The sequence below is a fragment of the Ruegeria sp. TM1040 genome, from assembly GCF_000014065.1.
GTDB lineage: Bacteria > Pseudomonadota > Alphaproteobacteria > Rhodobacterales > Rhodobacteraceae > Epibacterium.
The window spans coordinates 1-115343 of record NC_008043.1; the positions used below are offsets into that span (position 1 = coordinate 1).

The following is a 115343-nucleotide window of genomic DNA, read 5'->3' on the forward strand; positions in this document are numbered from 1 at the left end:
ATCTCATGAAACTGAGCCACACTCTTGGCGCAACTTTTGCGGCGTTGACCTTCGCCACCAGCACATTTGCGGCAGATCAATCCATTATCGTGCAATCCACCACATCGACTGCCAACTCCGGACTTTATGACCACTTGCTGCCGCTGTTTGAGGACAAGACCGGCATTCAGGTCAATGTGGTTGCCGTTGGCACCGGGCAAGCGATCAAGAATGCGCAGAACTGCGACGGGGACGTGCTCTTGGTGCATGCCAAAGCTGCCGAGGAGAAATTCGTCGAAGCCGGATTTGGCACCGCACGTACCGATCTGATGTATAATGATTTTGTGATCGTCGGCCCCGAGGCTGATCCTGCCGGCGTGGCGGGCCAGAGCGACGTACAAGCCGCCTTGTCCAAAATCTCTGATGCAGGGGCGCTTTTTGCCTCTCGCGGCGATGACTCCGGCACCCACAAGAAAGAAGTGTCCCTCTGGGCGGATGCGGGTTTGGACCCGACTTCGGCTTCGGGCGAATGGTACCGCGAGACCGGCTCCGGCATGGGCGCGACCCTCAACGCGGGCATTGGCATGGGCGCATATGTGATGACCGATCGCGCCACCTGGATCAGCTTTGGCAACAAACAGGATTACACCATCAAGGTCGAAGGGGACGATGATCTCTTTAACCAATATGGCGTGATCCCGGTCAACCCGGCCCAATGTCCCTCCGTCAATGTCGAGCCGGCTCAGACCTTTGCCGCGTGGCTGGTTTCCGAAGAAGGACAGGATGCCATCGCCGCCTATGAGGTCAGCGATCAGCAACTGTTCTTCCCCAACGCACCAAAGAACTGATAGGGTCACTGGGGTGCGGCCTGTGATTTGGCCGCCCCCCAAGCTGACTGCGACATGACTGATCTCGACCTGCCAGACCACGAATATCTCACTGTCCCTGAACTGGCGGAGTTGCTGCGCCTGAAAGAGCGCAAGATTTATGATCTTGCCGCCTCCGGAGAGGTCCCCTGTTCGCGCGCGACAGGGAAATTGCTGTTTCCGGCCAATGAGATCCGGGAGTGGATCGCGCGGGCCAAATCCGGCGGCGAGCCAGCCCCGGTACACCGCCCGCAGATTCTGCTCGGCAGCCATGATCCGCTGCTAGATTGGGCCATCCGGCAGTCGCAATCTGGATTGGCCAGCTATGTCGACGGATCCATGGATGGGCTCGAGCGGTTCTTGCAAGGCGAAGGGATAGCAGCCGGCCTGCATTTGCGCGACGAAAAATCCGGCCAATGGAACGTGCCGATCGTGGCCCGTATGGCCACACGGCAGAATGCGGTGCTGATCCATTTTGCCAGCCGCAAACGTGGTCTTGTCTATCGCGATCCGGACCTTGACCTTGCCTCTCTGAACGAGATTTCCAACCTGAGATTTGCACCGCGCCAACCCGGTTCCGGCACGGATCAGCTGTTTCGAGATCTCGCTGCTGAAGCGCGCCTTGACCTTAAGAAAGTGGATCTTGTCGATGTGGCGCGCTCCGAAGATGAGGCCGTGGAGAGCGTGCGCCGTGGTCTTGCGGATGTCACCTTTGGTCTCGAGGCCGTCGCCAAAAGCTACGGGCTAAAGTTCACCCCACTCATCGATGAGGAGTTTGCGCTTCTGGTGGATCGAAAAGCGTGGTTTGAGCCCGCTTTCCAATGTTTTTTGACCTTTTGCCAGACTGACGCCCTTGCGCAGCGCGCCGCCGGCATGGGTGGCTACAATGTCAGCGCCCTCGGCCGCGTGCGCTGGAACGCTTGATCCCGCCCAGTCGGATCAGGACCGCCAGTTCAACAGTCGCCGCTCAATCATGCCAATCGTACCCGATGTCAGCACCCCCAAGAGCGACAGGATCACGACGCCCGCAAACAGACGTTCCAGATCATAGAGCGAACCCGCCTCGAGGATATAGGCCCCGATCCCGTATTGCGCGCCCAGCATCTCGGCCGCAACCAAGAGGATAATCGCAATCGCAAGGCTGATGCGCAGACCGGAGAGAATGCCAGGCATCGCACCAGGCAGCACGATCTTGCGCACGATCGAGAGCCACGACAGGCCGAAACTCTGCCCCATGCGGATCAGCGAGCGGTCCACATTGTCCACCGCGCCGTAGGTGGCAACCACCGTCGGGGTGAAGGTGCCAAAGGCGATCAGCGCGTATTTTGAGCCCTCATCAATCCCGAACCAGATCACAAAGAGCGGCAGCAGGGCGATTTTCGGGATCGGGAAAATTGCCGCCATAAGCGGCACCAAACCGGCCCGAATGTAGGAAAACAAGCCGATCAGAACTCCGACACCGACGCCGACGCTGGCGCCAAGGGCTGCGCCGACGGCCAGTCTCGTCAACGAGGGGATCATGTGTTGAAAGAACAGGCCCGACTGCCAGAGCTCGACAAGGGTCGCAAAGACATCCGAAGGTTTGGGCAGGGTGAGCGCGGAAATAAACCCGCTGCGTGTGCCCCATTCGACCAGCGCGATCAGCACCACAAAAACGGCCAGCCCGACCCAACGGCGATTGCGCGGTGCAAAGCCGCCGCCCCGGAACCGGACCTCGAGCGGTTGCCGAGAAAGAGAGGTGTCAGACATCCAAAAGCTCCTCATCCGCCGCACGGGCTTCGTCTCGCATCAGGGTCCAGAGATGCTTCTGGATCTGCTCCAGATCCACATCCGCATAGCCGCGCTCCGAGAGTGGTTTTTCGATCTCGACCACCTCGCGGATTTGTCCGGGGCGGCGGGACAGAACCACAATTTTATGCCCCAGTCGCACAGCTTCGGCGAGGTTGTGGGTGACATAGACGGCCGTGAACGGCTGGCGTTCCCAAAGCGCAATGAGATCATCCATCAAGAGTTCTCGCGTCTGGCTATCAAGCGCCGAGAGCGGCTCGTCCATCAGCATGACGGCAGGTTTCACCGCAAGGGCGCGTGCAATGGCAACCCGTTGCTTCATGCCGCCCGAGAGTTGCTTGGGAAGGGCATTTGCAAAATCCGTGAGCTTGGTCCGCGCCAGCACATCTGCGATGATCTCTTCGGCCCGCGCGCCCCGAATGCCATGGTCTTCGAGCACCAGCGAAATATTCCCGCGTACGCTGCGCCACGGCAGCAGGGCAAAATCCTGAAACACATAGGTCAGCGGGTTGAGACACCCTTCGGGCGGTGTACCCAGTTGCAAAACCCGACCGGAGCTGGGCCGTTCAAGACCGCCCAAAAAACGCAGGAGTGTGGACTTGCCACAACCCGACGGGCCCACGAGGCAGACGATCTGCCCTGAGGCCACGTCCAGTGAAATGTCCCGCAGGACTTCGGTCTCGCCATAAAAATGGCTGATCCCGTCCAGTCGAATATCCATGAGAATATGCCCTGTGCAGGGAGCGACGATGCCGTCGCTCCCGATAGTTCTCGTTTAGGCGCCGATCACATCGACGTAGCTGGTATCGAGGAAGGTCTCGAGCGTGATCCCGGCATCGACAAGGCCCTCCGACTGCATCCAGGCCAGCTGATCAGACACCGAGGCCACATTGATCGCAGCATCTTTGTTGAGACGCATGGACCCATTGATGATCGACGGCGCTGCTTTTTCGCGCGGGCGGTCGGTGTAGACATATTTGTGGATCAGATCGACCATCTCGTTGATGGCGTCCTCACCGTTTTGCTTGTCGACCATGGTGGCGTTGTAATCCGACACCCCCATGCCAAAGCCCTTGAGGAAGCTCTCTGTCAGACCGCGTTCCTTGCTCGCGTTCTGCGCAGAGGTAAAGACAGTTGTGACCTGGTAATTCGGCAGATAGTCCGCGACATTGCCGATGATATGCACCGCGCCCGAGCCTGCGAGCGGCTTTGCGATATGGGGTACGATGGACCAGGCATCAATCTGACCCGATTTCAGCGCGCCAATAATCGCGCCAACCTTTTGCAGTGGCACAAACTGCGGCGTCCCGCCTTCAGCGCCAGCGATCTTGGAGCCCATGTAGTGAAAGGACGATCCCGCAGTGGTCATCCCGTAGCGTTTGCCATCCAGAGCCGCGACCGACGTGAGCCCCGCTTGATAGGCTGCATCAGAGGCAAGGATCTTCTGCCCGTCGATGCCGGGTTCCTCGGATAGCGCGCCGCCAATCACCTTGACCGCGCCTTTGTCTGCAAGGCTCAAGAGGCCGCCGGAAATCGCGGTAACGCCGAAATCTACGTCACCGGAGGCGATGGCAACGGCCATGGGCTGTGCGGCTTGAAAGAACTTGAGCTCGACATCGAGGCCCGCCTCTTTGAAATATCCCCGCTCCAGCGCGATAAAGCTGCCAGAATGGCTCGTGAGGCTCAGCGCGCCCACCACCGGTTTTTTGCCAGAAGCAAGCGCCGGAGCGGCGAGGCCTGATGCAGCGGCGGCGCCCATTAGCGCCAATGTCTGTCGTCTGTTGAATGTCATGGTCTTGTCCTCCCAATGGTCTTTGATTGACGGTGCGGCCCCCTGCTGGATCTCTCAGCCGCTCAAATCCGCCTGTGTGTCTTCCTCAAGCAGCCGCAGCGCGCGTTTGGTGTCACGCTCCATCACGGCCGCTTTCAAGGCCTCTTGCCGGTCCCGGCGCGCGTCAAAGTCGATCCGCCCTTCCCGCAGCCGCGCCAAACGGAACCGGCGGGATTGGTCATAAAACCGCCCGGTCATCTCGATCAGCCTCGGAGAGCCGCACGCCGATACCAACGCCATGATGTAGCCCCGACAAGCTTCGTCCCAGCCAAGAGCGGTCGCGTCATCCGGAGCCTGGTTGAGCTGGTTTTCTGCGCGCATCATCTGATGGTGGGCCGCTACGATCTGTGCTTCCCAATCGACGCCGCCATGCGCGATCGCGCGCTCCAGCGCCAATTTTTCCACCTCAAGCCGCATCATCAGGATATCGGCGAGATCGTCTTCGGTTGCAGAGGTGACGCGGAAACCGCGTTGGTTGGTGGCCTCCACCATCCCCTCTGCCACCAGCATCCGAAGCGTTTCGCGCATGGAGTGGTTGGAGCCACCATAGCGTTGCCGCAGGGCTTCAATCTTCAGTTTCTCATCCGGGCGCAGCACGCCAAAAGAAATGTCGCGCCGGATCGCCGAAGCGAGCATGGCAACAACCGTTTCATTGTCGGAAGAGCGGCGAGAAAACAGCATTTCATCCCTGGAAATTGAAAATGTTGGATATTTAGGACTCTGTGACATCAAACTGTCAACCCATCCGCCACCGATCTGCATCACCCCTGTGACGATTGTGGCAGAAGAGATGCCGCTACGCCTGTTTTGCATTTCCGTCTTCGCGAGGAACATTTTTCTCTCTCAGACGTCTTAACCGACAGGGCGGACTTGAGTGTGTTCGCGCCATTGAAGTCGCGCCAACCCGGAGTTACCTGCGCCCCAAGTTACTGGAGCATACCCATGAAGAAACAGATTGCGATCACCGCGCTCACCCTCGCCGCGACCTTTGGCACAGCGCAGGCAGAGACGATCAACGTCGGCATGTCCGGCGGTTATTTCCCCTTCACCTTCGTCAAACTGGACGAATTGCAGGGCTTCGAAGTTGACGTCATCAATGCCATTGCCGCCGAAACGGGTGATGAGGTGAACTTTGTCACCATGTCCTTTTCCGGTCTGATCGGCGCGCTCGAGTCGGGCCGCATCGACACCATCGCCAACCAGATCACCATCACACCCGAGCGCGAAGCAAAATTCGCCTTCTCGCAACCCTACGTCTTTGACGGCGCGCAGGTGGTGGTGAAGCGAGGCAATGAAGACAGCATCACCGGACCTTCTGATCTCAGCGGCAAATCCGTTGCGGTCAACCTCGGCTCGAACTTTGAGGAGCTGCTGAACGAACTGCCCAATGCGTCTGAGATTGATATTCGCACCTATGAGAGCAACATCGCTCAGGATACCGCGCTGGGGCGCGTCGATGCGTTTGTGATGGACCGGGTGTCCTCGGCACAACTCATCGCAGAAAGCCCCCTGCCCCTCGCCTTGGCTGGCGCGCCCTTCAGCGAAATCCGCAACGCCATGCCGTTCCGAACGAACGCCGAAGGCATCGCTCTGCGCGATAAATTTGATGCGGCGCTGACGACGCTGAAAGAGGACGGAACCCTGTCGGAGATCTCCCACAAGTGGTTCGGCACCGACATCACCGTCGCGGAGTAAACCAGTGCAGGGTCTAAATCTGGAATACATGTGGGATCTGGTGCCGATCCTTTTGGGCTATGTGCCGCTAACGCTGTTCATGGCAGTGATCGGTATGGCCTGCGCGCTCGTGCTGGCCTCCATTCTGGCAGTCGAGCGCGTGTTTCAGATCCCGGTTCTGGACGCCTTCGTACGCCTCTTCATCAGCTTCTTTCGCGGCACGCCGCTTCTGGTACAGTTGTTCCTGTTCTATTACGGCTTGCCGCAGGTGCTGGGGTTCCTCGGTTCCATTGACGGCGTTACGGCGACGATCATGGGGCTGACGCTGCATTTCTCGGCCTATATGGCCGAGAGCATCCGTGCCGCAATCCTTGGTGTTGACCGGAGTCAGTGGGAGGCCGCCCAGGCCGTCGGGATGACGCAGGGGCAGATGATGCGACAGATCATCCTGCCCCAGGCCGCCCGCGTCGCAGCGCCGACCCTGGTCAACTACTTCATTGACATGATCAAAGGCACCTCTCTCGCCTTTACGCTAGGCGTCACAGAGCTGATGGGGGCAACCCAGAAAGAAGCCGCCGGGAGCTTTCTCTACTTTGAAGCCTTCTTGGTGGCCGCCGCGATCTATTGGATCCTTGTCGAGGCACTGTCCTTTGGCCAGCGTCACCTGGAAACCTACCTCAACAAGGCGCATGCGAGATGAGCAACACCAAAGGCATCAGTATTTCGGGGCTCAGTAAATCCTTCGGCGAGAGCACGGTGCTGCGAGATATCTCGCTTGAGATCCAGCCGGGGGAGCGGGTGGTCATCATCGGCCCTTCGGGCACCGGGAAATCCACCCTGCTCAGATGTTTGAACTTTCTGGACCGGCCCGATCGAGGGGTGATCCGGGTCGGGGACCTCAGTGTCGACGCCGCCAACGCCAGCCGCGCAGAAATCCTCGCGCTGCGCAGGCGGACATCCTTCGTGTTCCAGAACTACGCGCTGTTTGCCAACAAAACCGCGCTGCAAAACATCACGCAGGCACTAATCACCGTAAAGGGCATGCCCAAGTCCGCAGCCGACGCACGCGCCCGCACCATTTTGCAGGACACGGGGCTTTTGGACAAAGCTGATGCCTATCCTGCGGCGCTTTCGGGCGGGCAGCAGCAGCGTGTCGGGATTGGACGCGCGATGGCGCTTGATGCGGATCTGATGCTCTTTGACGAGCCGACTTCGGCGCTGGACCCGGAATGGGTTGGCGAGGTGCTGGACCTGATGCGGCGCGTGGCAGAGCAGGGCCAGACCATGCTGATCGTAACCCATGAGATGCAATTCGCCCGCGAGATTGCGGATCGGATCATTTTCATGAGCGGCGGCGATGTAATTGAGCAAGGCCCCCCGGATCAAATCCTGAGCGACCCGCAAGACCCGCGCACCCGCGCCTTTTTGCGCCGCGTGCAGTGATCCACGGTTCGGCAAAGCAGAGCGCTCGCCCGAACCAACTTCGGCGACGGCCTCAACGCGGTCTTGCCTGATCCAATTGGCAAGACCGCCCCGAAACGCATTTTTCCCTTCGCAAGGGTCCACTGAATAAAGACATTTTTATGCGTCTCTTCAGGAATGAAATAGAAACGAGCAATTCAACATCAGTTTTTAATTATTGTGCACCGAGACACTGCGCACGCTGAAATTGGTCTGCGCGCGGCCGACATTACCCTGCTGAGGCTCTAAGTTCAACCTTTTCAACACCTTGTGCCCAATGCGCCAGCGGGCTCTTTGTGCGCGGCGGATGTATATGATTTTATAAAAATTTCCATCATCCATCCCCACAGCGCGATTAACGAAAAATTTCTGCACAGGTCTTAATCAGCCTTTTGTGTCTTCTGGCGAATACTACGCAGGCACGCGTTTTGACCAGATCCTTGCGAAGGCCCTTGCATATGACCCGCATCAACCGTCCGGCTGCTGACGCCGAAGAATTCTTGCTCCACTCTGAGGTTGAGAATGAGCACGATTGGCGTGCGCTCCCCGAGACATTCGATGTTGATGACTTTGCCCCTTGGGAAGAGGAGTGGGATCTCGAAGAGGAGGAAGAGGAAGAAGAAGACCCAGAGCACATTGACAACTCTCAGTTCTTCCAAACCGATGGGTCCGGCAACGAGGGCCTTATTGACAACCTGTTGAAACTCACTGGCAGGGACAACGCCGCAGCCAATGCCAATGGCAACGCAAACGGGCTGTTCAAATTGGTGCTGGGCGGCGATGGTGACGACAGCCTGACCGGATCCCGGGACGATGACGTCGTGATGGGCGGGCGTGGTCACGACAGCGTCGAGGGCGGCGAGGGCAACGATACGCTCATGGGCGATGAGGACGGCCAGACCGGTTCGGACGCGACGCCGCTCGTGCTCAACATCAACAATCTCGTCAGCCAGTCCTATTACGATGGCGCATCTGCCGGGATCGGAGATACCGCAGTTTACCGTGATGTGGCCTTTCTTGAGGATGGGACCGCAGTCTGGGGACGCCTTGTTCTGGTGAACGCAAGCGACCCGAACATGACCATCGACCTGTCGGGCGACCGTGGGGCTGAAATCTCCATCACCGGCAACGGCTATGGGGACACCGCCGAGTTCCGGCTCGAGTTTTTTGATCCCACGACCGGCGAGCCGGTCAACATCAACTCCACCGCGACTTTCAACGACCTCGATCAGAACTACTACAACTATGATGTCGAGGCCGTTTCGCTGGATACGGATGAATACACCGCCTTTGGCACCTCGGATGGTACCTCGCTCAATGTAACAAATCAGGATGGCAGCGTGCGCGCGGCCGGGACCGAGGCGAACAACCCGGATGACCAGGACGCCTGGTTCTCTGCCGAATTCGAAGGCCGGGATTTTATTACCTTCACCCTGGAAGCGCGCAGCACGATCTCCGGGTTCACACTCTCGGGCGACCTCATCGAAGATGGAGTCTACGTCCCGATCGAGCAAGGCAACGATACGCTGCTGGGCGGGCTTGGGTCGGATGTCATCATGGGCCAGGGCGGCAATGACTCGCTTGACGGTGGCGACGGCGACGACAGCATCGACGGTGGCGAAGGCGATGACGTCATGTTCGGTGGCACCGGCTCGGATGTGCTTATTGGCGGGCTTGGTGGTGACACGATCTCTGGCGGCGACGGCGACGACCTCATCGATGGTGGCGAGGGCGACGATTTCCTTTCGACCGGCCTTGGCAACGATACGCTGCTCGGTGGCGAGGGCAATGATACACTCCACAACTCGGCTGGGGACGACAGCCTTGTTGGCGGCGTCGGCGACGACAGCATTGTAGCCACCGAAGGCAACGACACCCTTGAGGGGGGCGACGGCAATGATACGCTCTACGCAGGGGTCGACAACGACAGCCTCGATGGTGGCCTCGGAAATGACAGCATGTTTGGCGAAGCCGGCAGCGACATCATGTTCGGCGGCGGCGGCATGGACTACATGGAGGGCGGCATCGGAAATGACACCATCGATGGTGGCGACGATGACGACACGATCCTTGGTGGTGATGGCGACGATCTGATCTACGGCGGCGCGGGCAACGACAGCCTGACCACCGGTGCGGGCAATGACACGCTCTTTGGCGGCGAAGGCGACGATACGCTGCGCAACTCGGTTGGTGATGACAGCCTGTCCGGTGGCACCGGCAACGACAGCATTGTTGCGACCGATGGCAATGACACGCTTGATGGCGGCAGCGGCAATGACACCATGTATGGAGGCAACGACAACGACCTCCTGATCGGTGGCACCGGTGCGGACCTCATGTACGGCGAGGCAGATGCCGATACCTTCCGGATCGAAGATAATTTTGGCAACGACACCATCGTCGGTGGCGAGGCCGGGAACGATCAGGACGTTGTCGATCTGTCTTATATGACCGGCCCGGTCACGGTGACCTACACCGGCCCCGAAGCCGGAACGATCACCGACGGCACCGACACGATCCAGTTTTCCGAGATCGAAGAGCTCATCCTCACCGATCAGGACGACGTCGTTGATGCCCGAAACGATACCGCCGGTGTTCAGATTAATGCGGGATCAGGCAACGACAGCCTCACTGGCGGCAGTGGGGACGACGTGTTTACCGGCGGCGCCGGGGATGACCTGATCTCGCTGACTGCCTCGGGCGGGGTCGACCAGATCACCGACTTTGACATCAATGACACCGATGTTGATGGCTTTTACAACGACCAGCTGGATGTCTCTGGCCTGACGGGTGGGTCCGGCGATGGCGGGGCCGTACGCACCATCGACGTCACCACAAGCGACGATGGCTTTGGCAATGCACTTCTGACGTTCCCGGGTGGCGAACAGCTTGTTTTGCAGGGCGTCACACCGGCACAGATGACCACCCACGATCAGCTGTTTGCCGCTGGTATCCCCTGCTACACGCCCGGCAGCCGCGTGATCACCGCACGGGGCGAGGTCCCGGTGGAAGAGATCCGCGAAGGCGATCTGGTCCAGACAGCTGACAACGGGCTACAGCCGGTGATCTGGGTCGGCCACCGCAGGCTCTCGGCTTCGGATCTGGCGCGACATCCGCATCTGCGACCTGTCCTGCTGCGCCCCGGCGGAATAATCGCAAATGATCGCGCCATGCTGGTCTCGCCGCAGCATCGCTTCTTGCTGCCCTCCGATGGCGCGTCCAGAAGCGAGTCCTTTGTGCGCGCCCGCCTTTTGCTTGAGCTCGACCCTGGTCATGTCCATGCGGAGGAGCGCGCGTCGGGGGTGTGCTACATCCATTTGATGACCGAGGCGCATCAGGTGATCTTTGTAGACGGCTGCGCGACAGAGACCTTCTGGCCCGGCCCCGAGGCCCTGCGCGGTCTCAGCCCTCGCGACAAACGCGAGATTTTTGACCTGTTCCCCGAGCTCATTCCTGCGCTTTCGAACCGGGGTGAGATCGGGCGCAAGCTCGTGTCATCGCGCTATGGCGCCTTAGCGCGTCAGGATCTGCGGCGCAAAGATATTGCCCAGATGGAACCTTTCCATCCGCGTCAATCGCGCCGCGCCTGAATAGCCACCACCCTGTCTTGGGTGGCCGCCTCACCAGATCAGAGCTCTGAGCGCCAGGGCGGGTTTGCCCCCGCGCGAGACACCGTGACGGCCGCAACCTTGGCGCCCCAACGCAGGGCCTCCGCCAAGGTCGACGCATCCAGCTTGCGCAAGGCCTCCTTGTTCAGGGCCCCCGACTCGTCAAGCCGCGCCATCACGCCTGCGTTAAACGTATCCCCAGCCCCAACCGTATCGACAACCTCCGCGCGCTCAGCTGCAACGGTGACGCTTTCCCCGTTTGGAAGCAGCCCCATGGCTCCGTCACCACCGCGGGTCACAAGTACAACCGCAGGGCCCCAGGCTTGTAGCGCAGCTGCCTGCGCTTGCGGGTCTGACTGCTCTGGCATGAGCCAGGCCAGATCCTCGTCGGAGACTTTCACCATATCCGCCTGCGCCAGCATCTCCTTGAGGCGTGCACGATAGCGTGCCTCGTCCGGGACAAAGCCGGGGCGGATATTGGGGTCGAGCACCACGGCACGCTCTGCCCCGTATCGCTTGAGCATGCTGGCATAGGTGTCTGCGCAGGGCTCACACGCAAGGCTGATCCCGCCAAAAAACAGGGCCTCGACCTCGGCGCCGAGCTTCGGCAGGTCCGCTACCGTGATCAGGCGCCCCGCAGTGTTCTCGTCGTAGAACGCGTATTTCGCATGCCCGTTCTGCAACTCGACAAAGGCGAGCGTGGTCGGGCGGTCTGAGCGGATCAAGTGGCCCTCGCTTACGCCGCTCTCGCGAAGCGCTGCCTCAAGCTTGCGCCCCATCAGATCCCGCGAAACACCGCTCAGGAGGCTGACGCGCCGCCCGAGACGGCCAAGCGCAATGGCCGTGTTGAAGACGGCCCCACCCGTGTGGGGCACAAATGCCGCTTGTCCCGTCTCGGTCGTTCCCGGAATCATGTCAATGAGCGCTTCACCACAACAAAGGATCATGCTGGTCGTCCCGTATCCCTATCTGCGACCCACCCCGTGGATCATGCCAATTCGGCGCATCCTACCGCGCCGAACCTGAAAGCGCTAACATTTTTCAACTTCTCTGATTAATAAATCTCGCACAACATATCTGCACGACCAAACACCACGTATTTCACTTCTATATCAATATCTTAGATAGTAATATGCTGTCTGGCGCGCACGCAAACATCGAAGTGTATATGTGCGACCTCGCCACGGGGGCGCTGGAATACCCAGGGCAAATGGACACGTCCCGCGCGGCATGCGGCGCTTGGAACAGGCCGCAATCGGGACCAGTGCGCATCGCAAAATATGGGGAAATCCCCATATGTATCGTCCATGGACAACGGCCTATCACCCCGACTGTGACGTGTCAGAGGGGAACACCATGAGGTCTACATGCGGCTTAACCCGCGGGCGCCCGCCAAAAGGGCGCAACGCCCATAACGGGCGTCTTCATACCTGCCAGCTATGGGCAGGCGGTGGCATCGCTCATGGATCTCTGTCGCCTCCCGGTCGGGGGCCTGAAACGCGCGGTTCATCACCTCGTTCGTGCCGCTCAGGCTCCCGCCCCGGAGCCAAACCGCTGGAGCCATCAGCCAACGTCATAAACGTCCAAGAAATTTGAGCACCCGCCGATGAAGATCGACCTGAACCAATCCGATTGCCTTGTTCTGCAAGGGACAACTCGCGTCATTTCCAGTGTTCTGGGGCTTGCCTTGCTGGTCGCGCTTGGGCTCGCCCTGACTGCTGCCATCTCGGGCGCCATCGCGGGATGGGCGATAGCCCTCGCAGTTGTGGTCGTTGGGGGCGGGATCTTGTGGCTGGTCTATCACCAAACCGAAGTGGTTTTCGACCGCACACATAATACCCTGACCCTGCGCAAAACCATGCTGCATGGCACCCGTGTCGACACCATTCCCCTGGACACCGTGTTGCAAGCGGATGTCGACCTGAGGCGCAATGAACGCAGCAACAACAGGCTGCATGCCAGCTACACCTATCGGCTCTGTGTTATCACCCGCGCGGCAACGCACCGGCATCGCGTACCGCTGTCGCATGGCTACACCACGAGCAAACGCTCGTTGCTAACGGCGCAGGAAATCAATGACTGGCTGGGCGTACCCAATGCACCGATCGCCCGGGGGCTGAGCATGGCGGACATCGCTGAAGTGATGCAAACACTCGGGCTTCGAAAATCGGCCTAAGACCATTTGTCAATTCTTTTCAGAAGCTTGAATCATGTCTCAGTTTACGGAAACAACGCAGGTCAGCCTGTCGGTCCGATTAAAGAACGCGTTCAAAGGCATCGGCCTCGGGATCAGCTTTATCGGCATTGCTCTCTATTTTCTGTTCTGGAACGAAGGCAATGCCGTGCGCACAGCGCGGGCGCTGGACGAGGGCGCGGGGCAAGTTGTGTCGTTGGACAGCGCAACATTGGACCCCACGTTCGAAGCCCGTCTCGTCCATATCAGTGGCCCCGCAAAGCTTAAAGCAGCGCTTGTTGATGCCGCGCTTGGAGTGGAGGCCCCGGCGCAAACGGTGCGCCTCGAACGTATCGTGGAGCAATTTGCCTGGATCGAAGAAACGCAAACCTGGACCGACACCAAACTCGGAGGAGGGCAGGACAAAACGACCACATACACCTATCGGATGGATTGGACCGAAACCCCCGCGAGCGGGGCCGCGTTTCGAGTGTCCGAAGGTCACATGAACCCTCCGATGCCGATCCGTTCCAAAATCCTGCGCCAGCAAGACGCAACGGTCGGCGCTTACCGCGTGTCAGAAGAGATCTCTGATCTGGGCGGCGCGACACCGGTGATATTGACCGAAACACAGGCTGCTGAGATCGCAGAGGCTCTGCCGCTTTCTCAAACGGCCAAGCTGGTTGCCGGGCAAGTTGTGTTTGGTGAGACCGTCGCGCGCCCGGCACTTGGGGACATCCGACTGCGCTACCAAGCCGCCAGAATTGACAGCGCCAGCGTCATTGGCCTGCAACGCGGCAATGCTCTGGTGCCCTATATCGCGCAGAACGGTCGCAAGATCCACTTGCTCACGGAAGGAATAAAAACCGCCGAAGAGATGTTTGAGACCGCGCAGCGCGCCAACACGGCCAAGACATGGATGCTGCGCATCGGCTTGCTGGTTCTGCTCTTTCTAGGCTTCAAAGCGCTCTTTGGCGTTGTGGATGTGCTTGCAAGCATTCTGCCCGTTCTGGGCTGGGTCTCGTCGTCGGTCACCTCGCTTATCAGCGTTGCATTGGCGTTCTGCCTTGGTGGTCTCACGATGGCAACGGCCTGGTTCTATTATCGCCCAATCGTGTCTCTGGCGCTGATCGCAGTTGCCTTGGCTGTTGGTCTCGTTGGCGCGCTCTGGCTGCGCTCATCCGCAAAACATGCACCTCATCCCCCCGGAACCACGTGATTTTCAAACCTCTTTTTGACAGGACAGCTTATGAAACACCTCACTCTCTCAATTGCCCTACTGATCACAGCTGGCGCCGCGCAGGCTGGCCGGTTTTGCGAGCTTGATGGCACCGAAGTATTCTCCTGCACCTTCAAAGATGGCACACGCGGGGTCGAAGTGTGCAACGCTATCTGGGCGGAGGGATCAAAGGTCGCCTATGGGTTCTTCAAATCCGACGGTACGGTCGAGAAAGAAATCCTTCAGGACATGGCAACACTGGAGGCTGCTCCGTGGAATGGACTGGGCGCCTTCATGAGTGAATCCGTGACCTTTGATGGCGGAGGCGGCTATTCCTATGAGGTCTGGTCGGGCAGTGAACGCGCGGCGGATGCGACACAGATCGGCGGGATCAATGTTCTGCGCGACGGGGCGTTGATCGCGGATCTGAGCTGCGACACAGGCACCGTCCAAAGTGACCTCTCCGGTCTCATCGAGATCATTGAAGCCGCAGAATAGAGGCTGGTTACATGTCTCGAACCTCACAATGGCTGACCTGCGTCTTTGTCGCGATCAGCTGGGGCTACGCCGCCGCAGCGCAATCGGTCTGCGAGGGCGCAGTTGTCTTTCAATGCGCAACAGAGGCCGCCGAGCTGCGCGAGCAAATCACCGTCTGCGCCAAGGATCAAAGCTACAGCCTGACCCGGCATGCCTTGTCGACCGGCGAGATGTATTACGACACGCCTCTGATCGCAGATGCCAACACGACCTGGTTTCTCTGGTCCGAAGAGGATCAGGTCCAACTGGAGATCGGGTTCTGGAGCACTGATCTTGCAGAGCCTGTGACCTTGCATGCGCAGCTGCCTTGGGATGATGCAAACGAAACCATCGCGGATACGGGCGAGTATTCCATGTGGCTACAGTCACCGCATTGGCGCGCGGAAGTCGATCAAACGCTCTGTGCGCCGGCCACGATTTACGCCGATACCGACGCACTCTGGCCCGCACAAGAAATGCGTGGCCCAATTGGGGCGTTCTTTTCCAAGGATGCTATCATCCCCCGCGTTGAAACTGCGGGACGCGCGCGCGTCCTCTCCACCAAGGGGGGCCGTGAGGGTGTACCCGTTTATGCGGCCGCGCGCCCCTCGGCCGCAACGCCGGTCTGGTGGATGCTACAACCGGGCGAGACGGTCGACCTCTTGGACCGCGTCGGCGATTTCGTCGCGGTTGCCTTGCCAACCAATGGAATGAGCGACTGCACCCTGCGCCCGGAGCGCCTCGGGCAGCCCTATGCCGGTCCCTGCGCGACGGGATGGGTCGATGCAGCCCTGCTGGAGCGGGTTCAATAACATGACACGAACAATCCTGCCATTATTGACCGTGCGCCAGTCGGCGCGCCCACCGACATTTGAGAGGAAACGCATCATGAAATCATGCCTCGCAACATTCGTGCTTGGATGGCTCTGCTCTGCGGGCATTGCACAGGCCTTTTGCGACGACATCCTTGCAACGCAGGTGCTCTGCCTCACTGAAGAGGCAGAAGAGATCAAAGTCTGCGCAAGCCAGCACCCCGAGATGGGCACGCCCGTCCTCAGCCTGCATCTCAGCCCTTCAGTCTCAAACGCCCCGATCACACGCCTCGCCCAAGACATCCCCTTTGGCATGACACTAGGAACCGGGGGGGTTCCATGGGACATACACGAGTTCAGCTTTGTGCATGACGGGGGCCGCGCGGTTTTGAGCCTGAAAACACCGATCGACTCGCGCGAAACATCTGAGGCCGAGATCTGGCTTGATTTCTTTGGCCGCGGCACTGCACCTGACCGGAGCCTGCACTGCATGCAACCGGCGCTACGAGCGGAATTAGACACGCTACTGTCGCTACGCGGGATCTCGGTGAATATGCTGCGCACCGGTCCGAGCGCCGAAAGTGCGGGCTACTATCAACCACATCAGCCGATTGTGGGCGCAGCCCCCTACGGAAGCGCAGATTGTCGCGAGGTTGCGGGCATCCTCAGCAACGAAGGCACCGAGAACGGGCAGATTGCGCTTTACGCGGCCCCGCACGCCAAAGCCGCGATCCTCGGCTACGTGTTCCCGTCAGATCTGGGGGCCGCGTTTGAATGCGCCTATGAGAACGGCTATTCCGGTCTCATCTGGAGTGATCCCGAGAAGGGCGACGGACGTGGCGGCTATGTGGCGGCGCTCGATTTCGAGGCGCGCATGGCAGCCTGCGCATTGACGCCCGAGGCGTGGCCGCCAAATCTGGCCTATTGGGGCACCTGTTCCAGCGCTTGGGTGAAAGAGAGCAATGTCGCGGGCTTTGAGGGCTGAGACCTATCCCGTTCGACCCACCGCCTGATGGGTATGATTGTGCGCCAAGCTGGGCGTACGATCATACCCCGAGACTAGCCGCGCCAGCGACAAGCAATACGGCATTGAGCATGCCCCACAGGGTCATCTGGAAATGGGTGTTCTGCCCGCCTTCATGTCCGAACCAATAGCAGAACCAATTTCCCGCGATCAAGAACCCACACCAGGTTGCGATAAACATCATGGTCGCCACCAGCGCGATTGCAACTGCCACGTCTGGTGCCAGAGATCCCGCAGCGGCCAGACCCAGCCCCCCTACCCCGATCCAGAGCGCAAACGTCGCCGCAAACTCCCAGACAACGATGCATCGAAAGAGCGCGCGACGCAGCCCTGGGCTGGTGACCCGCCGATAGGCGACAAAATGATAGGCCTCCGGATAGTCCTCGCGCATGCGGGCCATATCCATGACCTCCGCGGTGTAGGTTTCGTTCAAGAAAGGATGCAGCAAATTTTCCATCGCGCCAATCGTCAGCCACCCAGCCATAAAGGCCAGGCTGAAGGCCTGCGCGGCCAATAATATGGTGTCCAGCAATGCTCGGCTCTCCGTTGCTGTTCGCCCGCCGGGGTCAGCGGCGGGCAAACCATTGAAAAATCAAGCTTCCCAATACATGTACTGCGGATAAAGCTCGTTGGAGATGTGGATTTCAGCGCCCTTCAGATTGCTCTTGGAATGGTTGTAGAGCGAACGCCAATAGGGTTGGATGATGACACCTTCATCGATCATGATCTGTTCAAGCTTGGCCATGATTTTGCTGCGCGCCTCTGGATCGGCAGTTGCCAGCGCCTCTTCGACCAGCGCGTCAAACTCCGCATTGGCAAAACCGGACTCGTTCCATCCCTGACCACTGCGATAGGCCAAGGCGAGTGTCTGAATGCCGAGGGGGCGGTGGTTCCAGTTCGTCACCGAGAACGGGTATTTCGCCCAGTTGTTCCAGAAGGTAGAGGTCGGAAACACCGTGCGTTTGACCTTGATTCCAGCGTCACGCAGCTGCGCGGCAATGGCGTCGCCCGTGGCCTTCCAGAACGCCGCATCGAGCGAGACCAGCTCGTGCTCGAAGTCCGACATGCCGGCATCCTCCAGCAATTGCATTGCCACCTCAGGATCGCGCACAGGGGCACCGATGTCGGCATAATCGGGATGCACGGGAGACACATGGTGGTTTTCCGCTGCACGGCCCTGCCCGCCATAGGCGATTTCCAGCACCACTTCGTTGTCCACGGCCATCGCAAGCGCACGGCGGACGCGGGCATCGGCATAGACAGCTTTGCCATTCACCTCGGCCAGTTGGTTGCAACGCGCAAGTACCGTGGCGGCGGTTGTCACCTCATGCTTGGTCCAGCCATCAAGCGAGTCATAGGCGTCCATATAGTCGCCTTCGGTGTCGTAATTGACGTCGTATTCATCCGCGTCCGCCCCCGCAAAAAAGGCCGCAGGGTCCGCGCCGAAATCGATGAACTCGACCCGGTCCATATAGCCGCCATTGCCCGCGTTCCACCATGTGTGATCGGGATTGCGCACAAGCGCCGCACTGTCACCGACACTGTAGAACTCGGGCAGGTAGGGCCCGGTTCCGATCGGGTTATCCAGCATCGAGAATTCCTCAAACGACGGATGCACAACGGCAGCGGGATAGTCGGCAAAGCTCGCGATCAGCGAAATGTCCGGTTTCGGCAGCTTTAGCTTCAGCGAGTGGCTGTCAGTGACTTCGACCACACCCGGCAGTATTTGATTGGTTTCGGGATCAATCATCACCTGCATTTTGCCCGCCATGGCGTTGCCTTCGACGGTGCCATCACAGAACCGGGCAATATTGTTGGCCACATCATCGGCAGTGAAAGGCTCGCCGTTGTTCCAGGTGACACCTTTGCGCACATTGAGCGAATATTCGGTGGCGTCCTCGCTGATTTCCCAGCTGTCCAGCAGGATCGGGGTGAAGCTGCCATCAGAGTTGTATTGGACAAGGTATTCCAGCCATCCGCGCGTAAAGGTGGCAAGCGAATTGAAGTCAAACTTTCGAGGGTCACGCATGGCCACAAGTTGCTGCTGGATGCGCACGGTGCCCCCCATCTGGGCATTGGCCGCAGCCTGTGCCGGGGCGTTCAGACCCATCATCGCATAGGCCGTGGCGGCGGTGGCGCCAAAAGAGCAGGCCGTCGCCAGGAACTCTCGGCGGCTGACGGGATCAGCAGCCATCTCGGGTGCCTGACGTGTCAGCGAGGCCGGCAACGGTTGTCCTGTTCTGGTGAAATGAGTCATAGGTTTCCCTCTCTGTTGCGCCGTGAGGCTGGCTGCCGCTTTGTTTGTACGGCCGAGTTATGTGCAGACCGGGCAACCGCCCGGCCTGGCGTGATTCAGGCGGGCATGCGGATGGAGCCGATCCCGTCTGCTTCGGTCACTGAAACGCAGATGCTCGACAGGGTGCGTGGCTGCTCGTAGGGCCAAGGCGTCCCACGATGCAGCACTGCGCGCTGGTCCCAGATCAGCACGTCCCCGACATTCCATTGATGCGCATAGGTGAATTCTGGCTGTGTGCAGAACGCCATCAACTCATCGAGCAATTCCTGGCTTTCGGCTTCGTCATAGCCGTCAACCTTGAAGGCATGGCTGGCGATATAGAGCCCTTCGCGCCCGTTCACCGGGTTGGGCCAGACCGCGCTCCAGTGCTGGTCCGGCCACTTGTTGAACATCGGCAATTTGGCCAGCTCCGGCGAGATCTTGCGACGCGAATGGCTGTATCTGTGCCAGATACCGCGTCCGCGGATCCTGGATTTCAGCTCTTCTGGCATCGCTGCCCAGGCCGCTCGGGTGCTGGCAAGTTCGGTTGCGCCGCCCTCTGTGGTGACAACGCGACCGATCAGGATATTGGTCAGCGCAGGCGTGGGCAGAAACGTGCTGTCCGAATGCCAAAGAAAGTTGGATTTGAGGTTCAGCGTATGCAGATCCATTTCGCCGGAGGTGGTGCCGTCCTTTTGTACGTTCGACACTTCGGGCACTTCAAACGCCTCACCCGGTTTGCGCTCGTCAGCCTTGCGATCCTCGATCGGGCCAAAGAGCTGCGCCAGCGCCATATGCTCCTCGTTGCTGATCTCCTGCGCGCGAAACAAGAGCGCGGAATGCTCTTCAAACAGGTCTCGCAGCCGAGCGAAATCATGCCCTTTGCTGACCTCCGAAAGCGTCATTCCGCTCACTTCGACCCCAAAGCACGGTGTCAGCGGTTTTGTTTCAATAGTCGTCATTCTGGGTCTCCTCAGCCCTTTGCCTTTGCTTCGATTTCCTCAGCGGGGAGGTGTTTTACCTCCTCCCAGGCCCGTGACTTGCCAGGATTCAGCAGTCCCTTGGGGTCCATGCGTTTCTTCCACGCCAGGTGGCGATAATCGGCATTCTTCAGCCCGCCCCCCTCGACGAAATAGGTATGCGCATCGGCGACGCTGTGGCCGTGCGCCTCATAGGTCTTGTCGATCTCGCGCAGCCGTGCCTCATCGGTGAACCAGATGATCGGCAGGTCAAAGGCGACAATCTTGCCATCCACCCGCGCGAACTCATGGTGCTGCCAGACATCATTGCCCAAGGCCGCACCCACGGCCGCAACCGCTCGCGCATCCGCAGGATCCGGGACCCCGATTTGCTGATAGGTGGCCGCGCGATCGGCCTTCAGGACCTGCAGCGTGGTGTGGTTGTAGGCGAATTCAAAAACATGCGGCAGCTTTGCCGCCTGCCGCTCGGCATCACTCATCGCCAGATCCAGATGGCCGCCCTGCGCCTTTATCAGTGCCCGCAGGGCCTCCATGTCCTCGGCGGGAACCAGTGACACCAGCAGGTGTTTGCCTTCACGCAAATGATCCTTGAGGCGCGGGAAATAGGCGACAATGCGGGCTTCGACCGTACTGGCCAGCTTGCGGCCAATCTGCGTTGAGGTAGCAAGCGCATAGCCAGCAGCATAGCACGCTTCATAGCTGTCAAAGGTGGCCATGCACCCAATCCAGTTGCGATGCGGCACGGTGCGCAGCGTCACTTCGGTGATGACCCCGTTTAATCCCCAGGCATGGTGCAGCTGCAGGGCGTCTTCAGCGTCAAAGACATGCTCTTGCGGCTCTGCCTCAAGCGAAAACGCCTTGAGCTGCATGATGTTTCCTTTTTCACGCAGGGCGCCATTTGCGATCGACCCGATCCCGGCAGAGCCGCCGGCCACAAACCCGCCAATGGTGGCAATGTCCTGTGTCGATGGGAACATCGCCATTTCCCAGCCTTGCGCGATCAGCGCCGCATTGACATCCGCCATCAAGGCCCCCGCTTCAGCGCGCACATAGCCGTCACCAATCTCCAGAATGCGGTTCATCTTGGTGGTTTCGAGGATCAACCCTCCTTGCAGTGGCACCGCCTGCCCGTAGTTCCCGGTGCCGCCGCCACGCAGTGTCACAGGCACATCGGCCTCATAGGCGCGCTGCAGACAATGGCGCATCTCATCCTTCGTGTGGGGCACCGCCACCAGATCGCCAAAGCACTTTTTCAGCTGGGCGTTCAGAACCGGGCTGTACCAAAAGAAATCCCGCGAGCGTTTCTTGATCAGGACAGGTTCTTCAATCACCTCGACCGGCGAAAGGCTGGCGGCAAAATTGGCCCAATCGAAGGAGGGGCGGTCAGTCGGCGTATCGGTCATAGGGAGGCTCCTGGCAAATCGTCGGTCAGGGGACGCGGCGCAGATCGGCTGCCCAGAATGTCCGTGACCAAAAGCGCGTCGAACAGCTGCAGATCCCCGATTGCAGCCCCGTCGACGGTCACGGGGGCAAGGCCAAGCGCGCGGCGTGCGCCGGTGGTGATCATGGGTAGATGGTCGCCAAAAGGCGGATCGAGATGCCCGGCAAGCACCGCCAGCGAAAGCGTCGCCAGCGGGTCGTGACTGCCGAGCGGGCAGAAGGCATCGCGCACATTGTCCGCGCCGAGCACCACGTTTACGCCTGCAGCAGCAAGCTCGTGAATCCGCGTCAGCCCCCGGCGGTCCGGCGTGCCGTTGTTGCGCCCCTGCAAGTACAGATTGGTGGTCGGAAGCGCGACCACGGAGATTTCAGCGCGGGCGAGCTTTTCGGCAATCCGCCGCACATCCTCATCGGAGCGGTTCATCAGGCTGCAGGCATGGCCGCAGAGAACCGGTCCGCCGAACCGGGTGGCGAGAGCGGCGTCGGCGATCATCTCCAAGCCGTCGAGCCCCCGCGCGAGGCCTTCGTCGACGTGAAAATCAAGAGCCAGCCCCATATCCTCTGCAACGCGAAAGATATTGGCGATGCCCTCTTTGCGACCCGGCTGGTTCAGCACAAAGGATCCAAGCACGCCGCCGCTCTGGGCCACGCGCGCAGCGCAAGCCCGCGCATAGCCGATGTCGGCCATCCTGTCGGCTCCTGTCAGCGCCGCACGCTGCACGATCACCGCATCCGAGGCGTCTTGGGCCAGCTCCCTCAGGATATCCCAGGCCAGTGGGGCCTGCGCCGGGTCGCGCCCGCTGCCCCAATCCACATGGGAACGCACAGCAGAACAGCCCGCGGCCAGGAGCTCTCCCAGTCCCCGCCCCGCCCGCGCGCGAATATCATCAGCAGTCCAGGTTTCCCGGTCCAGAGCCTGCGCCGAAATCGCATCTTCCAGACCGCCGCCGACCCCGTCCATTCGGTAGATCGTGTGGCACTTGTCGAGATGCACATGCGGCTCTGTGAGTTTTGGCAGCACCAATCTCCGGGGCGGCACCGTCGCGGCCTCGAGCCGCTCAGCACGCCCGTTTCGCAGCACAAGGTCGCCCACCAGGTGCTCGCCCTGCGGCTGGCCCCCAAAGCGGTCGGCAGAGGCAACGAGAGCGGCGGGAACGGCGACGCCGGGCAGACGGGCCTCGGTCAAACGGGAGGCAGACAGGCGGGATTGCGCCCCAGGAGCATGGCTCATGGCGCTCTCCTGTGATCGAAATGGGCAAACTCCGCCAGAAAGCGCGCAAAATTACGTCCCGCGGACGCCAACATCGCCTCACCCTTTTCCGCCGTGGCGGCGACGGCATCCCCGCAGACACCATCGGGGTTGAGGTCGTCCGCAATCCAGCCAGGGGTGGCGGGCTCTCCGGTCAGTCCGATAAAACGGAATTCTCCGGCCCAGTCTTCCATAGCGGTGCCAAAGGTCTTGGCTCTGGACATATCCACCAGACCCGGATGGCTCGCCAACATGGCCGAGGTCTCGCTGTCCCCGGCATGCAGATCAACCGCATAGGCCGCCGGATCAAAAAGCCCGTCTGCCTCGGCAAAGCCGGACCAGGAACACACCACCACGATCAGATCATGGCTGATGCGCAGCTCCCGCGCGGCCACCTGCAATATCGCAGTATTGCCTCCGTGACCGTTGAACAGCACCAGACGCTCAATCCCAGCGCGCGCTACCGAGGCCCCGATCTCGCGCAGCACCGCCAAAAGCGTCTCGGGCGAAAGACTCAGCGTCCCGGAGAACCGGTTATGTTCATTGCTTTTGGTGATGGCGAGGGCTGGCAAGACCAGCACCGATTGCGCGGGGTCGAGGTTTGCGAGCATTCGCGCGGCGGTCTCTTGCACCAAATCCGTATCGACCGAGAGCGGCAAATGCGGCCCGTGCTGCTCGGTGGCCCCAAGCGGCAGCACCGCGATGCAATCCTGTGACAGCGTCTGAAATTCCGTCGTTTTCAGCTCCGCCCAATATCCCTGAATGCTCATGCCGCCTGCCCCAGAAATCTGTCGAGAAACCCGTTGAACCATTGCGCCTGGGCTGCGTCATGTGCCGCCATCAATCGGTTTTGCGTCTGAATATCCTGCACGCCAGGACGCCCGTAGACATTCACCTTGCTGGACTGCCAGCGGCGAAATCCTGCGGGGGTCACTTCGGCATGAAACTGAAACCCATAAACCTTGTCGCCATAGCGAAACGCCTGGTTCGGGTAGGCCTCATTTCCGGCGAGCCGCACCACACCATGCGGCAGATCAAACGTGTGATAATGCGCCTGCGCAACTCTCAAGGGCGCATCGAGAAAGGCGCCCGCCGTCTCTGTGGGCAGAATGGGATAATAGCCAAATTCAAAGAATTCCCGCTCCGGTGCGCCAGCCCAAGCACCAAGATGGCGTGCGATCTGCTGGCATCCCTGACAAATCCCAAGGAGCGGCACATCCCGTTCGAGGCACTGTGCGATCCAGCGGTCTTCGTCGCGCAGAAATGGATATTTCTCCGTTTCAAAAACGTCGAACAATCCGCCATAGACGATTGACGCGGCGACCTCTCCGACATCCTCAAGGCTGTCCCCGGCAAAGGGCTTGCGCGTCACGGCCTCATAGCCATTTGCCGCCAGCCAGGTGGCAACGCGATCATCTTCAGGCTCATCGCCATGACGTATCAAAAGCACACGCTGTGCCATATTCTCCTCCTTCAGAGAATTGGATTTGCGTGGCCCTGATAGTGAACTGTGCCAGAGAGTGCCTTTAGGCTTGCAAAGTCCTCTCCCTCTTGCAAGCCTATATATTGGTCAGAAAAAAGAGCCGGAAATGAAAGCGTTAAACCCAGTTTCGATCCGCCCGCCGTTTGCAGCCTATGCGCATGGTACAGAGATTCCGGCGCACAAGCGGGTCGTTGTGACCTCCGGCCAGCTTGGTATCCGAGCCGATGATTCGATCCCCGAAAGCAGCTATGAGCAGGCTTTTATCTGCTTTGAAAACATCCGCGAAATCCTGCGAGAGGGCGATATGGCGCCCTCAGACATCGCCCATATCTCGGCCTATGTGACGAGCCGCGAACACATGGCAGGCTACATGCGTGCGCGTGACGAATTCCTCGCAGGAACGGGGCGTGTGCCAAGCTCAACTCTACTGATTGTCTCCGGCTTCACCCGCGAAGAGTTCAAAGTCGAAGTTGAAGTCATGGCCGCCATCTAGCTTTGGTGGCGATGAAAGACCAGTCTTGCGCAGCACGCCTTATATCCGATTTCTGACCTCCCACGCGCGACACATGCACCAAATCCGTCCGCTCCAGCTCGGCGCACAGGTCTCTATCACCAGAAATCTCCGCAAACTTGTGGCAGCTGGATCTTAAATCGGGGCTGCCCATCCCATCGCGGGTGCCTGTCCCAAAGTGAACGGAGCGAATGTAAACGGAGGCTCCCGCCCCTCTGTGAAAGAGGCAAAGCCTCTTACCAAAGCATTGGACAGGCGGTTGCGGCGCCAGAGGCGCCGTAACCGCGCGGGGCGATTTGCTGTGTAAATCGCAAAACCTCCAATCATCTCAAAGGGCGTCAGGTCAATGTTCAGGCTGTGCTCAGGCGTGCTCTTCAAGCTCTGCCACCAACCGAAAACCGATCCGCTTTGCGGGTTCTTCCGGCTTTGGTTTCGACATTGCGCGCAAGATCACATTTAGCTGGCTAACATGCTGAACTAATTGCGTTTTACCGCCGCGTTCGTCGCTGCCGTAGAACGTGACAATGTCGGGATCAAAATACCCCATCCCCTCGATGCGCAACACGCCCGCATCACCGCCCGCAAACCCCATGGCAACCTCATGCTCGCCATCGAGGGTCTTTTCAAAATTCTGAATATAGAGGATCAGCCGTTCATAGGCCCACCGCGCCGGGCTTTTCTGCTCGGGCGCGGGCACTTTTTGCATCTCCTCGGGCACATCCTTCAGCGCTTCGGGCGCATCAGGGTTGGTATGTACCTCCCGGTGGCAGGGGAGCGCGGCCGCTTCTGCCAGTTCCGCGCTGGTGGAGATCTTGTCATCCATCTCTTAAAATCCTTGGATCGTCCATGTGGCATCCAAAGTGGCAGGCCTAGCGGCGCTGGTAAACCCAAGCCTCATCACTGCGCCGTGTTCGCGTCACCTGCCCTGTGCGATAGAGATGGTTCACATGGGCCACCGCTTCGACAAGCGCGAGGCCATACTCGCCGGGACCAATCGTGCGCTTGAAAAGCGTTGGAAAACACTCTGCTGCGCTTTTGGGCGTCTCGAGGAACTCCATAAGCCGCTCGAGCGCACCGTGATGGTTGTCGATCAACTGCCGCATCCTGAGAGGCAAGCGGGTAAAGGGCAGCTTATGCCCTCCAAGCGCCAGATGCTCGGGCCGCGCGAGCGCCGCCAGCCGTTCGCAGGCCTCCAGCCATTCCGCCAGCGGGTCGGCCTCGGGTTCGGTGGCGTACACGCCGATGTTCGGGCTGATCGAAGACAGAACCTGATCCCCCGTCAGAACCAGATTGTCGTCACGACTCCAGAGGGTTGCGTGTTCCGGCGCATGACCGTTGCCCATGTGGATGTCCCAGTCGCGCCCGCCCATGCGAAACACATCGCCCTGTTGCACGCGGGTGAATCCCAAAGGCATCGGATAGACCGTATCCGCAAAATTGAAGGGGCGGTCGGCCTTACGGGTGTCATAGACCTCAGGGTCCATGCCCGCACTGCGATAATAGGCCAGCGTCTCCTCGGGCCAGCTTTCCTGCACATCCAACGTCAGCATGCGCGCAAAAAGCCACGCGGTGCGGGTGGTCACGAGTTCTGCGCCATGCTCGGACTGAAACCAACCAGCGTTGCCGATGTGGTCCGGATGATGGTGGGTGACGACGACACGGCGCACCGGTTTACCACCCAGCGGACCCGCCATCAGCTGCTCCCAGATACGGCGAGTCTTGTTCGAGGACATGCCTGTATCGACCACGGTCCAGCTGTCACCCTCGTCAAAGGCATAGACATTGACGTGGTCAAGTTTCATCGGCAGCGGCAGGCGCATCCAGAGGGCACCCTCAGCGACCTCGATCGCCTCGCCCATTGCGGGCGGCTCCTCCCAGGGGGTGCGGGGCGCGACGTCCGCCACCGACACCATCAGCTTGCCAGCTCTTCTGCTGTGAGCGCAAAGGCCCCCGCCGCGCCTTCGCGGGCGTGGATCAGATAGGCCGCATGCTGCGGCAGCATCCGCTTGATGTAGAAACGGGCCAGTTTTTCACGCGCGCCACCCTTGTCGGCGAGTGCGGCCGCCAGATGATAGTGCCCCCCCAGAACACGGGCAAAGGCCATCAGATACGGCACCGCCCCGGCAAAGCGGTCCTGCATATTCGCCTCCACCAGCCATTCGGTTGCTTCACGCAGAGTTTCGCAGGCCTGCCAGACGGCTTCGGCCATGTTCGGATGGGTCGGGCGGGCGCGTTCCGCCTGCTCTTCGATTTCGTCGATCAGGCGATGCGCCATCTCGCCACCGTCCATCATCTTGCGCGCCACAAGGTCCATGGCCTGAATACCGTTGGTGCCCTCGTAGATCGCAGTCACGCGCACATCTCGGTAGAACTGCGCCGCGCCGGTTTCCTCGATAAAGCCCATGCCGCCGTGGACCTGAACGCCCTGTTCAGCAACCCGGATGCCGGTCTCGGTGCCAAAGGCCTTGGCAATGGGCGTCAAAAAGGCCGCCCGGGTCTTCCACTCGGCGTCGCCTGTGGCAGTCCCCATATCGATGGCACCCGCACAGGCCAGCATGATGGCGCGCGCCGCGTAGACATCGGCCTTCATCTCCATCAGCATCCGACGCACATCGGCGTGGTCCACGATGGTGCCCGTGCCGCCCTCGACCGGGGTCTTGCCCTGTTTGCGATCAAGTGCATAGGCCAGTGCATGCTGATAGGCCCCTTCGGCCACACCGACACCCTGACCGCCCACGCCGAGACGGGCGTTGTTCATCATCGTGAACATCGCCGCCATGCCGCCGTGCTCCTTGCCGACAAGCCAGCCGGTTGCGCCATCGTATTGCATCACGCAGGTCGGCGAGCCATGCAGGCCCATCTTATGCTCGAGGCTCACCACCTTGAGGCTGTTGGCCTTGCCCGGGTTGCCATTTTCATCCGGCAGGTATTTGGGCACAAGAAACAGCGAGATCCCCTTGGTGCCGGGCACCCCATCAGGAAGGCGCGCCAGCACCAGATGGCAGACATTCTCGGTAAAATCATTATCGCCCCAGGAGATATAGATCTTCTGACCGGAGACCGCATAGGTGCCGTCACCGTTGTCTTCGGCCTTTGAAGACAAGGCGCCAACGTCCGATCCCGCCTGCGGCTCGGTGAGGTTCATGGTCCCCGCCCATTCGCCAGCGATGAGCTTGGGCAGATAGAGTTCTTTGAGCGCGTCAGAGGCGTGGTGCTCCAGCGCCTCGATCTGGCCTTGGCTCATCAGCGGGGCGAGCTGCAGGCTGAGGCAGGCGCCGGACATCATCTCGTTGACCGCAGTGGTGAGTGACATCGGCAACCCCATGCCTCCAAACTCGGGATCTGCGCTCATGCCGATCCAGCCGCCCTCTGCAATCGCCTTGTAACCGTCGCCATATCCCGGAGAGGTCCGCACCACGCCGTTCTCCAGACGGGCGGGCTCCAGATCGCCACCACGCTGCAGGGGCGCCATGACCTCATCGCTCATCTTGCCCGCCTCCGTGAGGATCGCGGTCATCAGATCGTCGTCCGCCTCGGCAAAACGCTCGGTCGCGGTGATCTGGTCATAGCCAAGGATCTGCTGCAGCAGAAACTGATACTCGGAGACGGGGGCGCGATAGCTCATGGAGTGGACCTCTCTTCAACTGGCGGACGGCTGGGCGCAGACTCTTGCCTTGCCCCGGAGACGCTTGGCTTCCCGGGCATGAGCCGTTATCTACTGTGCCTTGGTCGATTTCGTAAACAGCCCCGAGGGCAACGCAATCAAAACGCGGCGTCATCACGGATGTGACGGAACGGCCAAGCCTGTTTTTGTCCCGAGATGTCACCCGCCATGACCCAAGCCTCATCTGAGACCGAAGCGCTGACCGCAGCACCCGAAGCCATCGCCCGCGCGGCCGAGTTGCTCACCGCTGGTCAGCTCGTGGCCTTTCCGACCGAGACCGTTTACGGCCTTGGGGCAGATGCCACCAATGGGGCGGCAGTCGCTGCGATCTACGCCACCAAAGGGCGTCCCTCTTTCAACCCGCTCATTGCCCATGTGGCGGATGTCCGCGCCGCACGCAGACTTGTGCAGTGGAACGACTGGGCCGAAGCGATGGCCACGGCCTTCTGGCCCGGCCCGTTGACGCTGGTGCTGCCGCTGCGACCGGATCACAATGTTTCACCCTTGGTGACGGCTGGGCTTGATACGCTCGCGGTTAGGGTGCCGGCCAAGGCTTGCTCACGCGAGTTGCTGGCAGCTGTAGGACGCCCGGTGGCCGCCCCCTCTGCCAATCCTTCGGGTCGGATCAGCCCGACAACCGCCGATCATGTGCGCGCGGGCCTCGGGGGTAAGATCGCCGCAATTTTGGACGATGGCCCCTGCGGGGTCGGTGTGGAATCCACCATCCTCGGACTGGCCGGAGCCGCGCCGATCCTCCTGCGCCCGGGCGGGCTGGCTGCTGAGGACATCGAGCACGCCCTCGGCTGCACGCTGATGACGCGCGCGGAGGCAGATCCCTTGACCGCACCGGGGCAGCTCATGTCGCATTACGCGCCCAATGCCTCCGTCCGGCTTGAGGCGCAGGATTTTTCCCCGGATGAGGTCTCGCTTGGATTTGGACCAGGAGACTTCGACCTGAACCTCTCGCCCAGTGGGGATCTCAACGAGGCGGCGGCAAACCTCTTTGGGCATCTGCATCACCTGGATGCTTTGGGTCGACCAATCGCGGTCGCACCCGTCCCGGAGCGTGGGCTTGGCATTGCCATCAACGACCGCCTGCGCCGCGCCGCGGCCCCGCGCGACAGTTGAATGGCTGAAACCGCGCAATCGGCGTTTTCCTTTGTGCGGCAGAGGGCTACTGTGTGAGCCATGGAATCGGAGCTGGATTATTGGAGCGCAAAAGCGCTGTTGGAGTGGCAGGTAGAACTTGGCGCTACCGAAGCCATGATGGACACGCCCATCGACCGCTACGGGCTCGAGGATCAGAAACCCAAACCCGCACGCGCAGCAGACACGCCGCCAACACCTGTCAAACCCAAAACTGTTGACCCGGTTGCAGAGGCAGCGAAGCTTGCCAAAACGGCGCAGGCGCTGCCGAGCCTGCGTGCCGCGCTTGAACAGTTTGAACATTGCGACCTCAAGCGGGGCGCGCGCAATCTGGTGTTCTCGGACGGCCAGGCAGGCGCCCGCGTGATGATCATTGGCGAGGCCCCGGGGCGAGATGAAGATCTGCAGGGCAAACCCTTTGTGGGCCGGGCCGGGCAGCTTCTGGACAAGATGCTCGATGCCATCGAGCTCAGCCGCGAGAAAAACGTTTATATCACCAACGTTCTGCCTTGGCGCCCCCCGCAGAACCGCGATCCGCTGCCGGCGGAAATTTCGATGCTTGTGCCATTTCTCGAGCGTCACGTCGCCTTGGCAGAGCCGGATATTTTGGTCCTTATGGGCAATATCTCCTGTCAGGCCGTGCTTGGCAAACGCGGCATCACCCGCCTGCGTGGCACGTGGTCCGAAGCCTGGGGCAAACCCGTGATCCCGATGTTCCACCCCGCTTACCTCTTGCGCCAAGCCCATGCCAAACGCCAAGCCTGGGCGGATCTTCTGGAGCTGCGCGCCCGTCTGAACAGTCTCAACTGACACTTTGATACAGGACGCTCACTCATGAAAATCCTCGCTTTTTCAGATCTGCACCTGGTCGAAGAGCTTGCTGCCGATCTGGTCACGGCCAGTGTCGAGGCAGATCTGGTGATCGGCGCAGGCGATTTCTGCAACACGCGTCAGGGGCTTGCGCGCGCCATGGAGCTGCTCGCCGGGATCGCGGCCCCCATGGTGGTTGTCCCCGGAAATGCCGAAAGCGCAGAAGAGCTGCGCGGCTGTGCGCTCTCCTTCATGACCGTGCTACATGGGGAAAGCGCCGAAATCGAAGGTCTGCGGATCTTTGGTCTGGGCGGCGGCATCCCGGAGACGCCCTTTGGGGACTGGTCGTTTGACCTTTCGGATCGCGCGGCGGCGCGGGAGTTGGCGAAAGCCGGTGAAAACACCGGTGGCATCGACATCCTCATCACACACTCGCCCCCCAAGGGCGCGGGCGACACCACCTCCGCGGGATTGTCAATCGGCTCTGAAAGCATCCACAAGGCGATCACGACGCTGCAGCCAAAACTCGCTGTCTATGGCCATGTTCACGACAGCTGGGGCTATCGCGGTCAGATCGGTGCGACGCAGTGCGCCAATCTTGGCCCGACCCCGAATTGGTTTGAGGTGTCTTGATGATCGCGCTCTCGACCCTTGCGGCCTTTGTGCCCGCCGCGCTTGCGCTCAATATCACGCCCGGCGCGGATATGATGTTCTGTCTTGGTCAGGGACTCAAATCCGGGGCGCGCCCCGCCATCGCCGCCAGTTTCGGCGTCGCCGCAGGAGGCATGGTGCATGTCGCGCTTGCCGGTCTTGGTGTGGCCGCCGTGGTCGCCGCGCAACCGGCCTTGTTTGATCTCATTCGCTGGCTTGGGGTTGCGTATCTTCTGTATCTCGCATGGGGCGCCCTCATGCGACCCGGAGGGGCACAGCCCACAGGCCAGCCCGCACAGGCCGCGCGCGCCTTTCGCGCCGGGCTGATGGTCAGCCTCACCAACCCCAAGGTGATCCTGTTTGTTCTCGCCTTCGTGCCGCAGTTCATCCGCCCTGAGGCGGGCTCGGTTCTGGGACAGTTCCTGGTCTTTGGTGCCATCATCGGGATCGGCGGTGTTTTTGTGAATGGCGGAGTTGGCGTCTTTGCCGGGCGCGCGCGCACCCTGTTTGCCGAGGACGGAAGCGCCGCACGGTGGATGCGCCGCATCACGGGTGGAATTTTTGCAGGCCTTGCACTGAGGCTTGCGCTACTAGAAAGGGCCTGAGCGCCATGTCACGCATCGACGACAGCAAGGATTTCATTCCGGTTCGCATCGCTATTCTCACTGTCTCCGACAGCCGCAGCCTTGATGAGGATCGCTCGGGGCAAGTGCTGGTCGACCGACTAAAGGCCGCAGGACACCACCTCGCCGACCGCAATATCCTGCCAGACGAACGCGATGAGATCGCCGATCAACTTCGCCAGTGGTGCGCCAATCCCGAGGTCGATGTGGTGATCTCGACCGGCGGCACCGGGCTCACCGGGCGGGATGTTACCGTCGAGGCACATCGCGACGTCTATGAAAAAGAAATCGATGCCTTTGGCACCGTCTTTACCATCGTGTCGATGCAAAAGATCGGCACCTCCGCCATTCAAAGCCGCGCAACGGGCGGTGTGGCACAGGGCACCTATCTCTTTGCGCTGCCCGGTAGCCCCGGCGCCTGCAAGGATGCGTGGGACGAAATCTTGCAAAAGCAGCTCGATTATCGGCACCGCCCCTGTAATTTCGTAGAAATTATGCCCAGACTTGACGAACATTTGCGACGGAAATGATCTAGCCCTGCGTATAAGAGCGTATTGTCTGCAACGCGTGGTATACTCGCGCGGCCCTTGGGGGTGAAATTCAGATGGCAAGTAGCGCACCAGAGCCAGCCAAAGGGGATAAGGATGCGATTTCTGCGACACAGCGTCATGGGGCTGTTTCTAGCGGGGCTGACAGCTGCGCTCTTGCTCTTTGCCCTGCATCTGGTTCGCTCCGCCGTACAGGAGAGCCTCGCTGAAGAACGTCGCGCCCCGCCCGCCCGCGAGCGGATCTTTGCCGTCAATGTGGTGACGGCAACTCTGGGCGAGGAACGTCCCGAACTGGTGGGCTTTGGCCATGTCGAGAGCCGCCGCACGCTCGAGCTGCGCGCTGCCGTGTCCGGACGGGTCATCGCGCTTGCGGACGGGTTCCAGGACGGTGGCCGCGTGACCGCTGGTGATACACTGGTCGAGATCGACAAGGCCGACGCCGAGGCCGCATTGGCCCGTGCCAAAGCGGACATGATGGACGCCGAAGCCGAGCGCCGCGACGCTGGCCGCGCGCTGGATTTGGCCCGTGACGAGCTTGAAACCGCACAGATGCAGGCCGATCTTCAAGAACGGGCGTATCAGCGGCAGGTTGACCTCAAGACCCGTGGGGTGGGCACCGAGGCCGCTGTGGAGGCCGCCGAGCTGACCGCCACAAGCGCGCGCCAGTCGGTGATCACCCGCCGCCAGGCCGTCAGTCAGGGCGAAGCCCGTATCGATCAGGCCCAAACCCTTGTGGCTCGGGCACAAATCGCACTGGACGAGGCACAGCGTGATCTCGAGGACACCACGCTCACCGCGCCTTTCACAGGCACGCTTCAATCCGTCAACCTTGTCGAGGGGCGGCTGGTCTCTGCCAATGAAATCCTTGCTGAACTGGTCGATCCCAACCAGCTCGAGGTCGCCTTTCGTGTCTCCACGGCCCAGTATGCGCGTCTGCTCGACGATGACGGTCGCCTGATCCCGGCGGAGGTCATCGTCACGCTCGACGCTGCCGGGGCCGACATCCGCGCCACAGGTCGCCTGGCGCGCGCCAGCGGCGCTGTGGGGGATGGCCAGTCGGGGCGTCTCATCTATGCGCGGGTAGAGGACAACGCAGGCTTCAAGCCCGGTGATTTCGTCACCGTACGCGTGCAAGAGCCTGCCATTGCCGATCTGATCCGCTTGCCCGCCTCGGCGATGGACTCGCGCCAGACCGTTTTGGTTCTGGGCGAGGACGACAGGCTTCAGGAGGTTCCGGTGGAACTGGTGCGCCGCCAGGGCGACGAAATCCTGCTGCGCGCATCTGAGCTGGAGGGGCGTCAGGTTGTCACCGGTCGCACGCCGCTTCTTGGCGCCGGCATCAAGGTTCGCCCGCTGACCAAAGGCGCAGAGAACGCGCTGAAAGCGGCCGACCCGGATCTGATCGAACTCACCGAAGAACGCCGCGCCACCCTGAAGGCCATCGTCAGCGACAACGGCCAAATGCCCAGCGAGGTAAAAACCAGGGTCCTAGCCGAGTTGGACCAGCCCAAAGTCCCCGCAGCGCTCATCAGCCGTATCGAAGACAATCGCGGCGGCTGACTGCCCGCCCTCCTTCTCGCTTGCGCAGGCGCGCACGACCAGAGGCACAGGTAAATTCTCATGGCGACGACACCGATCCAGAAGGCCAGCGGCATCCTGAGCTATTTCACCCGGCACCGCACCGCCGCCAACCTGTTGTTGATGGTGCTGCTGGTACTTGGCGCGGCAGCGATCCCCAACATGCGGGCGCAGTTTTTCCCGGATGTGATTGTCGAGTCCGTCGATGTCTCCGTGGTCTGGGAGGGCGCTGGGCCAGAGGACGTGGACAGCGCCATCGTGCAGGTGTTGGAACCCGCCTTGCTGGCGGTTGATGGGGTCGAGGACACCCGTTCGGCCTCTCGCGAGGGGCGCGCGGTCATCGACATCGATTTTGAACCCGGCTGGGACATGGCGCGCGCCACCGACGATGTGCAAAACGCGGTGGATGCGATCACCACCCTGCCCGAAGAGGCCGAAGAGCCGGAGGTCGAGCGCGCGGTCTGGCGCGACCGGGTCACCGACATTGTCATCACTGGCCCCATCGGGGCACAGCAGTTGGGGATCTTGGCGGATGAACTGATCCTGAGACTCTTCGAGGTGGGTGTGACCCGCACCACCATCCGCGGGGTTGCAGCCCCCCGCACCATCATCGAAGTCCCCTCCAGCCAGCTCATTGCCCATGACATCACCCTCGCTGAAATCGCTGCCGTGATCGCCGCCGAGGTGGAGATCAATCCCGCCGGCGAAATCGAGGGCGCCAACGCCCGCGTGCGCACCGGCACTCAGAAACGCACCCCAGAGGAACTGGAGGCGGTGGTTCTGCGCTCCGAGGCGGATGGCTCCGCCCTCACCATCGGGGATATGGCCTCGATCCGCGTCGAAGGGGTGGACCGCCAGCGCAGCTATTTTGTTGGCGACAACCGCGCTATGTCGATCCGTGTGGACCGCTCCGATCAGGGCGACGCCATCCGCATCCAGCGTCAGGTCGAAGAGGTGGTGGCCGAGATGAACCTCTCCTTGCCGCAAGGGGTCGAGGTCTCCTTGATCCGCACCCGCGCCGAGGCCATCAGCGGGCGGCTCGATATCCTTGTGGACAATGGTTTGATGGGACTTGGGCTGGTGGTGATCCTGCTCTTTTTGTTCCTCAACGCCCGTATTGCGTTCTGGGTCGCCGCAGGCATCCCGGCGGCCATGTTTGCCGCCATCGCACTGATGTATATCGGTGGGCTTACCATCAACATGATCTCGCTCTTTGGGCTGATCATCACGCTTGGGATCGTGGTGGATGATGCCATCGTGGTGGGCGAGCATGCCGATTTCCGGGCCCGTCGCCTGGGGGAGCCGCCCATGGTTGCAGCCGAGAATGCCGCCCGCCGCATGGCGATGCCGGTTTTTGCAGCCACGCTCACCACCGTGATCGCCTTTTTTGGCCTGACGGCGATCGGCGGGCGCTTTGGCGAATTGATCGCGGATATTCCCTTTACGGTGATCGCCGTTCTGGCGGCGAGCCTTGTGGAATGTTTCCTGATCCTGCCAAACCACATGGCACATGCCCTGGTCCATCGCAGCAAGGAACACTGGTATGACGCCCCCAACCGGGTGGTGAACCGGGGCTTTCGCTGGTGTCGCGACCAGCTGTTTCGCCCGCTAATGGTGGGCGTCGTGCGTGCCCGCTACGTTGTGGTGGCAGGGGCCTTGGTGCTGCTGGCCAGCCAGATGGCGCTCTTTATCAAGGGGGATGTCACCTGGCGCTTTTTCAATGCGCCAGAACGGGCGTCCGTATCAGGTAATTTTGCCATGGTCGAAGGTGCCACCCGTGCCGACACGCTGGCGCAGATGCGCGAGTTTCAGCGTATGGTCGACGTCCTTGGCGCCGAGTACGAGGAGCGCTATGGCCGCAATCCGGTTGACTTTGTCATGGCGGAAGTGGGCGGCAACACCGGTCGCGGCCTTGCGGGCACGGAAACCAAGGACAGCGACCTCCTGGGTAGCATCGCAATCGAGTTGATCGACGCTGACCTGCGCCCCTATTCCAGTTTCGCCTTCGTGGGCGAGTTGCAAAAACGCGTGGTGCAGATGCCGCTTACCGAGGTGGTCTCCTTCCGGGGCTGGCGCTCTGGTCCCGGGGGCGATGCGCTGGACGTGCAGTTTTACGGCGCCGATGTCACCACGCTCAAGGGCGCGGCGGAGGATCTTAAAACCGCCCTCACCCGCTACCCCGAGGTCTCCGCCGTCGAGGACAATCTCGCCTATGACAAGGAAGAGCTGGTTCTGGATCTCACCCCGCAGGGTCAGGCGCTCAATTTCACCATCGACAGCCTGGGGCGGGCGCTGCGCCAGCGGCTCAATGGGATTGAGGCCGCGACCTATCCGGAGGGGCCGCGCTCAGCCCAGATCCGGGTAGAGCTGCCCGAAGGCGAGCTCACCGCGGATTTCCTCGAGCGCACGCAGATGCGCGCGCCCTCGGGGATTTATGTGCCGCTCTCGGATATTGTCACCGTCAGCCAGCGCACCGGTTTTTCAACCGTGCGGCGCGAAAACGGCGTGCGGTTGATCTCCGTCACCGGCGACATTTCCGAGGATGACCCGGTGCAGGCCGAAGCCATCATGGAGGCGCTGGAGACCGAGATCCTGCCCAAGATCGCCGAGGAACGTCAGGTCGAATTCCGCCTCTCTGGCCTCAGCGAACAGGAAGACGAGTTCCTCTCTGATGCGCGCACCGGGCTGATCCTCTGCCTGACGGGCATCTATCTGGTGCTATGCTGGATCTTTTCGAGCTGGACGCGCCCCATCGTGGTCATGGCGATCATTCCCTTTGGTCTCGTGGGGACCATCTGGGGGCATTACCTCTGGGATTTGCCGATGAGCATGTTCACCGTGGTCGGCTTGTTGGGGATGACGGGGATCATCATCAACGACTCCATCGTGCTGGTCTCTACCATTGATGAATACGCACAGGAGCGCGGTCTCATCCCCTCCATCATTGACGGGGCGGCAGATCGATTGCGGCCCGTGATGCTGACAACGCTCACAACGGTTCTGGGGCTTGCGCCCTTGATGTATGAAACCTCACAGCAGGCACAGTTTCTGAAACCGACAGTCATCACCCTGGTCTATGGCCTTGGGTTCGGGATGTTCCTCGTGCTTTTGGTGGTACCGGCTCTGGTCGCCATTCAGGCGGATGTCGCGCGCCCGTTCCAGGCGCTGAAACGTGCTGTCGCCGCCGGGCCGCATCGGGTTGCCCACCGCCTGCGCGCGTTGATCCTGCTCGGGGCCGCTCTGCAGGCAGTTTGGCTTGGGCTGACCTTGGGCTGGACCTTGCTCACAGGGGCGCTGCCTGCCGCCGTTGGCACCGCACTGCCCTTTGTGACGCAGATGGATCCCCTGCGCGCAGCACTCATGCTGGGCCTTGGGGGGGTGAGCGTTCTGGCGCTCCTTGTTTATGTGATTGGGGCGGTGGGCGCACTGCGCGGGACATCACGCCAGACCTCCTGAGCGCGCCGCGCAAGCTCCGCCACCCGATCCAGAAGCTCAAGCCCCTGATCTTCGATCTGCGCCACCGGCACCCAACGCGCCTCCAGCGCATCATCATAGGGCACGGGATCTCCCGAGATGTAGTGACAGAGCGTTGCCACCAGGAAATACTGGCCCTCCACCGTGCCATCTGCAGCGCGGGGGATCACATCAAGGGTCATCAACTGCGCCCCCGGCTCTGCGACAACACCGGTTTCTTCCAAAAGCTCGCGAGCGGCGGCTGCGGCTGCGGTTTCACCAAGCTCCACATGCCCGCCCGGGAAGCCCCAAGTTCCGGCATTGGGCGGGTTCTTGCGCTTCACGAGGATCACGCAATCCGCGCCATCAATATTGGCACAGACCACGCCAAGGGCTCCAAGGATCGGGCGGCGCGTCGGATCGGTCATGGACGATGGGCCTTGTGTCAAAAACGCGAGGGCTGCGGACGGCGGTAGACCCCAACGGCAGGATGGTGACCGGGTGTCAGCCAGAGGTGCAGCCGCGAATATCCACCGCATGCGAGGTGCCCAGCACCGTAAAGCGCAGCGCGGAGCGGTCAACCGCAATCGGGCCGTCCTGCGCGGGCAACAGCTCTGCCTCAGCCACCAATTCACGCCCTTCACGCCAGGATTTTGTTTCGGTTGCAACCAAGGACGCACCGCCTTCGATCACCGCATATTCTTCACGCCCCGCAGAGGGCATCGAGATCCGGGCCGAGACTTTCATGCCATAGGGCGTGGGCGACAGACGGCAGGTCACACCTCGGACACGGGCTTCAGCTGCGGAATAGGGACGCGCCGCCAAGGCGGCGGCAATTGCGGGATGCCGTCCAGCCGAAAGGTCAGCGCGATGATCAAACCGCAATTCCGACGGGATGCAGACATCCTTGCACAGACCAAGTTCCATCCGGCCTTTGATCCGGATTGGCGCGCCTGCGTATTTGGGCGTGATCTCGATCGGCAGCACCAATTCGTCGTGATAGCCTATGGTGCGAAAGCCGGAGGTCAAGAACAGCTCAGGCGTGGGCCAGGTAATCCGCAGATTGGCCACATTGCGCGAGCCTTTCCAATCAAACCGTGGCGGAATGCCCGCGTCGCCCGGAGCGCGCCAGTAGGTTTTCCACCCCTGCGCCAATCTCAGGTGCAGCGCCCCCATGTAGCGCCCGTCCTTGGTCGGTCCGCCATCCAGCACCTCAATAGAGACCAGATCAGCAAGGTTTTCCCGCGCCAAAGATGCGGAAGCCAACCCCAAACAAGCAAGGCAGGCCAAGAGGGCGATCCTCAGGCGGATTCGTAGCTGTGTCGTCATATTTAGAGGTTTTGCCCCTTGCGCCGTTAAAGCCAAGTCACATCCCAGAGAGACCTGCGCAAATAACGCAAACGTGACAGCGTCGCAGCGCCTCGCCCCGGCCGAGGCGGGGTTGCAACAGCTGCTCCTGCGCGTCATTCTGAGCGAAGCGGCCGCAGGCCACAGCAGAGGCAGTGACATGAAACTGACAGGCAAGTTGCTGATCGCCATGCCCGGCATCGGGGATCCCAGGTTTGACAATTCGGTGGTGTTCCTCTGCTCCCACGGACAAGAGGGGGCGATGGGACTCATCGTCAACAAGCTCGCGCCCGGAGTGGTGCTGAAGAGCCTGTTTGACCAGCTCGACATCACCAGCAAGCCCGCAGCAGCAACGGAACCGGTCTATTTTGGCGGGCCGGTGGAAACCCAGCGCGGGTTTGTGCTGCATTCCGACGAATATATCTCGACCGTGAACTCGCTGCCCGTCTGTCCGGGACTGTCGATGACGGCCACGCTGGACGTGCTCGAAGACATTGCAGAGGGACGTGGCCCCGAACGCTATCTGGTGATGCTCGGCTATGCGGGCTGGGGTCCCGGACAGCTGGAAGATGAGATCGCGCAAAATGGCTGGCTGACGGCGGATACGGAGCCAGACATGGTGTTTACCGACCTCGCTGATGGCAAATGGGAAGCGGCGCTGGCGAGCCTCGGTGTTACGCCGCTGAACCTTTCGATGGATGCGGGCCGGGCCTGACCCCAGGGCCCGTGACCGTAGTGTGAGGCAACTGTTTAACGAAGCCCCCTTCTCAGCACCCATTCGTGCAGCCCGCGCCCGACACGATGCCCCCATCTCGAACAGGATATACCTGGCAAAAGGGGGGGCCTCCCGCCCGTCGGCATCGCATCACAGATGCGCCCCCCCCGTTGGGCCCGGCGCCGCTGGCGCGGCGCGGTTGCGATGGCCAATCGCGCTCTGAAGCAGCGTCAAAGCGGCGACAGATAGACCGACCTCACCCCCTCCTTGCCCCATCCGCGCAGCCCTCCTATAAGGACCGAAACAGCGCGGAGTTCGCCCATGCAGCCCCCCTCTTTCGACCAGCCTCACCTCCTCGGGATCGAGCCCCTCAGGCCACATGAGATCACCGCCATTCTGGATCTGGCCGAAGATTACGTGGCGCTCAATCGGCAGACCGAGAAGCACTCCGATGCGCTGGCGGGGCTGACGCAGATCAACATGTTCTTTGAAAATTCCACCCGCACGCAGGCCAGCTTTGAGCTCGCCGGCAAGCGACTCGGCGCGGATGTGATGAACATGGCGATGCAGGCCTCATCGATCAAGAAGGGCGAGACGCTCATCGACACCGCGATGACGCTCAATGCCATGCATCCGGATCTTCTGGTGGTGCGCCATCCTCACTCCGGCGCGGTGGACCTCTTGGCGCAAAAGGTGAACTGCGCGGTGCTGAACGCAGGCGATGGGCGCCATGAACATCCGACGCAGGCGCTTTTGGACGCGCTGACGATCCGGCGCGCCAAGGGTCGTCTGCATCGGCTGAACATCGCGATTTGTGGCGATGTCACCCATTCGCGAGTGGCGCGCTCCAACCTGATCCTGCTGGGCAAGATGGAAAATCGCATTCGCCTGATCGGCCCGCCAACGCTGGTGCCACAGCAATTTGCGGAGTTTGGCGCCGAGATCTATGACGATATGCGCGAAGGTCTAAAAGACGTCGATGTCGTGATGATGCTGCGGCTCCAAAAAGAGCGGATGGACGGCGGTTTCATTCCTTCGGAACGCGAGTATTTCTATCGCTACGGTCTGGATGCGGAAAAATTGGCACTGGCCAAACCCGACGCCATCGTCATGCACCCCGGGCCGATGAACCGCGGCGTAGAAATCGACGGGACCATCGCTGATGATATCAAACGCTCCGTAATCCAAGAGCAGGTCGAAATGGGCGTGGCCGTTCGCATGGCCGCGATGGATCTTCTTGCGCGCAACCTGCGGGCGGCGCGTCAGAAACAGGCGTCCTGAACGCGATGCAGGATGTGATTGAAATCCCCAAGGGCGCGCGCGATCAGGTGCTGATCTTTGCGCTCGACATGCCCGTAGAACAGACCAAATTCCTCAGGGATGAGGACGGCGCGCTGGCGCAGGTCTTGGGACTGCCCACCATTGAGATGACGCAGGTCGAGATCTTTCCGGTCGAAGATCTCGAAGGCCTTGGCCTCCTTGGCTATCTGCGCGAGGGCATGGGGGTCTCAGAAGCAGACCTTTCGGAACATGGCATGGCGCTCGATGGTCTCAGTGGATGGGTTCTGGTGCTGCGCGCCCGCGCCTTCGACGGGGCGGCGACCCGGCTCACACCCGCCCGGAGTGTCACGCTGGTCGCCCGTCTTGGCGAAGTAAAGACCGACTGGTCTGCGCCCAGCACGATCCCAAGCGCCGCAGCCCAACCGACGCTGCGGACGCCACCTCGTGAGGCCCGCAACCGCGCCCGGCGCATCGGGGCGTCGTTGTTTGCGGTGGTTATGTTGCTGATCTGCCTTGCCATCTGGGGACTTGTGACATGAGCGCGCCGGATAGCCCTTTCCTTGTGTGCGCCTGTATAGCGCCTTCCTGCCGCCCCCTTGCACGCCCACTTCCTGCCTGCCCGACATTTGTGAAGGACCCGGTCTGATGACGACGCTTTTCCTCAACGCCCGCCTGATCGATCCCGAAACAGGCACCGACGCGCCTGGCAGCCTCCTGGTGCAACGTGGCAAGATCCTCGCCCGCGCTGATCAAAGCGACAAGGAGATGTTTCTTGCGGACAACGGTCTGCGCACCAAAGACGTGCAGATGGTGGACTGCAACGGCAAATGCCTTGCCCCCGGGATCGTGGACATCGGCGTCAAGGTTTGCGAGCCGGGCGAGCGGCACAAGGAGAGCTACAAATCCGCAGGGCTTGCAGCTGCCGCGGGTGGTGTGACCACCATCGTGACCCGCCCTGACACCTCCCCCTGCATCGACAGCCCTGAGACGCTGGAATTCGTCACGCGGCGCGCGCAAGCAGATGCACCGGTCAATGTCCTGCCGATGGCGGCTCTGACTAAGGGGCGCGAAGGTCGTGAGATGACCGAAATCGGCTTTTTGCTGGACGCTGGCGCCGTGGCCTTCACCGATTGCGATCATGTGGTCACAAGTACCAAGGTGCTGTCGCGCGCCCTGACCTATGCCAAAAGCTGCGGCGCGCTGGTCATTGCGCATCCGCAGGAACCCGGCCTCTCTCAGGGGGCGGCAGCCACATCCGGAAAGTTCGCGGCGCTGCGCGGGCTGCCTTCTGTGTCTCCGATGGCCGAGCGCATGGGGCTTGATCGCGATATCGCATTGCTGGAGATGACCGGCGCCAAGTATCACGCCGATCAGATCACCACCGCGCGCGCGCTGCCCGCGCTGGAACGCGCCAAGGCAAACGGGCTCGACATTACGGCGGGGACATCCATCCACCATCTCACCCTGAATGAGCTGGACGTGGCCGACTATCGCACCTTCTTCAAGGTGAAGCCGCCGCTTCGGTCCGAAGATGATCGCCTCGCGGTGGTCGAGGCGGTACGCAGCGGGCTCATTGATGTGATCTCCTCCATGCACACACCGCAGGACGAAGAAAGCAAGCGGTTGCCCTTTGAAGAGGCCGCCGCCGGTGCGGTTGCGCTCGAGACCCTGTTGCCAGCGGCAATGCGGCTCTATCACGCCGAGCTTCTGGACCTGCCAACGCTGTTTCGTGCCATGGCGCTTAACCCGTCTCGACGGCTTGGGCTTGCCTCCGGACGACTGAGCGCGGGCGCACCTGCGGATCTCGTGCTGTTTGACCCCGACGCCCCCTTGGTGCTGGATCGTTTCAAGCTGCAGTCGAAATCCAAGAACACGCCTTTTGACACCCAGCGGATGCAGGGACGTGTCTTGGCAACCTATGTGGCCGGTGAGCCCGTTTATCGAAAGGACGCATGATGCTGCCTGCGCTTGAGACAACGCTGCCCCTGCTGCTCTTCTGGGGCGGGATCGGCTATCTTCTGGGCTCAGTGCCCTTTGGCATGGTGATCACCCGCGCTTTTGGGCTGGGCAACCTGCGTGAAATCGGATCGGGCAACATCGGCACCACCAACGTCTTGCGCACCGGAAGCAAGGCCGCCGCGGCTGCGACGCTCCTTCTGGATGGCGGCAAGGGCGCGGCGGCGGTGCTGCTGGCGCGTGCTCTGGCAGGCGAGGACGCGGCGCAGCTTGCAGGGCTTTTGGCCTTTCTCGGGCATTGCTTTCCGGTCTGGCTGGGGTTCAAGGGCGGCAAAGGGGTTGCGACCTTCCTCGGCCTCATGCTGGCGCTCGCATGGCCGGTCGGGATCGCCTGCTGTCTGACCTGGCTTGGTGTTGCGGTGTTGCGCCGCATCTCGTCACTCGCGGCCCTCTGCGCAGCGGTTGCGGCCCCGGTCTGGTGTCTGCTGCTCGGCGCACCTCAAGCCGCCGTTCTCTCGGCGCTGCTGGCGCTCGTGATCCTCTGGCGCCACCGCGAAAACATCGCCCGCCTCAGGGCCGGCACAGAGCCAAAGATCGGCCAGAAATAGCGCACGCCACCCCTGTTGATGCAAAGCCCCGCCCCTACCGGCGGGGTTTTTACGTTCTGCGCACTCAAATTGAGGCGCTTTGTTGCACAGTCTCACATTTGCGCCAGCACCCCCTCAAATTGAGTTGTTTTGCATGTGATCGGACGCCTCCCCAGATGGTCGTCATGGCGGCACACACCGTCACAGGAAACAGGATTTAAAGCACCTGTCCCTTTCTACACCTCCCCCCCGGTGCATTACGGCTCCGGACAGATCAAAAGGTTCAAACCGATGACCAAGACCACATCCTTCACCAAATCCCTTCTGGGCGGTCTCGCTTTCTCTGTTGCGCTGGCGACCTCTTCGCTTGCGGCAGGCGTCGATGTGAACGCCTCCTCCACCGGCCTTGCGATGCAGGGTTATGACCCGGTTGCCTATTTCACCGAAGGCGAAGCTAACAAGGGCAGCTACAAACTGACCTCCACCTTTGACGAGGCGACCTATTGGTTCACTTCCGAGGAAAACAAGGAGCTGTTTGAAGCCAATCCAGAGGCTTATGTCCCCGCATATGGTGGCTACTGCGCCTTTGGTGCAGCGATGGGCTTCAAGTTCGACGGCGACCCCCACCAGTGGAAAATCGTTGACGATGTGCTGTACCTGAACCTCTCCAAGGACATCCAAGAGCGCTGGGTCGAGGACATCCCGGGCTATATCGAAAAAGCAGACGTGAACTGGGAAACCATCGAGGATGCGGCCCCGGCCGAGCTGCTGCAATAACGCGGTCGCGCTCGTTTCTTAAAAACAAAAAATGGGCGGCAGGAGATCCTGCCGCCCATTTTTGCGCGCGGGTCCCGGAGGGAACGGGCACCGCAGCGCTTATTTCCCGGCCATGCGCTCCATCGCTTCGGCTGTGCGTTTGGTGTTGTTGTAGATCCCAAGCGCAAGATAGAGCGAACCGCCAATCAGGATCACGTAGAGCGTCCCGCCCAAAAGCACGCCTAGAGCGGGCAGAAGCCCCCCGGCACTGGGTTCTATAAAGGCGACAACAACGCCGCCGAGCACGACGAGCAGCAACAGGACAACAATGACGCCCACAAGTTTTTCAAATGCGGAGATAAAGAAACGTTCCATTTTCAACACCTTTCAAAGCAATGGTTGGCGCTCTCTTAAGGACAGGTCGGGACCCGGACAAGTTGTTGATTGGGGGGAAATATGCCCTTGGGACGTCACCACACGACCCCCGGTTTCATGGCGCCGCGAACCAGACCGCGCAAGAAAAGGGGCGCCCCAGCGGCGCCCCTTTTCTTGTTTCAAATAAGAACTTAGTGCCGTTCAATAGCTGTAATCGGCATAGATCCGGGTCAGATCACCGTTCCAATCGCCATTGTAGCGATCCAAGAGTTCGTCTGCGGGGACTTTGCCGCTCTCGACGCTCTCGCGCAGTGCATTGAGGAAATGAGTCTCGTTGGGGACAAGACCGCCTGCACCCTGACGGGCGCGCGCCTTCAGTCCGGCTTCTGAAATCGCCAGAACCTCTCGTGCCAGATCATGCATCTTGATCGCGCCGACCTCTGCCTGCAGCCCTTTGACCGCAGCCTCGATGCGCAGGTTTTCGCGAGTCTCCGCGTCCCAGCCCTTGACCAGATCCCAGGCCGCGTCCAGCGCAGACTGATTATACATCAGACCCACCCAGAACGCGGGCAAAGCACAGAGGCGACGCCAGGGGCCACCATCGGCGCCGCGCATTTCCATGTATTTCTTGATGCGGGCTTCTGGGAATGCGGTCGTCAGGTGATCGGCCCAGTCGCTCAATGTGGGCGTCTCGCCCGGCAATGCGGGTAGCTCGCCCTTGAGGAAATCCCGGAAAGACTGGCCCAAAGCATTGATATATTTGCCATCACGGTAAACAAAATACATCGGCACATCAAGGGCATAGTCCGCATAGCGTTCAAAGCCCATGCCCTCTTCAAAAACAAAGGGCAGCATTCCGGTACGGGCATCATCCAGATGCCGCCAGATGTGGCTGCGCCAGGATTTGAGCCCGTTAGGCTTGCCTTCAAAGAAGGGGGAATTGGCAAAGAGCGCCGTCGCCACCGGTTGCAGCGCCAGCGCCACGCGCAGCTTTTGCACCATATCCGCCTCGGAGGCGAAATCGAGGTTCACCTGCACCGTGCACGTGCGCCGCATCATCGCGCGCCCCATGGTGCCGACGCGCTCCATGTAGTCGTTCATCAACTGATAGCGGCCCTTTGGCATCAGCGGCATTTCGTCGTGCTGCCAGATCGGGGCGGCCCCAAGACCGATGAATCCAACACCGATCTCGTCAGCAATGTCTTTGACTTCGCGCAGGTGGGTGTTCACCTCATCGCAGGTCTCATGGATGGTCTCGAGCGGGGCACCTGACAGCTCCAGCGCTCCCCCCGGCTCAAGGCTCACATTGGCCATGTCCTTGGTGAGGCCGATCAGCTTGCCGCCCTCGGTCACCGGCTCCCAGCCATGACGGTCCCGCAACCCTTCCAGAACAGCCAGAATGGAGCGCGTCCCCTCGTAGGGGAGCGGTTTCAGCGTGTCCTTGCAGTAGCCGAACTTCTCATGCTCGGTGCCAATGCGCCAATCGTCGCGCGGCTTGCAGCCCGCTTCCATGTAGGCCGCCAGTTGAGCATGGCTTTCGATTGGTCCGCCACCGGACTGAGGAATGGACATAGGGAGGCCCCCTTTGTGGTCGTCGCCAAACAGGGGCGAACGTGGCATTTGTGACAAAGGGCGCGCGGCCCGGGGTTAAAGTGGTGATGCGAATTCGCGCCAGTGTCAATGCAGGCGATACGCCTGGTGCGACTCTGGTGATTTCTGCCATATCACGACTTGGTGAGGGCCTTTGTGATGCAGTTCACTCAGCATGCGTTCTGTCTTCAATCCCGGCAGGCTGGCAAAGACATCAAAGAGCGCCTCCGCCCCGGTTGCAGTCACCGGAATTGCCAAGGGCGGCTGCCCCGGCTGCTCCAACACCCAATGCGACGGGCGCGCGGTATGATCGAGCCGCAGGGTCTCGATTTCGGACCGCGCGACGGCGCCACCGGTGAGCGGGCCGAAATAGCTGATCTGACCTTCGGTGACCTGCACGACACCCGGCCCCCCAGAGCCAAGGCGAAACCGCATCCGCTGCGCGCCGACCACCGCAAGCACAACCGCCAGCGTCACACAGGCCCAGCCCGTGACCTGCGTCAAACCAATGCCCCAAAGCGCCCACCGAAGCCCCAAAAGCAGCAGCGCCAGCGCCCCCAGGAGTTCACGCCACCGCCACAAAGCCGCGCGCGCCTCTGGTCGAATGAAACTCATCTGACGTCCTCCACCCGACCTGCACAGATCTGCGCAGGTGTTGAAAACAGAACCAGCGCAAATGCATCTGCTGGCTGAAACCCGAGCGCGCGATACGCCCGAGCGGCGTCTTTGCCCGCGGCAAACAGCACCCCCTGCCGGGCGCCGCGCTCGCGCGCTTCCAACAGATGCCGACCGACGACGCGGCGCGCGTAGCCACGCCCACGCAACATTGGCGGCGTATAGACACCGCCAACCTGCACCGCCTCGTCAAAGGCCGTGTTGAAACCGCTCATCGCCACCGGTTCACCCTGAACCGTTAGCACGCGGTGGCTGTCCCTGGCGATATAGGTCGCAATATCGTGACGCGCCTTGTCCCGTGCCGCGTCGGGCGCAGCATTGAGGACCTCGACCTCATAGGCCGCGCGCCAACCTTCCACGAGTCCGCGCGGCGCCTCGGCCAATGGCACAAGCGCTTCTTCGGGGCGCATCTCCACCGAAACATCCCTGAGGTCGAGCACAAACCCCGGATCATCTCGATCCAGCTGGCACGGGTGATCTCCGATGTCATTGGCCGCGATAAAGCGCCGCGCTTGCATCGCTTTTCCCAACACCGCCGTGACATCGCGCCCCGCCAGAAGCTGTCCGGCCTCCTGCCAGTCCCGTCGCGTCGCGCCCGGTGCCATCATCATTACCGAACCACTGTTGGTGATACCAAAGACCCCGTCACGCGCCTCCCGCACCCAGAGCGTCAGCCCATGAGAATGATCCGATCCAAACCCGTGATCGCGCAGGTTCCCGATCAAGAACATGGCGCCTTCGATATGCGCAAACAGCAGTGCCTCAATCCACGCGAGGTCTGAGGGCTCTGCTGCGCGCCAGGCCATTACCAGTCTCCCAACCGCTGCTGCCAAAGCGTCAGTGCGGCCACAGCCGCAGTATCCGCACGCAGGATCCGTGGCCCCAGACTGACCACATGGGCCTGTGGCATTGCATGGAGGCGCTTGCGCTCCGCATCGGAAAACCCGCCCTCCGGCCCGATCAGAATCGCCCAGGGCCCGGCCGCGCCAGCGGAGCCCTCCACCTGGGCCACATCCAGAAACAACCGCTGGCCGATCTCGGCCTCGTCACAGAACATCAACTGACGCTCTGCGGGCCAATGGTCCAACAACGACGGGAGTTTTTGCAGCTCTGCCACCTCGGGCACATAGGTGCCGCCGCATTGCTCGGCAGCCTCGACGGCATGGGCCTGTAGACGGTCCTGTCGGATGCGCTCGGAATTGGTGAACTCTGTCGCCACCGGCAAGATTCGCGCGGCGCCCATCTCGGCAGCTTTTTCGACGATGAAATCGGTCCGCGCCTTCTTGATCGGCGCAAAGATCAACCACAGGTCGGGCGGCAACTGCAGGGGCTTTGATTGCTCAAGGCAGGCGAGCACGCCCCCGCGCTTGCCGGCCTCGGCCACCTCGGCCTGCCATTCCCCGTCGCGCCCGTTAAAAAGCGCAACCCGCGCGGCCACGGAGAGCCGCATCACCCCAAAGAGATAATGCGCCTGATCGCGGTCCAGAGGAACCGTTTGCCCTGCCCCCAAGGGGTGATCTACATACAGTCTGACTTTAGCACTCATGGGGTCCTACATATGCAAGGCCAGTCGCCAACACCAGATGGACAAGTCGCGGATGCGGTGAAAGACAATTGGGTCGACATCTATGCACCCGCCTGGACCCGCCCCTACCTGCGCCTGAGCCGTGCGGATCGCCCCATCGGGACCTGGCTCCTGCTGCTGCCCTGCTGGTGGGGATTGGCACTTGCGATGATCGCCGGACAGGATGCGCGCTGGGAGGATCTGTGGATCTTTGTGGCCTGCGCGCTTGGTGCGTGGCTGATGCGCGGCGCGGGATGCACCTGGAATGACATCACTGATCGCAACATCGACGGCAGTGTCGAGCGCACCCGGTCGCGCCCCATTCCCTCCGGTCAGGTCTCTATCAAAGGGGCGCTCGCTTGGATGGCCCTGCAATCGCTGATCGCCTTTGGCATCCTGCTGACCTTCAATCAGGCTGCGGTCGCGATGGGGATTCTCGCGCTCTTCCCGGTGGCGATTTATCCCTTTGCCAAGCGGTTTACCTGGTGGCCGCAGATTTTCTTGGGGCTCGCCTTTAACTGGGGTGCGATGCTGGCGTGGGTGGCGCATACGGGCCATCTGAACTGGCCTGCGGTGGTGCTTTATGTGGCCGGGATCGCGTGGACGCTCTTTTATGACACCATCTATGCCCATCAGGATGCCGAGGATGATGCCCTGATCGGGGTGAAATCTACGGCACGGCTCTTTGGCACCAACACGCCAACCTGGCTGCGCCGCTTTATTGTTGCCACCGTGAGCCTGATGGCGCTTGCAATCATCATGGCCGTACAGCCCGCTGCCTCGGTTCTGGCGTTGGCGCTCTCGCTCTGTGCACCCTGGGCGATGGGCTGGCATATGACATGGCAGTTGCGCGCCTTTGACGCCGACAACAACGACCGCCTCCTGTCGCTGTTTCGGCTCAACCGGGACACCGGCTTGATTCCGCTCATTTTCCTTGGGCTGGCCCTGTTTGCCTGATCCAGACCACAGGCGCGATTGATCCAGCGCGATTGGCCTAGTAAGACCTTTGACGACGAAACTACCGGAATTTCTGACCTCATGCGCATATCCTCGTTTCTGATCCCCACCGCCGCCTTTGCCGGTGCAGCCGGTCTTAGCTTGGTGGTTGCGGGATTCGCGGCGACGGCGCTTGAGAACAATTCCGAGATCGTGGTGCGCCGCACCCTCGACAAGGCCGGCTTCACCTGGGCCGAGGTTGCGGCGGATGGGCTGCGGGTGGAACTGTCGGGCGAGGCCCCGGATGAGGCCACGCGTTTTGCCGCCATTTCCGAGGTCGGCTCCGTGGTGGATGCGGCGCGGATCATCGACCAGATGGAGATCACCCCCTCCAAAGGGATCGCCCCGCCCCGGTTCTCCACCGAGATCCTGCGCAATGACGCGGGCATCTCGATTATCGGTCTCATTCCAAGCGACAGCGATCACCGCGCACTGGTGAAGAAACTCGGCGCAATCCGGGGGGCGCCGCAAGTCACCGATTTTGTGGAAACCGCAGACTATCCGATGCCAAAGGGCTGGACGGATGCCATGTCCTACGCCCTGAAGGCGCTGGCCCTGCTGCCACGCACCAAGATCTCGGTCGAGGCAGGCGCTGTGCAGATCACCGCCATTGCCGACAGCCCCGAGGCCAAGGAAGAGCTTGAAACAGAGCTCAACCGGATGCTGCCGCCGAACGTGCATGTAACGCTCGACATTGCTGCGCCGCGCCCGGTGATCTCGCCGTTCACGCTGCGCTATGTTCTTGGCCCCGAGGGCGGGCGCTTTGATGCCTGCTCTGCCGAGAGCGAAGAAAGCCGCAGCCGTATTCTGGACGCGGCCCGTGATGCGGGTTTGGAACGTCAGGCCGATTGCACCATCGGTCTTGGTGTGCCCTCGGCCAATTGGTCGCGCGCGGTCGAAGTCGGGCTTGAGGCACTCACGTCGCTTGAACAGGGCTCGATCACCTTCTCCAACGGCGATGTCACGCTTGTGGCTGCGCAGGGCACGCCCGAGGCGCTTTTCGATCGGGTCGTGGGCGAGCTTGAGAACGCGCTGCCGCAGGTTTTTGTGCTGCATGCGGTGCTGCCTGAGCCCGAGGAGACTACCGCCGACATCATCCCGGAATTCACCGCCACCCTCAGCCCGGAGGGGCAGGTTCAGCTGCGTGGACGTCTGAGCGACAATGCCCAGAAGCGCACTGTCGACAGCTATGCCAAAGCCCGCTTTGGCAGCGACACGGTTTATGTTGCCACCCGCAATTCGCCGGATCTGCCCGGCGTCTGGCCGATCCGTGTGCTGGCCGCGCTGGATGCGCTGGCCCAACTCGAACGCGGCTCGGTCACCGTGACCCCCGAATTGGTGGCAGTGCGCGGCATGAGTCACGTTGAAAACGCCAGCGCCGAGATTGCCCGCATGCTCTCGCAGAAATTAGGCGAGGCAGAGGATTACGACCTCGACATCACCTTTGAAAAGCCCCCGGAGCCCGAAGACAAGCTGATGGCGCCGCAACTCTGCGAGGCGGAACTGGCGGCGATCCAGCGCGCCGACAAGATTGCCTTTGAGCCGGGCTCTGCCACGGTGGCCGCCGACAGTGCGCGCGTGATCGACAAGATCGCCAAGCTGTTGCAGCAGTGTGGCGAAATTCCTCTTGAGATCCAGGGCCACACCGACAGCCAGGGCCGTGAGGAAATGAACCAGAACCTGAGCCAGGCACGGGCGCAATCGGTCTTGAACGCTCTGCGCGCGCGCCGCATCCTGACCGGGAGCTTTGTGGCGCGCGGCTATGGCGAGGACAATCCGATCGCCAGCAACGACACCGAAGAGGGCCGCGAGGCCAATCGCAGGATCGAATTCCGCCTGATCGAAAGCGCTCTGCCACAGGACGATGCCGAAACAGCCGAGGCCGAATCCGACGCGCAATCCGCAGATGCCGAGGCCGCGCCCGCAGGTGATGCGGACGCACAAACGCCTGAAACACCCCCCGCCGCTGCCGCGGCCCCCGAAGAGGACACCGACGGACAATGAGCAGAACAGAGTTCATCCTCACCACAGCAATCATCCTCTTTGTGGCCTTCGCGATGGGGTGGTTTGCCAATTGGCTGGTGCATCGTTTCACCCGTGTCCGTCAAAGCGATGTGGCCGATCTGGACCGCATGAGCCAGGAACTCCACGAGGCAGAGGAAACCCGCGATCAGGCCATCACCTATCTTCAGCAGCGTGAGGCTGAGCTCACCAACCAGTTGAGCCAGACCGAGGCCGAATTGCGCGCGGCCATGGACGGGCTGCGCGAGGCGCGGCATGAAACCGAAGAGCTGCGCAACCAGTTGCGCGGTGCCGGCTAAGGCCCCTCTGCGCACCATGAGCAACGACCCGCTCCTCGATGAGCTTAGAGCACATGAAGAACAGGTTTGGGATGCGCTGGTGCGCGGGGACGCTGATCTGGACGCCTCACTTCTCTGCCAGAGCTTTCTTGGCGTCTATGGCGACGGTTTTGCCGACAAATCTGCCCATGTCGGACAATTGGCCGAGGGCGCCACAGTGCAGAGCTATGCGCTCACCGACCTGAGGGCGCGCGCCCTTGGTTCTGATCACGCCATGCTCAGCTACCGAGCGCGGTTCATGCGCCATCGGCGCAACCAGGCCGAAGACATGTATGTGACCTCGATTTGGCAGCGCACCGAAGGCGGCTGGATCAATATCTTCAGCCAAGACACGGCTGCTGGTGAGGCCACCGACTAAGAGCGCGCAACTGCGGCCGAATTGGGCGCAAGTTTTCGTTGCACCCCGGAAGACAGCCGTTTCCGCACGCGGGCGCGCTTTTGCACGCTATGGTCTGTGGCGAGGGGCGTCAGGACGTGCTACGGGAAGCCTGACACTCGGATCTGCAGCAGCGCCCGCTGCCAGCGCAGCAGCCGCCTCGCAGATCCAAAGCAAAGGACACTACTATGAATATGATCGGGACTTTCATCAAACCTATGCACCCCGAGGGGCGCAAGTTTGTCGCGATCTTTGCCGCTGTCACCTTTGGATTGTTCCTGCTGACCCCCATCCTGGGCTGGATCGGCGTGGGCCTCACGGTTTGGTGCTACTATTTCTTCCGCGACCCCGAACGGGTCACCCCCGCGCGACCGGGGCTGGTCATATCCCCTGCCGACGGGGTGGTCTCTTTGATCGAGCCGGCAGTACCCCCCGCAGAACTGGGCCTGCCCGATGTCCCGCTGACCCGTGTGAGCGTGTTCATGAGCGTGTTCAACTGCCATGTGAACCGCGCGCCTGTCGCAGGCGAAGTCACCGCCGTCGCCTACCGCCCCGGCAAATTCTTCAATGCCTCTCTGGACAAGGCAAGCGCGGACAACGAGCGCAACAGCCTCGCAATCCGCATGGAAGACGGCCGCGACCTCGCGGTGGTGCAGATCGCCGGTCTAGTTGCGCGGCGCATCGTCTGCTTTGTCAAACCCGGCGCCCAGCTCGGTCGGGGCGAACGCTTTGGCCTGATCCGTTTTGGGTCCCGACTGGACGTCTACCTGCCTGAAGGCGTGTCGCCGCAGGTGGAAATTGGCCAGACCATGATCGCCGGGGAAACCGTGATCGCAGAACTGGGAACCGGGGTGCACACTGACCAGAACAAAGGTGAGCTGCATGGGTGACGACGAAGAACATCACCCGCCCTCGCATCTGACGCTGGTCCAGCTGATCCCCAACATGCTGACCATCGCCGCTATTTGCGCCGGCCTTTCCGCGATCCGCTTTGGCATCGAGGGCAATTATGTCCTGGCAGTGCAGTTGATCCTTGCGGCCTGCGTTCTGGACGGGCTGGACGGGCGCCTGGCGCGACTTCTCAACAGTGACAGCAAGATGGGCGCGGAGCTCGATTCCCTCGCGGATTTTGTGAACTTCGGTGTCGCGCCAGCGCTTGTGATCTACTTCTGGGCGCTCGAAGATCTGCGTGGCTTCGCGTGGATCACGGTGCTCATATATGCGATCTGCTGTGTCGTGCGTCTTGCGCGGTTCAACGTGACGGCAAAGGCAGATCCAAGCGAGGACAAAGACGCCTCTGGGGCCTATTTCACAGGCATCCCCTCCCCTGCGGGGGCGTTGCTCGCGATGCTGCCGATGTTTTTGTCCTTCGCCTTTGCCGATGCGCCCTTGCTGCCCGATGTTGTGATCTGCCTGCACCTCATTCTTGTGGGCTGGGCGATGATCGCCCGCTTCCCGGTATGGTCTTTCAAAACAGCAAAGATCTCTCGCAACAACGTGAAGTTCTTTCTCGTTGGTTTTGCGGTATTAGGGTCGGCGGTGCTTATTTATGCCTGGATCACTCTTGTGGTTCTCTGTCTGGCGTATTTGATTGTAGTTTTATGGAGCATTCTCTCTCATCGCATTTCGGATGACAGGAAAGGACATTGAAGTGAAAATTGAAGCGGTCGAGTCGTCCTATGCCCGATGGGCGCCGGTTTATGATCGAACCTTTGGGGCTGTAACCGATGTCGGGCGCCGCAGGGCTGTGTCCTTCATAAACAATCGCAAAGGTCATGTGCTTGAGGTGGGCGTGGGAACGGGCTTGTCGCTGCCGCATTACGGTCCAGACGTCCGCGTCACGGGCGTGGATTTCAGCGCCGAGATGCTCGCCAAGGCACAGCGCAAGGTGGATGCACTCGATCTGGATGGCCGCGTTGACCTGCAGCGCATGGACGCGCGCGAGCTGGCCTTTGAAAACGCCACTTTCGACACCATCGCCGCCATGCATGTGCTCTCGGTCGTTCCTGAGCCCGAACGCGTCATGGCCGAGATTGCGCGGGTTCTGAAGCCCGGCGGCAAGGTGGTCATCACCAACCATTTTGCCAAGGACACCGGCGTTCTTGCAGGGCTTGAGCGTGTCGCCGCACCGATGGCGAACCTGATCGGCTGGCACTCCGATTTCAAGATGGACACTATTTTGCAAGAACCCTCCTTGCAGGTGGCAGAACTGCGCAAGCTGCCGCCGCTTGGGATGATGACCTTTTTGGTTCTTGAAAAGCGCGTCAACTGAGCCTCTGACCCGCGCCAAATCAGGATCGCATCGCCCGTGCCTTAGAACAAAGGCGCGGGCGTCATTTTTTGCGCGTCATGCCCCGCCAAGCAGGGGTGCCGCAAACATGATGTCATTTCGCCATCTTAACATCACAGTCGCTAACCAGAGATAAATCCAGCATAGGCTGCTGACCGCCCCTGATGCGCCCGCAAGACAGCATCGGGCATCGCCCACCTTGGGATCGGTGGCGACAGTTTCTGTCCCTTGGGCGCAGCCGACAGCCTGTGCGGCGAGATATTTACCAATTTCTGCCATGTGCAGTGAGTGAGTTACCAAAAGGCGCAGGCCATGCCAGACATCGACATTGTCAGATCCGACAACGATCCGCGCCAGAGCGATCACGGCATCCGCACCGATACCGCGTCGCGCGGGGTGGACCTCGAAGGGGCGAAGATCACCGTCACCTATACCGACGGAACCACCGAGACGCTCACCTGGAAAGCGCTTGATCCCTATACTGCTGGGGGCGCGACCGGTGACAATATCGACATGTACTTCGGCTATGACTGGCACCAGCTGACCACGACAAAGCCCCTCGCCTCGCTCAAGATCGATCTGGCCCCGGCAAACTCCGTGTTCGACACAACCTTTGCCAGTGATGGCAACCCGAACGATCCCTCCACTCCAGGCTCCAAAGAAGGCTTTCCCTTCAAGGTCTCGCCCGACTACGAGGACCTTGGCGGCACGATCACCGCGACCTACTCCGGGATCGCGGGGCTCGATGGCAATGCGCCCGTAGGGGATCTCTACACCACGATGACGCTGGATTTCACCAGCCTGCCCGGCGGTGGCTTGCAGGGGGATCTGGTCTGGAACTCCGATATCGACACGCTTACCGGTCCCTTTGCCTCTTCTGTGACCGCGACGGACGACTTTGTTTCCATCTCCGGGAATGGCTCGGAAGTGATTGATATTCTCGGCAATGACGCCGGGGCGGGCAAGGGTCCTCTGACCATTTCCCATATCGCGGGCACCGCAATATCGGCCGGAGAGTCGGTGACGCTCGCAAGCGGTGAGGTGATTACCCTCAATCCCGACGGAACCTTGTCGATCACCAACGACAGCCCCGAGGATGAAACCAACAGCTTCACCTACACAGTGGTGGATGAGGCAGGAAATACCGCGACCGGCACCGTCACGGTTGACACCAAACTCACAGCGCCCCCCTGCTTTGTCGCGGGCACGTTGATCGACACCGAAGCGGGGCCGATCGCGGTCGAAGATCTCACCGTCGGCATGCAGGTGATGACGCGGGACCATGGGCCACAACCACTGCGCTGGATCGGTCGCAGCACCCGACTCGCGCGGGGCCGCAACGCACCAGTGCTGATCGCCCGCAACGCTTTGGGCCACCATGGCCAGATCGCACTTTCGCCCAATCACCGCGTCCTGATCCGATCAGAGCTCGCAGATCTGCAATTTGGCCAGCCCGAGGTGCTCATCAAGGCGAAGCATCTGGTCAATGGAGACAGCATTCGGATTCTCAGCGATGGCACGCAGGTGTGCTATGTGCACATCCTCTTTGACCGCCACGAGATCGTGCGTGCCAATGGTCTGGACAGCGAGAGCTACCACCCCGGCGCTGAAACCCTTGGTGCTTTTGACGCGGACACCCGAGCCGAGATTCTCGACCTCATGTCAGACTGGCAAGAGTATGGACCTGCTGCACGGATCACGCTCAAGCCGCGCGAATGTGCGCTGCTTCAACTAAACCGACACTAAATCGAAATTCACACCGGCATCCCAACAAGGGGGGACGATTTTCATTTCTGATGAAATGGTGCGGTCGAGAAGACTCGAACTTCCACGGGAGTTACCCCACAGCGACCTCAACGCTGCGCGTCTACCAATTCCGCCACGACCGCACTGTCTATGACTTGGTGTGAGAGGGCGTATAAATCAGCCCCTCAGGGATGTGAAGAGGGAAAACGCAAAATTCTTGAGTTTTCTTTTCAGGCGCGGCGCTGGCCTTCAAAATTCATCTGACCGATCCGTTAATTCGTTGATTTTGCGACGGCTTTGGATCTCATCTTCGCACCCTTCCCGCAATGAGGAGCGTCGCGCTTGGACCCGCCAAGGCTGCCCCCCACTGGCGCGGCGCGGTCTCAGCCTTGTGCCTTGTGAATAAGGCCTCGCACTCGACGGCAGAAGAAATTATGGCAGTGTCAGAAGAGACACGCGCGGGCGCGCTCCGAGTCGTGCGCACTGGCGTGTCCAATTTATGATGCACCCCGATGCACGGGACTACGCAAGGAGCGGGCAGCATGGTTGAATGGATCACCTCCGACGGTCTGGTCTCATATGAAGAGGCCACCCGCTTCATGGAAGAGCGCGCCGAGGCCATTGCCGCAGGCGAGGCAGAAGAGTGCATCTGGCTGCTCGAACATCCGCCGCTGTACACCGCTGGCACCTCTGCGCGGATCGAAGACCTGACGGACCCGGACCGCTTTCCCGTTCATGTGACCAAACGTGGCGGGCAGTATACCTACCATGGGCCGGGGCAGCGGGTAATCTATGTGATGCTCAACGTTGCCGAGCGCGGCAAGGACGTGCGGTGTTTCGTGCGCCAGCTTGAACGCTGGGTGATTCTTGCTCTGGAAGAGTTCAATGTCACGGGCCACATTCGCGATGGTCGTGTTGGCGTCTGGGTGGAGCGACCGGAAAAGCCCCTCACGCCCGCCGGTGCCGTGGCCGAGGACAAGATCGCAGCCATCGGTATCCGGCTGCGCAAATGGGTCAGCTTTCACGGTATTTCTATCAACGTGGAGCCGGATCTTTCGCATTTTTCGGGCATCGTTCCCTGCGGGATCAGCGAGCATGGGACCACCAGCCTCGTCGACCTCGGCCTGCCCGTTACCTTGGCGGATGTGGATGTCGCCCTGCGGCGCACGTTTGATCTGGCCTTCTCAGAAGAAGCCGCACCGAGCTGCGACCTGGACTAAGCACCTGCTGGAACAGGGCGCGTATTCCTGCGCTGGACCATCTCAATGCGCTGGCGTGTCCAAAGCGAATGCTGCGACTGGGATTTTTTCTTAACCTTGGTGCGCCACGTACCAATGCACATTGACGACGCGGTGAGGGAGATTTTTTGGCTTCTCACCACTCGCCCAGAACGATTTATTCCACTCTTAATGAGAGTCCTGTCGGCACCTTCTGCCTTAGGTTGAATTGCGAAACATGGGTCGCAAGACACTGATCTGGAACCATTCTCCCGAAACCGGCCAGACGCCTTTCATTAAAAGAGCATATCTTCCCCGAAATATTGCGATATTGTTGCCCTTACCTTGCGTAGTATTTACGGCGACCTACCCATAAAAAGCGATACCAGCGACGCAACGTTGAGCGATTGTTTACACTTTCCGACATTTTATTAATTCATTCGTGATGGAGATCCGCAATGAATTCGTCGCTTGCCAGTTTTTTTGCCCGAACCCCCGCCGCTACATTGGACAGCTGCGACAGTGAACCGATTCATCTTTCTGGTTTAATTCAAAATACCGGCGCGCTGATCGTACAGGACCCGGAAACTGGTTTGATAATAGGGGCCTCGGAGAATGCGCATCTCTTTCTGGGGCGACCGGTCGAGGCCATATTGGGCTTTAGCCTGACGGAAATCGCGCCGGACATTGCAGACGAGCTGGCCGAGCCGGACAATGGCCAAAACATTGTCCATGAGATCCTGGAAAGCCAACGCAATGTGGACGATTGCGTATATGACACCATCTGCCATGTGCATGATGGGCGGCGGGTCATCGAATTTGTCCTGAACGAAGCCCCATCCGCGTCGCAAGCGCGCAAACGCATGCGTATGAGCGGACCAGCATGCGCGCAGATCATGGCGGCCCCCACATTCGACGCAGCAATGCAGATCGCCTGCAATACAGTGCGCACGCTGACGGGGTTTTCCCGGGTAAAGATATATCGCTTTCTTCCGGATTGGTCGGGGGAAACCATCGCCGAGAGCAATGACGGCAGCCTACCGAGTTATTTGGGCATGCACTTTCCCAGCGGAGATATTCCAAAACAGGTCCGCGCCTTGATGGAAATTGTCCCCTTTCGTTTTGTGGGGCGCGTGGATGACGACAATATCGCCATTCGCGCGCTCACCTCCGGTGCTGGGGACATTGATCTGACCTGGGCAATGAACCGCTCTGTGTCGGCCATGCACACCGCCTATTTGCGCAACATTGGCGCAGGAAGCTCGTTTTCCTGCAGCCTGATGGACAAAGGCAAGCTCTGGGGCCTGATCGCCTGCCACAGCGGAGGGTCGATGGTGGTGCCCGCCGACAGCTGGAGCCTGGTGCAGGAAATTGGCACGGCCCTGATGCTGAAGTTCGACCAGACCGAGCGTATGGCCACCGCTGACATGATCAGCCGCCTGCGCCGGATCGAGAATGAATTTGCCGCGGAAATGCGGCGCACAGGCGATGTAGAAGATGTGATCAAGACGCTGGTCCCGATCCTGCAGAAGTTCCTTCGCGCGGATGGTTTTGCCTTTCAGTTCGGCACCAATATGCACACCTCAGGAGAGGTCCCCCCCGAGAATTTCATTCGCAAGCTTGTGCAATGGAGCAAGACCAATATGGAGGATGTGGATCAGTTCCAGACCGCGTCCCTCCATGCTGATTTGCCCGAAGCAAAGCATCACATCGACACCGCCTGTGGCGTCCTTGTGCAGCCGATTGTCATGCACCGGGTCTGTCAACTCTTGTGGTTTCGGGGGCCGATCACACGGCGGGTCGCATGGGCTGGACGCCCCGACGCGCAGGCCAAGATCGACCCGAAAACGGGCGTCACCCTGGGGCCACGACAGTCGTTTGACAAATGGGTCGAAGAACACCGCGATCAAAGCCTGCCCTGGGAAGAGGCCGAACTGGAAGCCGCACGCGAGATCTTCAAGGAGTTTCTCGACATCATCACCTCGCAGCTCCTGCTGAAGGAAGAGAACTCCTCCCTGCGCAAATTTGCCCATACGGCAGCACATGACATCAAAGGCTCCTTGCGGGGGATCAGCGCCGCGCTTGGCTGGATGGAAGAGGATGATTTTGAAAAAACCACAACGCGAGAGCATCAGGAACTCGCACTGGCGCAGGCCAGGAAGCTGCAAAACCTGACCGAGAGTCTGCTGGAGATGACTCTGCTGCGCGAGCAGCCGACAGCAAAGTTCAGCAAGACAGACCTCAAGAAACTGGCCGAAGATACAAAGCTGCTGATCAAATATGACCTCGAACAGGCGGGGGGGCAGATCAACGTCGGGGCATTGCCAGACTGTACCGTCGCGTCTGATCTCATCACACGTCTGCTGCTCAACCTCTGTGGAAACGCAATCAAATACGCAAAATCGGATCAGCCTTTGCAAATCGACATCACGGGCGAGGTGCTCGATGGCGAGATGAACCGGCTGATCGTGACCGACAACGGCCCCGGGATCGAGTCCAAACATGCGGAAAAGATATTTGAGCAGGCCACGCGCCTTCACGATGGTGGCGAGGGCTGTGGATTTGGTCTGGCGATCTGCACCGAAATCGCCAAGAGCCACCACGGGCAGATCTATCTGGACACCAGCTATAGCGACGGCGCGCGTTTCGTCTTTGAATGGCCCTGCGAGGATCCAACCTGAGATGACCAAGGCTGGAGAAATCGGCGGACGTGAGCGGCTCAGGCTGGCCACCGACCCGCAGCATCAGGAGATGCATCATCATCCTGTCATGGCGTGCCTGCTGGCCCCTTCCGTGACCCTCGCGCAGATTGAGACCGCCTCGGCGGTCTCTCTTGGCGCAGCCAGGGAAATCGAGCGCGCGCGTGCAGCTTCGGGAGAATGGGCGGACTTTTCGCTCTCGGCTTACCTGCAGCGCTTGCACCATGGCCTGCCCGCACATCTGCAAACACAACACGCGCCGCCGGTGGCATTGCCCACGGATCGCTACGCGGCACTTGGGGGGCTCTATGTCATTCATGGCTCTGCGTTTGGGGCAACGCTGATTGCCAACAAGATCCGCGCGCATCTTGATATCGACCCGGCGCCCTATTTCCCGGCGATTGACAAGACGATCTGGCGCCGTCTGGTCGCAACGCTCAACGCCATGACCGAAGAAGAGGCTGATGCTGCTGTCCGGGGGGCATGCCAGGCTTTTCTGCTCTTCAAACGCATCGCGGACCGGCAAACCCTGCAGCATACGTTGCAGGTTACACCATTTGAGGCGCTGCACCAGCCGCAACCTGTTGATGCGGCGATCAATGCCGCTGGCGCCATCGCGGCACCATAGGGCGCGCACGCAACCTGCCTCGGCAGACGGATGGCACGCGCGGCAGGGCAAGGTGTATGAACCCTTGCAATTCGCGCTTCAGGCTCTAATTTAGAACCATTCCAAAACTTGACAGGCCCCGGTGAACGTAGTTTACCGGGTCAACCTGACGGAGAGCCGAAATGTTTATCCAGACCGAATCCACGCCGAACCCGGCGACATTGAAATTCCTGCCCGGCCAGACCGTTCTGGATGCAGGAACCGCCGACTTCCCTTCTGCCGAAGCGGCCTCAAAATCCCCATTGGCTCAGCGCATCTTTGCGGTGAGCGGCGTCACAGGCGTGTTCTTTGGCAATGATTTTGTCACAGTCACCAAAGACGACTCGGTCGAGTGGGATCACATCAAACCCGCCGTCCTGGGCGCCGTGATGGAGCACTACCAATCTGGCCAGCCAGTGATCAACGAAGGCCAGCAGCAAGCCTCCGGCCACGCGGAACACACCGGCGAAGACGGCGAGATTGTCAACCAGATCAAGGAACTGTTGGACAGCCGCGTGCGTCCGGCTGTGGCGCAGGATGGGGGCGACATCACCTTCCACGGCTTTGATCGTGGGGTTGTCTACCTGCATATGCAGGGCGCCTGCGCAGGCTGCCCGTCTTCGACCCTCACGCTCAAGATGGGGATCGAGAACCTGCTGCGCCACTACATCCCCGAGGTAACAGAAGTGCGCCCTGTCGCGGTCTAAACCCGACCCCCCCGGCGCGCACGACAACACGCAGAACGCCTTTTAAGGACCGGTCAGGAGCACGACGCTCTGGCCGGTTTTTTTCTAGACGGCCCTCGCGATGCTGCCTCGCATTGATCACCTCGTCACCGCCGGGCCAATGACGGCACCCCTCAATGACTTGCGAGTCGTGCGCCGCTCTGCCACAGACAGGGGACCGCACCCTCAAAGAGACAGACTGCAGATGCCAGCCAAAGCCCCCCTGATCCTGGGATTTGACACCTCCTCCGCCCATTGCGCGGCGGCCTTGCTGCGGGGCGAGACTGTTTTGGCGCAGCGCCGCGAGGAAATGGCGCGCGGGCAGGCCGAACGGCTGATGCCGCTTATCGAAGAGATCCTGGCCGAGGGCGAAGCCACCTGGAGCGATCTGGACGCCATTGCTGTTGGCATTGGCCCTGGCAATTTCACCGGCATCCGGATCTCTGTTTCGGCGGCGCGTGGGCTGGCGCTGGGGTTAGACGTGCCGGCCATCGGCGTCTCCAGTCTTGAGGCGCAGGCCTTTGGGCAAAACGCCCCGGTGATATCGAGCGTCGATGCGCGCCGTGACCACCTCTATCTGCAGGTGGGGGATCAGCCCCCCGGCCTCTATACGCTTGAGACGCTGCCACCGCTTCTGGACGGAGCGATGTGTGTCGGGCAGCAGGCCAGTGAGATCGCAGCGCGCTGTAACGGCACCGTCGCAGAGCCACGCTATCCGGTGGCCGAGGCAATCGCCCGTGTCGCCGCTAGCCGTCTTGGTGCACCTGACCTCCCTGCCCCCGCGCCGCTCTATCTGCGCGATGCCGACGCGGCCCCCTCGCGCGAGCAGCCGCCCGCCCTTCTTAATGACTGATCCATGACGGACAGCACCATGGATGACAGCCCCGCAGCGCTTGCCGCGACACATCGCGCCGCCTTTACGCAGTCCCGCCCCTGGACGGAAGCTGAGTTTGGCGACCTTCTGTCGGATCGTTTCACATATCTGACCGGGGATGCGCGCGCCTTTGCCGTGGTGCGTGAAATCGCGGGCGAGGCAGAGCTGCTCACCATCGCAACGCATCCGGATGAACAGCGACAGGGCCATGGGCGCAAGATCATGCAGATGTGGATGCATAACGCAGCGACACGCGGCGCCACAGACGCTTTTCTTGAGGTCGCACAAGACAACCTTGCCGCGCAAGCGCTATACTCGGCTTGCGGATTCGGCCTTGTCGGGATTCGAAAGGCCTATTATCCGCGACCAGAAGCTGAAGCGGCGGATGCCTTGCTCATGAAACGGGAACTTCCTTAACGGAAATTCACATTTTTAGACCGGCTGGTCAAAAATATGTTGACCCCGGGCATGCGCAACAGGCTAAATCGCTCCACCTTTTTGAACGGACATGCCCGCGATGCGGGGTAAGAAAGAAAAAACTGGGAGTATCTGAATGACCCTGATGAAATCGCTCATGGGCGCTGCTGCCGCAGTTGCGCTGACCGCAGGTAGCGCACTGGCAAACCCGGCTGTGATCTTCGACCTTGGTGGCAAGTTCGACAAATCCTTTAACGAAGCGGCCTATAACGGCGCGCAGCGTTGGGCGGATGAGACCGGCGGCAAGTACCTCGAGATTGAAATGAAGTCCGAAGCCCAGCGGGAACAGGCGCTGCGCCGTTTTGCTGAATCCGGTGCCAACCCGATCATCACCACCGGCTTCGCCATGAGCGCGCCGCTGGAAGAAGTGGCCGGCGACTACCCTGACACCAAATTCGTCACCATCGACGGTTGGGTCGACGCGCCCAACGTCCACGTTGTGAGCTTCTCCGAGCACGAAGGCTCCTTCCTCGTGGGCATGCTGGCGGCGGAAGCCTCCAAGTCCGGCACCGTGGGCTTCATCGGTGGTATGGACGTGCCGCTGATCCGCAAATTTGCCTGCGGCTACGCGCAGGGCGTGAAGGCCGTGAACCCCGATGCGACCATCATCTCCAACATGACCGGAACCACCCCGGCAGCCTGGAATGACCCGGTCAAAGGCTCCGAGCTGACCAAAGCGCAGATTTCTCAGGGCGCGGACGTGGTTTACGCGGCTGCGGGCGGCACCGGCGTTGGCGTTCTGCAAACCGCAGCAGATGAGGGCATCCTCTCCATCGGTGTGGACAGCAACCAGAACCACCTGCACCCGGGCAAGGTTCTCACCTCCATGCTCAAGCGCGTGGACGTGGCCGTCTATGAAATCCTGAAAGCTGGCGAAGATCTCGAAATCGGCAAGGTCACCCTTGACCTCTCCGACAACGGTGTTGGCTATGCAATGGATGAAAACAACGCCGAGCTGGTCACCGCAGAGATGCAGGCCGCGGTGGAAGATGCCAAAGCAAAGATCATTTCCGGCGAGCTCAAAGTTCACAACTACACCAGCGACGACAGCTGCCCGGTTCTGAACTTCTGATCACAGTGATCCGCACCTCTCTCCGCCTGGGACATCCCGCGGCGGAGGGGTGTTTGCATATGGCCCGGAGGTCGCGTTCCGCGTGCCCTCCGGGTTTGGTTTTTCCCGTCCCGGTGTTTCTTAACATGAACATGAAAACCACGCGTTTGCGCACGCGGGGACCGGCGATGAGATGACAGGGGAACCGCGATGACGGCACCAGCAATCGAACTCAAAGGCATCTCGAAGGCCTTTGGCCCCGTCCAGGCGAACAAGGACATTTCCATCAGCGTTCAGCCCGGCACGATCCATGGGATCATCGGGGAAAACGGCGCGGGCAAATCCACGCTGATGAGCATTCTTTATGGGTTTTACAAGGCCGACAAAGGCGAGATCTGGATCAAGGGTCAAAAGACCGAGATCCCCGACAGTCAGGCCGCCATCGCCGCAGGGATCGGCATGGTGTTCCAGCATTTCAAACTGGTCGAGAATTTCACCGTCCTTGAAAACATCGTGCTTGGCGCCGAGGATTCCGGCCTGCTGATGCCCTCGCTCTCTCGGGCCCGCAAGGAGCTCAAGGAGCTTGAGGAAGAATACGAGCTCTATGTTGATCCCGACAAACGCATCGACGAAATCGGCGTTGGCATGCAGCAGCGGGTAGAGATCCTGAAAGCCCTCTACCGCAAGGCAGAGATCCTCATTCTGGACGAACCCACCGGGGTGCTGACCCCGGCCGAGGCGGATCAGCTGTTTCGCATTCTCGACCGGCTGCGTTCGGAAGGAAAAACCATCATCCTGATCACGCATAAACTGCGTGAAATCATGGAATATACCGATACCGTTTCGGTGATGCGCCGTGGCCAGATGACCGCCACCGTAAAGACCGCCGAAAGCAGCCCCGAACAGCTTGCAGAGCTGATGGTGGGCCGTAAGGTGTTGTTGCGCGTCGATAAAGTCCCCGCCACCCCCGGCAAGCCCATCCTCGAGATCGAGAAACTCTCGGTTGTGGACAGTGCCGGTGTGCAGCGCGTGAAGGACATTGACCTCACCGTGCGCGCAGGCGAGATCCTCGGCATTGCGGGCGTTGCGGGCAACGGCCAATCCGAACTCCTGGAGGTTCTGGGCGGCATGCGCGAAGGCACCGGCAATATTCGCGTCAACGGCCAGCCGCTGCCGCTCTCGGGCAAGGGCTCGGATGCGCGCGCGCGCCGCCACGCCGGTATCGCGCATGTCCCCGAGGATCGCCAGCGCGAAGGCCTGATTATGGATTTCCACGCTTGGGAAAACGTCGCCTTCGGCTATCACCGCGAGGACATCTATAAAAAGGGCCTGCTTCTGGACAACGCGCGCCTGCGCGCCGACACCGAAGCCAAGATGGAGAAATTCGATGTCCGCCCGCCGAACCCCTGGCTCGCGGCCAAGAGCTTTTCCGGTGGCAACCAGCAGAAAATCGTTGTGGCCCGTGAAATCGAGCGCAACCCCGACCTGCTGCTAATCGGCCAGCCGACGCGCGGGGTCGATATTGGTGCGATCGAATTTATCCACCAGCAGATCGTAGAGCTGCGCGACCAAGGCAAGGCGATCCTGCTGGTCTCGGTAGAGCTTGAGGAAATCCTGTCGCTCAGCGACCGGGTTGCGGTGATGTTTGACGGTAAGATCATGGGCGAGCGTCCCGCGGATCAGACCGATGAGAAAGAACTCGGCCTGTTGATGGCCGGCGTCGCGGGGGAGGCCGCGTAAATGGAAAAGATGCCTAAATGGGCCGATGTGGTGCTGATCCCTCTGATCAGCCTCCTGTTGGCCGCAGTGATTTCCGCAATCGTGATCCTCTTGATCGGAGAAAGCCCGATCGAGGCGCTGAACCTCATGGTGAATGGCGCGCTGGGATCCACCTATGGCTGGGGCTACACGCTCTATTACGCCACCAACTTCCTCTTTACCGGGCTTGCGGTGGCGGTGGCCGCCCATGCGGGGCTCTTCAACATCGGCGGCGAGGGTCAGGCGATGATTGGCGGACTGGGTCTTGCGCTTGTCTGCCTCTATATTCCCTTCCCGCATTGGTCGATTGCGCTGATCTTTGCAGCCTTGGGCGCCGGGATCTTTGGCGCCGCCTGGGCAGCGATCCCCGCCTATCTGCAGGCCAAACGCGGCAGTCACATCGTGATCACCACCATCATGTTCAACTTCATCGCTGCGGCGGTGCTCAACTACATGCTGGTGAATGCCCTGAAACCCAAGGGCGCGATGGACCCTTCCACCGCGAAATTCCCAGAAAGCGCTCAGCTGCCTTCTCTGCACGAGATCCTCGCGCCCATCGGCATCGAGTTCTCCAAATCCGCTCCCGCCAATGTCACGCTCTTTGTGGGCATTGCCGCCTGTATCGTCGTCTGGGGCCTCATCTGGCATACGCCGCTGGGCCACGAAATCCGCGCCCTCGGCAAATCCGAGCGCGGCGCCGTCTATGCGGGCATCTCGCCGGTGCGCACCGTCATGATCACCATGCTGATCTCCGGCGCGCTCTGCGGCTTGATGGCCACCAACAACGTCATGGGCGAGGCTGAGCGCCTGGTGCTGAACGCCACCGAAGGCGCTGGCTTTATCGGTATTGCGGTGGCCCTGATGGGGCGCAACCACCCGTTTGGGGTCTTCCTCGCGGCGATCCTCTTTGGGTTCCTCTATCAAGGCGGCGCAGAGCTCGCGCTCTGGACCAATATCCCCTCCGAGCTGATCGTGGTGATTCAGGCGCTTGTGATCCTCTTTACCGGTGCGCTCGACAATATGGTCCGCATGCCGATTGAAAAGATCTTCCTCGCCTTCCGGAAGGAGAACGCCTGATGGATTTCCTGACACTCATTCAGGTGTTTGACAGCACCGTTCGCATGGCGACCCCGCTACTGCTGGCCTGTCTTGCGGGTCTCTTCTCCGAACGCGCAGGCATTTTCGACATCGGCCTTGAGGGCAAGATGCTGATGGCGGCGTTTTTCTCCGCTGCGGTTGCGGCCGTTACCGGCAACGTCTGGCTGGGCCTTCTGGCCGGGATTGGCGCGTCGCTGCTGCTCTCGGGGCTGCATGGACTGGCCTCGATCACCTTCCGGGGCAATCAGCTGATCTCGGGTGTAGCGCTCAACTTCCTCGCCTCCGGCCTGACCGTATTGATCGCCGAAAGCTGGTTCCGCCAGGGGGGCCGCACGCCGTCGCTCTTGACCGAAGGTCGTTTCAACGGGATTGAACTGCCCTTTGCCATCGGCCCTTCGGACGCCGAGGCCGCCGGGCGCCCCCTGAGCGAAATGATCGCCGAAGCCAATGTGATCCAGCAGATCTGGTCCGAGTTGATCTCCGGTCATTCCATTCTGGTTTATGTGGCCGTCCTGATGGTGCCGCTGACGTGGTGGGTTCTGTTTCGCACGCGGTTTGGCCTGCGCCTGCGCGCGGTGGGGGAAAACCCGGCCGCCGTCGACACCGCAGGTGTGTCGGTGCGCAGCCTGCGCTTTGCCGCCATTGGCATCGCGGGCGTGCTCTGCGGTATCGCCGGGGCCTATCTCGCCACCGGCCTGCAGGCGGGCTTTGTCAAGGAAATGACCTCCGGGCGGGGATATATCGCGCTGGCCGCGCTGATCTTTGCCAAATGGCGCCCCTGGCACGCGCTTGGCGCCTGTCTGCTGTTTGGTCTGTTGCAAGCGGTCGCTCTGCGGTTCCAGAGCATCCAGCTTGGCGGGGTTTCGATCCCGGTGCAGGTCATGGATGCCCTGCCCTATGTGCTGACCGTTGTGATCCTTGCTGGTTTTGTCGGCAAGGCAATCCCGCCGCGCGCCGGGGGTCAGCCCTATGTAAAGGAACGCTAAAGGCTTCTGTCCAAAGCACATCCTTTCAGTCATCCTGTAGCACCCCCGCCTCAGTCCTGAGCGCGGGGGTGTTTTTTCGGCTCTGGGCGGTCGCTTTCAAAATCAGCCTGTTCTATGGTCAATGCAACTCCGTCCCATGGGGTGCCGCGTTGCAGCATGCCCATGCCCATCCGCCAGCAGAAGACGCCCCAGGGATATGAATATTTACCTCCCCATCGCCGAAGTGGCCGTGAATGCGTTCCTGATTCTGGGACTGGGTGGCATGGTTGGGGTGCTGTCCGGCATGTTTGGGGTCGGCGGCGGGTTCCTTCTGACGCCGCTTTTGTTCTTTATCGGCATCCCGCCAGCGGTTGCCGTGGCCACTGGCGCCAATCAGATCGTGGCCTCTTCGGTGTCTGGCGTTCTGGCACATCTGCGTCGCCGCACCGTAGACCTCAAGATGGGAGCCGTGCTGCAACTCGGGGGTCTCATCGGCGCGGGATTAGGCGTTGCGATTTTCAATTATCTGAAGTCGCTGGGGCAAATCGATCTCTTTGTGACGCTCTGCTATGTGGTTTTCCTCGGGATAGTCGGCGGTCTCATGTTCATCGAGAGCGTAAACGCCCTGCGCAAATCCAAACGCGGCGGCGCGCCCAAACGCCGCCAGCGCGGCTGGGTTCATAGCCTGCCCTTCAAGATGCGCTTTCGCACGTCCGGGCTCTATATCTCTGTGCTCCCACCTGTCGCCGTCGGGCTCTTTGTGGGGATGCTCACCGCGATCATGGGGGTCGGTGGCGGCTTCATCATGGTGCCTGCGATGATCTACCTCTTGGGCATGCCAACCAAGGTTGTGGTCGGCACCTCGCTGTTCCAGATCATCACCGTGACCGCAGCCACCACCATGATGCACGCGGTCACCAACCAGACCGTCGACATCGTGCTCGCAGTCCTTCTGCTGATCGGCGGCGTGGTGGGCGCGCAATTTGGTACCCGCATCGGCATGCTCCTCAAGGCCGAACAACTGCGCATTCTTCTTGCGCTCTTGGTGCTCCTTGTCTGCGGCAAGCTGGCGCTGGATCTCCTGTTGGAACCAAGCGAGCTGTACTCGCTCAGCCCGCTCCGGGAGGTCCGCTGATGTCCCTTCTGCGTCTGATCTCCTTTACGATATGTGCCACGCTCTCTGCTTTGGCCGCCACTGCCGAAGAGGTGGTGCTCGGCCTCAGTCAGGATCGTGTCGCCATCACCGCGACCTTTGATGGCTCGGAAATCCTGATCTTTGGCGCTGTGAAACGCGAAAGCCCCATCGCCACCGAAGCCCCGCTTGAGGTGGTCGTCACCGTCGCAGGTCCAAGCGAAACCGTGCTGGTGCGCCGCAAGGACCGCGAGTTGGGCATCTGGGTCAATACCGAGGCCGTCACCGTCGACTCCGCGCCGAGCTTTTATGCCGTCGCCACCTCAGCCCCGTTTTCCGAGGCCCTCAGTGACACAGAAGATCTACGCCACAAGATCTCCATCAACCGTGCCATCCGATCCGTGGGGGCAACGGTCGAGGGCGCGCAGAGCTTTACAGACGCGTTGATGCGGATCCGCGAGGAAAAGGGGCTCTACTCCTTGCAGGAAAACACCGTTGCAGTGGACGAACAGACCCTGTTCCGCACTGCGTTGCGCATGCCGGCAGACCTGATCGAAGGCCACTACCGGACCCGGATTTTCCTCACCCGCGCCGGGCGGGTGGTGTCGCAATACGAGACGGTGATCGAGGTCAACAAGGTCGGGATGGAGCGGTTCCTGTTCAACCTGTCGCGCGAACAGCCTGCAATTTACGGCCTACTGGCACTTGTGATCGCGGTGGTCTCGGGCTGGGGCGCGGCGGCCGGGTTCCAGCTCCTGCGCGCACGCTGAGGCGGACGCAACCGCGCCGCGCGTCAGCGCGGCGCCCGGCCCAACCAGAGGCCATGTGCCACAAGGCGCAGGGCAAATGGGCGGGAGCCTCCCCGCCCCGGATTCACACCAGAGGTCAGCCGCGCCCGATATAGGGCATCTTGGTCGCCATCACGGTCATGAACTGCACATTGGCCTCCAGTGGCAACTCCGCCATATGCAGCACTGATCGCGCCGCATCGCCCACGTCAAAGGAGTCCATCGGCGGCGCCTCGGGATTGGCCTCGGCCATGCGCTGCGCCAGATCTGCAACCATCGGCGTGCGGGCATTGCCGATATCGATCTGCCCACAGGCAATGTCATAGGCCCGCCCATCCAGAGACAGCGATTTGGTAAGCCCGGTGATCGCAGCCTTTGTCGCCGCATAAGGCACGGTGCCCGGGCGCGGCACATGGGCGGCGATGGAGCCATTGTTGATGATCCGTCCCCCCCGCGGGGTTTGATGGCGCATGCGGGCAAATGCGGCCCGCGCGCTCAGGAACATCCCGTTGAGGTTCACATTCACCGCCGCAAACCAATCCTCCAGCGCGATTTCATCGATGGTGCCCGGCGGGGTGAAAATCCCCGCATTGTTGAACAAGACATCGATCCGCCCTGCCTCGGTGCAGAAGCGATCAAATGCAGCCTCTACGGCGGCGGGGTCGGTCACATCTGCAGGCAGCACCACGGCACAGCGTTGACCCTCGGCGACCTCCGCCAGTTTCTCCACGCGCCGTGCCAAGAGACCGACCATCCAGCCCTCCGCCAAGAACAGCTCCGCGACCGCCCGGCCGATACCGGAACTCGCGCCGGTGACGAGAATGGATTTTGTCATAAAGAGGCCTCCGCGTCCTGTGCTTCCAATGTCAGTGTGGGCGCCGCCACTTGCTTCAGATCCTCGACCGGCAGCGGCCCCGTAGGTTTGGCCAACCGGTTGCGCACCACCCAGATCAGCCGTTCCTGTGCGCGGGTGATCGCCACATAGGCCAGCCGTTTCCACAGGGGCTGGCCCGCCTCGACCCGCCCCATCCGCGCTGCCGCATAGATGTCGGGCGCAAAGACCTGCGCCGTTTCCCATTGGCTGCCTTGCGCCTTGTGGATCGTAACCGCCGCACCGTGTAAAAACGTCGCCCCCATGCGCGCGGCAAAGGGAATAAAAGGCTCCTCTTCCTCGGGTTTTTCGATCTTCACGATCGAGGCGGCCGAGACCTGCGGATCTTCAGCGCCCATCACATGCAGGCGCGAAAACCCAGGCTTGCGCCCGGGACCGAGGTAGATGACCTGCGCCCCCTTGATGAGTCCGCGCGCTTCCAGATCGAGCCGCTTCTTGCGGTGTTTGAGCGGAAGCTCCAGCCCGTCGCAGATCAGTGGCTCCCCCTCAAGAAGCTGATCCTCTGGCGCGCCATGCACGGCCCGAAACGCGTTGATGAGCCGGATGCGGGTGTTGTTGCGCCAGACCAGAACCGGCGAGCGCGCCATCAGATCCACCTCGACCCGCTGGCCCCAGACCACACGTTCGTCCTGACGCGCCTTTTCCTCGACCATGCGCTCAAAATCCTCAAACCCCATCTGCGGGTCCGCCAGCGCATGCGCCAGATCGAGGATCGGGTTGTCGGCTTCTTGGCGGTGAATGCGATTGAGGATCAGCTTGCGCTCTTCGGGCAGGTCGTCAAACACCATCGAACCCGATTGGTTCACGGGCGCCAACTGCGCCGGATCCCCAAACAGCACAAGCGTCGGGAAAATCTCCTTCAGGTCTTCGAACTGGCGATCGTCCAGCATCGAGGCCTCATCGACAAAACCAATGTCCAGAGGCTCTTCGCGCCGTTTCCAGCCGGTGATAAAGTCCGATCCCCGCAAACCCGCCGCCGCCAGTGCGCCAGGTATGGATTTATTGGTGGCGTAAAAGGCTTCGGCGCGCGCCAGCGCCTCGTCGCTCAGCCCCTCGATCTCGGGCCGGTCGCCCTCTCCCGCCAGCCACTCGGCGATGCGCTCATATTCCGGGTCATACACCGGCGTGTAGAGAATGCGGTGAATGGTCGTCGCCGGCACACCGCGCAGGCGCAGGACGCTGGCGGCCTTGTTGGTTGGTGCGAGGATCGCCAGCGTGCGTTTCTCGCCCTTTTTGCGGCTCTCGTAATCACCCGACACCACTTCGACACCGGCGGCGGCCAGGGCTTTGTAGAACTCCGATAGCAACAAGGTCTTGCCCGATCCGGCCTTGCCGATCACTGCGCTGACGCCGGTTTCTCCACGCGGCGGATGCAGCAGATCCTCACCCAGATCAACCCCGGCTTTGCGCAGCTGTTCGGAAAGGGAATCAAAGGCTTGCGCCTGATCATCAGAGAATTGCAGCGCGGGCGCTGAGGAAGGAGCCTGTGTCATGGCGCGACATTACAACTGGGCGCACGCGCGCACCAGTGGGATCAGGTTGCAATCAGCCCCATTGTCACCGCGCGCGCCACCGCATGCGTGGTGTTCTGAGCCTGCAACTTGCTGCGCGCACCCTCGATATAGACCCGAAGCGTGTGTTCGGAAATCGCCATCGCCTCGGCGGCGCGCGCGCGGCTCATGCCTTCGGCCAAGAGGCTGAGTGCCTCGGACTCGCGCATGGAGAGCGGCTGCTCCGGGGTTGGGTAATAGCTCACCTCGAACTCCAGCGCGCGGCGATTGACATAATGCGCCAACAGGATCAGGTCGCGGCTGTGTTTCTGGGTGAATTTATCCCAAACCTCGCCTTCGCAGGATTTTGTGATGCTCAGGATGGCATATTGCCCGGCTGGCCCGCGCACCGGAACGCTATAGCCCTGATTGCCGACCCCAAAGGCTATGGAGTCCTTGCGATAGGCCGACGCAAGACGCGCAGACCAGTCCAGATCGCGCCAATCGACCGGATGAAATGCGGTATAGCAACCGATTACAACCGGATCGATGCGATGATAGCTCATGGCAGAATAACGGTCCTGCCAGGCTGTCGGCAGGGTCGAGCAGCCGCTGACACTGCCGCTGCGATCGACCCATCGGTAGCTCACATGATCGAGGTCAACAAGATTGCGGAACTGGGCAAGAACTTCGCCAATCTCCTCGAGATTTGCGGAGCTTTCGATCAACTCAAGGATGGCGTTAAAACTGTGACGTCGTACCATTTCAACTCGCAATACTGTCTGGCCTTGATGTCAGACGATGCTGGACAGGTTTGTAAATCGGGTGTTCGCCACCCTTGGTCTTCAAACCCAGTACATGTCCGCTCTGCTCTGGTTTCGTGTCTCTATTCGAACGCATCGAAAGGGCATGGCCGAAAGCCCAACGACCCCCCTCTTGGAAAAAGGAATTTCATATCTGTTTATCAATATAGTTTACAAAGAAAATGAATCCACCCTGATCTACGATAAATGCTATCGACAAAATGAATTCTATCAAGGGTTGTGGATGATCGGACACGTCTTCATCCGAGTGTTTTCGATACTTGCGCCACACCTGCGTCTCGCGCGCCTCGTCATGCAGATGACACAAGCACGCAAAAGGGGGGGCAAAACGGGCGTTAAAAAAACACCCGCCCCGAAAGGCGGATGTTTCAGTCAGGAAGCTCTGTCGCGACATGCGTGAATTCAGGCGTCGAGCACCTCGCCAAGGGTGCGCAGACCGGTTTTGGGCGCCTGCACCAGCACCGACATATTGCCGGGCTTATGCTCGTTGCGCAGCATTTTCATATGCGCCTCAGGCAGATCCGCCCAGCTGAACACCTCGGACATGCAAGGGTCAAGGCGACGTTCGATCATCAGCTTGTTGGCCGCCGAGGCCTGCTTCAGATGGGCAAAATGGCTGCCCTGAAGGCGCTTTTGATGCATCCACATGTAGCGCACGTCAAAGGTGCAGTTGAACCCGGATGTGCCCGCGCAGATCACCACCATGCCGCCTTTTTTCACAACAAACGTCGACACCGGAAAGGTCGCCTGACCAGGGTGCTCAAACACCATATCGACGTTGTTGCCCTTGCCGGTGATATCCCAGATCGCCTTGCCGAACTTGCGCGCTTCCTTGAACCACTCGGCATATTCCGGCGTGTTCACGGTCGGAAGCTGCCCCCAGCAGTTGAAATCCTTGCGGTTGAGCACGCCTTTGGCCCCCAGGCTCATCACAAACTCGCGTTTGCTTTCGTCCGAGATCACCCCGATCGCGTTGGCCCCCGCGGTATTGATGAGCTGGATCGCATAGGACCCAAGCCCGCCCGACGCGCCCCAGACCAACACGTTCTGGCCCGGCTTCAGGTCATGCGGCTCATGGCCGAACAGCATCCGGTAGGCGGTCGCAAGCGTCAGCGTGTAGCAGGCGCTTTCTTCCCAGGTGAGATGCTTGGGGCGCGGCATCAACTGCTGGGCCTGTACGTTGGTGAACTGGGCAAAGGATCCATCCGGCGTCTCATAGCCCCAGATGCGCTGGCTGTTTGAATACATCGGATCGCCGCCGTTGCATTCCTCATCGTCGCCATCGTCCTGGTTGCAGTGGATCACCACTTCATCGCCAACTTTCCAGCGCTTTACCTTGTCGCCAACGGCCCAAACGATGCCCGACGCATCCGAGCCCGCGATATGATAGGGGGCCTTGTGGCCGTCAAAGGGGCTGATCGGCTGGCCAAGTGCGGCCCAGACACCGTTGTAGTTCACACCGGCCGCCATCACCAGAACCAGCACCTCGTTGCTGTCGAGCGTCGGCACATCGACCACTTCCTGCTGCATCGCAGTATCAGGCTCTCCATGGCGCTCCTTGCGGATGGCCCAGGCGTACATCTTCTTGGGCACATAGCCCATCGGGGGGATTTCCCCCATTTCATAGAGGTCTTTCTGCGGTGCATCGTAGGTCATCATGCTGTCCTGCGTGTCCAGAGCCATGCCGGCCTCCCTTGGTCTCGATCTCTCGTAGCGCGTTTGTTCTGCAGCGCAGAATCGCGCCGTCTTCCAAAGGAGTACGGACGGGAAGGTAATATTGCAACCCCAATCATACGTATTTTGTAATTTTATGACCCCGCGGATGCAGAATAATCTTTTGCAGGTGCAGAAATCGCCTCCGAGTCCGGCGGGGGTTCGAGCGCGACGGGCACAAGGTGAGCGATGGAATTGGCATAATACCGCAGCATATCCGTCTGGCTGCGCTCGGGCGTGATCATTCCCCCCGAGGTGCGAATGAGCTTGCGACGGCGCATCTGCAGGATCGCACTCTGGACGGCTGCGCCGTGGGCGTGTTCCGGCATATGGATGGCCGCAAGGGGCATGGAAGCCACCGTTTCGCGCAGCGCCTGCACCAAAGCGGCCTCGCTCATCGCGCCCCGTTGCAACAGAAGATAGCTCACCATGGGCACCGGCAGCACTGGGATAACCTCGCCGATGCGGCGCATCAGCTCCGTCGACAGCAGGCGCGCGCGGTCTTCACCGGCGCCAGTGGGCAGCTCGCTCACGCTGAGCGGCCGGCCAAAGCTGACTGCCGCCTGCCCGGCGTGTTGATAGCGCCCGGTGATCCAGAGCCAAAACTGGCGCAGCAGCCGCACCATCACCGCGCCGATCCGCGCCCGGAACCGCCGGTCCCCGGTCTGCGCGGCCCGGATCAGGATCTTGTCTTCCAACACCCGGTCATAATTCAGCGCCACCGGTACAAAGACAACGTCCTTGCCCACCTCGGCGCTGCCCTCGACGATGTATTTCAGCAACCCATGTTTGGGCGGCGCCATCACCCCGGTGAGGCTGAGGCCCCCTTCGGGAAACATCGCCTGCGTCACGCCGGCGCGCGTGGCCAGCCGTACATAGGCCGCCAGCACCGCCCGGTAGAGCGCGTTTTGGGATTTGCGCCGGATGAAATAGGCCCCCATCGCGCGGATCAGGCGGCTGAGCGGCCAGACCCGCGCCCATTCGCCCACCGCATAGGACAGGGCCGAGCGTTTGGCGACCAGATAGGTCACCAGCACATAATCCATGTTGGACCGGTGGTTCATCACAAAAACCACGGTAGAGTCCCGGTCAATCGCCTTCAGCAGGCCCTCGTCATAACTGCCCAGACGCACACGGTAGATCGCATTCGACAGGAGCCGCGCCGCCCGGATCGCAAAGCTGAAATAGGTGAAGGCCGAAAACGACGGCACGATCTCGCGCGCAGAGCGCCGCGCCTCCTCAAAGGCGACGTTTTCCGGAATGCCCTTCGCCGCCGCGTGATCCGACACCGCCTGCGCCACCTGCGGATCATAGATCAGCCGCTGGATCATGTCGTAGCGCCGCGCCAGCTTGAAGGGCTCGATCGGGCGCTCCAGCCGTTGATTGAGCCGCGCCACCGCGCGCTCCAGCCGGCGACGAAAGAACCAGCGCACCGAAGGGAACAGGAAATGCGAGGCAAATGTCACCGCTGCAAACAGCAGGATCAGCACAAAGGCCCAAAGAGGAAGTTCCACGGTCTGCGTCATAGCCGCAGTCTTACCGCGCCCGCCCCTCGGCACAACCGGAACCGCGCCTCTTCTGCGGATGCAAAAGGCGCAGCGCAGCAATTGCCGCAACGCGGCGAATTGACAAGGTAGCATAATTCCAGTTTAGATCCTCATCGAGTAACTTTATTACCCATCTGATGATTCACGAGGCCCGCCATGTCGCTCGCGCAGAAAGATCGCTCCGAAGCCCCCAATCGGGATCGGCCCTGGCTGATCCGCACCTATGCGGGCCATTCCACCGCCGCGGCGTCCAACGCGCTTTATCGCGCGAATCTCGCCAAGGGGCAGACCGGGCTCTCGGTGGCTTTTGATCTGCCGACTCAGACCGGCTACGACAGCGATCACGTCCTAGCGCGCGGCGAAGTGGGCAAGGTTGGCGTGCCGGTGGGGCATCTGGGCGACATGCGGGCGCTGTTTGATCAGATCCCGCTCGAACAGATGAACACATCGATGACCATCAACGCCACCGCGCCCTGGCTCCTGAGCCTCTATATCGCGGTGGCCGAAGAACAGGGCGCAGACGTATCAAAACTTCAGGGCACGGTGCAAAACGACCTGATCAAGGAATACCTCAGCCGCGGCACCTATATCTGCCCTCCGGCCCCGAGCCTCAAGATGATCGCGGATGTGGCGGAATACTGCTATCAGAATGTTCCCAAGTGGAACCCGATGAACGTCTGTTCCTACCACCTGCAAGAAGCGGGCGCGACGCCCGAGCAGGAGCTTGCGTTTGCTCTGGCCACCGCGCAGGCGGTGCTGGACGAGCTGAAACCGCGCGTGCCCGCCGAGGACTTCCCGGCGATGGTCGGACGCATCTCCTTCTTTGTGAACGCAGGCATCCGCTTTGTGACAGAGATGTGCAAGATGCGCGCCTTTGTCGACCTCTGGGACGAGATCTGCCGGACCCGCTATAGCGTCGAGGACCCCAAATTCCGCCGCTTTCGCTATGGCGTGCAGGTGAACTCGCTGGGGCTGACCGAGCAGCAGCCGGAAAACAACGTCTATCGCATCCTGATCGAAATGCTCGCCGTGACGCTTTCAAAAAAGGCCCGCGCCCGTGCGGTGCAGCTTCCGGCCTGGAACGAGGCGCTTGGCCTGCCGCGCCCATGGGATCAGCAATGGTCGATGCGGATGCAACAGATCCTCGCCTATGAGACCGATCTGTTGGAATACGGCGACCTCTTTGATGGCAACCCGGTGGTGGACGCCAAGGTTGAGGTGTTGAAAGAGGGCGCGCGCGCCGAGCTTGCCACGCTGGAAGGTATGGGCGGCGCTGTGGCCTCCATTGAATATATGAAGTCCCGCCTCGTGGACTCCAACGCCGAACGTCTCAATCGCATCGAGGCGGGCGAGACCGTGGTGGTCGGCGTCAACAAATGGACCGAGGGCGAGCCCTCGCCGCTTCAGACCGAGGATGGCGGCATCATGACCGTTGATCCCGCCGTCGAGGCCGAGCAGATCGCCCGGCTCAATGCATGGCGCGCCAGCCGCGATGACGCGGCGGTGGCCGCTGCGCTTGAGGGTCTGCGCGCCGCCGCACGCGATGGCACCAATATCATGCCAGCCTCAATCAAGGCCGCCCGCGCAGGCGTCACCACCGGGGAATGGGCCGAAGAGATGCGCAAGGCCTACGGCACCTATCGTGGTCCCACTGGCGTCTCGGCCTCGATGTCCAACAAGACAGATGGGCTGGACGATCTGCGCGAGGCGGTCAATGCGGCGTCCGACCAGCTGGGGCGGCGGCTCAAGTTTGTGGTGGGCAAGCCCGGACTGGATGGCCATTCCAACGGCGCCGAGCAGATTGCCTTTCGCGCCCGCGACTGTGGCATGGACATCACCTATGACGGCATCCGCCTCACCCCTCAGGAACTGGTCCAAAGCGCGCAGCGCGACTCGGCCCATGTGATCGGTCTCTCCATTCTCTCGGGTAGTCATTTGCCATTGGTCGAAGATACATTGGCCCAGTTGCGCGCCGCCGGATTGGAAAATGTCCCTGTTGTTGTGGGGGGAATTATCCCTGAGGAAGACGCAAATATGCTTCTCGATATGGGCGTCTCCAAGGTCTACACACCAAAGAATTTTGAGTTGAATTCAATCATGAAAGATATCGTCGAGCTCGCAAAAACAAACACATCAGTTTAATTCCACTAAGACGAATTCCGCCAAAAAACGACAAAGATGCAAATTAGGTGCTGATCTGCACCGAGAATTGGGGCATTAAGTGCAATAGCCCGATCTTTTGTCGTGGCTAAATTCTACGGAGTAAAACTTATGTCCATCGACCTGAACAAAATGTCCCGAAAGGACCTGCTTCAGTTGCGCAAAGACGTTGAAAAGGCACTGAAAGATGCTGAACTGCGCGAACGCACCGAGGCTCTGAAAGCCGCCGAACAGGCTGCCGCTGAATATGGCTTCTCTCTCGACGAAGTCCTCTCTGGCCCGGCAAAGGGTGCTGCGCGGAAATCAAAAGCCAGCCCGAAATACCGTAATCCCGAAAATCCGGACGAAACGTGGACAGGCCGTGGCCGCAAACCGCATTGGGTCCATACTGCCCTGAGCAATGGTGTCGATATATCCGATCTGGAAATTTGATACGAAAGGCGCGTTTCAGTGACTGTGCATATTGGCTCTCAAAAAGATGATTTCGCCGAAACCGTCCTGCTTCCCGGCGATCCCTATCGCGCCAAATGGGCAGCGGAGACATTTCTAAGTGACGTGCGCCTCGTCAATGAGGTCCGCGGCATGCTGGGCTATACGGGCATGTGGAACGGCCATCGGGTCTCGATCCAAGGCAGCGGCATGGGGATGCCATCCCTGTCGATCTATGCCAATGAGCTGATCCGGGACTTCGACGCCCAGACCTTGATCCGCATCGGGTCCTGTGGGGGCATGCAGCCCCACGTCAAGGTCCGCGATGTGATCATTGCGATGTCGGCAACCAGTGTGAGCACGCCGTCGCGCACGATTTTCAGGGATGTGAATTTCGCGCCGACCGCGGACTGGACCCTGCTGCGCAACGCGGTCACCGCAGCCGAGGCACAGGGTCTGTCACCGCATGTGGGCGGGATCTACTCCTCTGACACCTTCTATGACGAACGCCCTGATCTCAACGAACAGATGGTCCGCCATGGTGTTCTTGGCGTGGAGATGGAAGCGGCCGAGCTTTATACGCTTGCCGCTCGCTACGGACGCCGCGCCCTTGCGGTTCTGACCGTTTCCGACCACCTGCAGACCGGCGAGGCCCTCCCGTCGGAAGAACGCGAACGCAGTTTTGGAGAGATGGTGGAAATCGCCCTTTCTGCAGCGTTTGCATAACGGCAGCCTCCTTTTTGGGGGCGGCTGACACGATGTTCTACCCCGCCCCAGAGCGGTGGCTGACATTGATCCGGGCACGGCAACGCCCACAAAAGGGCCGCTCCTCTTGCGAGGGCGGTCCTTTTTGTTGGCCACGAGCGGCAGGCGCCCTTGTGGCGCCGTCCTAACCTGCTCAGCGGCCGTGGCTGCGGTCGTAACCATTGAGCGCCGGGCTCTTCCAGCCCTGAAGCGCACCGTCCCTGGGCGCAAACACCTCGACCAGCATCGGATAACAGGCCGCCGTATCGCTTGAATGTTCGGCAGAGCAGTCACCTCCGGGGCAGGCGCTCATGGCGCCCAAGAGATCAATCTCGGCAAAGAACTCCAGATAATCCCCCGGACGCACGGGGCTTGCCTTCATGAAATACTGACCGGTGTCGCGGGTAAACCCCGTACACATAAAGACATTCAGCACATCATGCACATGTGGCTCTGCTTCTTCGAGCGAGAGCCCCAGGTGATCCGCCAGCGCGCGGGTGAGGTTGGAATGGCAGCAATGGTGATACTGGCTCCCCTGCAACAGGTTGCCAGTATAGGGGTCGCAACGGGTGCCAATCACGTCATGTACCGATCCGCCATAGGCATCAATCCCGTACCACTCCAGCGTGTCGGCGATGATCGTCGCCATAGGGCGCATATAAGGCAGGTTCGACCAGAGCCGCTCTGCGGTGGTAACATGTGTTCCGTGCAGCGCCCGGGTCTTGCCGGAAAAGAACCGCTCAGAAATGTCGTGGCGGTTCCAGAGGTTGAGGTCCCCAACCTGCGGCCCCTCAATAGAGGAGATCCGGAAAAACTGCCCCGCGCCCACCTCAAACGTGGCCGCCTCGCGCGGGGGTACCGTGACCTCTGCAATCTTTTCAGCGCCTTGGCGCGCCGCGCGATAAAGATCCAGATCCGGCTTCGGAAGCGTCTCGTTGGGGTAGCAGATGACAGGCGGCACAGCGCGGCGGGTTTCTGCGTCTGCGGGGATGGGGAAATCTGTATCGGTCATGGTTTGGCGCACTCCCTGCGGGTTTTCCCGGCCATTAAGCGGCTGCACCCCGGGGCTGTCAAACAGATGACCCGCGCCCAGAGAGCATCCAGGCGCGGTTTTTTATCAAGCCAAATCAAAATGCTGAGATCAGAGCACCACGACATCCAGCGGCGGGAAGCCGTTGAACCCGATCGAGGCATAGGTGGTGGTGTAGGCCCCACAAGAGTGGATCACCACACGGTCGCCCGACGTCAGCCCCAGCGGCAGCTGAACGGGTTGTTTTTCATAGAGCACATCGGCGCTGTCGCAGGACGGGCCTGCCAGCACACAGGCGCCCATGGTTTCATGATCGCGGTCGGTGGTGATCTTGTAGCGGATCGCCTCGTCCATGGTTTCCGCAAGGCCGGAGAACTTGCCAATGTCGAGATAGACCCAACGATGAAGATCGCTGTCGTGCTTACGCGATACCAGCATGACCTCGGCGGCGATTGCGCCGGCTTCGGCCACCAGACCACGACCGGGTTCTGCCATCACTTCGGCCGCATCCGGGAAACGGGCATTCACGCGTTTCATCACCTCAGAGGCGTAGTCCTGCGGCGCCATCACGGCATCACGGTAGCCAGCCGGGAAACCGCCCCCGATGTTCAGAAGCTTGAGATCATGCCCCGCCGCACGCGCCGCCTGCCAGACGTCGGCAACCTGATCGAGGATCGGCTCCCACATCTCGGGCTTGCGGGTTTGAGAACCCACATGAAACGACAGGCCATGCGGGACCAGGCCAAGCGCCACGCAGCGATCCATCAGACCCACCGCCATATCCGGCGCGCAGCCGAACTTGCGGCTGAGCGGCCAATCGGCCGAGGAGGCCTCTACGAGGATGCGAATGCAGACATGGGCGCCCGGCGCGTGTTCGGCGAGCTTTTCCAGCTCCTCGACCGCATCCGCCGCAAAATGAGTGATCCCCAGCGCATGCGCAAAAGCGATGTCGGCGGGTTTCTTGATGGTATTGCCAAAAGTGATGCGCGCAGCAGAGGCGCCGGCGGCGCGGCACATTTCGATCTCGGCGCGGCTGGCGGCATCGAAATTCGACCCCAACGCGCAGAGACGGCGCAGGATTTCAGGCGCCGGGTTGGCCTTGACCGCGTAGTGAATACGCGCACGCCCCAGACCCCGGGCAAGACCCATGTACTGGCGCGCCACGGCTTCGCTGTCGATCACAAGCGTCGGGCGCTCGAACCGGGTGTTTGCGATATACTGCAGGTGGCGGGGGACAAAAGTCACGTCGTCGCGGGCCGCAGGCCCGGTCACGAATACTGTCATGGTCATCTCCAAAAGACCCGGCCATATATGACCGCTCAGTTCCATCAGAGACGTTACCGTCGCTACGTAACCCTAGGGCTTTGAACCCTTTCGACAGAGGCGCGTGCGTTGGCGTCTTAAGCGCGCATATCGGGCAAAACCACGAGTCGATCAAGCACCAATTTCTGCAAGGAAGATATTTCTTTTCTGCATGGCTCAGCGTGCTGGCGTGCGCGCCACAGGGAGCCGGCCTGGATAGCGCATCCCGGCGACGCACTCCTCATTGCCATGTGCGACCTTGATGTTTTCAGACAGGCGCAAGGCCCACGCGGCCCACCACATCGCATCCCCGAGGGTCGCCCTCACGCTGGCACAACAGCCGCCCTGCGCAGGAGTGCGCATGAACTGACAGGACGCGGGACAAAGTGTGAATTCGCTGCTTATGCACCGACGTCTGCAATAGAGGTAGGCAGGCCCAAGTCTCGCTCTCACAGCCTTTAGTCCATCAAGGCACAATTCCTGAGAGCTGCGAAACGTCGGAAACGACGTTTCGCAGCCATTGATGTCCAAAGTCCTTGGTGCGGGTTTTGTGCCAAACCTGAAAAATCTTCCTGACCGGAGCTTCAAAGGGCAGTTCCGATACCTGCAGTCCGAAAGCCTGTTCGGCGTGCTGAGCCAGTATGCGCGGCACGGTGTAGACCAGATCGGTCAGAGCCGTTGCGCTGAGTGCTGCGGAATAATGCGGCACACGAAGTTCGATCCGCCGCCGAATCCCCATCTTTGAAAGTGCTTCGTCGATACGGCTGTATTCGGCGTCCAGCGTGGTGAACATGATGTGACCAAGCGACGTGTATTGCTCCATGCTCAAACCCGGTTGAAACACCGGGTGCCCTGCACGAGCGACGCAAACAAACTCACTTGCACCCAGAAGTTCGCGATCAAAACGCGAAGGTGTATCAAAATCCTGAATGACCGTGAGATCGATCCTTCCGCGTTCCAAATCTGAGTAGGCGTCATCGACGTTCTGGTTGATCGCCATCGAGTGCAAAAACCGCAAAGAAACATTCGGTGCCTGTTTCGCAACACGTGCAGTGAGGCCAGGCACAAGCAGCGTTGAAAACAGATCATTCATGCCCAAGCGATAAGTTGCACGCAGGTTGGCCGGATCATTGTCATCCTTCACCGTCATAGCGTCCTGAAGCATCTTTAGGCTGGCGTCTATGGCCGGTGCCAGCTCACGGCAGCGCTCGGTCGGTTGCATGCCGTCGGTCGATCGAATGAACAACTCATCATCCATCAGGTCGCGCAACCGCCGCAACGCATGGCTGACCGCGGGTTGGCTTAATCCGACAGAGTTCGCGGCTTTGGTTACGCTTCGTTCGGCCGCGAGAGCCGAAAAAACCTTTAGGAGATTCAAATCGATGGCATTCAAATTCTTCTGGTGCATATTAATGATACTAATCATTCATTCGACTGATGCAACCGAGTTGCTCTAATGAGGTGCAAGAAAACCCAAAAGGGAGAATCCATATGTCCGTCAGATCCATGCTGCTTGCCTCAGCGCTGGCGCTTTCCTCCGCGCTTCCCAGTTTTGCCGACAAGGCGAATGACACGCTGGTCGCAGCTTTCAACAAGGAAGTTCAGACGCTTGACGGTCTCTACTCAACGTCGCGCGAGAACCTGATCCTGTCCTATCTGACCTCGGATCAGCTGGTCGAGCTGAACCTCGACACCGGAGAGTATGAAGGGGCACTAGCGGAAAGCTATACTTGGGTCGATGATCGCACCATCGATTTCACACTCCGCGAAGGCCTGACATTCCATGACGGTTCGCCTGTAATGGTCGAAGACATCGTCTATTCCTTTGACTGGATCGCCAATGCGGACTCCAAGACCAAACGCGGCGCCTTTATCCGTGGTTGGTTCGAGAGCGCTGTCGCGATTGATGATCGCACAGTGCGCGTCACCGCCAAACAACCCTATCCTTTGATGCTGCGTGACATCGCCGTCTTCGTTCTCACTCGCAAGGCAGGCAGCTATGGCGATGGCAACCCTGATGCGCTGACGCAGAACTTCGTCGGCACCGGCCCTTACAAGATTTCTGAATTTGCCATGGGCGCCGGTGTGCAGCTGGAGCGCTATGATGGATACTACACTGGCGGACCCAAGGCGGCCGGTTCGATTGAGAAAATCGTCCTGCGCCCGATTCCCGACTGGGGCACCGTGACGGCGGAATTGCTGTCGGGGGGCGTAAACTGGTCTTTCAACGTGCCTGACGATACGGCCAAAGATCTGGGCGGATTGCCCATGGTGGATCATGTATCCGGCGTGTCCACGCGCGTTGCCTTCCTGGTGCTGGACGCCGCAGGTGTCAGCGATGCGGAAGGCCCAATGACCAACAAGCTGGTGCGTCAGGCGCTCAACCATGCGGTAAACCGGAAAGAAATCGTTGAATTTCTCGTCGGCGGTTCGGGCCGCGTTGTTCACTCGACCTGTAACGCGGGCATGTTCGGCTGTGATGTCGAGATCACGGAATACGATTATGACCCCGAAAAGGCCAAGGCTTTGCTGGCTGAAGCGGGCTACCCGGACGGCTTTGAGTTCGACCTGACCGCCTATCGCGAACGCCCCATCATGGAAGCAGTTGCCGCGGATCTGGCCGAAATCGGCGTGATCGCGAATATCAACTTCGTAAAGCTTTCCGCGTTGTCCAAATCCCGCGCCGAAGGTCAGCTTGAAGCATTCCAGAACGCCTGGGGCTTTTATGCGACGCCGGATCTGGGCGCGATTTCCAACTACTATGTCGAAGGATCCAACCGCAACCTACACCAAGACGCAGAGGTTCAAGGTTGGTTCAAGGCTGCGCTGGAAACTGTCGATCAAGACGAGCGCGCAGATCTCTATGCGAAGGCCCTGCAGAAGATCGCCGATGAGGCTTACCTGCTTCCGATCTTCCAGTATTCGCAAAACTACGTGAAGAGCGTGGATGTGAATTTTGCGGCACCGGCCGACGGCCTGCCACGGCTCAATGAGCTGAGCTGGAAGTAACCACACAAGCCTGACCGGGCGCCTCTCTTTGCGTCCGGTCGGCATCCCTGCTTTCCTACAGGACCACCTGCCATGTTGAGATTCATACTAAAGCGCCTGGCTCTTGGCCTTTCGGTCGCGCTGACCGTGTCGCTTGCGACCTTCCTGATGCTGAACCTGGCAGCCGACCCTGCGGCTATGGTTGCCGGTGAAGACGCCACCCAAGAAGCTATCGAGCAAATCCGCGTGCAATACGGGTTTGACCGTCCGCTTTACGTCCGCTTTTTCGAATGGTTTGGTAGCATTCTCGTTGGTGACTTTGGTGACAGCTATTACTGGAAAAAACCGGTATTCGATCTGCTGATCGAACGCGCACCGGTTACCATAACCCTCGCCCTTGGCGCGCTCAGCGTCACTGTTCTGGTAGGTCTTCCGCTGGGTGTTCTGGCCGCGCTGAAACCAAATGGCTGGCTTGATCGCTTTGCCTTGAGTTTCGGCACCGCCGCTCAGGCCGTTCCGAATTTCTGGCTCGGGCTGATCCTGATCATCCTTTTGGGCGTTATGTTTCCGATCTTTCCTGTTTCGGGAGATTCCACCTGGAAACACTTCATCCTGCCCTGTTTCGTTCTTGGCACCAGCGCGGTTCCCCAGGTGTTGCGCCTCACACGGACCGGCATGATCGAGGTGCTGGGCTCTGACTATATTCGCACTGCCCGTGCCAAAGGGTTTCGTTCAAGCCAGATCTTGTTCCGCCATGCGCTGCGCAACGCGCTTTTGCCGGTTGTGAGCGTTCTGGCGATCCAATTGGGCTACAAGCTGGGTGGCTCGGTCATCACCGAAACGATCTTTGCGCTCAATGGCCTGGGCCGGCTGGCCTACGAGTCGATCCTCGGCGCCGACATCCCGACGGTGCAAATGCTCGTCTTCTTCTTTGCCCTCGTCTTCATCGTCCTGACCGTTCTGGGCGACATCCTGAACGCGTGGCTTGATCCTCGCATGCGTGTGGAGTGAACCAATGACAACAACAGCGAACGCCGTGGCTGCAATGGCCGACGATATCATCGACCTGACGCCGAAAGAGCGGATGATCCGCAAGGCAAAAAGCCACTTCGGCTTCAAGTTCGGCGCATTTATCGTGATCTCATTCTCATTGATCGCGATCTTCGCTCCGCTTTTTGCACCGCATGATCCCTATCTTCAGGACCTTGCCAAACGTCTGGTGCCGCCCGTCTGGCAAGAGAGCGGGTCGTGGGAGCATATCCTGGGCACCGACGCGCTCGGCCGCGATTACCTGAGCCGCTTGATTTACGGTGCACGCATTTCCATGGGCGTAGGCTTTGGCGCTGCAACACTGGGATGTCTGATTGGCGTCACCATCGGTCTCAGTGCGGGCTATCTGGGCGGGCGCGTCGATCAGGCTGCCTCCTTTCTGCTGACCTGCCAACTGGCGCTACCGTCTCTCTTGCTGGCCATGGCGCTTGTGTTCTTTGTTGGCTCTTCGGTCACGACTCTGTTGATCGTGCTCGGTGTGTTGCATTGGCAATACTACATGGTGGTCACGCGGACGCTGACCCGGCAGATCAGATCGCTGGAGTATGTCGCGGCGGCGCGCTCGATCGGCAGCACCGACCGGCAGATCCTGTTCTACGAAATCCTGCCGAACCTCTTTAACCAGATCATCGTTGTGTTCTCGTTGGAAATGGCCGTCGTCATCATCCACGAAGCGTCGCTGTCGTTCCTCGGTGTGGGGGTGCAGCCCCCGACCGCCTCCTGGGGGCTGATGATCGCTGAGGGCAAGACCATGATGTATTTCAAACCCTACCTCGTCGTGATCCCCGGTGCCGCGCTGTTCTTGTTGGTGCTGGCTGTGAATCTGCTGGGCGATGGCATTCGCGACATCACCGCACCTGAAAGCCGCAACTGATGCCGCCGGAGGAAAAAGACATGCAGCCCCTACTTGAAGTTCAAGACCTGTCGGTGACCCTGAAACTGGCCGAAGGTGAAATGACCGCCGTACGCGATGTTTCTTTCACGGTGAACCGCGGCGAAACGCTTGGCATCGTCGGCGAATCCGGCTCAGGCAAATCGGTGTCATCCATGGCAATAATGGGGCTACTGCCGGAGGGCACACGCACCCAAGCTGCGTGCCTGAGGTTTGATGACACGGATCTTTTGACCGCGTCCGAGAAGCAGATGTCCAGGCTGCGCGGCAACAAGATTGCAATGATCTTTCAGGAGCCGATGACGTCGCTGAACCCGGTCTACACTATCGGGCGGCAGATGACCGAGCTGATGCAGCATCACAAGAATGTATCTAAGGCCGAGGCCCGCGCCCGTGCGATTGAGCTCTTGGAAAAGGTCGGGATCACCGCCGCCGCCAGCCGCTTGTCGCAATATCCGCACCAGCTGTCCGGCGGGCTGCGCCAGCGGGTCATGATCGCGATGATGCTGATGAACGATCCGGACCTGATCATCGCTGATGAACCCACCACCGCTTTGGACGTGACCATTCAGGCGCAGATCCTCAACCTGCTCAAGGACCTGCAAAAAGAGTTGAACATAGCGCTTGTCATCATCTCGCATGACATGGGGGTTGTGGCCCGCGTATCGGACAAGATTGCGGTGATGTATGCCGGTCAGGTGATCGAAACCGGGACGGTGACGAATGTGCTGCAAAATCCCGTTCATCCCTATACCCAAGGCTTGCTGGAGAGCATTCCGATCCCCGGCCAGATCGAACCGGGCGGTCAGTTGGGGTCTATCCCCGGTCTGGTTCCATCGTTGAAAACACGGTTCAAGGGCTGTCGCTTTGCCAATCGCTGCACACGTGTTCAGGACGCCTGCATAGACCAGAGTGTCGCTTTGCGGGACGCGCCAACAGGTCAGGCCTATCGCTGCATTCTACCGTTTGAGGACCTTATGGCCCCGGCCGCGCCAGAGAGCTATGAGGCGGCTGGCTCTGGTCATGTCTATGGCTCCCGGATCGACAAGGAAGCAACGCCCCTGCTGTCTGCCGATGCGGCTGAATGTGTGTTTCAGGTCAGTCAGGATATGTTCTCTGCTCCCAAACCACTGAAAGCTGTCGACAACCTGTCCCTGGAGCTTAGCAAAGGCGAAGTTGTGGCCGTTGTCGGTGAATCCGGCTGCGGCAAGTCCACTTTGGCGCGCATGCTTTTGGGGCTTCAATCCCCCACCAATGGTAAGGTCACGTTGGATGGGCGCGACATTTCGGCCATGTCAAATGCCGAGCGATCGCGAAAAGTCCAGTCGATCTTTCAGGACCCGTATTCGTCGCTCAACCCCCGCCGGACGATTGGCGAGATCATCCGCCGTCCGATGGCGTTGCACGGTATGGGCAGCGCAAGCGAGCAGCAAAAAGTGGTCGAAGAGATCATGGAGCTAGTCGGCCTGCCGCGGAACTTTTATCACAACTATCCCAACCAGCTTTCTGGCGGGCAACGTCAGCGTGTCGCCATTGCGCGTGCACTGGTCCTGAAACCCGAGATTGTCGTCTGCGACGAACCGACCTCGGCGCTGGATGTCTCGGTTCAGGCCCAAATCCTGAACCTGCTGCTGGAATTGCGCCGGGAGATGCGGCTCACCTATCTGCTCATCACGCATGATATGGCGGTGGTCGAACATATAGCAACCCGTGTGATCGTCATGTATCTGGGCCGGGTGGTCGAGATCGCCGACGCGCGCTCGATCTTCAAATCCCCCAAACACCCCTACACCAAGGCGCTGCTCAAGTCCGTGTTGACCCCCGATCCCGGTGCCGGTGTGCCGAGCATCGAGTTGGGCTCCTCCTATCCCAACCCGATCAACCCGCCCAGCGGTTGCACGTTCCACCCCAGGTGCGAGTTCGCGGAGGATATCTGCAAAGCCAAGGCGCCTTTGCTTGAACATCTCACCGGCCAGCAAAGCTGCGCCTGTCACATGGTGGCGAGGGAAGTGGTATGAACAAATTGTCCGCACCACGCGCCCAACATGCCGTCGACCCTGTGGAACTGACAGCCGACCTTGTACGCTGCCAGACCGTGACCCCCGAGGAAGGTAGTGCGCTTAAGCTGCTAAGCGCATTGCTGAGCGAGCATGGGTTTCAGTGTCAGCGCATTGATCGCAACGGTATTCCCAATCTATTTGCGATTTGGGGAGAGGACCGAAATGGACGCACATTCGGGTTTAACGGTCATACCGATGTCGTTCCGATAGGCGATCCAAAAGACTGGACCGTCGATCCTTTTGGAGCAGAGATCCGTGACGGCATTCTCTACGGGCGCGGCTCAACGGACATGAAATCAGGCGTTGCGGCCTTTGCCGCGGCCGCCATCGAGTTTGTCAACGAAACACCACCTGATGGCCGCGTCATCATCGCGATCACAGGTGCCGAAGAAACCGGCTCGCCCGACGGGACACGAGCCATTGTCCAATGGATGGAGGCCAATGATATTCGGGCCGACCACTTTATCGTGGGCGAACCGACGAGCCTTAAGTCCATCGGGGACGCAATAAAGATCGGTCGCCGGGGAACGATCACGGTCTTTCTGACCGTGACTGGCGTGCAAGGCCATTCGGGATACCCGGAAAAAGCGAACAACCCGCTTCCTGCACTGGTCGATCTTTTGCAAGGTTTCGGGCAGGCGGCCATGGACGAAGGAACGGAATTTTTCGCGCCTTCAACACTTGCGATCACGACGATTGATACAGGCAATCCTGCACGCAACGTCATTCCTGCGACGTGCAAGGCGACCCTGAGCATCCGGTTCAACGACAAATGGACCTCTGGGAAAGTCCTTGACTGGGTGTCCAGGCATACGCGCGCCGCCGAGGACAAGTTCGGTGTCACGATCAGTGCCGATCACTACCTGTCGGGAGAGTGTTTTTTCACACCGCCCGGGGCTCTTTCAAAGCTGGTTCAAGATGCCGTCGAACAGGAAACGGGACAAAGACCACAGATGACGACCCTCGGCGGCAGTTCCGATGCCCGCCACCTCTTCAAGCACTGCCCGGTAGTCGAGGTTGGTTTGACCGGCGAGACCTTGCACCAGGTGGATGAGCACGTCTCCGTGGCCGAAATCAATGCGCTCAAGACCGTCTACGGCAGAATCTTACGGGACTACTTCGGGTCGGAGGGCAAGATATGACCACTCTGGCCCTGACCGGTGACAGCATCCTGCAAAGGCGGCTTCTCAGCACGTCAGATCCGGTTATCAAACCTCTCTTTGATCTGATCCGTGGATGCGATGCGGCATTCACCAACCTCGAGGTCCTGCCGAACGATTATCGCGGCGATCCCGCTTTTGACAGCGGCGGGTCGCATTTCGGCGCGCCGTCATGGGTGCTGGATGATCTGGTCGAAGCCGGGTTCGGCATGTTTTCCACGGCGACAAACCATACGCTCGACTACTCCATCTCTGGGCTTGAATATGGGTTGGACCAACTCGACAAACGCGGCCTGTGCCACGCCGGGGCGGGACGACACCTTGAGGAGGCCCGACGCGCCGCTTACCTTACAACGCCCAATGCGGCGATCGGCATGGTCGCTTGCGGGTCCACTTATACAAAGGGGCAGGAAGCCGCGCGCCAGACGGCAGCCATGCAGGGGCGACCCGGCCTGAACCCGCTGTGGCCCGACAGCACCTATGAGGTGACGGCAGAGCAAATGGCCGTCGTGAAAGAGATGGCCGAGGGGCTGGGCCTGGAGAAGTTCCGCCAGATCCGCATCAGCACGGGGTTTGCCTTCGAGGCCCCGGAGGGCATTTTTCCCTTCAATGGCATGAACTTCCGCGTAGGTGAGCAAACCCGCCATGTGCGCCATCCGAACCCCAAAGACTTGGCCGCGATCATCCGCTGGGTCGAAGAGGCTAAACTGGCCTCTGACATCGCACTGGTCAGCATCCATGCCCATGAACATGCCGATGAAAAGGACCAACCAGCGGATTTCATCGTCGAGTTCGCCCACGCGGTGATCGACGCGGGTGCCGACCTAGTCGTCGGCCACGGGCCGCACCTGCTGCGTGGCATGGAAATCTACAAGGGCAAACCGATTTTCTACAGTCTTGGCAATTTCATCGGTCAGAATGAAATGGTGCGGCAGCTGCCAGGCGAATCCTATGATCGCTTTCATGTCGATGACCGACTGACACCGACACAGCTCTATAAGCAGCGTACACTAGATGACCAGAAAGGCTTCCCTTCCGATGAACGCTATTGGCAGACTGTGGTCCCAATATGCCACTTTGAAGGGGACGGACTTGTCGATGTCGAAATCCATCCCGTTTCTCTTGGCCTGGGTGAGCAGCGTCACCGCAGGGGGCGTCCACGTTTGGCACATGGTGCCGAGGCTGAATCTATTCTCAACCGGTTTTCCTCGCTGTCGTACGAATTTGGATCAACGCTTGAGGTCGGTGACACCTGCGCCAATGCCGTTCTCTGAGGGTGCCCGCTCCATTCGAAACATCGCGCATCTTAGATTTAGGGCGATGTCCATTAGGATTGCGCAAGAGCCTTGTAAAGTTCGCACAGCTACCTGTTCTTGAGTACAAACGTGGTCGAGGCTTTAAAGCAATGGCTTCAATCTAACCTGTTGGACTGCGTGCCATTCATTGCGTATCAGTCCCTGCTATTTGCCTTGTGATGAGTTCTCTGAATTGTCTTGGCCGTTGTGAACAAGCGGACCTTGGTGCAGCGCGCGGCATCGGTCAAAATGGGCTCGGAGCCGACCTCAGTGGCAGCGCAGCAACCTGTGATACATTGGACAGGTCAACGTCGGGTTGTCGTTGTGGGCGGGAATGGCGGATCGGAGGATCAGTCATGCAAACACCAAACTTACCAGCCATTCGCGCACTTCGCCCAGCTTGGAACAAGGGCCGCATTGTGGGTCAGAAACGGCCGCTGAAGCCAAAGCACGTCTGGGCGATCCGTGTCCGACTTGAACTGGCCGAGAACCATCGAGACCTCGCGCTGTTCAATATGGCCATCGACAGCAAGCTGCGCGGCTGTGACTTGGTGAAGATGAAAGTCGTCGACGTCATGGCGTCTGGTCTGATCAAAGAACGGGCATCGGTGCTACAAAGTAAGACACAGAAGCCTGTGCGATTTGAGATATCCGAAGGCACACGCGCCTCGATAGAAAAGTGGATGGAAGATGAGCTCATGGTCGGCTCGGAGTACCTTTGGCCGGGTCGGTTCCATGAACGCCTGCACATCTCGACACGCCAGTATGCCCGGATCGTCCGGGATTGGGTCACGTCGATCGGTCTGGAGGCCAGCGCATACGGAACGCATTCGATGCGGAGGACAAAAGTCACACAGATATACAAGAAGACCGGCAACCTGAGGGCGGTCCAGCTGCTACTTGGGCACACCAAGATGGACAGCACCGTCAGATATCTGGGTGTTGAACTCGAAGACGCGCTAGCAATCGCGGAGGCCATTGAAATTTAACAACTTGGGCCGTCTTCAGGGACGGCCCAAAGCTGCCTTTCATTGATAGGTAACAAGCTGCGGCGCAGCATCTGAAACCTCACATTCAGCCCCTTGCACAGCAACTTCGCCCAAGGGAAGGTAGCAGATGATGCAAACGATCCAACTGCTACAATGATAAGGCTTAGGCATGACAGTGTTTCTTGGTTACGACCCTGGAGGAAAAGGCAAAAACGGTGTAGCTGCCATTCGGGTAATCTCTGACGAACCTGAGGTCGTGGCCAAAGCTACTGTTCGCGATGCTGCCGAGGCACTGTCTTGGTTGGAGGACTATGCAAAAACGGCGGTTGCACTCGGCATAGATACCCTCCTGGCTTGGTCACCTAAGGGCGGGCGGGCCTGCGATGATGCGCTACGACGGAAATATGGCGGCAATTCGGTTGTTGCTCAGAACTCCTTATACAGTTCTATGACCTTGAATGGTGCGATTGTGGCAAAGCGGCTCGGATTACCCGTCTACGAAAGCCACCCCAAGCTGTTGCTTCGCGTATCTAGCGAGAATGGGATCCGCGAGATCTATGACGACGCAGTGTCCGCCACGGAAGCAGATCATGAGGGGGACGCTATCGTAGCGGCTTGGTGCGCAGCCATGGGACATAGTCGCAAATGGGCCGTTGATCTCTATATGGACGTTGAAGATGACATAGAACTCGTGGTGCCGGAAGCTCGCTACCCTTGGTTTGAGAAGATCTGACGCGAGTCAGCCCATTGCATCATTAGGCTAGCGCACGAGATTGTCGCGTCCGGCCCTTAGCCGACATTCACGCTAGGCGCGGCCAATAACCGGTATCAGCCCATTATGACATTCGTCCATGCCGCAGCGAAGGGGATGCTGCGAGTACGAAGGGCTTCCCCAAAGCAGACCTTCAAGCTTGCACAGTTGACCCAGACGGTGCTGCATCCGGCTTCAAGGTCAGCGAAGCGCAGAGAATGATCTTTGCAAAGTCGCAGTGACCAGCCAGGCCCGCAGAGGTTACCGGCCCAAAGCTGACCTTGACATGGGAAACGAAAGCTGCGGTGCAGCTTCCCAAAAGCGGACAAATACCAAATGACAAGGCAGAGTTGTCATCGAACAAGCTTAAGCTGTAGCCTGGCGAGAATATGTGGGAGGCTGACTTGGACGAAGAAATCGCAAATTTCATGCTTTTGGCTGCCAAGTTAGAGTTCTTTTTGGTCAATCTCGACCAAACCTTTGCCCATGTGGATGGAAAGACACGGGTGGTTAGGGGCATCAACTGGGACCGGATCGGTCAATCATTGGAAGTCAAGCATCCTTTCAGCGGATTTGATTTCGCAGGATCGGGGTTTCAGATCTTCAAAGAAACGACGCCTCAACTTCTGGTAGCCAAAGAAGGTGGCGGGTTGAAATGGGACAGTGATGAAATCGAAGTTTCGTCTTGGCAGATATTGTTGGGGCGTAGCTATGCTCAGCTTCGGAACAATGTTGCACACGGAAACAAGGCTCAGCTCTCGGCACCTTTCACACATGATCGAACAAGGGAGTTTCTCGAAGCTGGGCGCCACCTGATCCACTTTCTTGCGGGAGCACATTCATCGGATGACACTTGGAGTTACGCAGTCCAGTTCCATTAGCGTGCTCACCGTATCGCGGAAGATCCTCAGGCCATCAAATCGCGGACGGCCCTTAGCCGATATTCACGCCAGGCGCGGCAGATGACCGGTATCAGCCCAAACTTGACATTCATGCAAGGCGCAGCAAAGGGGCTGCTGCGAGCGCGAGCGTCTTACTGAAAGCGGACCTTCAAGTCTGCTCAGCTAATCCAAGCTATGCTTCACCCTAGACTGATGTCCACGAAGCGCAGTTAGCGACATTTGAAAAGTGCTGGCGACAGCTGCTGGGCGAAGGCAACATGCTGTACAAGCAATGGAAGCAGCATACCTTTGCCGTAGGTGCAGCCCCGACCATCATCGAACGGAAGGGACGTGGGACAAAGCGCCCTTCAATGGGGCGCACTTCAAGGTCTAGTTAATGTTCCGGTGGCGAAATCGTAGACGAAAAAATGACGCCCAAACCAGCTAAGCACTGTGGCCTCTGTCCCAATTGTCTTACCGTAAACGTCTGAGAAAGTGACTTTCAGCTCAATTGCCATCAGCGCCCTTCGGGTCGTGTCCCTTTGAGCGCTGAACTCTGCATCTTCTGGGTCACCTGTTAACTTCAAAAGGGCTAGCTCGCCTCCTGCCCTTATGGTTTTCCCGCATGGGTTTCCGGAAAATGCGTTCCAAGTTGCAACAACTTGTTTATCTGACATTTGCTCGATCAAAGAATTGGTAATATTTCCTGTATTGCTGCACTTGACCGTAAAGGCGTCAATTCTCATGGGCCCCACACCGGCATTCATAAGCCGAATTGATATTTCATCTTCAAAATCACCATAGACAAAGTTTGCAATAGGTCGAACCGATAGTCGATTATGCTGTCTCTGAACCGAGAGTGAATATATGCTGAGAAATATCGCAACCAATGCGGCTACGGACGCTCCCAGTGCGGAAAGAGCTGAGAGGGTGGCGGAACTCTTAGTTGCAAATTCCAAAATAACTTCAATCAATTCCCGCACCCCATGATGCGTCTTACGTTATCGGCAAATGCCGATCAGAGCATCCAACATATCTACGTCACCGCGAGGCTTCGATGATCTACGAATCGAAAACTACAACGGTTCTTTATCCTAGCTGTCATTTGTTCAAAGCGCAGCATCTGTTGCCCTGGACTCGAAGCCGACTTGCGGCAGCGCGGCGCCGGGTTGCTGGGAAACCGCACTTGGTCTCCGCCGCCAGATGACGCCAGCCAGCCCTTTTGAGACATTCGCACCAGGCCCAGCGCGCACTCCGCTGCAGACGCGAATTGTCGGGGGCGTTTGCCCTAAAGCGGCCCTTCGTCGGCCCCGGTGAACGCTCCCCAATGCTGCGACCAGCACAAGCGTCTGCGAAGCGCATAAACGGACTTTGCAAAGTCGGAGCTGGCAGAATCCTGTGAAGGAGACGTGTCACCATGTGGTTATCTAAGCGCATCACGTCGTATGACTGATCTGCAATCGAAACCGGTCGTTTGCGGTGGCACTCAAACCTGTCTTTCTTTTGAAAATCTTGGTAGCCTCCAGCAGACCCTGTCTTCTAGACGCTCTCAAATCGGCTCAAGACCCGAGCAATGCGCGCCTGATCGTCCTGAGACAGAACATACATTGTGAATCCTGGACATTCCCCGATGGATCGCCGCAATAGGTGCGTCAAAGCCATCAGATTCTTTTGCTGATGCGAATTGAAGGTCGTCAAAGCCTCTTCCAGCTCATCTTCTGTATGCTTGCTAACGAATTTAAAAAACTTGCCAAGAAGGCCTGTGATGGCGTCCGACACTTGTATCCATGCGTGCTGCTTGGAATTCACGAACGAGAAGTGTGTCGCTGGACTGCCGCCGTCGTGAAGGTCGAGGCCTCTCAGAAAATTGGCGATCTGTGGTTCGATGTCTAGGATGTGTGTGGCGTTGCGGAACAAGGCGATCCTGTGCAGATAAAAGTCACCGAAACCATTGATAAGTATGTTTGGCTTTTCATCCTCGAGATAGGGAAGCCGCCGAAGGCGCGCCCCGACCCGCAGCACTTCCCTGAGGAACAGGTAATGCTGAGCTGGCAAAACACTCCGGCGTTCATCGAGCATCGCACCAAGCTCGGCGATGAACTCGCATCGGCGTGCTCTGCCCACATCGGGGAAGTTGAACCGTCCCAAGAGCGCGGCCGTGGTGTCAAGATCAGTGCGCAGTACGGCGTACAAGGCGTTTTTGAGCATCGCATGAGCCATCATTAGGTTGACATCCCGCTGCTCGGTAAGGATGGAATCGATCACATCGACAATTGACCAGTAAAGTGGATCGAGCACCTGAAAGTGGACGAACAGTTCGTTACGAACAAGCCAGTGAAGGAATGCGGTAATCTTCTTTGACTTGAGTAGGGCGGAGAAGTCGCCGTTGCCGAGCTGATTTAATTTCAACTCAGAAGCAGATCTCTGGAGGTGGAATTCGTGGCTCAATGATGAAAAGTCGAGATGCGGTGCTCTTCCACGGTGTGCCACCCCTCCGAGCACAAAGAAGTCTGGCCTGCAGACATTCAGACCATCGGGTGTGAGGAACAGAGTCCTGATGTTGTTCGTTTCGTCGTAATGCAGCGTATAAGCCTGGTTGACGTTGGGCAGTTCGTGCCAAGCTAAAATCGTTTTCCGGATCGCTTCAAGGTTTGTCATATGGACCTCGCTGAAGGCGCTAAATCGCCCTAAATCAAAACTTGAAATTAACCGGTATATGCGTATGTTTGCACCAAAGGTTCCCCTCTGATGAAAGAACCCAAGGGTGTTCTCCAGAAATGGTAGTCAGGGGGGTCGCACTCCCTAATAATAGTGGCGCGTACCGGTCCGAAAGATGTCGAACTCTGTGCGGATTTGAGGTGCGACTTTGGAGTGGGAAGATGGGTCTTTATGCTCCCACTTTCTGTAGATCGCCCAGTTGAAGTAGTCCGCGACCTGAAGCCCGTAGTGCGCGGCGGACGGGTGGTGCATCAAGCGATATGGTGTGCCCGTTGGAAGCATTTTGGGAAGGGATGTCTTGATGCCCTTTTCAATGGCTCGTTTCTTTTTCTTCACGGGAATACTGTCAGTGATCACGACAACCTCACCAATTGCCCCCGGCGCCTTATCAACGGCGTACCGCAGAAGATAGCCCAGCATCCTCGGGTAGAACTCTTCCGGAGGCCGTAGGGCTGGACCCGTCTTGCTTTTCTCGACAATGACTGCGTCGACGGAATTGGCAGGCACCTGAGCGGAAAGCATGTCAAACACCTTACTTCGGACATGCGGGTTGTCGTAGGCGCAGTGAAAATGATCCATCGCAATGCGAGGTTTGATCCGGTGCTCGATCAGGTTGTACTTGAACGTATCTAAATCTGTGTGGAGCGTGAATGGGCGAAACAAGCTAACACATGTCAGAGTAAAGTATTTCGACCCCCTCAGCGAAAAGTCGAAGTTGCCTCCCTCGTCGAGGAAAATGTATAGGCTGGGCAGTGCTGGTGCGCTAGAAGTAATCGGCATCTGTGAATTGAACTTTTACTGACTGGCTCTCGGAAATGAGATTTCTTGTAGGGGCTCGTGGCAACAGGGTAAAGTGCCCGCCAGCTCTCCAGGACAAAGTTAGACGAGCATGGCCCACAACTAACCCCTCCTCCATCCTATTCAGTATTGCAACTAACTTGGCCCGGACCTCATTTTGCGCGATCAGCCAAAGTCCGCTTCGTTGTGAATAGCCGACATTGACGTGGACTGATAGGAACTTATGCAACCTACACAGTATACCGTTTCTTTCCACTGATCGAGAAATGAAGAGCACGTCCGCTTTGGGCTGGCTGGCGTCATCTAGCGGCTGGGACGAGGCGCGGGTTCACTGCGCCCTGGTTGCCGCAGCGCCGCAAGTCGGCTTTGAACCCATAACTGACCTTGGGTTGCAGCTACGCAGCTCGGCCAATTGCGGATTGATGTGTTGTCAGTGAATGTCCGCTCACCGAAGGATCCAATGCCCTCCCTTGATGAACCATGCGGCCCGGGCATTCTCTTACGGTTGCGAATTACCTACCGGGCCATGGCATGCTGCAGAACGCCCTGCTGTACGTGACGGCGGCTTACCTGCCCACAGGGCCTGTCCGATGCAATGAACAGCAAGCAAGTGGGGGCATTTCTCACCAGGCAGTGAAGTGGTCAAGTAGAACGAAATGTACGATGTGGCCGAAGACCTCGATCAATACGTGCTGCCCGCCGTTCACCGGTCGCGACAGCGTGGCTACTTCAAGCCACGCTTAGAAAGAACAACAGGATAAGTGGGACGACCTTCTCTGCAGGCAGCTTGACGTCCGGGCGCAAGTGCGCGCCTCAGTCTGCGTGTGCTTCTTCGGCTCTAGCCTTTTCCGCGGCGGCAAACATATTCTTAACGGTCTGTTGGCTCCGGTCCTTCACAGACATCTTTTGGGACTCGCCATACCGCTCTGGAATGGACGAACCGGTAATCCGATTGACGGCTTTGTCCTTCAACTTGACATTTATCCTACGCATCTTGGTTCCCCTGATACCTTTGGTTGCGCCTTTCCATGAAATCTCTGTTGAATTCAACATCAAAGTAGTGCTTTCGCTTTGTCCAGACAAACCCGTCCGACTTTGAGATAATCGCAACGTCGACAGGGCCACCTACAGTCTCAAGTGATGAATCCATCTTTCTCCGCAAAGAGGTAATCTCCACAAGAGCCTCAGCCATAGCCGCCATTTCCTCTTTGGGTAGAGAGTTTACCACTTTTAGAAGGTTGGCGACAGATTCGTCGTGCCGATATTGTTTGAAGTCGGTTGAAAACTGCTTAACCATAGCGCGGTTGGCTTTCTTTTGCCGTTCCATTTCGACAACGCGATCTGGTTCTGGGACATAGTCTTTAACAAGTTCTGCAGTTTTCAGGTCGAGGGTCTGCAGAAGGGTCTGTCGAGTATAACTCAGATATTGTGGTAGCGTACCTTCCACAAAAAGATTGGCTACATCGGCTTGTGCGAAAGGGAGGATGGCGCCAGAAGTTCCGCCTTCATTCATGTTGTTTTCACGAACCTGCCAGGCTCTGACCTTCCCTTCTAATTCGCCATCGACACACATTTCGATAACGACAGGCAGGAGTTCCGAGTCGCCATATCCGGCGAAGACAACCCCCGTCTCGAACTTCGTTTCGAAAGCTCTCCGCGACCGTTCGTAGCAAAGCGTTATCATCTTGGAGTGCATGGTCTGGGTGACATGCATTCCAAGCTCTTCCGCCATAAACTCTTTGATCTTTTGGGAGTGTTTCTTGCGGTACTGATCACGAGAGTATCCGTCGAAGAGGAGGGGATAGTGATCCGCTTCTTCGATTTTCTCGGAGATTGCAGCGATAAGCTGTTGGCGACGTTTTAGCGAACCACTGGCAGTCATAGCTTTTTGGGTCTGGCTGATGGCGTTAAGGATTATGTACCATCCGGTCAAATCGGCCAGCGGTGTTGGAGGAACAACCAAGTCGTCCAAAAAACCCAGAAAGCGCCCAACATACTCTTCTACCCTGGAGTATGTTGTTTTCCCGAGGCTTTTTCTAAATTCCTTAATCACAACTTCCCAAGGCAAGCCGCAGTAGTCCCCGCTTCCGAAGACCATGACTGCAACGTCGTTTGATGGTGCTAGATGAAAAAGTTTGTTGGAGTTCTTCCATACCCGGTCGCGGCCGATCGTTACGGCGCTGTCGGCGGCCAGAGCGATGCCCGACCTATTAATAATTGCGACCTCTGCAGTCATAATGCGAATCCAGTATCAAAAGTTCTTGCGAAGCAATTTTTTCAGAGAGGGTATTAGATGTCGAGACATGGCAGTCAACAACACAGCATTTCGATGGTGGTGGGATGCCGTTCAGCGACTTCCAGAAAGGATGGCTGGAGGCGCACGATGTGGAGGCGACTGAGAAGCCACCGACGCGGCGCAACCGGCAACCGGCGACCAAGCCCTCTGACCGCGCCAGAGCTGAAAGTGGACTTTGACTAAATCTGATCGCCACTGATCAGGAGCATAATTTTTCAGCTGCAGCGAAAGTCCGCAATGTCCGCTTAGCCGACATCTAAGGGTTTTCGGCGGCCGCACGTGCGGCGAAGGGCAGCTTTTCCTTATGCGCCTGCGGCAGTGAGTGCTCGCCATGCCGCCAGGTCCGAAGACTTTGCAAAGCTCACTATCTGCGCAGAGCTGCCGTCCTCACATGACACAACACCGGTTAATGTGGACTCGTGCTCATCAACAGAGCGCATCATCCCGCGGGCCTCGAAGTGCTTGAAGCGGGACTAGCGCAGGTTGTCGAAGGACTCGCCTTTGTCGTCGGTGTCTGCAGGGAAAATGCTTCGGGACGTGGGGGTACCCTGGTCCTCGGAATTGCGTTCTTCTACGGTGTGCAAATCGTCAAGCCGCTCAATGAACATGAGGAAAGTCAGCTGTTCGATCACACGGAGAGCGGGTTGGAGGCCTCACCAGACCAGAATGCGTTCCAGATCTGATCGATCTGACTTTTGATAGTGCCTGTAATCACCGGGAGCCCGCTACAAACTCGGCCCGATCATAAGTCTTGCGTACGCAAGCGCAACACGCATACCGTCAGGGCGAAGTGGGAAAGGCTGTTACTCCTTCCCTTTCGCCGGACAGAGTTAGGTCCAGTTTTGCGCCCGGCAGTACATTCTCAGTTCAACGTTAGCTGGCATCGTGATGTGCTACCCAACGTGCCCTCGGCCGTTGTTAGAATTTCCGCGGTTCCATCAGGTTCACGGGCTGGTGTCGTGAACTGATTTCATCAGGTCTGCCGGGACCTTGTTCCCGATAGCCCCGTGCGGGCGTTCTTCATTGTAGTCTCTACGCCAAGCCTCCAACTTTTCGGCTGCATCTTCAAGGCTCATGAACCAGTGCGCGTTCAGGCACTCCGCCCGGAACCGGCCATTGAACGCCTCGATGAAGGCGTTGTCGGTAGGTTTGCCCGGACGGGAGAAGTCCAATGTCACGTCGTTGGCATAGGCCCAAAGGTCCATATCCTTGGAGATGAACTCGCTGCCCTGGTCAACACGGATGGTGGCTGGGTAGCCGGTGCGCTTGCATACTTGCTCAAGCGTCGCGACCACGTCCTCCCCGCGATATGTGAACCGAGCATCAAGCACCGGGACATAGCGTGAGAAGGTGTCGACGACCGTCAGAACCCGAAGTTTCCAGCCTGTAGCCAGCTGATCATGAACAAAGTCCATAGCCCAGACGTCATTGGGGCTGACAGCCTCCTTGCGGTCATCCCGCAGCTTGGCCTTCACCCGGCGCTTAGGTGTCTTGCTCCGAAGTTGCATACCCAACTCCTTGTAAATGCGATAGGTCTTCTTGGCGTTGATCTCCCAGCCCTCCCGGCGCAGCAGCACATGCACGCGCCTGTAGCCGAAGCGCACGCGCGTCTGGCAAATCTCTCGTATCCGCTGTTCCAAAGCGGCCTGCCCAGGCCGGCGGGATTTGTAGCGATAGGTTCTCGGATCGAACCGGATCACCTCGCAGGCCCGGCGGATCGACACCTGCCAATCCGCCCGCATCCCGTCGACCAGCGACCTTTTCCGGGCAGGCCTCAAAGCTTTCGCTTAATGACGTCCTGCAGCATTTCCTTGTCGAGCGCGAGATCCGCGACGATCTTCTTCAGACGCGCGTTCTCCTGCTCGAGTTCCCTGAGCCGTTTCATCTCGGATGGCATCAGGCCAGCATATTTTTTCTTCCAGTTGAAAAATGTCGCCGTGCTGATCCCGGCCTTGCGGCAGACCTCGGCCACCGAGGTGCCGTCCTCCGCCTGCTTGATGATGAACGCCTTCTGCGCGTCCGTGAACTTCGATGCCTTCATGCGTTTCCGCTCCTCTCCCAGCCAGGGTTTCTCTGCGGAAAACTCTAATCAAAAACGGGGGCGTTTTCGGGGATCACATCAACAAAAGCTCCGACCAGCCACACTTTGGCAACAAACACGGCTTTTAGACTGCACGCTTTTTGCACACCTTTGACCCCATACAGACCGGTTTTTCACCTTAAAAGGCGGTAAAACGCACTAAAAGGAGCGAATGCGGAAAGCACATAGATGCTGGAATTGTACAATAAAATCATATGCTTAATGGCGACCCCGGCAGGATTCGAACCTGCAACCTGCCCCTTAGGAGGGGGCTGCTCTATCCAGTTGAGCCACGGGGCCAGCGGATTTCGCGATAGCAAATAGACCCCACAAGCTCAAGCGTCTCATCATGGGCTTCAACAGCCATTGTGTCCTCCGGTGGGACTGGATAACCTCGCTGTAACAAAGCAAAGAGGCCAAGCACGTGACCAACGACTCCAAGCGTCCGCTGACGCTGCGTGATGTTTCAGATGCAACCGGCGTGTCAGAAATGACCGTGAGCCGCGTTCTCCGCAATCGCGGTGATGTCTCTGAAAAGACCCGACAAAAGGTGTTGGAGGCGGCAAAGGAACTCGGCTACGTGCCCAACAAGATCGCTGGCGCCTTGGCCTCCAAGCGGGTCAATTTGGTTGCGGTTATCATCCCGTCGCTCTCCAATATGGTCTTTCCCGAGGTTCTGACCGGTATCAACCGCGTGCTTGAGGATACCGAGCTTCAGCCGGTTGTTGGCGTCACCGACTACCAACCGGAGAAAGAAGAAAAAGTTCTCTACGAGATGCTCTCGTGGCGGCCGTCGGGTGTCATTATCGCCGGTCTCGAACACACCGAGCCCGCGCGCGCAATGCTCGCAGCTGCGGGCATTCCTGTGGTGGAGATCATGGATACGGACGGCAATCCGGTGGATTCCATGGTCGGGATCTCCCACCGCCGTGCGGGCCGCGAGATGGCCAAGGCGATCTTGAAGGCAGGCTATAGCCATATCGGGTTTATGGGGACAAAAATGCCCCTCGATCACCGTGCCCGCAAACGATTTGAAGGCTTCACCGAAGCGCTCGCCAAAGAAGGGGTCGAGATCGAGGATCGTGAATTTTATTCGGGTGGCTCTGCGCTCGCCAAGGGTCGTGAGATGACCCAAGCCATGCTTGAGCGCTCTCCCGAACTCGACTTTCTGTATTATTCCAATGACATGATTGGCGCCGGCGGGCTGCTTCACCTGATTGACCAGGGAATTGACGTGCCAGGGCAGATTGGTCTTGCGGGCTTTAACGGAGTGGAGCTTCTGGCGGGCCTGCCGCGGCAGCTGGCGACCATGGATGCTTGCCGTCAGGAGATCGGCATGAAGGCGGCACAAATCATTGCGGCCCAGCTCGAAGACTCAAACGCAGAGATCGAGAAACATGTAACGCTCACACCGACCATTACCTATGGCGATACGCTGAAACGGCGCTGAGATCACCGGACACTCTAAAAAAAACGCGCGACCCATCTGGGCCGCGCGTTTTTTTTAATATGCGCTGCCCTCAGTAGAGCAGCATCAAAGGCAAGAGCGTGATCACCGGGAACAAGACCAGGATCACCACACGGATCAGGTCGGAGCCCACGAAGAACAGAACCGCCTTGTAGGTGTCCACCATGCGCGACTTTGGATCCATCGCGTTGATCACAAAGAGGTTCATGCCAACCGGCGGTGTGATCAGGCCAACTTCGACCACGATCAGCGTGAGGATACCAAACCAGATCGCGACATATTCTGTCTCGAGCCGGTTTGCGATGCCTTGGGTCACGCGAATGCCAAGTTCCTTCATCTGCTCTCGCGTCAGTTCTGTCCCGTTGGCGATCGCATCCTTGATGGAGGCAAGCATCTCCTGCCCCATGCCATCGGGAACCCCAGCCCGGAGAACCTCCATCGCAGCATCCGCCTGCATCGCCGGGAGCGACACAAGACCAAAGTCCATCGCTGAGATCACCGGATAGAAGATCGGGATTGTCAGCAGGATCATCGACAGACTGTCCATCAGACAGCCGAGAAGCAGATAGAACACGAGGATAAGCGCAAGCACCATCCAAGGGCTCAGGCCTTGTGCTACCACAAAGTTCGCGAGTTCCTGCGGCACCTGCGTGAGTGCGAGAAAGCCATTGTAGAACCCCGCTCCCAGCACGATGAAGAAGATCATCGCGGTGGACCGTGCCGTGATCATGAAGCTGTCGGTCAGCGTCTGGCGGGTCAGCCCCCCATTGGCAAGCGCGATAAGCCCGGTGCCCAATGCACCCACGGCCGCCCCTTCGGTCGGGGTGAACCAGCCTGCATAGATGCCACCCACCACGAGGCCAAATACCAAGAGCACGGGCCAGACCGCAAACAAGAGCGAGAAACGCTCGCGCCACGGGATCGGCTCACGGGTGCCCGCGCTTTCGGGAAAGAGGCGCACATAGACGGAGATTGCGATGACATAACCGATGGCCGCCAAAAGACCGGGGATAAAGGCCGCCAAGAAGAGCTTTGCGATATTCTGTTCGGTCAAGATGGCATAGATCACCAAAACCACCGAGGGCGGGATCAGGATGCCCAACGTGCCACCTGCCGCCAGGGTTGCGGTCGAAAACCCGCTCGCATAGCCATAGTTTTTCAACTCAGGCAGCGCCACGCGCCCCATGGTGGCTGCCGTCGCCAGCGACGATCCACAGATTGCGCCAAAGCCCGCACAGGCCCCGATTGCGGCCATGGCGACACCGCCTTTGCGATGCCCGATAAAGCCTTCCGCCGCCTTGAACAGCGCGGTCGACATGCCTCCGAGCGTTGCAAACTGCCCCATCAGGAAGAACATCGGGATGATCGACAGCGAATAGGAGGAAAAGGTCGAGTAGGTTTCATTCTTGAGACGGCCAAAGGCGACGATCGTGTCCCCCGTGACCAGCACAAGACCGCCAAGGCCCACCAAGAACATCGACAAACCAATAGGCACCCTCAGAAAGATCAGCCCCATCAGGACGGGAAAGGACCAGATACCGATTTCAAGCGCGCTCACGACTGTACCTCCACGCCGTCCCAGATCAGGATCTGGCCTGTCATTGCTTCGATGCTGCGGATCACCGCCATGTAGATCCCGACAACAGCGGCCACGACGGCCGCGATCAGGCTCAGCCCGTAGGCCCACCAGATGGGAAACTCCAGCAGGAAGGAGGTTTCACCATTTTCAAATTTGCTGAGCGTGCCCGCGCCCAAGCGCCACGCGATCAACACCAGCACAAGCGCAAACACAATCTCTGTGATCATGCGCAGGATACGGTTCACGCGGGCCGAGAAACTGTTGGCAAACACATCTACCGCCGCATGGCCCGCCGTGATCTGGCACAGGGGAATAAAACTGAAGATCGCAAAGGCGACACCGGCCTCGACCACTTCAAAATCCCCATTCACCGGGCCAACCCGCGCAGCCATCCACTCAGAAAGCTGCGGTGCGAGCCCCTCGAGCATGTCGCTGTGGAAGACACCATTGAGCAGGCGTCCAGCAATCGAGATACAGGTCAGGAAAATCAAGAAAGTGAGGACCGCGCCGCCGATCATGGCCATGATCCGCGCCAGCCTCATCATATAGCTATGCATGCCTTTGCCCACCTTTGGCTTTTCAAAGCACCGTTGCATGCGACGGGGCCCGCTGCCGAAGCGATGCGGACCCCGTCAATGGATCTGGTGATCAGTTTTCGTACTGCGGCGTATATTTGTCGATCAGCATGGTCGCCTCATCCAGAAGCGCCTGACCGTCGATGCCGCGCTCCGACATATCGGCGAGCCACTTGTCGTAGATCGGCTGAGAGCGCTCGCGCCACACGGCCGTCTGATCCGCGTCGAGCGTGATCACATTGTTGCCGAGATCCAGCGCGTTTTCACGCGCGGGCATGTCCGAATCTGCCATCGTGCCGCCTGCAAAGACAGACATCTCGACACCGGAGTTGTCGTCGATCACCTTCTTCAGGTCATCAGGCAGGCTGTCGTATTTTTCCTTGTTCATCGCCAGAACAAAGGTCAGCGTGTACAGCGCGCGGCCCGAGAATTCGGTATGGTTTTCAACAAGTTCCGGCACTTTCAGGGCGGTGGTCACCTCCCATGGGATGGTGGTCCCATCAATCACGCCCTTCGAGAGCGCTTCGGGAATGGACGGCACAGGCATGCCGACAGGTGTTGCGCCCAGCTCGGTCAGCAAGGCGTTTACAGAGCGCCCACCACCGCGAATTTTCATGCCCTCAAGATCCTTTGGTACTTCGACCGGATCAGAGGTGTGGAAGATGCCCGGACCATGCACCCACCCTGCAAGGATCTTGAAGTCCTTGAATTCGGTGTCCAGCCAATGATCTTCCATCATGTCCCAATAGGCGTGGCTTGCGGCACGTGCATTGGTCATCATAAAGGGCAGCTCAAACACTTCGGTCGATGGGAAACGACCCGGCGTGTAGCCCACCACGGTCCAGACGATATCGGCAACGCCGTCCTGAACCTGATCAATCAATTCTGGCGGCTTGCCGCCCAGCTGCATCGAGGGGTAGCGGTCAATCTTGATACGATCGCCCGATGCGTCTTCGATCTTGTCTGCCCAGACATCCAGAATGAGCTTTGGCACATTGGCCTGTGCGGGCAGGAACTGGTGCAGCTTCAGCGTCACCTCCTGCGCGAAGGCGGGCACTGCGCCCATTGCGGAAAATGCCAGTGCGGTGGCTGCACCAAGTAGTGCTCTGCGAGTGGTCATGCGTTTCCTCCCTTTGACCGGGACCTTTACGGCTCCTCTACGGCAACATTACCGTATGAGACTCTAATGTCTTGCCTATTTTTTAGGCGCTTAGAGTTGCGCGTCGTCCGGCTCTGCGAAGCACAGGGCTATTAGGTGCTTTTGTAACTATCAATGGTGGGGGCGGTAACAAATTACGTATTTTTGATGCGCGTTTGTAACGTATCGCATCAGGCGTCCGATCCGACGTATGGTTTGGGGCGCGCGTATCGGAGCCAGGTCTCGGCAAACTGCGCGGCAGGAACGGGTCGGCTGAACAGGTATCCCTGTGCTTCGGCACATCCCAAAGAGATCAACCTGTCCCGCTGCTCGCGCGTCTCGACGCCTTCGGCGATTACGCTCACACCCAGGCTGCGCCCCATCGCCACAACAGCGGCAACGATGCGATCGTCTTTGACGTTCTCAGGTAGCGAGGTGATGAATCGCCGGTCAAGCTTGATGCGGTCGATAGGCAAATCCTTCAGCATCGCCAGCGACGAATACCCCGTTCCAAAGTCATCAATGGCCAGCTTCACCCCCATCGTACGCAGATCATCCACGGTATTGAGAGAGCTGCGCATGCGTGGAAACAGAGTGGTTTCCAGCACTTCGATCTCCAGTTGAGTAAGATCCACCTGATGATGCCGTGCCGTCGACCGCAAATCCCGTGCAAAATCCGGAGACAGCAGCGTCATCGCAGACATGTTCACCGAGATTTTTGCAGGCGCATAACCCTCCGTATTCCAGGCACGGATCTGGCGACAGACCTCATCGGTCACAAACTGATCGATCGCCGTCGTGAGGCCCGTGTCGAGCGCCAAAGGCACAAAGCCTCCCGGCAACAGGAGGCCCTTCTTGGGGTGTTGCCAGCGCAAGAGCGCCTCGGCGCCGATACATTGTCCTGTGCGCAAGTCGATCTGAGGCTGATAGAACATCAGCAGCTCACCATCAGAGATGGCCCGCTTCAGGTCGTGTTCCATCTGCAGGCTTTCTTCCGAGCGCTGCTCCATATTTTCAGAATAGAAACAGATCTGCCCGCGCCCTTTGGCCTTCGCATGACACAGCGACACGCCCGCCGCCTGCATCAGGTTGCGCTGATCGCTGCCGTCCTTGGGGTATTGCGCGATCCCCATGCTGGCGCTCAACCGGCAGGTCAGCCCGTCCACGACTACCTCGTCCCCCAGCGCCGCACCAATGTCATGGGCCACCTGCAGCACCACCTCGGGACTTGAGGCCTGCTCGATCAGCAAGATGAACTCATCACCTCCGATCCGGCCAATGGTGATCCCGGGACGCATCACAGATCGCACCGCATCCGCAAGCCGTTCGATCACGCGATCCCCGATGTCGTCGCCAAAGATCGAGTTGATGTCCCGAAACCGGTCGAGATCAATGAGAATGATCGCCAACTCGGCCGTTGCGGCCTTGGCGCGCACGATTGCAAATTCCACCTGTGTTTTCATCGCTCTACGGCTCGGCAACCCGGTCAGAGCATCCCGAAGGCCACTGTCGAGCAGACCGGCACGGTCCGATTTGGGACGAAAGGAACGCCGCGAGCGAAATTCGTAGGTGGGATCAGCCCCCGACACATTGAACGCGCGCAGTGACAGGGTTTCCGTCTCGGGATGGAGGTCGTCGCTCAGTGTGCGCGCCTCGCCCTGCCAAGCGCCCTCGGTCAGCGCCTCTTGTATCGCGCCGTCCCAGAAACACTTGCCAAACCCCTTGGCGTGAATGGACCAGATCGGGCGGCCTCTGATCTGCGCAAGCGGCATGCCGGCCTCGTATTCAAACCGGCGATTGGCATCAATAACGCGCGCCTCCCCGTCCAACAGCGCCAAGCTGTCGCCTTTGGGGCGCGTTTCAGGGGCTTTGGGGGCGACGGGTTGTGCCTGCGCCGTATCGCGTGTGCGCCTGACCCGACGCAGGACTTCGGCCAAAACGATGGCCAACACAGCGATGGCGGAGAGACCATAAAGCACATACGCAAAGGGTGACGTCGGAAGCGCCAGCGCATCGCCGACCGAGGTCGGCAGATGGACTTGAGAGGGCTCAATCGCGTCCGGCCCCCGCAATCCCGAGCGAAAGGCCACGCCTGGCTCAACGCCGTCTGAAGATTGAGCGGCGCTCGAAACTGGCAGCACGGACAGAAGCAGTGAGATCGCAAAAGTGTAAAGGTCGGCGCCCGAGCTCCGCTTTGTCCCTTGCTGCTTTCTGCCGCAGAGCATCGGACCCTCCTCCAGCTACAAGAAAGAGCCTAGCACCCGCCTGCACTCTGTCAACTGTAGGTTGACAAGAAAATTGCCAAGAATAACCGACTTCTAGAAGTTTATACCTCGCTGTTTATAGCGGTGTACGGAGACGCCCGCCCCACCTCTTTCGCCAATGGGAAAGCAGGGTGAATGCTTTTATTGACTGATGAGTCAATAAAAACTAGCCTGCGCCAATCGACACCTTCTGCGCATGGGCTGCACGCCGCAGCCCGCCCCGAAACCCCAAGGACTCCTGCGATGACATTGCCAAACATCCTCATTTTTATGGTCGATCAGTTGAACGGGACCCTGTTCCCGGATGGCCCCGCAGAATGGCTGCACGCACCAAACATGAAGAAACTGGCCGCGCGGTCTACCCGGTTTCGCAATTGCTATACCGCCAGCCCGCTCTGTGCGCCGGGTCGGGCCAGTTTCATGTCCGGGCAGCTGCCGTCTGCCACGGGCGTCTACGACAACGCGGCGGAATTCGCCTCTTCAATCCCGACGTATGCCCATCATCTGCGCCGCGCAGGCTATTACACCTGCCTATCGGGCAAGATGCATTTTGTCGGCCCAGATCAGCTTCATGGCTTTGAAGAACGTCTGACAACCGATATCTACCCACCCGATTTCGGTTGGACCCCGGACTATCGCAAACCCGGCGAGCGCATCGACTGGTGGTATCACAACATGGGGTCGGTCACCGGCGCCGGGGTGGCGGAGATTTCGAACCAGATGGAGTTTGATGACGAGGTCGCCTTTCACGCGACCCAAAAGATCTACGACCTGGCGCGCGGCAAGGACGCCCGGCCGTGGTGCCTCACCGTCAGCTTTACGCACCCCCATGATCCCTATGTGACTCGTAAAAAATACTGGGATCTATACGAGGATTGCCCGCATCTTATGCCGGAGGTCGCGGATCTCGGCTATGAGAACCAGGATCCGCACTCGAAACGGATCTTTGACGCAAATGACTGGCGCAACTTTGACATCACCGAAGAAGACATCCGCAGGTCGCGTCGCGCGTATTTCGGCAATATCTCCTATCTCGACGACAAGATCGGCGAGGTCATGGAAGCGCTGGAAGGAACGCGTCAGGACAAGGATACGATCATTCTCTTTGTCTCGGATCACGGCGACATGCTGGGAGAGCGCGGCCTGTGGTTCAAGATGAGCTTTTATGAGGGGTCCTCACGCGTTCCGATGATGATTTCAGCGCCCAATATGACCCCTGGCCTGGTTTGCGATCCGGTCTCCAACATCGATGTCTGTCCAACGCTTTGCGATCTGGCAGGTGTGAGCATGTCCGAGGTAATGCCTTGGACCGCTGGGGAAAGCCTGGTCCCGCTTGGCCAAGGTGGCACGCGCAGCACGCCGGTGGCGATGGAATATGCAGCCGAAGCCTCTTATGCCCCGATGGTCTCCTTGCGGTCGGGGCGCTACAAGCTCAATCTTTGTGCGCTTGATCCGGACCAGCTGTTTGATCTGGACGCCGACCCACATGAACGGGTGAATCTCGCCAAAGATCCCACCCACCACGAGGCTTATCAGGCGCTCAAGGCGATTGCGGCCGAGCGCTGGGATCTGGATCGATTTGACGCCGATGTGCGCGCCAGCCAGGCGCGGCGCTGGGTGGTATATGAGGCGCTCCGCCAGGGCGGCTATTTCCCGTGGGATTATCAACCCCTGCAAAAAGCGTCCGAACGCTACATGCGCAACCATATGGATTTGAATGTGGTCGAAGACCAAGCCCGCTACCCGCGCGGAGAATAAAATCAGCCCTTCGGCCGAAACTGGTTGTGCAGTTTGTGCAGACCCTGTGGGCCGAGGGCCCATCGCGTCTGACGGGGCTTTAAACGGCAACAGGGATGCGCGACGCATCCCTGTACCGTGACCTTGGGTATGGTTCAGCTGATTAGTTGAACAGCTGCAGCAGCGCCTGCGGGGCCTGGTTCGCGATCCCGAGCGACTGAACTGCCAGTTCTTGCTGGGTCTGCAGTGCCGACAGGCGGGCGGAGGCCTCTTCCATGTCGGTATCCGTCATGGTGGAGACACCCATTGTCATGGAGTCGACCAGCTTGGACACAAAGCTTGCCTGGTCATCAATACGCGCGGCGGCCGCACCCAGTTCTGCAGCACCCGAAATCGCAACCTGCAGGAAGTCTTCGATCTCACCAAGCGCAGAAGCTGCGGTTGCGGTGTCGGTGATTGCTGTCAGGCTGTTCGCCAGATCCAGAGTGGATTCAAAACCCTGCGCCTCGATGGTGATGTCAACGCCGGTTACGGTGCCCCCTGCACCAACGCGGTCCAGCGATGCCAGAACACCCATTTGTGTGGCCGTCCCGTCGATGGTGTTGGCCAAGAGGTTGGCCCCATTGAACTGAGCGGCGCCAATGATGGATTCGATCTGATCAATCTTTGATTCAATGTCAGTTTGAATTTTGTCATGCGATACGTTCTCGGCCTGCGCCGAAACGATCAGCTCTTTAATTTCGACAAGCTTCTCAACGATCTGTTCTGCGCCCGCAGAGGCAACCGCAACAGTGGCCTCGCCCATGGAGAGACCTTCTTCGATCGCCTCAAAGCTGGCGATGTCGGATTCCATTGTTTTCGAGATAGCCCAGACGGCGGCATTGTCTTTGGCAACACCGATTTCCTTGCCGGTTGAAATTGCGTTTTGCGTATCGGTGAGATTGGTGTTGACGACTTTCAGCGTCTGCAGAGCCACCATAGCACCATTGTTTGTCAAAATGCTGGACATAGCATGAGTTCCTTTGAGCAAGGAGCACTTTGGCCCCGATATATTCCCTTTCCCCCATTATGGGGTGTTCTCTCTCGTCTTTCTGAACGTGCGGGGCACTTCGGCCTCCACAACAAACTCAATAAGATGCAGGCCAACTCTTGACGCGAGGATGCTAATGAAGAGCTAAAATGTCGGCGTATATGTCTAAAATGCGAGTCAAATTGCGCAGAACGGCAACTTGCCCCCTGTCGCGCGCGCAACATCTATCGCGCAAAATTCTGCAAAGCCTCGCTCCCGAAAATCTGAGTCAAATCCACAAAGCTCCACCAGCCATGAATAAACCCCTCGTTCGCCATGCGGGTAACCCGGGCACCCTCAACTGCGCCCATACCTCTGCGGGCGCGCGGCGCCTGCGTTCTCCGGGCGCGGGCTTAGGAACAATGAGGGGGTGAAATCAAATTGGATCTGATATTTACGTTGTTTTTCAGACAATTGCTGACATCCAAACGGGGCGAATAAACGGATTCTTCAGGCCAAACGCACAGGTTGATCCGAAGCCACACTTCCTTATTCACTTCTAACGGAAACAGCGCCGTGCGACGTCTTGCTCTTCTCTGCATTGGATTGATTTGCACCGTTGCTCTGGCCGGAGCCTCGCGTTTTGAGCTTCGGAAGATGTTTGAAAGACCCACCCGGATCGAGTTTCCCACAACAGAACCTTACTCGCCTCAACGCGCCGCTTTGGGCAAAATGTTGTTTTTTGATGCACGCCTGTCTGGCGCCATCAATATGAGTTGTGCCACCTGTCACAATCCGTCGTTTGGCTGGGAAACACCGGCATCCCGCGCGATTGGCGCGATGAATCAGCCCCTGGCGCGCCACACCCCCACAATCGAGAATCTCACAGAATCAGAGCATTTCTATTGGGACGGACGCATCGCGTCGCTCAAGGAACAGATACGCGGCCCGATCACCCACCCGCTCAAGATGAACTCCAGCATGCGCCAAGTTCAGCGCCGGTTGGAGAATATCTCAGGTTATCGTCGCTATTTCGAGATCGCCTTTCCAGACACCGGTCTGACGGAGGACACAATCCTGGTGGCGCTTGCGACCTATCAGAGAACCCTGCGCTCAGGCTGGTCTCCGTTTGACGACTGGGTCGAGGGTGACGAGGACGCAATTTCTTCTTCCGCGCAGCGTGGCTTTGACGTCTTTACCGGGCGCGGCCAATGTGTGAGCTGCCATCAGGGATGGGCCTTCACCGATCATGACTTTCACAATGTCAGCCTCGGAGACGACGACATCGGGCGCGGCGTGCTGGACCCGACGATGCGGTACCGCTTCAAGACGCCGGGGCTGCGCAACATCGCGCTGCGCGCGCCGTATATGCACAATGGCAGCCTCAATTCTCTGCGCGCGGTGGTGGAGCATTACCGACGCGGCGGCGCGCCGAATACAACCGCGAGCGACATCGAACCGCTCACCGAGATGAGTGACCGCGATGTGAACGACCTCATTGCATTCCTTGAAACCCTGACGGCCTATGCGCCCCATGTTTCGGCTCCGGCCCTGCCTGTGGACTAAAGGACAGAAGCGATGTCGATCAAACGCAGAATCCTTGGCCCTATCATCCTGCTGATCGTGATCGGCATCGTCGGCGCTATCTGGGTGGCGCGTGCGGCGATCAAGACACAAGACCTGATCCAGGACGCGGACTCCGCGGCGGTGCGCACCCTGCAGGCCACAGAGCGTGCACAACGGATCCGAGCGGAGATCGAGAGTCGCCTCAGCGAGTTTCTGGAATTCAACACCATCGCCCCGCCCGACCGGATCAGGCGCAATCATCAGCGGTATGTCGATGCGTTCCAGAACGTCTGGAACGACCTGCGCGCAGCGCCAGGGTCCGAGGCCCAGAAACGGATGGTGGCGCAGGTCGAAGAACAGTTCAAATCCTGGAACACAGAAGCCTCGATTGCCCTCGGGTTGATCTACGACACCCATATTCCCTCGCGCAACCGGCTGGACACTCTGGCAAGGCGATTGGAACTGGCGCTGGTGGCGCTGGAGCAGGAGGTGCGTCTGAGTGCGGAGCAGGTCAATCAGGACGCACGGCGCCGCTATGCAAAACAGGTGGTGATTGTTCTTGTCACCATGATCGGGATCTTTCTTGTGGCGGGGTCTGCATTCATCGGCTTTGGTGGTCAACTGGTGCGGTCTCTGACCCAACTCGCGGCCGCAATGGAGCGCATTCGTGCGGGCGATTTCGACACCCCACTGAGCGACCTGCAGCGCCGCGACGAAGTGGGCAAGATTGCGCGCGGGGTGGCGGATTTCTCATCGACCTTGCGCGATCTCAGTGAGGCCAAAACCCACATCGAGCATCTGGCGCTGCACGATCAGTTGACCGATCTTCCCAACCGACGTGCCCTACAGGACTATCTCGAACGCTCTGTGGAGCAGGCGCGTGATTCAAACGCGCGCCACGCCGTGCTGCATGTCGATCTCGACCGGTTCAAGCAGATCAATGACCTGATGGGCCACGCAGCGGGCGACCAGATCCTGCTGCATGCGGCCGAGGCCATGCAGCGCCAGATTGGGCCAGACGATATGACGGCCCGCGTCGGAGGAGACGAATTTGTTATTGTCCTGCGCGGCCATGGTACTGACTCGAAAACCAAAGCGATTGCCAAACGGGTCATCGAGGAAATTTCAAAACCTGTCGAAATCGAAGGCGAGTTTGTAAATGTCGGCGCAAGCATCGGCATCGCTTATCTGGCAGCCGGAGAGACCGATCCGGCGCGCATCCTCTCCAACGCCGATATTGCACTCTATATCGCCAAGAGTGAGGGCCGCGGCCGCGTGTCCTTTTACAATGATGCCACCCGCGCGCGCTTTGAGGGCAATATGGCGCTCCTGCGCGATCTGCGCATTGGCCTGGACAATGGCGAAATCACCGCCTTTTTCCAGCCTCAGGTGGATGGGATCACCAACGAGGTGCTCGGCTTTGAGGCGCTTGCGCGCTGGCATCACCCCAAGCGCGGCATGCTCGATCCGGGCGTCTTTATCACCTTGGCCTTTGAACACGGGCTGGGCGACCGGCTGACCGAGCGCATCGTATCCGACGCGATTTCCGCCTTGCTCGAATGGCGCGCCCTTGGCCTGCCTGCGCCCAGCGTCAGCGTGAATTTCTCCGCCAAGCAGCTGCGCGATGGGGGGCTGGTGGAGTACCTGGATGATGCCTTGTTCGCGGCCAACCTGCAGCCGAAGGATATCGCCATCGAAGTCCTCGAGAGCGTGCTCTTCAGCGATGGAGTGGACCCTGCCCTCAACACAATCGCCAAGTTGCAGGACCGTGGCTACAAGATCGAACTTGATGATTTTGGCACTGGGCATGCCTCGATCTCGAACCTGCGACGGTTCAAGGTCGATGGCATCAAACTCGACAAGGATTTTGTGGCCGGGGTCGATCAGGACGCCGAACAGGAGGTCATCCTGCGCACCATGATCGACCTCTGCCGAAATCTCAACATCGAGTGCCTTGCCGAAGGTGTTGAGACCGAGGCAGAAATCGCCAAGCTGATCTCGCTGGGCTGCAGCCGTTTCCAGGGCTACGGCATCGCGCGCCCGATGGCGCGCGACGCCGTCACCAGCTGGCTCGAGACACATTACGGGCGCAAGCCCGATGCCAAGGTAAGCTGAGCACCCCCCAGAGATCAAAGATCCTTCATCAGCCGCAGCGCGTCATAGATCGCAGCATGGGTGTTGCGGGCCGAGACCGCATCGCCGATGCGAAACAGCTGAAACGCGCCTCGCGGGTTGCGCGTGATCGCCTGCGGCTGACCGCAGATCAGCGCATCATGATCGACCTCGCCGTGGTTGATGCTGGCCGGTCGCAACGCCTGATACAGGTCATCATTGGGAAGGGCGCCATAGTTTAGCACGACCTGATCATATGACTTCTGCGTGGTGAAATTGCTGTAGTCGGTGCCAATCGTCGCCACCAATTCATTGCCCTGTCGCGCCACCCCAAGGAGGCGACGGGTCACGGTAAAGGTGACGTCCTTTTCCTGCAGTGCGCGCATGTAGGGCACGAGGT

103 protein-coding genes, 2 tRNA genes and 1 pseudogene (1 of these 106 running past the window's edge) are annotated in these 115343 nt (G+C 59.6%); 62 read left to right on the forward strand and 44 right to left on the reverse strand.

Features of this window, described 5'->3' with window-relative positions; all coding sequences use genetic code 11:
- Positions 1–5: 5 nt before the first annotated feature.
- Both TM1040_RS00540 and TM1040_RS00545 read left to right on the forward strand, forming a co-directional pair.
- Positions 6–827, forward strand: a complete 822-nt coding sequence (locus TM1040_RS00540) for a substrate-binding domain-containing protein (RefSeq protein ID WP_011536652.1) — start codon at positions 6–8, stop codon at positions 825–827.
- A 54-nt stretch (positions 828–881) separates the two neighbouring features.
- Positions 882–1769 carry a helix-turn-helix transcriptional regulator gene (locus tag TM1040_RS00545; protein ID WP_044026423.1) on the forward strand — a complete coding sequence of 296 codons (888 nt, stop codon included), beginning with the start codon at positions 882–884 and terminating at the stop codon, positions 1767–1769.
- Positions 1770–1784: 15 nt separating this feature from the next.
- On the opposite strand, the gene TM1040_RS00550 is transcribed toward TM1040_RS00545, so the two are convergent.
- From TM1040_RS00550 to TM1040_RS00565, 4 genes are read right to left on the reverse strand one after another with little or no spacing between them, the layout of a single operon-like run.
- On the reverse strand, positions 1785–2594 hold the full coding sequence (locus TM1040_RS00550; protein WP_011536654.1) for an ABC transporter permease: 810 nt from the start codon (positions 2592–2594) through the stop codon (positions 1785–1787).
- On the reverse strand, positions 2587–3354 hold the full coding sequence (locus TM1040_RS00555) for an ABC transporter ATP-binding protein (protein ID WP_011536655.1): 768 nt from the start codon (positions 3352–3354) through the stop codon (positions 2587–2589). The genes TM1040_RS00550 and TM1040_RS00555 overlap by 8 nt, the downstream gene beginning before the upstream one ends.
- 54 nt (positions 3355–3408) lie before the next feature.
- Entirely contained in the window at positions 3409–4425 is a 1017-nt protein-coding gene (locus TM1040_RS00560; protein ID WP_011536656.1) for an ABC transporter substrate-binding protein, read from the reverse strand.
- Positions 4426–4479: 54 nt separating this feature from the next.
- Positions 4480–5145 (reverse strand): GntR family transcriptional regulator, encoded by a 666-nt coding sequence (locus TM1040_RS00565; RefSeq protein WP_011536657.1) that lies wholly within the window; start codon positions 5143–5145, stop codon positions 4480–4482.
- Positions 5146–5406: 261 nt separating this feature from the next.
- Between TM1040_RS00565 and TM1040_RS00570 the strand changes: the two genes are divergently transcribed.
- The 4 genes from TM1040_RS00570 (at position 5407) to TM1040_RS00585 (ending at position 11189) form a co-directional block, all read left to right on the forward strand.
- Positions 5407–6159, forward strand: a complete 753-nt coding sequence (locus TM1040_RS00570; RefSeq protein WP_011536658.1) for an amino acid ABC transporter substrate-binding protein — start codon at positions 5407–5409, stop codon at positions 6157–6159.
- Positions 6160–6163: 4 nt separating this feature from the next.
- Positions 6164–6838, forward strand: coding sequence for an amino acid ABC transporter permease (locus TM1040_RS00575; RefSeq protein WP_044026424.1), 675 nt, complete (start codon positions 6164–6166; stop codon positions 6836–6838).
- Complete coding sequence (locus TM1040_RS00580) at positions 6835–7581, forward strand: amino acid ABC transporter ATP-binding protein (protein ID WP_011536660.1); 747 nt, start codon at positions 6835–6837, stop codon at positions 7579–7581. The genes TM1040_RS00575 and TM1040_RS00580 overlap by 4 nt, the downstream gene beginning before the upstream one ends.
- A 476-nt stretch (positions 7582–8057) precedes the next feature.
- Positions 8058–11189, forward strand: coding sequence for a Hint domain-containing protein (locus TM1040_RS00585; protein WP_011536661.1), 3132 nt, complete (start codon positions 8058–8060; stop codon positions 11187–11189).
- A 38-nt stretch (positions 11190–11227) separates the two neighbouring features.
- On the opposite strand, the gene TM1040_RS00590 is transcribed toward TM1040_RS00585, so the two are convergent.
- A complete protein-coding gene (locus tag TM1040_RS00590) occupies positions 11228–12154 on the reverse strand; it encodes a carbohydrate kinase family protein (RefSeq protein ID WP_011536662.1) in 927 nt (308 codons plus the stop codon).
- A gap of 659 nt (positions 12155–12813) precedes the next feature.
- Here TM1040_RS00590 and TM1040_RS00600 point away from each other — a divergent pair.
- The 5 genes from TM1040_RS00600 to TM1040_RS00620 all read left to right on the forward strand — a co-directional run bounded on the left by TM1040_RS00600 (position 12814) and on the right by TM1040_RS00620 (position 16912).
- Positions 12814–13383 carry a hypothetical protein gene (locus TM1040_RS00600; protein WP_011536663.1) on the forward strand — a complete coding sequence of 190 codons (570 nt, stop codon included), beginning with the start codon at positions 12814–12816 and terminating at the stop codon, positions 13381–13383.
- Between the two features lie 34 nt (positions 13384–13417).
- Positions 13418–14599 (forward strand): TMEM43 family protein, encoded by a 1182-nt coding sequence (locus TM1040_RS00605; protein ID WP_011536664.1) that lies wholly within the window; start codon positions 13418–13420, stop codon positions 14597–14599.
- 30 nt (positions 14600–14629) lie between these two features.
- The gene (locus tag TM1040_RS00610; RefSeq protein WP_011536665.1) at positions 14630–15097 is read left to right on the forward strand and encodes a hypothetical protein; all 468 of its coding nucleotides are present in this window, start codon (positions 14630–14632) and stop codon (positions 15095–15097) included.
- Positions 15098–15108: 11 nt separating this feature from the next.
- Positions 15109–15927 carry a hypothetical protein gene (locus tag TM1040_RS00615; protein ID WP_011536666.1) on the forward strand — a complete coding sequence of 273 codons (819 nt, stop codon included), beginning with the start codon at positions 15109–15111 and terminating at the stop codon, positions 15925–15927.
- Between the two features lie 76 nt (positions 15928–16003).
- Complete coding sequence (locus TM1040_RS00620; RefSeq protein WP_044026426.1) at positions 16004–16912, forward strand: hypothetical protein; 909 nt, start codon at positions 16004–16006, stop codon at positions 16910–16912.
- A 61-nt stretch (positions 16913–16973) separates the two neighbouring features.
- Here TM1040_RS00620 and TM1040_RS19645 read toward each other — a convergent pair whose 3' ends face one another.
- The 7 genes from TM1040_RS19645 to TM1040_RS00655 all read right to left on the reverse strand — a co-directional run bounded on the left by TM1040_RS19645 (position 16974) and on the right by TM1040_RS00655 (position 24357).
- A complete protein-coding gene (locus TM1040_RS19645; RefSeq protein WP_011536668.1) occupies positions 16974–17483 on the reverse strand; it encodes a DUF2165 domain-containing protein in 510 nt (169 codons plus the stop codon).
- Positions 17484–17543: 60 nt separating this feature from the next.
- Positions 17544–19208, reverse strand: coding sequence for an ABC transporter substrate-binding protein (locus tag TM1040_RS00630; RefSeq protein WP_011536669.1), 1665 nt, complete (start codon positions 19206–19208; stop codon positions 17544–17546).
- 95 nt (positions 19209–19303) lie between these two features.
- The gene (locus TM1040_RS00635; RefSeq protein ID WP_011536670.1) at positions 19304–20188 is read right to left on the reverse strand and encodes a TauD/TfdA dioxygenase family protein; all 885 of its coding nucleotides are present in this window, start codon (positions 20186–20188) and stop codon (positions 19304–19306) included.
- Between the two features lie 11 nt (positions 20189–20199).
- Positions 20200–21609 carry an FAD-binding oxidoreductase gene (locus TM1040_RS00640; protein ID WP_011536671.1) on the reverse strand — a complete coding sequence of 470 codons (1410 nt, stop codon included), beginning with the start codon at positions 21607–21609 and terminating at the stop codon, positions 20200–20202.
- Positions 21606–22877: an amidohydrolase family protein gene (locus TM1040_RS00645; protein ID WP_011536672.1), complete on the reverse strand. Its 1272-nt coding sequence runs from the start codon at positions 22875–22877 to the stop codon at positions 21606–21608. The genes TM1040_RS00640 and TM1040_RS00645 overlap by 4 nt, the downstream gene beginning before the upstream one ends.
- The gene (locus TM1040_RS00650; RefSeq protein ID WP_011536673.1) at positions 22874–23665 is read right to left on the reverse strand and encodes a creatininase family protein; all 792 of its coding nucleotides are present in this window, start codon (positions 23663–23665) and stop codon (positions 22874–22876) included. The genes TM1040_RS00645 and TM1040_RS00650 overlap by 4 nt, the downstream gene beginning before the upstream one ends.
- Positions 23662–24357, reverse strand: coding sequence for a glutamine amidotransferase-related protein (locus TM1040_RS00655; RefSeq protein WP_011536674.1), 696 nt, complete (start codon positions 24355–24357; stop codon positions 23662–23664). The genes TM1040_RS00650 and TM1040_RS00655 overlap by 4 nt, the downstream gene beginning before the upstream one ends.
- 127 nt (positions 24358–24484) lie before the next feature.
- Between TM1040_RS00655 and TM1040_RS00660 the strand changes: the two genes are divergently transcribed.
- Positions 24485–24871, forward strand: coding sequence for a RidA family protein (locus TM1040_RS00660; protein ID WP_011536675.1), 387 nt, complete (start codon positions 24485–24487; stop codon positions 24869–24871).
- Positions 24872–25250: 379 nt separating this feature from the next.
- Here the strand turns inward: TM1040_RS00660 and TM1040_RS00665 are convergent, their stop codons facing one another.
- Genes TM1040_RS00665 through TM1040_RS00675 form a run of 3 tightly spaced genes read right to left on the reverse strand, consistent with a single transcriptional unit; the run spans position 25251 to position 28514 of the window.
- Positions 25251–25712, reverse strand: coding sequence for a DUF6173 family protein (locus TM1040_RS00665; protein ID WP_011536677.1), 462 nt, complete (start codon positions 25710–25712; stop codon positions 25251–25253).
- Between the two features lie 46 nt (positions 25713–25758).
- On the reverse strand, positions 25759–26802 hold the full coding sequence (locus TM1040_RS00670) for an MBL fold metallo-hydrolase (RefSeq protein WP_044026427.1): 1044 nt from the start codon (positions 26800–26802) through the stop codon (positions 25759–25761).
- Positions 26802–28514 (reverse strand): acyl-CoA dehydrogenase, encoded by a 1713-nt coding sequence (locus TM1040_RS00675; RefSeq protein WP_011536679.1) that lies wholly within the window; start codon positions 28512–28514, stop codon positions 26802–26804. The genes TM1040_RS00670 and TM1040_RS00675 overlap by 1 nt, the downstream gene beginning before the upstream one ends.
- Before the next feature lie 207 nt (positions 28515–28721).
- On the opposite strand from TM1040_RS00675, the gene TM1040_RS00680 reads away from it, so the two are divergent.
- From TM1040_RS00680 to TM1040_RS00710, 7 genes are all read left to right on the forward strand, one after another.
- Positions 28722–29681 (forward strand): L-threonylcarbamoyladenylate synthase, encoded by a 960-nt coding sequence (locus tag TM1040_RS00680; protein ID WP_044026512.1) that lies wholly within the window; start codon positions 28722–28724, stop codon positions 29679–29681.
- A 60-nt stretch (positions 29682–29741) separates the two neighbouring features.
- Positions 29742–30509, forward strand: coding sequence for a uracil-DNA glycosylase (locus tag TM1040_RS00685; RefSeq protein ID WP_011536681.1), 768 nt, complete (start codon positions 29742–29744; stop codon positions 30507–30509).
- A gap of 24 nt (positions 30510–30533) precedes the next feature.
- The gene (locus TM1040_RS00690) at positions 30534–31142 is read left to right on the forward strand and encodes a metallophosphoesterase family protein (RefSeq protein ID WP_011536682.1); all 609 of its coding nucleotides are present in this window, start codon (positions 30534–30536) and stop codon (positions 31140–31142) included.
- Complete coding sequence (locus TM1040_RS00695; protein ID WP_011536683.1) at positions 31142–31765, forward strand: LysE family translocator; 624 nt, start codon at positions 31142–31144, stop codon at positions 31763–31765. The genes TM1040_RS00690 and TM1040_RS00695 overlap by 1 nt, the downstream gene beginning before the upstream one ends.
- Positions 31766–31770: 5 nt before the next feature.
- On the forward strand, positions 31771–32313 hold the full coding sequence (gene moaB / locus TM1040_RS00700) for a molybdenum cofactor biosynthesis protein B (RefSeq protein ID WP_011536684.1): 543 nt from the start codon (positions 31771–31773) through the stop codon (positions 32311–32313).
- Between the two features lie 114 nt (positions 32314–32427).
- Positions 32428–33891, forward strand: coding sequence for an efflux RND transporter periplasmic adaptor subunit (locus TM1040_RS00705; RefSeq protein ID WP_011536685.1), 1464 nt, complete (start codon positions 32428–32430; stop codon positions 33889–33891).
- A gap of 60 nt (positions 33892–33951) precedes the next feature.
- Complete coding sequence (locus TM1040_RS00710) at positions 33952–37365, forward strand: efflux RND transporter permease subunit (RefSeq protein ID WP_011536686.1); 3414 nt, start codon at positions 33952–33954, stop codon at positions 37363–37365.
- Here the strand turns inward: TM1040_RS00710 and TM1040_RS00715 are convergent.
- Both TM1040_RS00715 and TM1040_RS00720 read right to left on the reverse strand, forming a co-directional pair.
- Positions 37311–37790 (reverse strand): NUDIX domain-containing protein, encoded by a 480-nt coding sequence (locus TM1040_RS00715; protein ID WP_011536687.1) that lies wholly within the window; start codon positions 37788–37790, stop codon positions 37311–37313. The two genes, TM1040_RS00710 and TM1040_RS00715, sit on opposite strands and share 55 nt — an antisense overlap.
- A gap of 76 nt (positions 37791–37866) precedes the next feature.
- Positions 37867–38691 carry a protein-disulfide reductase DsbD domain-containing protein gene (locus TM1040_RS00720; RefSeq protein ID WP_044026428.1) on the reverse strand — a complete coding sequence of 275 codons (825 nt, stop codon included), beginning with the start codon at positions 38689–38691 and terminating at the stop codon, positions 37867–37869.
- 178 nt (positions 38692–38869) lie between these two features.
- Here TM1040_RS00720 and TM1040_RS00725 point away from each other — a divergent pair, with 178 nt between their 5' ends.
- The 6 genes from TM1040_RS00725 to TM1040_RS00750 all read left to right on the forward strand — a co-directional run bounded on the left by TM1040_RS00725 (position 38870) and on the right by TM1040_RS00750 (position 44025).
- Positions 38870–39424, forward strand: a complete 555-nt coding sequence (locus TM1040_RS00725) for a YqgE/AlgH family protein (RefSeq protein WP_044026513.1) — start codon at positions 38870–38872, stop codon at positions 39422–39424.
- Positions 39425–39745: 321 nt separating this feature from the next.
- Positions 39746–40705: an aspartate carbamoyltransferase catalytic subunit gene (locus TM1040_RS00730; RefSeq protein WP_011536690.1), complete on the forward strand. Its 960-nt coding sequence runs from the start codon at positions 39746–39748 to the stop codon at positions 40703–40705.
- Between the two features lie 5 nt (positions 40706–40710).
- Entirely contained in the window at positions 40711–41244 is a 534-nt protein-coding gene (locus tag TM1040_RS00735) for a hypothetical protein (RefSeq protein WP_011536691.1), read from the forward strand.
- 106 nt (positions 41245–41350) lie between these two features.
- Positions 41351–42661, forward strand: coding sequence for a dihydroorotase (pyrC, locus tag TM1040_RS00740; protein ID WP_011536692.1), 1311 nt, complete (start codon positions 41351–41353; stop codon positions 42659–42661).
- A complete protein-coding gene (gene plsY, locus TM1040_RS00745) occupies positions 42661–43269 on the forward strand; it encodes a glycerol-3-phosphate 1-O-acyltransferase PlsY (RefSeq protein ID WP_011536693.1) in 609 nt (202 codons plus the stop codon). The genes pyrC and plsY overlap by 1 nt, the downstream gene beginning before the upstream one ends.
- A gap of 270 nt (positions 43270–43539) precedes the next feature.
- Positions 43540–44025 carry a YHS domain-containing (seleno)protein gene (locus tag TM1040_RS00750; RefSeq protein ID WP_011536694.1) on the forward strand — a complete coding sequence of 162 codons (486 nt, stop codon included), beginning with the start codon at positions 43540–43542 and terminating at the stop codon, positions 44023–44025.
- 99 nt (positions 44026–44124) lie between these two features.
- On the opposite strand, the gene TM1040_RS00755 is transcribed toward TM1040_RS00750, so the two are convergent.
- From TM1040_RS00755 to TM1040_RS00775, 5 genes are all read right to left on the reverse strand, one after another.
- Positions 44125–44379: a hypothetical protein gene (locus tag TM1040_RS00755; protein ID WP_011536695.1), complete on the reverse strand. Its 255-nt coding sequence runs from the start codon at positions 44377–44379 to the stop codon at positions 44125–44127.
- 201 nt (positions 44380–44580) lie between these two features.
- Positions 44581–45951, reverse strand: coding sequence for a glutamate--cysteine ligase (locus TM1040_RS00760; protein WP_011536696.1), 1371 nt, complete (start codon positions 45949–45951; stop codon positions 44581–44583).
- A 105-nt stretch (positions 45952–46056) separates the two neighbouring features.
- Complete coding sequence (locus TM1040_RS00765) at positions 46057–46584, reverse strand: hypothetical protein (RefSeq protein WP_011536697.1); 528 nt, start codon at positions 46582–46584, stop codon at positions 46057–46059.
- On the reverse strand, positions 46581–47450 hold the full coding sequence (locus TM1040_RS00770; RefSeq protein ID WP_011536698.1) for a GNAT family N-acetyltransferase: 870 nt from the start codon (positions 47448–47450) through the stop codon (positions 46581–46583). Before TM1040_RS00770 ends, TM1040_RS00765 begins: the two co-directional genes overlap by 4 nt.
- On the reverse strand, positions 47450–48190 hold the full coding sequence (locus TM1040_RS00775; protein ID WP_011536699.1) for a 16S rRNA (uracil(1498)-N(3))-methyltransferase: 741 nt from the start codon (positions 48188–48190) through the stop codon (positions 47450–47452). Before TM1040_RS00775 ends, TM1040_RS00770 begins: the two co-directional genes overlap by 1 nt.
- Positions 48191–48202: 12 nt before the next feature.
- Between TM1040_RS00775 and ubiA the strand changes: the two genes are divergently transcribed.
- From ubiA to TM1040_RS00815, 8 genes are all read left to right on the forward strand, one after another.
- The gene (gene ubiA / locus TM1040_RS00780) at positions 48203–49165 is read left to right on the forward strand and encodes a 4-hydroxybenzoate octaprenyltransferase (RefSeq protein WP_011536700.1); all 963 of its coding nucleotides are present in this window, start codon (positions 48203–48205) and stop codon (positions 49163–49165) included.
- Positions 49166–49246: 81 nt separating this feature from the next.
- A complete protein-coding gene (locus TM1040_RS00785) occupies positions 49247–51208 on the forward strand; it encodes an OmpA family protein (RefSeq protein ID WP_011536701.1) in 1962 nt (653 codons plus the stop codon).
- Positions 51205–51525: a hypothetical protein gene (locus TM1040_RS00790; RefSeq protein WP_011536702.1), complete on the forward strand. Its 321-nt coding sequence runs from the start codon at positions 51205–51207 to the stop codon at positions 51523–51525. Before TM1040_RS00785 ends, TM1040_RS00790 begins: the two co-directional genes overlap by 4 nt.
- A gap of 16 nt (positions 51526–51541) precedes the next feature.
- The gene (locus tag TM1040_RS00795) at positions 51542–51922 is read left to right on the forward strand and encodes a nuclear transport factor 2 family protein (RefSeq protein ID WP_044026516.1); all 381 of its coding nucleotides are present in this window, start codon (positions 51542–51544) and stop codon (positions 51920–51922) included.
- 158 nt (positions 51923–52080) lie between these two features.
- Positions 52081–52830 carry a phosphatidylserine decarboxylase gene (locus tag TM1040_RS00800; protein ID WP_256378196.1) on the forward strand — a complete coding sequence of 250 codons (750 nt, stop codon included), beginning with the start codon at positions 52081–52083 and terminating at the stop codon, positions 52828–52830.
- Positions 52823–53590, forward strand: coding sequence for a CDP-diacylglycerol--serine O-phosphatidyltransferase (gene pssA / locus TM1040_RS00805; RefSeq protein ID WP_011536705.1), 768 nt, complete (start codon positions 52823–52825; stop codon positions 53588–53590). Before TM1040_RS00800 ends, pssA begins: the two co-directional genes overlap by 8 nt.
- Before the next feature lies 1 nt (position 53591).
- Positions 53592–54212: a class I SAM-dependent methyltransferase gene (locus TM1040_RS00810; RefSeq protein WP_044026429.1), complete on the forward strand. Its 621-nt coding sequence runs from the start codon at positions 53592–53594 to the stop codon at positions 54210–54212.
- Positions 54213–54542: 330 nt separating this feature from the next.
- Positions 54543–55976: a Hint domain-containing protein gene (locus TM1040_RS00815; RefSeq protein WP_011536707.1), complete on the forward strand. Its 1434-nt coding sequence runs from the start codon at positions 54543–54545 to the stop codon at positions 55974–55976.
- Positions 55977–56032: 56 nt separating this feature from the next.
- Here the strand turns inward: TM1040_RS00815 and TM1040_RS00820 are convergent.
- Positions 56033–56119, reverse strand: a tRNA-Leu gene (locus TM1040_RS00820).
- 399 nt (positions 56120–56518) lie between these two features.
- On the opposite strand from TM1040_RS00820, the gene lipB reads away from it, so the two are divergent.
- The 12 genes from lipB (at position 56519) to TM1040_RS00880 (ending at position 69388) form a co-directional block, all read left to right on the forward strand.
- Positions 56519–57196, forward strand: a complete 678-nt coding sequence (gene lipB / locus TM1040_RS00825; RefSeq protein ID WP_011536708.1) for a lipoyl(octanoyl) transferase LipB — start codon at positions 56519–56521, stop codon at positions 57194–57196.
- Between the two features lie 455 nt (positions 57197–57651).
- Positions 57652–59874 carry an ATP-binding protein gene (locus TM1040_RS00830; RefSeq protein ID WP_011536709.1) on the forward strand — a complete coding sequence of 741 codons (2223 nt, stop codon included), beginning with the start codon at positions 57652–57654 and terminating at the stop codon, positions 59872–59874.
- 1 nt (position 59875) lies between these two features.
- Complete coding sequence (locus TM1040_RS00835) at positions 59876–60520, forward strand: biliverdin-producing heme oxygenase (RefSeq protein WP_011536710.1); 645 nt, start codon at positions 59876–59878, stop codon at positions 60518–60520.
- A 161-nt stretch (positions 60521–60681) separates the two neighbouring features.
- Positions 60682–61245 carry a NifU family protein gene (locus TM1040_RS00840; protein WP_011536711.1) on the forward strand — a complete coding sequence of 188 codons (564 nt, stop codon included), beginning with the start codon at positions 60682–60684 and terminating at the stop codon, positions 61243–61245.
- A gap of 223 nt (positions 61246–61468) precedes the next feature.
- On the forward strand, positions 61469–62116 hold the full coding sequence (gene tsaB, locus TM1040_RS00845) for a tRNA (adenosine(37)-N6)-threonylcarbamoyltransferase complex dimerization subunit type 1 TsaB (protein WP_011536712.1): 648 nt from the start codon (positions 61469–61471) through the stop codon (positions 62114–62116).
- Positions 62117–62119: 3 nt separating this feature from the next.
- Positions 62120–62554 (forward strand): GNAT family N-acetyltransferase, encoded by a 435-nt coding sequence (locus TM1040_RS00850; protein ID WP_011536713.1) that lies wholly within the window; start codon positions 62120–62122, stop codon positions 62552–62554.
- A gap of 136 nt (positions 62555–62690) precedes the next feature.
- Complete coding sequence (locus TM1040_RS00855) at positions 62691–63686, forward strand: BMP family lipoprotein (protein WP_011536714.1); 996 nt, start codon at positions 62691–62693, stop codon at positions 63684–63686.
- 189 nt (positions 63687–63875) lie between these two features.
- A complete protein-coding gene (locus tag TM1040_RS00860; RefSeq protein WP_011536715.1) occupies positions 63876–65405 on the forward strand; it encodes an ABC transporter ATP-binding protein in 1530 nt (509 codons plus the stop codon).
- Positions 65406–66500 (forward strand): ABC transporter permease, encoded by a 1095-nt coding sequence (locus TM1040_RS00865; RefSeq protein ID WP_011536716.1) that lies wholly within the window; start codon positions 65406–65408, stop codon positions 66498–66500. It begins immediately after the preceding gene.
- Positions 66500–67507: an ABC transporter permease gene (locus tag TM1040_RS00870; protein WP_011536717.1), complete on the forward strand. Its 1008-nt coding sequence runs from the start codon at positions 66500–66502 to the stop codon at positions 67505–67507. Before TM1040_RS00865 ends, TM1040_RS00870 begins: the two co-directional genes overlap by 1 nt.
- Before the next feature lie 196 nt (positions 67508–67703).
- A complete protein-coding gene (locus TM1040_RS00875) occupies positions 67704–68621 on the forward strand; it encodes a sulfite exporter TauE/SafE family protein (protein ID WP_044026430.1) in 918 nt (305 codons plus the stop codon).
- The gene (locus TM1040_RS00880) at positions 68621–69388 is read left to right on the forward strand and encodes a TIGR02186 family protein (protein WP_011536719.1); all 768 of its coding nucleotides are present in this window, start codon (positions 68621–68623) and stop codon (positions 69386–69388) included. Before TM1040_RS00875 ends, TM1040_RS00880 begins: the two co-directional genes overlap by 1 nt.
- A 115-nt stretch (positions 69389–69503) precedes the next feature.
- Here TM1040_RS00880 and TM1040_RS00885 read toward each other — a convergent pair whose 3' ends face one another.
- Genes TM1040_RS00885 through TM1040_RS00895 form a run of 3 tightly spaced genes read right to left on the reverse strand, consistent with a single transcriptional unit; the run spans position 69504 to position 72552 of the window.
- Positions 69504–70241, reverse strand: coding sequence for an SDR family oxidoreductase (locus tag TM1040_RS00885; protein WP_011536720.1), 738 nt, complete (start codon positions 70239–70241; stop codon positions 69504–69506).
- Positions 70238–71791: an AAA family ATPase gene (locus TM1040_RS00890; protein WP_011536721.1), complete on the reverse strand. Its 1554-nt coding sequence runs from the start codon at positions 71789–71791 to the stop codon at positions 70238–70240. The genes TM1040_RS00885 and TM1040_RS00890 overlap by 4 nt, the downstream gene beginning before the upstream one ends.
- 41 nt (positions 71792–71832) lie before the next feature.
- A complete protein-coding gene (locus tag TM1040_RS00895) occupies positions 71833–72552 on the reverse strand; it encodes a helix-turn-helix transcriptional regulator (protein WP_011536722.1) in 720 nt (239 codons plus the stop codon).
- 37 nt (positions 72553–72589) lie between these two features.
- On the opposite strand from TM1040_RS00895, the gene TM1040_RS00900 reads away from it, so the two are divergent.
- Positions 72590–73012: a hypothetical protein gene (locus TM1040_RS00900; protein ID WP_011536723.1), complete on the forward strand. Its 423-nt coding sequence runs from the start codon at positions 72590–72592 to the stop codon at positions 73010–73012.
- A 2-nt stretch (positions 73013–73014) separates the two neighbouring features.
- Here TM1040_RS00900 and ccrA read toward each other — a convergent pair whose 3' ends face one another.
- Together ccrA and TM1040_RS00910 are read right to left on the reverse strand one after the other, a co-directional pair.
- A complete protein-coding gene (ccrA, locus tag TM1040_RS00905) occupies positions 73015–74295 on the reverse strand; it encodes a crotonyl-CoA carboxylase/reductase (protein ID WP_011536724.1) in 1281 nt (426 codons plus the stop codon).
- Between the two features lie 125 nt (positions 74296–74420).
- Positions 74421–75851, reverse strand: a complete 1431-nt coding sequence (locus TM1040_RS00910) for a 1-acyl-sn-glycerol-3-phosphate acyltransferase (protein ID WP_011536725.1) — start codon at positions 75849–75851, stop codon at positions 74421–74423.
- Between the two features lie 177 nt (positions 75852–76028).
- Here TM1040_RS00910 and TM1040_RS00915 point away from each other — a divergent pair, with 177 nt between their 5' ends.
- From TM1040_RS00915 to deoD, 3 genes are all read left to right on the forward strand, one after another.
- On the forward strand, positions 76029–78014 hold the full coding sequence (locus TM1040_RS00915; RefSeq protein ID WP_011536726.1) for a protein meaA: 1986 nt from the start codon (positions 76029–76031) through the stop codon (positions 78012–78014).
- Between the two features lie 129 nt (positions 78015–78143).
- Entirely contained in the window at positions 78144–78464 is a 321-nt protein-coding gene (locus tag TM1040_RS00920) for an H-NS family nucleoid-associated regulatory protein (protein WP_011536727.1), read from the forward strand.
- 18 nt (positions 78465–78482) lie between these two features.
- Entirely contained in the window at positions 78483–79187 is a 705-nt protein-coding gene (gene deoD, locus TM1040_RS00925) for a purine-nucleoside phosphorylase (protein ID WP_011536728.1), read from the forward strand.
- A gap of 172 nt (positions 79188–79359) precedes the next feature.
- Here deoD and TM1040_RS00930 read toward each other — a convergent pair whose 3' ends face one another.
- From TM1040_RS00930 to TM1040_RS00940, 3 genes are all read right to left on the reverse strand, one after another.
- Positions 79360–80217 (reverse strand): urea carboxylase-associated family protein, encoded by an 858-nt coding sequence (locus tag TM1040_RS00930; protein WP_011536729.1) that lies wholly within the window; start codon positions 80215–80217, stop codon positions 79360–79362.
- 129 nt (positions 80218–80346) lie between these two features.
- A complete protein-coding gene (locus TM1040_RS00935) occupies positions 80347–81519 on the reverse strand; it encodes a type III PLP-dependent enzyme (protein ID WP_011536730.1) in 1173 nt (390 codons plus the stop codon).
- Positions 81520–82003: 484 nt separating this feature from the next.
- A complete protein-coding gene (locus TM1040_RS00940; protein ID WP_011536731.1) occupies positions 82004–82963 on the reverse strand; it encodes a LysR family transcriptional regulator in 960 nt (319 codons plus the stop codon).
- A gap of 65 nt (positions 82964–83028) precedes the next feature.
- On the opposite strand from TM1040_RS00940, the gene TM1040_RS00945 reads away from it, so the two are divergent.
- The 9 genes from TM1040_RS00945 to TM1040_RS00985 all read left to right on the forward strand — a co-directional run bounded on the left by TM1040_RS00945 (position 83029) and on the right by TM1040_RS00985 (position 93603).
- Positions 83029–84546 (forward strand): ABC transporter substrate-binding protein, encoded by a 1518-nt coding sequence (locus TM1040_RS00945; RefSeq protein WP_011536732.1) that lies wholly within the window; start codon positions 83029–83031, stop codon positions 84544–84546.
- A gap of 72 nt (positions 84547–84618) precedes the next feature.
- The gene (locus tag TM1040_RS00950; RefSeq protein WP_011536733.1) at positions 84619–85536 is read left to right on the forward strand and encodes an ABC transporter permease; all 918 of its coding nucleotides are present in this window, start codon (positions 84619–84621) and stop codon (positions 85534–85536) included.
- A 4-nt stretch (positions 85537–85540) separates the two neighbouring features.
- Positions 85541–86449, forward strand: a complete 909-nt coding sequence (locus tag TM1040_RS00955; protein WP_011536734.1) for an ABC transporter permease — start codon at positions 85541–85543, stop codon at positions 86447–86449.
- Positions 86450–86469: 20 nt separating this feature from the next.
- Complete coding sequence (locus TM1040_RS00960) at positions 86470–88485, forward strand: ABC transporter ATP-binding protein (protein WP_011536735.1); 2016 nt, start codon at positions 86470–86472, stop codon at positions 88483–88485.
- Positions 88482–89669 (forward strand): succinyl-diaminopimelate desuccinylase, encoded by a 1188-nt coding sequence (dapE, locus tag TM1040_RS00965; protein ID WP_011536736.1) that lies wholly within the window; start codon positions 88482–88484, stop codon positions 89667–89669. Before TM1040_RS00960 ends, dapE begins: the two co-directional genes overlap by 4 nt.
- Entirely contained in the window at positions 89666–90961 is a 1296-nt protein-coding gene (locus TM1040_RS00970; RefSeq protein WP_011536737.1) for a CapA family protein, read from the forward strand. The genes dapE and TM1040_RS00970 overlap by 4 nt, the downstream gene beginning before the upstream one ends.
- 377 nt (positions 90962–91338) lie before the next feature.
- On the forward strand, positions 91339–91971 hold the full coding sequence (locus tag TM1040_RS00975; protein WP_011536738.1) for a tyrosine-type recombinase/integrase: 633 nt from the start codon (positions 91339–91341) through the stop codon (positions 91969–91971).
- A 169-nt stretch (positions 91972–92140) separates the two neighbouring features.
- Positions 92141–92704 (forward strand): DUF429 domain-containing protein, encoded by a 564-nt coding sequence (locus tag TM1040_RS00980; RefSeq protein ID WP_011536739.1) that lies wholly within the window; start codon positions 92141–92143, stop codon positions 92702–92704.
- A 422-nt stretch (positions 92705–93126) separates the two neighbouring features.
- Positions 93127–93603, forward strand: a complete 477-nt coding sequence (locus TM1040_RS00985; protein ID WP_166485487.1) for a hypothetical protein — start codon at positions 93127–93129, stop codon at positions 93601–93603.
- Between the two features lie 383 nt (positions 93604–93986).
- Here TM1040_RS00985 and TM1040_RS19875 read toward each other — a convergent pair whose 3' ends face one another.
- The 7 genes and pseudogenes from TM1040_RS19875 to TM1040_RS01030 form a co-directional block, all read right to left on the reverse strand.
- Positions 93987–94586 (reverse strand): hypothetical protein, encoded by a 600-nt coding sequence (locus TM1040_RS19875; protein ID WP_011536741.1) that lies wholly within the window; start codon positions 94584–94586, stop codon positions 93987–93989.
- 556 nt (positions 94587–95142) lie between these two features.
- On the reverse strand, positions 95143–96261 hold the full coding sequence (locus TM1040_RS00995; RefSeq protein WP_011536742.1) for a hypothetical protein: 1119 nt from the start codon (positions 96259–96261) through the stop codon (positions 95143–95145).
- A 144-nt stretch (positions 96262–96405) separates the two neighbouring features.
- Positions 96406–97101 (reverse strand): DUF3800 domain-containing protein, encoded by a 696-nt coding sequence (locus TM1040_RS01000; RefSeq protein ID WP_011536743.1) that lies wholly within the window; start codon positions 97099–97101, stop codon positions 96406–96408.
- Between the two features lie 1003 nt (positions 97102–98104).
- Positions 98105–99355: a hypothetical protein gene (locus tag TM1040_RS01010; RefSeq protein ID WP_011536744.1), complete on the reverse strand. Its 1251-nt coding sequence runs from the start codon at positions 99353–99355 to the stop codon at positions 98105–98107.
- 643 nt (positions 99356–99998) lie between these two features.
- Positions 99999–100130: pseudogene (locus TM1040_RS20445) on the reverse strand (type I restriction-modification system subunit M N-terminal domain-containing protein); the annotation flags it as partial.
- Between the two features lie 229 nt (positions 100131–100359).
- Positions 100360–101456 (reverse strand): IS3-like element ISSisp1 family transposase gene (locus TM1040_RS01020; protein WP_085978750.1). Its coding sequence is split into 2 segments (ribosomal slippage): positions 100360–101195 and positions 101195–101456, totalling 1098 coding nucleotides; the frame shifts between segments, so codons are not numbered across the junction.
- Positions 101457–101718: 262 nt separating this feature from the next.
- Positions 101719–101795 (reverse strand) — tRNA-Arg (locus TM1040_RS01030).
- Between the two features lie 124 nt (positions 101796–101919).
- Here TM1040_RS01030 and TM1040_RS01035 point away from each other — a divergent pair.
- Complete coding sequence (locus tag TM1040_RS01035) at positions 101920–102945, forward strand: LacI family DNA-binding transcriptional regulator (protein WP_011536748.1); 1026 nt, start codon at positions 101920–101922, stop codon at positions 102943–102945.
- Between the two features lie 70 nt (positions 102946–103015).
- Here the strand turns inward: TM1040_RS01035 and TM1040_RS01040 are convergent, their stop codons facing one another.
- From TM1040_RS01040 to TM1040_RS01055, 4 genes are all read right to left on the reverse strand, one after another.
- Complete coding sequence (locus tag TM1040_RS01040; protein WP_011536749.1) at positions 103016–104521, reverse strand: TRAP transporter large permease; 1506 nt, start codon at positions 104519–104521, stop codon at positions 103016–103018.
- Complete coding sequence (locus tag TM1040_RS01045; RefSeq protein WP_044026523.1) at positions 104518–105099, reverse strand: TRAP transporter small permease; 582 nt, start codon at positions 105097–105099, stop codon at positions 104518–104520. The genes TM1040_RS01040 and TM1040_RS01045 overlap by 4 nt, the downstream gene beginning before the upstream one ends.
- A 91-nt stretch (positions 105100–105190) precedes the next feature.
- Positions 105191–106237, reverse strand: a complete 1047-nt coding sequence (locus TM1040_RS01050) for a TRAP transporter substrate-binding protein (protein ID WP_011536751.1) — start codon at positions 106235–106237, stop codon at positions 105191–105193.
- A 209-nt stretch (positions 106238–106446) separates the two neighbouring features.
- On the reverse strand, positions 106447–108345 hold the full coding sequence (locus TM1040_RS01055; protein ID WP_254658812.1) for a putative bifunctional diguanylate cyclase/phosphodiesterase: 1899 nt from the start codon (positions 108343–108345) through the stop codon (positions 106447–106449).
- A gap of 417 nt (positions 108346–108762) precedes the next feature.
- Here TM1040_RS01055 and betC point away from each other — a divergent pair, with 417 nt between their 5' ends.
- Positions 108763–110277 (forward strand): choline-sulfatase, encoded by a 1515-nt coding sequence (betC, locus tag TM1040_RS01060; protein ID WP_011536753.1) that lies wholly within the window; start codon positions 108763–108765, stop codon positions 110275–110277.
- Between the two features lie 142 nt (positions 110278–110419).
- Here the strand turns inward: betC and TM1040_RS01065 are convergent, their stop codons facing one another.
- On the reverse strand, positions 110420–111265 hold the full coding sequence (locus tag TM1040_RS01065) for a flagellin (protein ID WP_011536754.1): 846 nt from the start codon (positions 111263–111265) through the stop codon (positions 110420–110422).
- A gap of 657 nt (positions 111266–111922) precedes the next feature.
- On the opposite strand from TM1040_RS01065, the gene TM1040_RS01070 reads away from it, so the two are divergent.
- Positions 111923–112831: a cytochrome-c peroxidase gene (locus TM1040_RS01070; RefSeq protein WP_011536755.1), complete on the forward strand. Its 909-nt coding sequence runs from the start codon at positions 111923–111925 to the stop codon at positions 112829–112831.
- Between the two features lie 12 nt (positions 112832–112843).
- Positions 112844–114946 carry a putative bifunctional diguanylate cyclase/phosphodiesterase gene (locus TM1040_RS01075; RefSeq protein ID WP_011536756.1) on the forward strand — a complete coding sequence of 701 codons (2103 nt, stop codon included), beginning with the start codon at positions 112844–112846 and terminating at the stop codon, positions 114944–114946.
- Between the two features lie 14 nt (positions 114947–114960).
- Here the strand turns inward: TM1040_RS01075 and TM1040_RS01080 are convergent, their stop codons facing one another.
- On the reverse strand, positions 114961–115343 hold the 3' end of the coding sequence (locus tag TM1040_RS01080) for an NADH:flavin oxidoreductase (RefSeq protein WP_011536757.1). 1663 nt of this gene lie beyond the right edge of the window; the window shows 383 of its 2046 coding nt (coding positions 1664–2046); its start codon lies beyond the right edge, outside the window — the gene reads right to left on this strand; its stop codon occupies positions 114961–114963.

Excerpts from the sequence above, each read along its gene's own strand:
- TM1040_RS00765 (WP_011536697.1), bottom strand. The coding sequence starts at position 46,584 with ATGAGTTTCATTCGACCAGAGGCGCGCGCGGCTTTGTGGCGGTGGCGT.
- TM1040_RS00705 (WP_011536685.1), top strand. The coding sequence starts at position 32,428 with ATGCGATTTCTGCGACACAGCGTCATGGGGCTGTTTCTAGCGGGGCTG.
- TM1040_RS00920 (WP_011536727.1), top strand. The coding sequence starts at position 78,144 with ATGTCCATCGACCTGAACAAAATGTCCCGAAAGGACCTGCTTCAGTTG.
- TM1040_RS00890 (WP_011536721.1), bottom strand. The coding sequence starts at position 71,791 with ATGACACAGGCTCCTTCCTCAGCGCCCGCGCTGCAATTCTCTGATGAT.
- TM1040_RS00955 (WP_011536734.1), top strand. The coding sequence starts at position 85,541 with ATGACAACAACAGCGAACGCCGTGGCTGCAATGGCCGACGATATCATC.
- TM1040_RS01070 (WP_011536755.1), top strand. The coding sequence starts at position 111,923 with ATGTTTGAAAGACCCACCCGGATCGAGTTTCCCACAACAGAACCTTAC.
- TM1040_RS00635 (WP_011536670.1), bottom strand. The coding sequence starts at position 20,188 with ATGACGACTATTGAAACAAAACCGCTGACACCGTGCTTTGGGGTCGAA.
- TM1040_RS00715 (WP_011536687.1), bottom strand. The coding sequence starts at position 37,790 with ATGACCGATCCGACGCGCCGCCCGATCCTTGGAGCCCTTGGCGTGGTC.
- TM1040_RS00750 (WP_011536694.1), top strand. The coding sequence starts at position 43,540 with ATGACCAAGACCACATCCTTCACCAAATCCCTTCTGGGCGGTCTCGCT.
- ccrA (WP_011536724.1), bottom strand. The coding sequence starts at position 74,295 with ATGGCTCTGGACACGCAGGACAGCATGATGACCTACGATGCACCGCAG.
- TM1040_RS00945 (WP_011536732.1), top strand. The coding sequence starts at position 83,029 with ATGTCCGTCAGATCCATGCTGCTTGCCTCAGCGCTGGCGCTTTCCTCC.
- TM1040_RS00640 (WP_011536671.1), bottom strand. The coding sequence starts at position 21,609 with ATGACCGATACGCCGACTGACCGCCCCTCCTTCGATTGGGCCAATTTT.
- TM1040_RS00930 (WP_011536729.1), bottom strand. The coding sequence starts at position 80,217 with ATGACCGATACAGATTTCCCCATCCCCGCAGACGCAGAAACCCGCCGC.
- TM1040_RS00860 (WP_011536715.1), top strand. The coding sequence starts at position 63,876 with ATGACGGCACCAGCAATCGAACTCAAAGGCATCTCGAAGGCCTTTGGC.
- tsaB (WP_011536712.1), top strand. The coding sequence starts at position 61,469 with ATGCCAGCCAAAGCCCCCCTGATCCTGGGATTTGACACCTCCTCCGCC.
- TM1040_RS00615 (WP_011536666.1), top strand. The coding sequence starts at position 15,109 with ATGTCTCGAACCTCACAATGGCTGACCTGCGTCTTTGTCGCGATCAGC.
- pyrC (WP_011536692.1), top strand. The coding sequence starts at position 41,351 with ATGACGACGCTTTTCCTCAACGCCCGCCTGATCGATCCCGAAACAGGC.
- TM1040_RS00940 (WP_011536731.1), bottom strand. The coding sequence starts at position 82,963 with ATGATTAGTATCATTAATATGCACCAGAAGAATTTGAATGCCATCGAT.
- TM1040_RS00875 (WP_044026430.1), top strand. The coding sequence starts at position 67,704 with ATGAATATTTACCTCCCCATCGCCGAAGTGGCCGTGAATGCGTTCCTG.
- ubiA (WP_011536700.1), top strand. The coding sequence starts at position 48,203 with ATGCAAGGCCAGTCGCCAACACCAGATGGACAAGTCGCGGATGCGGTG.
- plsY (WP_011536693.1), top strand. The coding sequence starts at position 42,661 with ATGCTGCCTGCGCTTGAGACAACGCTGCCCCTGCTGCTCTTCTGGGGC.
- TM1040_RS00730 (WP_011536690.1), top strand. The coding sequence starts at position 39,746 with ATGCAGCCCCCCTCTTTCGACCAGCCTCACCTCCTCGGGATCGAGCCC.
- TM1040_RS00650 (WP_011536673.1), bottom strand. The coding sequence starts at position 23,665 with ATGAGCATTCAGGGATATTGGGCGGAGCTGAAAACGACGGAATTTCAG.
- TM1040_RS00895 (WP_011536722.1), bottom strand. The coding sequence starts at position 72,552 with ATGGTACGACGTCACAGTTTTAACGCCATCCTTGAGTTGATCGAAAGC.
- TM1040_RS00970 (WP_011536737.1), top strand. The coding sequence starts at position 89,666 with ATGACCACTCTGGCCCTGACCGGTGACAGCATCCTGCAAAGGCGGCTT.
- TM1040_RS00560 (WP_011536656.1), bottom strand. The coding sequence starts at position 4,425 with ATGACATTCAACAGACGACAGACATTGGCGCTAATGGGCGCCGCCGCT.
- TM1040_RS00610 (WP_011536665.1), top strand. The coding sequence starts at position 14,630 with ATGAAACACCTCACTCTCTCAATTGCCCTACTGATCACAGCTGGCGCC.
- TM1040_RS00975 (WP_011536738.1), top strand. The coding sequence starts at position 91,339 with ATGCAAACACCAAACTTACCAGCCATTCGCGCACTTCGCCCAGCTTGG.
- TM1040_RS00570 (WP_011536658.1), top strand. The coding sequence starts at position 5,407 with ATGAAGAAACAGATTGCGATCACCGCGCTCACCCTCGCCGCGACCTTT.
- moaB (WP_011536684.1), top strand. The coding sequence starts at position 31,771 with ATGTCACGCATCGACGACAGCAAGGATTTCATTCCGGTTCGCATCGCT.
- TM1040_RS00760 (WP_011536696.1), bottom strand. The coding sequence starts at position 45,951 with ATGTCCATTCCTCAGTCCGGTGGCGGACCAATCGAAAGCCATGCTCAA.
- TM1040_RS00630 (WP_011536669.1), bottom strand. The coding sequence starts at position 19,208 with ATGACTCATTTCACCAGAACAGGACAACCGTTGCCGGCCTCGCTGACA.
- TM1040_RS00550 (WP_011536654.1), bottom strand. The coding sequence starts at position 2,594 with ATGTCTGACACCTCTCTTTCTCGGCAACCGCTCGAGGTCCGGTTCCGG.
- TM1040_RS00565 (WP_011536657.1), bottom strand. The coding sequence starts at position 5,145 with ATGCTGTTTTCTCGCCGCTCTTCCGACAATGAAACGGTTGTTGCCATG.
- TM1040_RS00720 (WP_044026428.1), bottom strand. The coding sequence starts at position 38,691 with ATGACGACACAGCTACGAATCCGCCTGAGGATCGCCCTCTTGGCCTGC.
- TM1040_RS00980 (WP_011536739.1), top strand. The coding sequence starts at position 92,141 with ATGACAGTGTTTCTTGGTTACGACCCTGGAGGAAAAGGCAAAAACGGT.
- TM1040_RS00830 (WP_011536709.1), top strand. The coding sequence starts at position 57,652 with ATGAATTCGTCGCTTGCCAGTTTTTTTGCCCGAACCCCCGCCGCTACA.
- dapE (WP_011536736.1), top strand. The coding sequence starts at position 88,482 with ATGAACAAATTGTCCGCACCACGCGCCCAACATGCCGTCGACCCTGTG.
- TM1040_RS01075 (WP_011536756.1), top strand. The coding sequence starts at position 112,844 with ATGTCGATCAAACGCAGAATCCTTGGCCCTATCATCCTGCTGATCGTG.
- TM1040_RS01065 (WP_011536754.1), bottom strand. The coding sequence starts at position 111,265 with ATGTCCAGCATTTTGACAAACAATGGTGCTATGGTGGCTCTGCAGACG.
- TM1040_RS00885 (WP_011536720.1), bottom strand. The coding sequence starts at position 70,241 with ATGACAAAATCCATTCTCGTCACCGGCGCGAGTTCCGGTATCGGCCGG.
- TM1040_RS00655 (WP_011536674.1), bottom strand. The coding sequence starts at position 24,357 with ATGGCACAGCGTGTGCTTTTGATACGTCATGGCGATGAGCCTGAAGAT.
- TM1040_RS00690 (WP_011536682.1), top strand. The coding sequence starts at position 30,534 with ATGAAAATCCTCGCTTTTTCAGATCTGCACCTGGTCGAAGAGCTTGCT.
- TM1040_RS00675 (WP_011536679.1), bottom strand. The coding sequence starts at position 28,514 with ATGAGCTATCGCGCCCCCGTCTCCGAGTATCAGTTTCTGCTGCAGCAG.
- TM1040_RS00735 (WP_011536691.1), top strand. The coding sequence starts at position 40,711 with ATGCAGGATGTGATTGAAATCCCCAAGGGCGCGCGCGATCAGGTGCTG.
- TM1040_RS00835 (WP_011536710.1), top strand. The coding sequence starts at position 59,876 with ATGACCAAGGCTGGAGAAATCGGCGGACGTGAGCGGCTCAGGCTGGCC.
- lipB (WP_011536708.1), top strand. The coding sequence starts at position 56,519 with ATGGTTGAATGGATCACCTCCGACGGTCTGGTCTCATATGAAGAGGCC.
- TM1040_RS00590 (WP_011536662.1), bottom strand. The coding sequence starts at position 12,154 with ATGATCCTTTGTTGTGGTGAAGCGCTCATTGACATGATTCCGGGAACG.
- TM1040_RS01050 (WP_011536751.1), bottom strand. The coding sequence starts at position 106,237 with ATGACCACTCGCAGAGCACTACTTGGTGCAGCCACCGCACTGGCATTT.
- TM1040_RS00775 (WP_011536699.1), bottom strand. The coding sequence starts at position 48,190 with ATGAGTGCTAAAGTCAGACTGTATGTAGATCACCCCTTGGGGGCAGGG.
- TM1040_RS01010 (WP_011536744.1), bottom strand. The coding sequence starts at position 99,355 with ATGACTGCAGAGGTCGCAATTATTAATAGGTCGGGCATCGCTCTGGCC.
- TM1040_RS00540 (WP_011536652.1), top strand. The coding sequence starts at position 6 with ATGAAACTGAGCCACACTCTTGGCGCAACTTTTGCGGCGTTGACCTTC.
- TM1040_RS00585 (WP_011536661.1), top strand. The coding sequence starts at position 8,058 with ATGACCCGCATCAACCGTCCGGCTGCTGACGCCGAAGAATTCTTGCTC.
- TM1040_RS00900 (WP_011536723.1), top strand. The coding sequence starts at position 72,590 with ATGCTGGACAGGTTTGTAAATCGGGTGTTCGCCACCCTTGGTCTTCAA.
- TM1040_RS00725 (WP_044026513.1), top strand. The coding sequence starts at position 38,870 with ATGAAACTGACAGGCAAGTTGCTGATCGCCATGCCCGGCATCGGGGAT.
- pssA (WP_011536705.1), top strand. The coding sequence starts at position 52,823 with ATGGGTGACGACGAAGAACATCACCCGCCCTCGCATCTGACGCTGGTC.
- TM1040_RS00785 (WP_011536701.1), top strand. The coding sequence starts at position 49,247 with ATGCGCATATCCTCGTTTCTGATCCCCACCGCCGCCTTTGCCGGTGCA.
- TM1040_RS00960 (WP_011536735.1), top strand. The coding sequence starts at position 86,470 with ATGCAGCCCCTACTTGAAGTTCAAGACCTGTCGGTGACCCTGAAACTG.
- TM1040_RS01045 (WP_044026523.1), bottom strand. The coding sequence starts at position 105,099 with ATGCATAGCTATATGATGAGGCTGGCGCGGATCATGGCCATGATCGGC.
- TM1040_RS00910 (WP_011536725.1), bottom strand. The coding sequence starts at position 75,851 with ATGACGCAGACCGTGGAACTTCCTCTTTGGGCCTTTGTGCTGATCCTG.
- TM1040_RS00915 (WP_011536726.1), top strand. The coding sequence starts at position 76,029 with ATGTCGCTCGCGCAGAAAGATCGCTCCGAAGCCCCCAATCGGGATCGG.
- TM1040_RS00685 (WP_011536681.1), top strand. The coding sequence starts at position 29,742 with ATGGAATCGGAGCTGGATTATTGGAGCGCAAAAGCGCTGTTGGAGTGG.
- TM1040_RS00950 (WP_011536733.1), top strand. The coding sequence starts at position 84,619 with ATGTTGAGATTCATACTAAAGCGCCTGGCTCTTGGCCTTTCGGTCGCG.
- TM1040_RS00770 (WP_011536698.1), bottom strand. The coding sequence starts at position 47,450 with ATGGCCTGGCGCGCAGCAGAGCCCTCAGACCTCGCGTGGATTGAGGCA.
- TM1040_RS00680 (WP_044026512.1), top strand. The coding sequence starts at position 28,722 with ATGACCCAAGCCTCATCTGAGACCGAAGCGCTGACCGCAGCACCCGAA.
- TM1040_RS00555 (WP_011536655.1), bottom strand. The coding sequence starts at position 3,354 with ATGGATATTCGACTGGACGGGATCAGCCATTTTTATGGCGAGACCGAA.
- TM1040_RS00710 (WP_011536686.1), top strand. The coding sequence starts at position 33,952 with ATGGCGACGACACCGATCCAGAAGGCCAGCGGCATCCTGAGCTATTTC.
- TM1040_RS00695 (WP_011536683.1), top strand. The coding sequence starts at position 31,142 with ATGATCGCGCTCTCGACCCTTGCGGCCTTTGTGCCCGCCGCGCTTGCG.
- TM1040_RS00670 (WP_044026427.1), bottom strand. The coding sequence starts at position 26,802 with ATGGTGTCGGTGGCGGACGTCGCGCCCCGCACCCCCTGGGAGGAGCCG.
- TM1040_RS00645 (WP_011536672.1), bottom strand. The coding sequence starts at position 22,877 with ATGAGCCATGCTCCTGGGGCGCAATCCCGCCTGTCTGCCTCCCGTTTG.
- TM1040_RS00790 (WP_011536702.1), top strand. The coding sequence starts at position 51,205 with ATGAGCAGAACAGAGTTCATCCTCACCACAGCAATCATCCTCTTTGTG.
- TM1040_RS00815 (WP_011536707.1), top strand. The coding sequence starts at position 54,543 with ATGCCAGACATCGACATTGTCAGATCCGACAACGATCCGCGCCAGAGC.
- TM1040_RS00855 (WP_011536714.1), top strand. The coding sequence starts at position 62,691 with ATGACCCTGATGAAATCGCTCATGGGCGCTGCTGCCGCAGTTGCGCTG.
- TM1040_RS00665 (WP_011536677.1), bottom strand. The coding sequence starts at position 25,712 with ATGGATGACAAGATCTCCACCAGCGCGGAACTGGCAGAAGCGGCCGCG.
- TM1040_RS00600 (WP_011536663.1), top strand. The coding sequence starts at position 12,814 with ATGAAGATCGACCTGAACCAATCCGATTGCCTTGTTCTGCAAGGGACA.
- TM1040_RS00620 (WP_044026426.1), top strand. The coding sequence starts at position 16,004 with ATGAAATCATGCCTCGCAACATTCGTGCTTGGATGGCTCTGCTCTGCG.
- TM1040_RS01000 (WP_011536743.1), bottom strand. The coding sequence starts at position 97,101 with ATGCCGATTACTTCTAGCGCACCAGCACTGCCCAGCCTATACATTTTC.
- TM1040_RS00935 (WP_011536730.1), bottom strand. The coding sequence starts at position 81,519 with ATGACAGTATTCGTGACCGGGCCTGCGGCCCGCGACGACGTGACTTTT.
- TM1040_RS00605 (WP_011536664.1), top strand. The coding sequence starts at position 13,418 with ATGTCTCAGTTTACGGAAACAACGCAGGTCAGCCTGTCGGTCCGATTA.
- TM1040_RS00850 (WP_011536713.1), top strand. The coding sequence starts at position 62,120 with ATGACGGACAGCACCATGGATGACAGCCCCGCAGCGCTTGCCGCGACA.
- TM1040_RS00840 (WP_011536711.1), top strand. The coding sequence starts at position 60,682 with ATGTTTATCCAGACCGAATCCACGCCGAACCCGGCGACATTGAAATTC.
- TM1040_RS00545 (WP_044026423.1), top strand. The coding sequence starts at position 882 with ATGACTGATCTCGACCTGCCAGACCACGAATATCTCACTGTCCCTGAA.
- TM1040_RS00870 (WP_011536717.1), top strand. The coding sequence starts at position 66,500 with ATGGATTTCCTGACACTCATTCAGGTGTTTGACAGCACCGTTCGCATG.
- TM1040_RS00865 (WP_011536716.1), top strand. The coding sequence starts at position 65,406 with ATGGAAAAGATGCCTAAATGGGCCGATGTGGTGCTGATCCCTCTGATC.
- TM1040_RS00755 (WP_011536695.1), bottom strand. The coding sequence starts at position 44,379 with ATGGAACGTTTCTTTATCTCCGCATTTGAAAAACTTGTGGGCGTCATT.
- betC (WP_011536753.1), top strand. The coding sequence starts at position 108,763 with ATGACATTGCCAAACATCCTCATTTTTATGGTCGATCAGTTGAACGGG.
- TM1040_RS00580 (WP_011536660.1), top strand. The coding sequence starts at position 6,835 with ATGAGCAACACCAAAGGCATCAGTATTTCGGGGCTCAGTAAATCCTTC.
- TM1040_RS00795 (WP_044026516.1), top strand. The coding sequence starts at position 51,542 with ATGAGCAACGACCCGCTCCTCGATGAGCTTAGAGCACATGAAGAACAG.
- TM1040_RS00995 (WP_011536742.1), bottom strand. The coding sequence starts at position 96,261 with ATGACAAACCTTGAAGCGATCCGGAAAACGATTTTAGCTTGGCACGAA.
- TM1040_RS00660 (WP_011536675.1), top strand. The coding sequence starts at position 24,485 with ATGAAAGCGTTAAACCCAGTTTCGATCCGCCCGCCGTTTGCAGCCTAT.
- TM1040_RS00880 (WP_011536719.1), top strand. The coding sequence starts at position 68,621 with ATGTCCCTTCTGCGTCTGATCTCCTTTACGATATGTGCCACGCTCTCT.